Annotated in this window: 89 protein-coding genes (2 of these 89 only partly in view); 53 read left to right on the plus strand and 36 right to left on the minus strand. The window is 62.8% G+C overall.

Annotated features, from left to right (window positions below; genetic code table 11):
- The 6 genes in view from OHD62_RS10835 to OHD62_RS10860 are tightly spaced (at most 4 nt apart) and all read left to right on the plus strand, a layout consistent with a single transcriptional unit that may run on beyond the window.
- A protein-coding gene (locus OHD62_RS10835) for an MBL fold metallo-hydrolase (protein WP_263782687.1) crosses the window boundary here: on the plus strand, positions 1–705 show its 3' portion. 114 nt of this gene lie to the left of the window's left edge; the window shows 705 of its 819 coding nt (coding positions 115–819); its start codon lies off the left edge, out of view; it ends in the stop codon at positions 703–705.
- 4 nt (positions 706–709) lie between these two features.
- Complete coding sequence (locus OHD62_RS10840) at positions 710–1,726, plus strand: zinc-binding dehydrogenase (RefSeq protein WP_263782688.1); 1,017 nt, start codon at positions 710–712, stop codon at positions 1,724–1,726.
- Between the two features lies 1 nt (position 1,727).
- Positions 1,728–2,582: a fumarylacetoacetate hydrolase family protein gene (locus tag OHD62_RS10845; protein ID WP_263782689.1), complete on the plus strand. Its 855-nt coding sequence runs from the start codon at positions 1,728–1,730 to the stop codon at positions 2,580–2,582.
- 4 nt (positions 2,583–2,586) lie between these two features.
- Complete coding sequence (locus OHD62_RS10850) at positions 2,587–3,666, plus strand: Gfo/Idh/MocA family protein (RefSeq protein WP_263782690.1); 1,080 nt, start codon at positions 2,587–2,589, stop codon at positions 3,664–3,666.
- Positions 3,663–4,037: a putative quinol monooxygenase gene (locus OHD62_RS10855; RefSeq protein WP_263782691.1), complete on the plus strand. Its 375-nt coding sequence runs from the start codon at positions 3,663–3,665 to the stop codon at positions 4,035–4,037. The genes OHD62_RS10850 and OHD62_RS10855 overlap by 4 nt, the downstream gene beginning before the upstream one ends.
- Positions 4,034–5,902 carry a hypothetical protein gene (locus tag OHD62_RS10860; RefSeq protein WP_263782692.1) on the plus strand — a complete coding sequence of 623 codons (1,869 nt, stop codon included), beginning with the start codon at positions 4,034–4,036 and terminating at the stop codon, positions 5,900–5,902. The genes OHD62_RS10855 and OHD62_RS10860 overlap by 4 nt, the downstream gene beginning before the upstream one ends.
- Positions 5,903–5,941: 39 nt before the next feature.
- On the opposite strand, the gene tssH is transcribed toward OHD62_RS10860, so the two are convergent.
- Entirely contained in the window at positions 5,942–8,707 is a 2,766-nt protein-coding gene (tssH, locus tag OHD62_RS10865) for a type VI secretion system ATPase TssH (protein ID WP_263782693.1), read from the minus strand.
- 336 nt (positions 8,708–9,043) lie between these two features.
- On the opposite strand from tssH, the gene tssA reads away from it, so the two are divergent.
- Genes tssA through OHD62_RS10950 form a run of 17 tightly spaced genes read left to right on the plus strand, consistent with a single transcriptional unit; the run spans position 9,044 to position 29,230 of the window.
- Positions 9,044–10,216 (plus strand): type VI secretion system protein TssA, encoded by a 1,173-nt coding sequence (tssA, locus tag OHD62_RS10870; RefSeq protein ID WP_263782694.1) that lies wholly within the window; start codon positions 9,044–9,046, stop codon positions 10,214–10,216.
- A 6-nt stretch (positions 10,217–10,222) separates the two neighbouring features.
- Positions 10,223–10,762, plus strand: a complete 540-nt coding sequence (tssB, locus tag OHD62_RS10875) for a type VI secretion system contractile sheath small subunit (RefSeq protein WP_263782695.1) — start codon at positions 10,223–10,225, stop codon at positions 10,760–10,762.
- A gap of 3 nt (positions 10,763–10,765) precedes the next feature.
- On the plus strand, positions 10,766–12,274 hold the full coding sequence (gene tssC, locus OHD62_RS10880; protein WP_263782696.1) for a type VI secretion system contractile sheath large subunit: 1,509 nt from the start codon (positions 10,766–10,768) through the stop codon (positions 12,272–12,274).
- Positions 12,275–12,322: 48 nt separating this feature from the next.
- Entirely contained in the window at positions 12,323–12,784 is a 462-nt protein-coding gene (locus OHD62_RS10885; protein ID WP_008875170.1) for an Hcp family type VI secretion system effector, read from the plus strand.
- Positions 12,771–13,526 (plus strand): type VI secretion system baseplate subunit TssE, encoded by a 756-nt coding sequence (tssE, locus tag OHD62_RS10890; protein ID WP_263783849.1) that lies wholly within the window; start codon positions 12,771–12,773, stop codon positions 13,524–13,526. Before OHD62_RS10885 ends, tssE begins: the two co-directional genes overlap by 14 nt.
- A 1-nt stretch (position 13,527) precedes the next feature.
- On the plus strand, positions 13,528–15,402 hold the full coding sequence (gene tssF, locus OHD62_RS10895) for a type VI secretion system baseplate subunit TssF (RefSeq protein ID WP_263782697.1): 1,875 nt from the start codon (positions 13,528–13,530) through the stop codon (positions 15,400–15,402).
- Positions 15,366–16,451 carry a type VI secretion system baseplate subunit TssG gene (gene tssG, locus OHD62_RS10900; protein WP_263782698.1) on the plus strand — a complete coding sequence of 362 codons (1,086 nt, stop codon included), beginning with the start codon at positions 15,366–15,368 and terminating at the stop codon, positions 16,449–16,451. The genes tssF and tssG overlap by 37 nt, the downstream gene beginning before the upstream one ends.
- Positions 16,448–17,902, plus strand: a complete 1,455-nt coding sequence (gene tagH / locus OHD62_RS10905; RefSeq protein WP_263782699.1) for a type VI secretion system-associated FHA domain protein TagH — start codon at positions 16,448–16,450, stop codon at positions 17,900–17,902. Before tssG ends, tagH (OHD62_RS10905) begins: the two co-directional genes overlap by 4 nt.
- Before the next feature lie 3 nt (positions 17,903–17,905).
- Positions 17,906–18,358 (plus strand): type VI secretion system lipoprotein TssJ, encoded by a 453-nt coding sequence (tssJ, locus tag OHD62_RS10910; protein ID WP_263782700.1) that lies wholly within the window; start codon positions 17,906–17,908, stop codon positions 18,356–18,358.
- Positions 18,359–18,397: 39 nt separating this feature from the next.
- Positions 18,398–19,732, plus strand: coding sequence for a type VI secretion system baseplate subunit TssK (tssK, locus tag OHD62_RS10915; RefSeq protein ID WP_263782701.1), 1,335 nt, complete (start codon positions 18,398–18,400; stop codon positions 19,730–19,732).
- A 4-nt stretch (positions 19,733–19,736) separates the two neighbouring features.
- Positions 19,737–21,059 carry a type IVB secretion system protein IcmH/DotU gene (gene icmH, locus OHD62_RS10920; protein ID WP_263782702.1) on the plus strand — a complete coding sequence of 441 codons (1,323 nt, stop codon included), beginning with the start codon at positions 19,737–19,739 and terminating at the stop codon, positions 21,057–21,059.
- Between the two features lies 1 nt (position 21,060).
- On the plus strand, positions 21,061–24,597 hold the full coding sequence (gene tssM, locus OHD62_RS10925; RefSeq protein WP_263782703.1) for a type VI secretion system membrane subunit TssM: 3,537 nt from the start codon (positions 21,061–21,063) through the stop codon (positions 24,595–24,597).
- Entirely contained in the window at positions 24,594–25,121 is a 528-nt protein-coding gene (tagF, locus tag OHD62_RS10930) for a type VI secretion system-associated protein TagF (RefSeq protein WP_318528606.1), read from the plus strand. Before tssM (OHD62_RS10925) ends, tagF begins: the two co-directional genes overlap by 4 nt.
- Positions 25,121–26,227, plus strand: a complete 1,107-nt coding sequence (locus tag OHD62_RS10935; RefSeq protein WP_263782705.1) for a DUF2169 domain-containing protein — start codon at positions 25,121–25,123, stop codon at positions 26,225–26,227. The genes tagF and OHD62_RS10935 overlap by 1 nt, the downstream gene beginning before the upstream one ends.
- Positions 26,224–27,249 (plus strand): beta-ketoacyl synthase N-terminal-like domain-containing protein, encoded by a 1,026-nt coding sequence (locus OHD62_RS10940; protein WP_263782706.1) that lies wholly within the window; start codon positions 26,224–26,226, stop codon positions 27,247–27,249. Before OHD62_RS10935 ends, OHD62_RS10940 begins: the two co-directional genes overlap by 4 nt.
- Positions 27,246–28,358 carry a DUF4150 domain-containing protein gene (locus OHD62_RS10945; RefSeq protein WP_263782707.1) on the plus strand — a complete coding sequence of 371 codons (1,113 nt, stop codon included), beginning with the start codon at positions 27,246–27,248 and terminating at the stop codon, positions 28,356–28,358. Before OHD62_RS10940 ends, OHD62_RS10945 begins: the two co-directional genes overlap by 4 nt.
- Positions 28,358–29,230: a hypothetical protein gene (locus tag OHD62_RS10950; protein WP_263782708.1), complete on the plus strand. Its 873-nt coding sequence runs from the start codon at positions 28,358–28,360 to the stop codon at positions 29,228–29,230. Before OHD62_RS10945 ends, OHD62_RS10950 begins: the two co-directional genes overlap by 1 nt.
- Here the strand turns inward: OHD62_RS10950 and OHD62_RS10955 are convergent.
- The 3 genes from OHD62_RS10955 to OHD62_RS10965 are packed head-to-tail and all read right to left on the minus strand — an operon-like array spanning position 29,200 to position 32,321.
- The gene (locus OHD62_RS10955; RefSeq protein WP_263782709.1) at positions 29,200–29,556 is read right to left on the minus strand and encodes a hypothetical protein; all 357 of its coding nucleotides are present in this window, start codon (positions 29,554–29,556) and stop codon (positions 29,200–29,202) included. The two genes, OHD62_RS10950 and OHD62_RS10955, sit on opposite strands and share 31 nt — an antisense overlap.
- A complete protein-coding gene (locus tag OHD62_RS10960; RefSeq protein ID WP_263782710.1) occupies positions 29,556–29,981 on the minus strand; it encodes a DUF6484 domain-containing protein in 426 nt (141 codons plus the stop codon). Before OHD62_RS10960 ends, OHD62_RS10955 begins: the two co-directional genes overlap by 1 nt.
- 12 nt (positions 29,982–29,993) lie before the next feature.
- Positions 29,994–32,321, minus strand: a complete 2,328-nt coding sequence (locus OHD62_RS10965) for a type VI secretion system Vgr family protein (protein WP_263782711.1) — start codon at positions 32,319–32,321, stop codon at positions 29,994–29,996.
- A gap of 254 nt (positions 32,322–32,575) precedes the next feature.
- Between OHD62_RS10965 and tagH (OHD62_RS10970) the strand changes: the two genes are divergently transcribed.
- The 8 genes from tagH (OHD62_RS10970) to OHD62_RS11005 all read left to right on the plus strand — a co-directional run bounded on the left by tagH (OHD62_RS10970) (position 32,576) and on the right by OHD62_RS11005 (position 47,314).
- A complete protein-coding gene (gene tagH, locus OHD62_RS10970; RefSeq protein WP_263782712.1) occupies positions 32,576–33,664 on the plus strand; it encodes a type VI secretion system-associated FHA domain protein TagH in 1,089 nt (362 codons plus the stop codon).
- A gap of 410 nt (positions 33,665–34,074) precedes the next feature.
- Positions 34,075–35,586, plus strand: a complete 1,512-nt coding sequence (gene tssL / locus OHD62_RS10975; protein WP_263782713.1) for a type VI secretion system protein TssL, long form — start codon at positions 34,075–34,077, stop codon at positions 35,584–35,586.
- A gap of 22 nt (positions 35,587–35,608) precedes the next feature.
- Complete coding sequence (gene tssM / locus OHD62_RS10980) at positions 35,609–39,163, plus strand: type VI secretion system membrane subunit TssM (protein WP_263782714.1); 3,555 nt, start codon at positions 35,609–35,611, stop codon at positions 39,161–39,163.
- Between the two features lie 132 nt (positions 39,164–39,295).
- On the plus strand, positions 39,296–40,060 hold the full coding sequence (locus OHD62_RS10985) for a PP2C family protein-serine/threonine phosphatase (RefSeq protein ID WP_263782715.1): 765 nt from the start codon (positions 39,296–39,298) through the stop codon (positions 40,058–40,060).
- A 5-nt stretch (positions 40,061–40,065) separates the two neighbouring features.
- Positions 40,066–42,621, plus strand: coding sequence for a serine/threonine-protein kinase (locus OHD62_RS10990; protein ID WP_263782716.1), 2,556 nt, complete (start codon positions 40,066–40,068; stop codon positions 42,619–42,621).
- A gap of 11 nt (positions 42,622–42,632) precedes the next feature.
- On the plus strand, positions 42,633–43,118 hold the full coding sequence (locus tag OHD62_RS10995; protein ID WP_412177366.1) for a DUF1036 domain-containing protein: 486 nt from the start codon (positions 42,633–42,635) through the stop codon (positions 43,116–43,118).
- On the plus strand, positions 43,115–45,445 hold the full coding sequence (locus tag OHD62_RS11000; protein WP_263783851.1) for a M23 family metallopeptidase: 2,331 nt from the start codon (positions 43,115–43,117) through the stop codon (positions 45,443–45,445). The genes OHD62_RS10995 and OHD62_RS11000 overlap by 4 nt, the downstream gene beginning before the upstream one ends.
- Before the next feature lie 213 nt (positions 45,446–45,658).
- Positions 45,659–47,314, plus strand: coding sequence for a caspase family protein (locus OHD62_RS11005; protein ID WP_263782717.1), 1,656 nt, complete (start codon positions 45,659–45,661; stop codon positions 47,312–47,314).
- Positions 47,315–47,374: 60 nt separating this feature from the next.
- Here the strand turns inward: OHD62_RS11005 and OHD62_RS11010 are convergent, their stop codons facing one another.
- The gene (locus tag OHD62_RS11010; RefSeq protein ID WP_412177367.1) at positions 47,375–47,932 is read right to left on the minus strand and encodes an OmpA family protein; all 558 of its coding nucleotides are present in this window, start codon (positions 47,930–47,932) and stop codon (positions 47,375–47,377) included.
- Between the two features lie 169 nt (positions 47,933–48,101).
- Here OHD62_RS11010 and OHD62_RS11015 point away from each other — a divergent pair, with 169 nt between their 5' ends.
- Positions 48,102–48,680: a DUF6931 family protein gene (locus OHD62_RS11015; RefSeq protein ID WP_263782718.1), complete on the plus strand. Its 579-nt coding sequence runs from the start codon at positions 48,102–48,104 to the stop codon at positions 48,678–48,680.
- Between the two features lie 161 nt (positions 48,681–48,841).
- On the opposite strand, the gene OHD62_RS11020 is transcribed toward OHD62_RS11015, so the two are convergent.
- The 4 genes from OHD62_RS11020 to OHD62_RS11035 all read right to left on the minus strand — a co-directional run bounded on the left by OHD62_RS11020 (position 48,842) and on the right by OHD62_RS11035 (position 54,329).
- Positions 48,842–49,168: a hypothetical protein gene (locus OHD62_RS11020; RefSeq protein WP_263782719.1), complete on the minus strand. Its 327-nt coding sequence runs from the start codon at positions 49,166–49,168 to the stop codon at positions 48,842–48,844.
- 14 nt (positions 49,169–49,182) lie between these two features.
- Entirely contained in the window at positions 49,183–51,735 is a 2,553-nt protein-coding gene (locus tag OHD62_RS11025; RefSeq protein WP_263782720.1) for a caspase family protein, read from the minus strand.
- Positions 51,736–52,223: 488 nt separating this feature from the next.
- Complete coding sequence (locus OHD62_RS11030; protein WP_263782721.1) at positions 52,224–52,661, minus strand: hypothetical protein; 438 nt, start codon at positions 52,659–52,661, stop codon at positions 52,224–52,226.
- 276 nt (positions 52,662–52,937) lie between these two features.
- The gene (locus tag OHD62_RS11035; protein ID WP_263782722.1) at positions 52,938–54,329 is read right to left on the minus strand and encodes a family 16 glycosylhydrolase; all 1,392 of its coding nucleotides are present in this window, start codon (positions 54,327–54,329) and stop codon (positions 52,938–52,940) included.
- Between the two features lie 504 nt (positions 54,330–54,833).
- Between OHD62_RS11035 and OHD62_RS11040 the strand changes: the two genes are divergently transcribed.
- From OHD62_RS11040 to OHD62_RS11065, 6 genes are read left to right on the plus strand one after another with little or no spacing between them, the layout of a single operon-like run.
- Positions 54,834–55,613 (plus strand): FadR/GntR family transcriptional regulator, encoded by a 780-nt coding sequence (locus OHD62_RS11040; protein ID WP_412177368.1) that lies wholly within the window; start codon positions 54,834–54,836, stop codon positions 55,611–55,613.
- A 17-nt stretch (positions 55,614–55,630) separates the two neighbouring features.
- Positions 55,631–56,617: a D-erythronate dehydrogenase gene (gene denD / locus OHD62_RS11045; RefSeq protein WP_263782724.1), complete on the plus strand. Its 987-nt coding sequence runs from the start codon at positions 55,631–55,633 to the stop codon at positions 56,615–56,617.
- Between the two features lie 5 nt (positions 56,618–56,622).
- Positions 56,623–57,876, plus strand: a complete 1,254-nt coding sequence (gene otnK / locus OHD62_RS11050) for a 3-oxo-tetronate kinase (RefSeq protein WP_263782725.1) — start codon at positions 56,623–56,625, stop codon at positions 57,874–57,876.
- Positions 57,873–58,508: an aldolase gene (locus tag OHD62_RS11055; RefSeq protein WP_263782726.1), complete on the plus strand. Its 636-nt coding sequence runs from the start codon at positions 57,873–57,875 to the stop codon at positions 58,506–58,508. Before otnK ends, OHD62_RS11055 begins: the two co-directional genes overlap by 4 nt.
- Before the next feature lie 2 nt (positions 58,509–58,510).
- Positions 58,511–59,287: a hydroxypyruvate isomerase family protein gene (locus OHD62_RS11060; RefSeq protein WP_263782727.1), complete on the plus strand. Its 777-nt coding sequence runs from the start codon at positions 58,511–58,513 to the stop codon at positions 59,285–59,287.
- A 16-nt stretch (positions 59,288–59,303) separates the two neighbouring features.
- Complete coding sequence (locus OHD62_RS11065) at positions 59,304–59,714, plus strand: GlcG/HbpS family heme-binding protein (RefSeq protein WP_263782728.1); 411 nt, start codon at positions 59,304–59,306, stop codon at positions 59,712–59,714.
- Positions 59,715–59,751: 37 nt separating this feature from the next.
- Here OHD62_RS11065 and OHD62_RS11070 read toward each other — a convergent pair whose 3' ends face one another.
- Positions 59,752–60,588 carry a sugar phosphate isomerase/epimerase family protein gene (locus OHD62_RS11070; RefSeq protein WP_263782729.1) on the minus strand — a complete coding sequence of 279 codons (837 nt, stop codon included), beginning with the start codon at positions 60,586–60,588 and terminating at the stop codon, positions 59,752–59,754.
- A 286-nt stretch (positions 60,589–60,874) separates the two neighbouring features.
- Between OHD62_RS11070 and OHD62_RS11075 the strand changes: the two genes are divergently transcribed.
- From OHD62_RS11075 to OHD62_RS11105, 7 genes are all read left to right on the plus strand, one after another.
- Positions 60,875–61,894, plus strand: a complete 1,020-nt coding sequence (locus OHD62_RS11075) for a Gfo/Idh/MocA family protein (protein ID WP_263782730.1) — start codon at positions 60,875–60,877, stop codon at positions 61,892–61,894.
- Entirely contained in the window at positions 61,891–63,993 is a 2,103-nt protein-coding gene (locus tag OHD62_RS11080) for an FAD-dependent oxidoreductase (RefSeq protein ID WP_263782731.1), read from the plus strand. Before OHD62_RS11075 ends, OHD62_RS11080 begins: the two co-directional genes overlap by 4 nt.
- Before the next feature lie 232 nt (positions 63,994–64,225).
- On the plus strand, positions 64,226–65,734 hold the full coding sequence (locus OHD62_RS11085) for a sugar ABC transporter ATP-binding protein (RefSeq protein ID WP_263782732.1): 1,509 nt from the start codon (positions 64,226–64,228) through the stop codon (positions 65,732–65,734).
- Positions 65,735–65,744: 10 nt separating this feature from the next.
- Positions 65,745–66,815 (plus strand): ABC transporter permease, encoded by a 1,071-nt coding sequence (locus OHD62_RS11090; protein ID WP_263782733.1) that lies wholly within the window; start codon positions 65,745–65,747, stop codon positions 66,813–66,815.
- A 222-nt stretch (positions 66,816–67,037) separates the two neighbouring features.
- Entirely contained in the window at positions 67,038–68,063 is a 1,026-nt protein-coding gene (locus OHD62_RS11095) for a sugar ABC transporter substrate-binding protein (protein ID WP_263782734.1), read from the plus strand.
- A gap of 102 nt (positions 68,064–68,165) precedes the next feature.
- Complete coding sequence (locus tag OHD62_RS11100; protein ID WP_263783853.1) at positions 68,166–69,401, plus strand: LVIVD repeat-containing protein; 1,236 nt, start codon at positions 68,166–68,168, stop codon at positions 69,399–69,401.
- A gap of 94 nt (positions 69,402–69,495) precedes the next feature.
- Positions 69,496–70,878 carry an FAD-dependent oxidoreductase gene (locus OHD62_RS11105; RefSeq protein ID WP_318528594.1) on the plus strand — a complete coding sequence of 461 codons (1,383 nt, stop codon included), beginning with the start codon at positions 69,496–69,498 and terminating at the stop codon, positions 70,876–70,878.
- Here OHD62_RS11105 and OHD62_RS11110 read toward each other — a convergent pair.
- The 8 genes from OHD62_RS11110 to OHD62_RS11145 all read right to left on the minus strand — a co-directional run bounded on the left by OHD62_RS11110 (position 70,862) and on the right by OHD62_RS11145 (position 81,091).
- The gene (locus OHD62_RS11110; protein WP_263782735.1) at positions 70,862–71,905 is read right to left on the minus strand and encodes a LacI family DNA-binding transcriptional regulator; all 1,044 of its coding nucleotides are present in this window, start codon (positions 71,903–71,905) and stop codon (positions 70,862–70,864) included. The genes OHD62_RS11105 and OHD62_RS11110 overlap by 17 nt on opposite strands.
- Before the next feature lie 279 nt (positions 71,906–72,184).
- Positions 72,185–73,144, minus strand: coding sequence for a D-ribose ABC transporter substrate-binding protein (locus OHD62_RS11115; RefSeq protein WP_263782736.1), 960 nt, complete (start codon positions 73,142–73,144; stop codon positions 72,185–72,187).
- A gap of 33 nt (positions 73,145–73,177) precedes the next feature.
- Positions 73,178–74,338, minus strand: coding sequence for an ABC transporter permease (locus OHD62_RS11120; protein WP_263782737.1), 1,161 nt, complete (start codon positions 74,336–74,338; stop codon positions 73,178–73,180).
- Positions 74,335–75,882, minus strand: a complete 1,548-nt coding sequence (locus tag OHD62_RS11125; protein ID WP_263782738.1) for a sugar ABC transporter ATP-binding protein — start codon at positions 75,880–75,882, stop codon at positions 74,335–74,337. Before OHD62_RS11125 ends, OHD62_RS11120 begins: the two co-directional genes overlap by 4 nt.
- Positions 75,879–76,529 (minus strand): DUF2291 family protein, encoded by a 651-nt coding sequence (locus OHD62_RS11130; protein WP_263782739.1) that lies wholly within the window; start codon positions 76,527–76,529, stop codon positions 75,879–75,881. Before OHD62_RS11130 ends, OHD62_RS11125 begins: the two co-directional genes overlap by 4 nt.
- A gap of 508 nt (positions 76,530–77,037) precedes the next feature.
- Positions 77,038–78,786: a glycerol-3-phosphate dehydrogenase/oxidase gene (locus OHD62_RS11135; protein WP_263782740.1), complete on the minus strand. Its 1,749-nt coding sequence runs from the start codon at positions 78,784–78,786 to the stop codon at positions 77,038–77,040.
- Positions 78,783–79,559, minus strand: coding sequence for a DeoR/GlpR family DNA-binding transcription regulator (locus OHD62_RS11140; protein WP_263782741.1), 777 nt, complete (start codon positions 79,557–79,559; stop codon positions 78,783–78,785). The genes OHD62_RS11135 and OHD62_RS11140 overlap by 4 nt, the downstream gene beginning before the upstream one ends.
- Positions 79,556–81,091, minus strand: a complete 1,536-nt coding sequence (locus tag OHD62_RS11145; protein ID WP_263782742.1) for an FGGY-family carbohydrate kinase — start codon at positions 81,089–81,091, stop codon at positions 79,556–79,558. The genes OHD62_RS11140 and OHD62_RS11145 overlap by 4 nt, the downstream gene beginning before the upstream one ends.
- A 105-nt stretch (positions 81,092–81,196) precedes the next feature.
- Between OHD62_RS11145 and OHD62_RS11150 the strand changes: the two genes are divergently transcribed.
- Together OHD62_RS11150 and OHD62_RS11155 are read left to right on the plus strand one after the other, a co-directional pair.
- Positions 81,197–81,361, plus strand: coding sequence for a hypothetical protein (locus tag OHD62_RS11150; protein ID WP_263782743.1), 165 nt, complete (start codon positions 81,197–81,199; stop codon positions 81,359–81,361).
- Positions 81,362–81,995: 634 nt separating this feature from the next.
- On the plus strand, positions 81,996–83,492 hold the full coding sequence (locus OHD62_RS11155) for an HAL/PAL/TAL family ammonia-lyase (RefSeq protein WP_263782744.1): 1,497 nt from the start codon (positions 81,996–81,998) through the stop codon (positions 83,490–83,492).
- Here the strand turns inward: OHD62_RS11155 and OHD62_RS11160 are convergent.
- From OHD62_RS11160 to OHD62_RS11195, 8 genes are all read right to left on the minus strand, one after another.
- Complete coding sequence (locus OHD62_RS11160; RefSeq protein WP_263782745.1) at positions 83,489–85,000, minus strand: aldehyde dehydrogenase family protein; 1,512 nt, start codon at positions 84,998–85,000, stop codon at positions 83,489–83,491. The two genes, OHD62_RS11155 and OHD62_RS11160, sit on opposite strands and share 4 nt — an antisense overlap.
- A 227-nt stretch (positions 85,001–85,227) precedes the next feature.
- A complete protein-coding gene (locus OHD62_RS11165) occupies positions 85,228–86,502 on the minus strand; it encodes an RNA polymerase sigma factor (protein WP_263782746.1) in 1,275 nt (424 codons plus the stop codon).
- Positions 86,499–86,873 (minus strand): YciI family protein, encoded by a 375-nt coding sequence (locus OHD62_RS11170; RefSeq protein ID WP_263782747.1) that lies wholly within the window; start codon positions 86,871–86,873, stop codon positions 86,499–86,501. Before OHD62_RS11170 ends, OHD62_RS11165 begins: the two co-directional genes overlap by 4 nt.
- Before the next feature lie 113 nt (positions 86,874–86,986).
- Positions 86,987–88,093: a DNA topoisomerase IB gene (locus tag OHD62_RS11175; RefSeq protein WP_263782748.1), complete on the minus strand. Its 1,107-nt coding sequence runs from the start codon at positions 88,091–88,093 to the stop codon at positions 86,987–86,989.
- Positions 88,094–88,170: 77 nt separating this feature from the next.
- Positions 88,171–89,055 carry a transglutaminase family protein gene (locus OHD62_RS11180; protein WP_263782749.1) on the minus strand — a complete coding sequence of 295 codons (885 nt, stop codon included), beginning with the start codon at positions 89,053–89,055 and terminating at the stop codon, positions 88,171–88,173.
- Between the two features lie 3 nt (positions 89,056–89,058).
- Entirely contained in the window at positions 89,059–91,470 is a 2,412-nt protein-coding gene (locus OHD62_RS11185) for a circularly permuted type 2 ATP-grasp protein (protein WP_263782750.1), read from the minus strand.
- Between the two features lie 6 nt (positions 91,471–91,476).
- The gene (locus OHD62_RS11190) at positions 91,477–94,854 is read right to left on the minus strand and encodes a DUF2126 domain-containing protein (protein ID WP_263782751.1); all 3,378 of its coding nucleotides are present in this window, start codon (positions 94,852–94,854) and stop codon (positions 91,477–91,479) included.
- 123 nt (positions 94,855–94,977) lie between these two features.
- Positions 94,978–96,168 carry an acyl-CoA dehydrogenase gene (locus OHD62_RS11195; RefSeq protein ID WP_263782752.1) on the minus strand — a complete coding sequence of 397 codons (1,191 nt, stop codon included), beginning with the start codon at positions 96,166–96,168 and terminating at the stop codon, positions 94,978–94,980.
- A gap of 108 nt (positions 96,169–96,276) precedes the next feature.
- On the opposite strand from OHD62_RS11195, the gene OHD62_RS11200 reads away from it, so the two are divergent.
- Positions 96,277–97,200 carry a LysR family transcriptional regulator gene (locus OHD62_RS11200; protein WP_263782753.1) on the plus strand — a complete coding sequence of 308 codons (924 nt, stop codon included), beginning with the start codon at positions 96,277–96,279 and terminating at the stop codon, positions 97,198–97,200.
- Here the strand turns inward: OHD62_RS11200 and OHD62_RS11205 are convergent.
- The gene (locus tag OHD62_RS11205) at positions 97,185–98,078 is read right to left on the minus strand and encodes an SDR family oxidoreductase (RefSeq protein WP_263782754.1); all 894 of its coding nucleotides are present in this window, start codon (positions 98,076–98,078) and stop codon (positions 97,185–97,187) included. The two genes, OHD62_RS11200 and OHD62_RS11205, sit on opposite strands and share 16 nt — an antisense overlap.
- 126 nt (positions 98,079–98,204) lie before the next feature.
- On the opposite strand from OHD62_RS11205, the gene OHD62_RS11210 reads away from it, so the two are divergent.
- Positions 98,205–99,164, plus strand: coding sequence for an AraC family transcriptional regulator (locus tag OHD62_RS11210; RefSeq protein ID WP_263782755.1), 960 nt, complete (start codon positions 98,205–98,207; stop codon positions 99,162–99,164).
- 4 nt (positions 99,165–99,168) lie between these two features.
- Here the strand turns inward: OHD62_RS11210 and OHD62_RS11215 are convergent, their stop codons facing one another.
- From OHD62_RS11215 to OHD62_RS11250, 8 genes are all read right to left on the minus strand, one after another.
- The gene (locus OHD62_RS11215; protein ID WP_263782756.1) at positions 99,169–101,484 is read right to left on the minus strand and encodes a Tex family protein; all 2,316 of its coding nucleotides are present in this window, start codon (positions 101,482–101,484) and stop codon (positions 99,169–99,171) included.
- Positions 101,485–101,613: 129 nt separating this feature from the next.
- Complete coding sequence (locus OHD62_RS11220; RefSeq protein WP_263782757.1) at positions 101,614–102,795, minus strand: serine hydrolase domain-containing protein; 1,182 nt, start codon at positions 102,793–102,795, stop codon at positions 101,614–101,616.
- Positions 102,796–102,827: 32 nt separating this feature from the next.
- A complete protein-coding gene (locus OHD62_RS11225) occupies positions 102,828–104,024 on the minus strand; it encodes a serine hydrolase domain-containing protein (RefSeq protein WP_263782758.1) in 1,197 nt (398 codons plus the stop codon).
- Between the two features lie 67 nt (positions 104,025–104,091).
- On the minus strand, positions 104,092–105,126 hold the full coding sequence (locus OHD62_RS11230; RefSeq protein WP_263782759.1) for an extracellular solute-binding protein: 1,035 nt from the start codon (positions 105,124–105,126) through the stop codon (positions 104,092–104,094).
- A 23-nt stretch (positions 105,127–105,149) separates the two neighbouring features.
- Positions 105,150–105,950, minus strand: a complete 801-nt coding sequence (locus OHD62_RS11235) for an ABC transporter permease (RefSeq protein WP_263782760.1) — start codon at positions 105,948–105,950, stop codon at positions 105,150–105,152.
- Entirely contained in the window at positions 105,943–106,863 is a 921-nt protein-coding gene (locus OHD62_RS11240; RefSeq protein WP_263782761.1) for an ABC transporter permease, read from the minus strand. The genes OHD62_RS11235 and OHD62_RS11240 overlap by 8 nt, the downstream gene beginning before the upstream one ends.
- On the minus strand, positions 106,863–107,957 hold the full coding sequence (locus OHD62_RS11245) for an ABC transporter ATP-binding protein (RefSeq protein WP_263783854.1): 1,095 nt from the start codon (positions 107,955–107,957) through the stop codon (positions 106,863–106,865). Before OHD62_RS11245 ends, OHD62_RS11240 begins: the two co-directional genes overlap by 1 nt.
- 125 nt (positions 107,958–108,082) lie before the next feature.
- Positions 108,083–109,747 carry an amidohydrolase gene (locus OHD62_RS11250; RefSeq protein ID WP_263782762.1) on the minus strand — a complete coding sequence of 555 codons (1,665 nt, stop codon included), beginning with the start codon at positions 109,745–109,747 and terminating at the stop codon, positions 108,083–108,085.
- A 142-nt stretch (positions 109,748–109,889) separates the two neighbouring features.
- Between OHD62_RS11250 and OHD62_RS11255 the strand changes: the two genes are divergently transcribed.
- The 4 genes from OHD62_RS11255 to OHD62_RS11270 all read left to right on the plus strand — a co-directional run bounded on the left by OHD62_RS11255 (position 109,890) and on the right by OHD62_RS11270 (position 114,536).
- Positions 109,890–110,921, plus strand: coding sequence for a histone deacetylase family protein (locus OHD62_RS11255; RefSeq protein WP_263782763.1), 1,032 nt, complete (start codon positions 109,890–109,892; stop codon positions 110,919–110,921).
- A gap of 371 nt (positions 110,922–111,292) precedes the next feature.
- On the plus strand, positions 111,293–111,640 hold the full coding sequence (flaF, locus tag OHD62_RS11260) for a flagellar biosynthesis regulator FlaF (RefSeq protein ID WP_263782764.1): 348 nt from the start codon (positions 111,293–111,295) through the stop codon (positions 111,638–111,640).
- 202 nt (positions 111,641–111,842) lie between these two features.
- Positions 111,843–113,486 carry an MFS transporter gene (locus OHD62_RS11265; protein ID WP_263782765.1) on the plus strand — a complete coding sequence of 548 codons (1,644 nt, stop codon included), beginning with the start codon at positions 111,843–111,845 and terminating at the stop codon, positions 113,484–113,486.
- 198 nt (positions 113,487–113,684) lie between these two features.
- Positions 113,685–114,536: an MBL fold metallo-hydrolase gene (locus OHD62_RS11270; protein WP_263782766.1), complete on the plus strand. Its 852-nt coding sequence runs from the start codon at positions 113,685–113,687 to the stop codon at positions 114,534–114,536.
- A gap of 18 nt (positions 114,537–114,554) precedes the next feature.
- Here the strand turns inward: OHD62_RS11270 and ggt are convergent, their stop codons facing one another.
- Positions 114,555–115,343, minus strand: partial view of a gamma-glutamyltransferase gene (ggt, locus tag OHD62_RS11275; RefSeq protein WP_263782767.1) — the 3' portion only. It continues 804 nt past the right edge of the window; the window shows 789 of its 1,593 coding nt (coding positions 805–1,593); its start codon lies beyond the right edge, outside the window; its stop codon occupies positions 114,555–114,557.

Here is a 115,343-nt window from a genome sequence, read left to right on the forward strand (position 1 = left end):
GCAGCGACCAAGTCGACCGAATTCGATCATGTCGATCTGGTCATCGTCAGCCACGCGGCCTTCGATCATCTCGGCGACACCGACAAGATCGCACAAAAGTATGGCTGTCCGGTCGTCTGCGGCGGCGAGGTGAAGGCCTGGCTGATGGATCGTGGCATACCGGCCAACCAGATCCGCGCCACGACGTGGGGCATTCGCGTCAAGGTGGCGGGCATCGAGATCCAGCCGCTCGAATGCCATCACTGGTCGCAGATCAGGCTGAAGGACAATTCCTTCATCTCGGGCGTGCCGATGGCCTTCATCGTCTATGCCGACGACAATCTGCGCTTCTACCACTATGGCGATACCGCCATCTTCTCCGATCTCAAGCTGCAGGCCGAGCTCTATAAGCCGAATGTCGGCTGCATCGGCATCGCCAATCCGCAGGAGATCCTGCATCTCAATCCGATGCCGGGCGAAATGCTGACCGGCGAGATGAGCCCCTATGAAGGCGTTCTCGCCACGCAATGGCTTGGCCTCGAGACAGTGCTGCCTTGCCACTACATCAAACTCGACGGCGACAAGGACGTCGCCGAATATATGGAGCACCACCGGCAAGCCAGGGCGCGCGGCGAGGCGATCGCCGATCCCTATCTGCTGCGCGCCGGCGACTGGATCGAGTTTGATGGCAACGGCAAGGTCGTGCGGCCGGCCAAGGCGGCTTGATCAAATGCGTGCAGTGATCTTCGACGCGCCGTTTTCGATCCGCATGGCCGAGGCGCCGAAGCCCGAGCCGCAGGCGGGAGAGGCGCTGGTCCGGGTCAAGGCTGCCGGACTTTGCGCCGGCGACCTCTACATCTACACCGGCAAGAACCCCTATGTGAGCTATCCCCGGATCGGCTGCCACGAGATATCCGGCGTGGTCGAGGCCTATGGCCCCGGCGCCAGCGGTCCGGCCATCGGCACACGCGTTGTCGTAGACCCGTTCATCGGCTGCGGCTATTGCTATCCGTGCCGGGTGGGCAAGCGCAATTGCTGCGCCAATCTCGCCATTGTCGGAGTCCATCGCGAGGGTGGCTTCGCCGATTTCGTGACGGCGCCGGGCGGAAATCTTAATGTCGTGCCGGATGGGCTGACCGACTTCGAAGCGGCGTTCGCCGAGCCGGTGGCTATCGGGGTGCAGGGCTGCCGCCGCGGCATGGTCAGCGCGCAGGACATGATTCTCGTGCTCGGCGCCGGGCCGATCGGGCTGGCCATCGTCGAGGTGGCGCGCGCGCATGGCGCAAAGGTCTATGCTACGGATCTCTCGGCCGAGCGCCTGTCGACCGCGGCCGATCTTGGCGCGATCCCGATTGCCGGCGGCGCCGGCTTGCTGGAACGCGTGCTCGAACTCACCAATGGCGAAGGTATGCCGGTGGTCATGGAGGCGACGGGTGCTGCGCCGGCAATGGAGCAGACCATCGATCTCGTCGCCGCAGGCGGGCGCATCGTCATCCTCGGACTGGTCAAGAAGGGACAAGGCATCACCTTCCCCGGCCTCGACTTCACCCGCAAGGAAGTGACGATCCTCGGCTCGCGCGCCTCGGTCGACTGTTTTCCCGAGGCGCTGGACCTGCTCGCCTCCGGCAAGATCCACTATCCCAGAATCGCAAGTTCCTTCGCGCTCGGCGAAGCAGCCGGCGTCTTTAGGAAACTCGCCGACAATCCAATGGCCCTGCACAAGGCCGTATTCCTTTCGGAGGACTAGAATGAAACTCGTTACCTTCTCCCACCGCAAGGGAGGCCATGAACATCATGCCGGTGTTCTCGACGGCGACCACGTCGCCTGCCTGACCGAGGCCGGCCTTGCAGAAAACGTGATGGAGGTCGTGCTTGGCGGCAAGCAGATGCTGGACCGCATCCGCGCCGGTCTCGCCAAGGCACCGCGTTATGCGCTCGCCGATGTGAGGCTGGAAGCCCCAATCCGGCCGGGCAAGGTGCTGTGCTCGGGCATCAACTACAAGGGCCATGCCGAGGAGAATCCCAACGCGAAAATGCCGACCGAGCCGTTCTTCTTCACCAAATTGCCGACCTCGGTGATCGGGCCCGATGTGCCGGTCGAAAAGCCAAATAGAACCGAGCAGATGGATTACGAGGTGGAGCTCTCGGCGGTCATCGGCGAGGAGCTGCACAAGGCTGATGAAGCCGAGGTGATGCCGGCGATCTTCGGCTATACGCTGCTCAACGACATTTCGGCGCGCGACGTGCAATTCAAGGACAACCAGATCACCATCGGCAAAAACTTTGCCGGCTTCGCACCGATCGGCCCCTGCATCGTCACATCAGACGCAATGCCGCATCCGGACAATGTCGCGCTGAAGACGCGGCTCAACGGCAAGACGCTGCAGGACGGCAGCACCTCGGACTGGCTGTTTTCGCTGCCACAACTGATTTCCTTCCTGTCGCAGTACATTCCGCTCGAACCCGGCGACATCGTCTCGACGGGGACACCGGCCGGCGTCGGCATCTTCCAGAAGCCGCCAATCTTCATGAAGGCCGGCGACGTCGTCGAGATCGAGGCCGACGGCATCGGCGTCCTCAGAACGCCCATCGTCGCAGGATAAGGACATGACCACGGGGGCGATCCGGATCGGCGTGATCGGCTGCGGCTTCTACGCGCAGAACCATCTGCATGCGTGGAAGGAGCTTGCGAGCGAAGGCGCGGTGCTGGCCGCGGTCTGCGATGTCGATGCCGGCAAGGCGCAAGCAGCCGGACATAGCATCGGCGTCCCGTTTTATACGGACGCAGCCACCATGCTTACGACCGAGCGGCTCGACGCAGTAGACATTGTCACCCGCCACGACACGCACCGGGAGCTCTGCGAACTGGCGATAGGCAAAGGCGTTGCCACCATTGTGCAAAAGCCATTTGCTCCAACCTGGGAGGACTGCGTCGCCGTCGTCGATGCAGCCGAAAAGGCCGGCGTCTGGCTCGCGGTTCACGAGAACTTCCGCTTCCAGACGCCGATGCGGCATGTCCGACGCGTGATCGACAGCGGCGCCATCGGCACGCCGAGCTGGGCTCGGATAGCGTTTCGAACCGGCTTCGACGTCTATCACACGCAGCCATATTTCTATGACGAGGAACGGCTGGCGATTGCCGATGTCGGCATCCACATGCTCGACCTTGCGCGCTATTTCCTGGGCGAAGCCGAGCGCATTTCCTGCGAGACCCAGCGCCGCAATCCCAAGGTGAAGGCCGAGGACACGGCGACGATGCTGCTGCGCCACGCGAGTTGTGCCGTCAGCGTCGTCGAGTGCACTTATGAGGCGCGGCGCGACCCCGATCCGTTCCCGGAAACGCTGGTGGAGATCGAGGGCGACAAGGGCTCGATCGTCGTCCGGCCGGGATTGCGCATGCGAGTCACCAGACAGGGCGAAGTGACGGAGGAAGATATCGGCTCGCCGCTGCGCTCGTGGACCAGCCAACCCTGGCATGTCGCGCAGGAAGGCGCGTTCGTCGCCTGCAGCCATTTCCTTGACTGCCTCAAGCGCGGCGCACCTGCCGAAACATCGGGGCGAGACAATCTCAGGACATACGCACTCGTTGATGCAGCCTACCGCGCGGCCGCGGAACACCGGGCGATCGCTCCGGCGCAGTGGGAAGAAAATGTCGCCGCCGCCTCAAAAAGCCGGAGGGCGCAATGACGGCAGGTCGTGAAGGGGCGCAAAGACGAGGCAAGGAAAGGCTTGGCGCCGCCGCTTTCGCGATCACCGTCGCGTTCGAGCTTCTCGAAGGCGCCTTTCCCGAGTTCCACCGGCTGGTTACGGAGAATGCGTCGCTCTCCGTCGCGCTCGAGCCGGACTGCCTGCGCTTTGATGTGCTGACGCCGGCGGACGCGGCCGCCTCCAGCCATGTCTTGCTCTACGAGATCTACCGGGACCGCGCGGCTTTCGACCTGCATCTCGCCTCGGACCATTTCCGTCAGTTCGACCAACGCTCGCGCGATCTGGTAATCAGCAAGACCGTCGTCGCCTATCGGGTGGAGGAAAACGCCAAGGTCAGGGAAGCGACGTGAGCGGCGAAGCCACCAGGCTCGACCTGTTCGGCACCGACGAACGGGCCGCCGAGCGCCGAATGCTTACCGCCGGACCGCTCACCGCGATCCTCGAAGACGGCAATCTTCGCACAATCTGCTTTGCCGGCGTCGAAGTGGTGCGCGCGATCAACTATCTGGCGCGCGACGCGTCCTGGGGAACATATAAGGCCGAGCTTACGAACCTGCTTATTTCGGAGCACAAGGCGGCGTTCAAGGTCACTTATGACGGGTTGTGCAACGGTGCGCAGGGCAGGTTTTCCTACCGGATGAAAATAACGGGCAAAGCGTCCGGCGTGCTGACTTTGGAAGCGGAAGGCGTCGCCCTCACCGACTTTCCAACCAATCGCACCGGTTTCGTCGTACTCCATCCCTCAGAGGCCGCAGGCGGGCGGCTGACCATCCGACACAGCGACGGGCGGATTGAGGAGACGGTCTTTCCCGAGGCGATCAGCCCCGACCAGCCGGCCTTCGACATCAGCGCGCTGACGCATGAGCCGGCGCCCGGCATCATTTGCATCGTGGCCATGGAAGGCGACGCCTTCGAGATGGAAGACCAGCGCAACTGGACCGATGCCTCGTTCAAGACCTATGTCCGTCCGCTGTCGAAGCCGCGCCCCTATGTCATCACCAAAGGTTCGAAGGACAGCCAGCGCGTCACGGTCTCCATCGAGGCCAAGGCCTTGCCAACCCGGCCTGGAATGGCTTCAAAGGCCACCCTGACGCTGGGCGGTCCGATCGGGCGGATGCCGTCCATGGCCCTGTTTCTCGATCCCGACGATCTGCCCTCTGCCCTGGCCGGCGCCGCACAGCTCGGTCCCGCGCAGGATATCATCATCCGCTTCGACGGCGCGCGCGGCCACGACGCGCACGTGCTGCGCGAGGCGGCCGGTCTTGCCGCCTCGATCGGCGCACGCCCCGCGATCGAGGCAATCCTTGATGCCGTCAATCCGGAGACTGAGGCGAAGGCCGTTGTCAATGCGATCCGCGCGTCGGAAATCGAACCGAGCGCCGTGCTGGTTTCACCACGACGCGAATTCAGGGCACGACCGTCGAACCTGGTGCCAACAGGTGAACAGCCGATCAGCGAGTTCGTGGATGCGCTCAGGGCGACCGGGATACGCGCCGCCATTGGTGCCGGGACGCCGTCCCTGTTCACGGAATTCAATCGCAACCCGCCGACCGGCGACGCCGATTTCGTCTTCTTCGGCAACGTTGCCATCGTTCACGCGGCCGACGATCTCTCGGTTATGGAGACGCTGAGCGTCTATCCCTCGGTCATCGCTTCGGCGCGTCGCCTATGTCCGGACAAGGCGATCTGGCTCGGCCCCTGCACGATCGGCATGCGGCACAATCCCTATGGTAACGATGTGTCGGCAAATCCAGCTCGTGTCCGAACACCTGCTGCGGGCGAGGACCCCCGGCACGGCGCGTTGTTCGGAGCAGCTTTCGCGGTCGGTGTCGCGGCGCAGGCTGCAGTTGCTGGGGTCGATCACCTTATCATGGCAGCGCCGACCGGACCTTTTGGGCTTCTGGATGATCACGCCCGCCGGCGGCCGTTGCAGGCTGTCCATACCGAACTCGCTTCGGCGGCCGGTGCCCCGCGCTACGAGGTTTTCGTCAATCATCCGGCTATAACTGCCGTCGCCTACCGTCTAGGCGAACGCATCCGCATTTTGGTGGTAAATCTTACGCCGGATTCGGTCGACGTGCTCATCCCGCCGAGCATGCATTTGGAGGGCATCGTGGATAGAAATGCCAACCTTGCGAGATCAAGTCATAATTGGTTATTAGGCCCCTATCGATCGGCCCTTCTTCAATGTGGATCCCCTGGCAATGTAATATGATTGCCGAATCCCCGGCGAGTGCGACAGCGCGTTTTTGAGCTATTCGAAAGAATAGGTGAAACCTCCTTCGGAGGCTCCGACAGTCACCCTCGTCATCTTTTCGCCCTCGAGGGACCGGTTCAGCACCCCGCGGCTCAATTCCGGCAGAAGCGTGTTTGTCAGAATGGCGTCGATCATTCGCCCGCCGGATTCGATCTCGGTGCAGCGGGCCTTGACGAGCTCCATGACACCGTCACCGATCACCAACTCGGCATCGTTGGTTGCCCGCAGCCGGCGAGCGATCTTGGCGAACTGATGGCGGGTGATCGCTTCGATCATCGTGTCCGAAAGCGGGTAGTAAGGAATGGTCACGACACGGCCGAGGAAGGCCGCCGGGAAAACCTTCAGCAGCGGGCTGCGCAGGGCGGTGTCGAGATCGTCAAGCCCGGCGCGCGCGGTGCCGTTCCTGGTCCGATCCATGATGACCTCGGAGCCGACATTGGAGGTGAGCAGGATCAGCGTGTTCTTGAAATCGATCCGGCGGCCCTCGCTGTCGTCCATCATCCCCTTGTCGAAAACCTGGAAGAAGATTTCGTGCACGTCCGGATGCGCCTTCTCGACCTCGTCGAGCAGGATCACCGAATAGGGTTTGCGCCGGACCGCCTCGGTCAGGATGCCACCCTTGCCATAGCCGACATATCCGGGCGGCGCGCCTTTCAGGGTGGAGACGGTATGCGCCTCCTGGAACTCGGACATGTTGATCGAGATCAGGTTCTGCTCGCCGCCATAGAGCGTTTCGGCCAGGGCCAGCGCGGTTTCGGTCTTGCCGACGCCCGAGGGACCGCAGAGCAGGAACACGCCTACCGGCTTTTCCGGCGCGCCCAGCCCGGCGCGGCTGGTCTGCACACGTTTGGCGATCATCTCCATGGCATGATCCTGGCCGACCACCCGTTCGGACAAGGTTGCGGCGAGCCGCAGCGCCTTTTCGGTCTGGCTCGACAGCATCCGTCCCGTCGGGATACCGGTCCAGTCCTGAACCACGGCCGCCACCGCATTGCGGTCGACCGAAGGCAGGATCAGCGGCGTCTCGCCCTGCGCCTCGGAGAGTTCAGCCATCAGTTCGCGCAGCCGTTCGAGATCGGCGGCCGGATCGATTGGTGGAGGATCGGTGGTCGCTGTTGCCTTCGCCTCGGTCGCAGGCGTTTCGGTCTCAGACACTTCGGTCTCGGTTGCATCCGGGCCTGCTGTTGCGGTGCCCGCCTCCTCTGTTGCCACTTCATCGAGCGGCACGCCCTCGCCGCGCAGCCTGGCGCGCAGTTCGAGTATCTCGGCAACCAGCGCCTTTTCCCGCTCCCAACGTGCTTGCGCGGCAGCAAGGGTACCTTCGGTTTCGGCAAGCCCCGTTTCGACCCGAGCCTGCCGACCGGTCACCTCGATGCCGATCGCGGCCTCGCGGCCGATGATGCCGCGCTCGACCTCCAGTGCCTGGCGGCGGCGCAGAATATCCTCGACCTCGGCCGGGGTGGCATGCTGCGATATCGCGACGCGGGCACAGGCTGTGTCGAGAAGGCTAACCGCCTTGTCCGGCAATTGCCGCGCCGGGATGTAGCGGTGCGACAGGCCGACCGCCGCCTCGATCGCCTCATCAAGTATCTGCACCTTGTGGTGCTGCTCCAGGACGCCGGCCACACCGCGCAGCATGAGAACGGCCACCGCCTCGGACGGCTCATCGATCTTGACCACCTGGAAGCGGCGCGTCAGCGCCGGGTCTTTCTCGATGTGCTGCTTGTATTCGGCCCAGGTCGTTGCAGCGATGGTGCGAAGTTCGCCGCGCGCCAGCGCCGGTTTCAGCAGGTTGGCCGCATCGCCCGTTCCAGCCGCGCCGCCCGCGCCAATCAAGGTATGGGCTTCGTCAATGAACAGGATGACCGGGGTTTCGGACGATTGAACCTCATCGATAACGGCCTTCAGCCGTTTTTCGAACTCTCCCTTTACGCTTGCCCCAGCTTGCATCAATCCAACGTCGAGCATGCGCACGCTGACGCCTTGCAACGTGGGCGGCACGTCGCCCTCGGCAATGCGTAAGGCAAAGCCTTCGACGACTGCCGTCTTGCCGACCCCCGCCTCACCGGTCAGGATCGGGTTGTTTTGCCGGCGTCGCATCAGGATGTCGACGATCTGCCTGATCTCCGGATCGCGGCCGACGACCGGATCGATCTTGCCATCGCGGGCACGCTGGGTCAGGTCGGTGGCATATTTCGCCAGCGCCGAGTCCCCGCCCGGCGCCCGCCTAGGCGTCTCGGCGGCGGCCGCTGCTGCGGGTGCGCCAGCTTCGAGCGACCCCTCCACCACGTCGGCGAACCGCGCAATGACCCCGTCGGCATCGATCTTGTCAAACTCGCCGCTGATTTTCGACAGCAGGCCTTCCAGCACCGGCGTCTTCAGACAAGCCAGGAGAATATAGGCGCTGCGGACCTCCTCGACGTTGAACTCCAGCCCTGCCAGGTTCCAGCCCTCCTGGATGGCATGAAAGATATGGTCGGAGAATTCCTCGATCGAAGTCGCGCCATAAGGCAGCTTGTCGACGGCGCGGGTCATGTCGGCGGTAAGCCGGCTTGCGTCCACTCCCGCATCGGCAAGTATCATTTGCACATCCGAGCGATCGGAAAGCACCAGTTGTTCGATGAAATGGACGAGTTCGACGTAAGGATTGCCGCGTAGCTTGGCGGTATCGGCCGCAGCCTTGAAGGCACGCACGCAGACAGGATTGAGCTTACCGACCAGCTCCTTGCGTTTGACGCTTTGCGATGACCGGCGCTGTTCCATTGAACGTGCTCCCGAGATCTTGCAATCGATACCCTGCCATATAAGCCGCTGCTTGACAAAGCATGTGATGGATGAGCCGCCTGGATGCCGACCCACCCGGCGTCTCCCGGTCAGGTGGTATGCCGTATCCCGGCGCAACAAACACCGGATTGCGTCCCATCTATGCGAAGCATTTCACATACACGGTCCGGCGATCGCGCGACGGGTTTCGGCGAAGGTAAACAGCCGTGTTCAGCTTCTGTTAGTTTTTGAGCAACTGCTTAATTGTGATAAAGTGAAAGCCTGTGATAACGTTGCGTCACTCAGGGGTCTCAGGGCCGCTAGCTGGGGGTTGGTGTGATTGATCTCGCACTCTGGCTCAATCCTGTCGACGGTGAGAATCCGTCCGGGGAGGATTTGCGCAACGACCCGGCTTTCCACGAGCTGGAGCGCCTGACGGAACAGCAGAAAAAGGTCGAGTTTCAAGGAAGCAAAAACACCGAAGTTGATGTTCCGATCGACTGGCCCGCCGTGCTCGCCAAGGCCGAAGAGCTGCGCCCACATGGCCGGGACCTGCGCCTCCTCGTCGTCGTCACGCGTGCTCTGACCAACGAGTATCGGTTGGCCGGGCTGGCTGAAGGCCTGACCCTCATAGCGCAGACCTTCGATCAGCATTGGGCAACCATGCACCCGGCCCTGCGATCCGGTGCTACGCCCCGCGACGCGGCCCTGCGCCGCATCAATGCGCTGACTGATCTCCAGAACAGCCAGGATGGCCTGCTCAAGGATCTGCGGAAACTGACTTTTTTCGCGCCGCGTGCAATCGGCCCGATCCTCGGCGAGGACCTGGAGAAGGGCGCGCTCGACGAGCGCGTCATGCTTCAGGAGGCGTCCTCGGGACTGAACGCGACCGAAAAAGCGGCTCTGGCGAGCGCGCACAGCCAGTTGGTGAACCGTGTGCGCAGCGCATGCGCCGCACAAATCGACCAGGCCGGCGCGGAGATGACGTCGCTTGTCACCGATGCACGCGCCGCGATCGCGGCCCTGGAGGCGGTGGAGACGGCCCTCAATGCCCGCATCGAGGGCAGCGGCGCCACCGTTCCGGAATTAAAACGATTTCTGCAGCGTTTGCTGACGACCCTCGAACGAAACTCGGCCGCCGGCGCCACCGCGAATGGCGCCGCAAAGCCAGTTTCGGCGCCTGCGGACCCGGCAACGCCTGTTCGAAACGGTCATGGAGCCGATACGATGGCAAGTGTGGCAAGCTACGCGGAGCCCGGCAGCAGCGGCCTGCCCGACCGGATCTCGTCCCGCGACGACGTCGTCAAATGCCTCGACCTCGTCGTCGCCTTCTATGACCGCACCGAACCGTCGAGCCCGATCCCGCATCTGGCGCGGCGCGTGCGGCGAATGGTGCACATGGATTTCGTTGAACTGATGGAAGACCTCGCCCCGTCGGGGCTGAAGGAATTCCGGCTCCTTGCCGGCGTTCCCGATGCCAAGAAGGCGGCCCAGAAGGATGAAAGGTAACAACACATGCCAGCCGAAAGCAAAGCGAAGGTCATCGAACGAAATCGCGCCCCGCGCGTACAGATCGCCTACGACGTTGAAACCTACGGCAGCCCGACGACAATCGAATTGCCGTTCGTCATGGGGGTGATGGCCGATCTTTCCGGCGCCTCGCAGACCAGGGAGGCGATGAAGTCAGTGCTCGACCGCGCCTTCGTCGAGACCGACGCGAACCGCTTCCCCAAGTTCATGGAAGCGCTCGGGCCGCGGGTGAAGGCGCGGGTGAAAAACACGCTGCCGCAAGTCGAAGGCCAGGAGCGCGACGAGGAACTGGCGCTTGACCTCACCTTCACCAAGATGGGCGATTTCGCCCCGGACAAGATCGCGGAGCAGGTTCCGCAACTGGCCGAGATCCTCAAAATGCGTCGTCAGCTCGAGGAACTGCTCGGCTTCATGGATGGTCGGGTCGATGCCGAGAAGCGGATAGCGCAACTTCTCAACAACGAGCCGCTGCTGAGCAAGATCGCTAGCCAGGCGATGTCCGACGACGACAAGGCTGGGGAGTAAGTCATGGCCGAACAGCAAAAAACCGCAGCCGCCACCGCTGAGGCGGAAGCAATAGACCTCGGAGAATTCAGCGGGCTGCTGGAGAAGGATTTCAAGGTCAAGAAAGACGACAGCGAGAAGCTGCAGCAACTCGTGCGCAATCTGGCACTGGCCGCGCAATCCCGTTCCGACACCACCACCATTTCGTCCAATGCGATCAAGTCGATCAAGTCGCTGATCGCAGGCATCGACAAGATGCTGACGACGCAGGTCAACGAGATCCTGCACGCGCCGGAAGTGCGCGAAATGGAGGGCACGTGGCGTGGCCTCTGGTATCTCATCAACAACACCGAGACGGACGCGAAGCACCTCAAGATCCGGGTGATGAACATTTCCAAGGAGCAGCTGGCCGACACGCTCGAAGACTATGAAGGCCAGATGTGGGACCAGAGCCCGATCTTCAAGAAGGTCTACACGGACGAGTATTCGATGCTGGGCGGCGAGCCGATCGGTTGCCTGGTCGGTGCCTACGAATTCTCGAACCATCCGCGCGACGTCGGCCTGCTGCGCAATATGTCGGGTGTCTGCGCCTCCGCGCATACGCCGTTCATCGCCGCCGCCTCGCCGCGCCTGTTCCGCATGGACAGCTGGCAGGAACTGCCTAATCCACAGGACCTGCAGATGATCGTATCGAACCCTGCCTATGCCTCTTGGCAATCGCTGCGCGAGAGCGAGGACGCGCGCTACATCGGCCTCACCATGCCGCGCGTGCTGGCGCGGCTGCCCTACGGCACCGATACCGTTCCGGTGAAGGGCTTCACCTTCGAGGAGGAGGTGGAGGGCGATCACAACAAATATGTCTGGATGAATGCCGCCTTCCCGATGGGCGTCAACATCAACCGCAGCCATAAGCTCTACGGCTGGGGCACGCAGATCCGCGGCGTCGAGAATGGCGGCACGGTGCTCAACCTGCCGGTGCACAGCTTCCCGACCGACGACGGATCGATCGCGATGAAATGCCCGACGGAGGTCGCCATCGACGACCGGCGCGAGGCGGAGCTCGCCAAGCTTGGCCTGATGCCGATCCTACACCGGAAGAATACCGATCTCGCGGCCTTCATCGGCGCGCATTCGCTACAGGACGACGAGACCCGCGCCGGGCGGCTGGTCGACCCGGATGCCCAGTCGAACGAGCGGCTGAGCGCGAACTTGCCCTACCTGTTCCCGGTTTCGCGTTTCGCGCACTACCTCAAGGCAATCGCGCGCGACAAGATCGGGTCGTTCAAGGAACGCTCTGACATGCAGATCTGGTTGACCGAATGGATCAACCGATATGTGCTGGCCAATCCGGCCTTTGCCGACGACAAGGCGCGCGCCAAGCGCCCCCTTGCAGCCGCAGAGGTCCAGGTGGACAGCGTGGAGGGACGGCCGGGCTATTACAATGCCCGCTTCTATCTGCGTCCGCACTATCAGCTGGAAGGCATCAACGCCTCGCTCCGGCTGGTGTCGGAACTACCGTCCGTGAAGACTTGATTAGCAGCAGCATCATCTTGTTTTGTTTGAAAGCGGTGGAGAAAGACAATGCCCACAACAGTGAAGATCGATGGCTTTTTAAAGGTTCCGGATATCAAAGGCCCAAGCGTTCGAGACGGCCACGAAGATGAAATCGAAGTCCACGGTGTCGATTACAAGATAGTCGCGCCATACGATCCGAATTCGCTCTCGCGTCGCGGTCGTGTGTCCCTCGGCATGATCAAGTTCACCAAGCACTATGACAAGTCGTCGCCTTATTTGAAAAAGGCGCTGTTCGACAACAAGGCGCTGGACGAAGTTGTGTTCTCCGCACGCCGGACAATCGATGGCGAGACCAGCGACTACCTGGTCGTCACCCTGACCGACGCCTCGATCATGGAATACGACATGTCGCAGGCCGAGGACGAGGAAGACCTTATCCAGGAGGAGGTCAGCTTCGCCTACAAGAAGATCAAGTTCGTCTATGACAAGGACGACGAAATCGAAATGGATGTCTATGTCGGCAAGTGAGGCCCGGCGGCCCGGCGCGGACAAGCTACAGATTACCGGCAGTTCGCGAGCGAAACGCGAAGCGGTCCAGCCCTCTCTTTGGGACCGCCTCGTCAATGACCTGCCGGGCGTGACCTCGGAAATAGACGGGCTGCGCCAAGTCTTGCAGGACGAGCTTGGCGCGGACCGGCTGGACATCCTCGTTGCGGGGAGCCCGCGGATCATCGACGCCGACGCCGAGCTCACATCCGATCAGAAGCAGCGTCTGCATCGCCTGATCTTTCAAACCCAACATCGCGCGGAGATCGAAAGCCGCGGCGTGGTCGTATCGGCCCGTGTCCTCAGGGAGGCTGTGCGACGCGACATCGAGGCTTTGTTCAACACCGAGCGTTTCGAGGCCGTTCCGCTTCTTTCCGATCTCGAGAACGAACAGGCCGCTGACAACCCGCCATCGCTGGCCGATTTTCCGGAGGTGCGTCGAAGTGTGGTCAATTACGGCGTGCCTTCGTTTTCGGGCCGTTCGTCCCGCGACTTTGATCGCGAAACCCTGGCACGCGAGATCCGTTCCATCCTCGCCACATTCGAGCCACGTCTCAAGGAAAGCGCGACAAAGGTAACGGTGACCCTTGGTGATAAAAGCGTGGGCCTGAAGATCGAGATAGACGCTGTGCTGATCATGACGCCGACGCCGGAACGGATGCGCCTGCGCACCACGATCAATCTCGACAACGGCTTGGCGCGGACCGAGTTCGGGGAGACCTGAGATGGATCGGGTCTTCGTAGAATATTATGAGGAGGAACTGACCCACATCCGTGCACTGGCGGCGGAATTTGCCGACATGCATCCGGCTGTGGCGCGCAATCTTTCGCTCGACACGGTCCCGTGTCCGGATCCATATGTCGAGCGGCTGCTTGACGGCGTTGCTTTTCTCGCTGCGCGCACCCGGCTGAAGGTCGATGCCGAGCGCTCGCGGTTTTCGCGCAGCGTGCTCGATGTCCTCTATCCCGATCTGGTCACGCCGGCGCCGGCAACGGCGATGGCGGTTTTGAGGCCCGGCCAGCAGGTCCAGTCGATGATTGCAGGCCATGTCGTCAAGCGGGACACGCGGTTGGTGTCCAGCCTGCAACCCGGCCTGTCGACCCGCTGTACATTCACCACCGCCCAGGAAATGACGCTCTGGCCGATAGCGATCACTTCGGTCGGCTATTTTCAGGATCGCAGCGCGTTGGCGGCGGCCGGCATAAGGCCGATCGGCGGTGTGGGCAGCGAGGCGGCGTTTCGCATCGCGCTGGCTCGGACCGGAAAGGGCAAGCTCAACGAACTGGCGCTCGACCGGCTTGATCTCTATTTTGCCGGGCGCACCAAAGCGCCACTTTTGTTTGACGCGATCTTCGGCGCCTGCTCGGCTGTTGGTGCACGCGCCGAAGGCAAGACCAACCCTCTATCGGCCCTGCCGGGACCCGAAATGGTCGGCATCAGCGACGATGAGGCCTTGATGCCTCGTACCCGTCCGACATTCGAAGGGTACCGTCTGCTGCGCGAGTATTTCATGATGCCCGAGCGCTTCCACTATGTACGGGTTTCAGGGCTGCAACCCGTCGTGCGCAGGTGTGAGGCCGGGATCGAGATCATCTTCATGTTTCGGCGTCCGGTGCCAGAGCTTGCCGACGTGACGGCGGCCGATTTCGAGCTCTTCGCAACCCCGATCATCAATCTGTTCGAGCGTGAGTGCAACGTCATCGAGCTCGACCCCCGCAGGACGCGGCAGGTGCTGCACGCCGACCGCACCCGGGCGCGGGATTTCGAAATCTACCGGGTCACCCGCGTCGAGGATGCCGATACTGAGGGCAACGAAGCCGAAATTCCCGAACTCTTCAGCCTGGGGCAAAACCGCGGCAGTGGCTGGGTCTATTCAACCGAACGGCGCCCTCGCCGGGCCACCGAGGATGAACGGCGCGACGGACTGACCCGCACTTCATACACCGGAGATGATGTCTTCCTGGCGATTTCACGTCCGGTCGGAAGCCCTGCGAACCGGCCGCTGAAGCGTCTCGACGTCATGGCGCTTTGCACCAATCGCGATCTGCCGATACTCGACGACAACCCGACCTTGACGCTGGAGACAGGCGATCCGGTCGAAGCGGTCAGGCTTCTCGGCGCGCTGCGCCCGCCGCAGCCGGCTATCCCCGCAGCGCTGCCGTCGGGCGCCGAGCACGAGTCCCGCGCCGACAATCTCGCCTGGCGACTGGTGGCGCAACTCGCGCTCAACTTTCTCAGCCTTGCCAAGGAAGGTCGCGGAGTCGATCCGCTGCATGCGCTGCTCGATCTTTACGCCGACCGGGGAGATCCGAGCCTCGCCCGCAATGTGCACTCGATCGTTCGCATCGACTCGCGCTCGGTCATCGAACGGCTGCAGATCGACGGGCCGATGTGCTTCGGACGAGGCACGGAAGTGACGCTGCATGTGGACCAGTCGGTACTGGCGGGGCAAAGCACATTGCTGCTTTCGGCCCTGCTTGCACGGCTGTTTGCCCGTCACGCCGGAATAAACGGCTTTGTGCGGACCCGCACGCGGCTGCTGCAGAAGCAGGAGGATGTGCCATGGCCGATGACGCCCGGCAATCGCTACCTGATCTAGACACGTTCGACCTGGACCGAGCCGAAGGGCTTTCTGAAACGTTCGACTTCTTCGAACTGTTGCGTCGGCTCGAACGGAGGGGCGGGCTGTTCGGCTATTCCGGCCAGCCGGATCGCGAACCTGCAAGGCTCGGGCAGCATGTGCGTCTCAGCTTTTCCGCAAGGGACGTGGTTGAGTTCCGCGAAGCGAAAGACAAGACGCCGGGGACGGACAGGACCCCGGCCCGCGTCACGGTTGCAAATCTCGGATTGATGGGACCGGAAGGCCCCTTGCCGCTGCATCTGACGCGCTGGGTGCTCGATCGTCTGTCGCAGCGCTGGTTCACCGGCGCCGATGCGCAGCAGATCAGCGACACGACCTTCGTGGACTTCGTCAACATTCTTCAGCACCGCATGATTGCGCTATACTATAGGGCCTGGGCGGATGCGCACCCTGCGGTACAGGTGGAACGCGCGGTTGGCGGCCGCGTCCGCGCCATGCTTGAAGCCATGGCGGGGATCGGACTTCCCGGCACCCGCAATCCCGATCTCGACACGGTGAAGCTTCGCCAGGCCGCTTCGCTCGCCAGCCAGGTCGACGGCCCGGAGCGGCTGACGCTGTTCCTGGCGGAAGCGTTCAAGGTGCCGGTCCAGATCAAGGAGTTCGTCGCCGCTTGGATAACCATACCGGCCATGCTTCAGACTGGCCTTGGCAAAGCCTACGCTGCGCTCGGTCGCGGAGCGACGATCGGCCCGCGCGTCTTCAACCGCCAAAGCCGGATCGAACTCCGCGTCGGACCGGTAGGATATGAGGACTTCAAGGCCTTCCTGCCGGGTGGTCAGCGCCTGAAACTGTTCAAGCAGGCCGTTCGCGACATGGTCGGGGAAGCGCTCGACGTCGATCTGCGGATCGTGCTCGCGCGCGAGGCTGTGCCGCCGCCCCGTATTGGAACGGTACAGCTTGGCCGAACCGCCTGGCTTGCACGGCCAGCTGAAAGGGGCGATGCTGACGATATGCGGCTGCGGACAATTGTCGGCTGGCGGCCGGAAATGGCGGGGGTCGCGGCATGAGTCTGCTGCTGACGCTGGAACAAGGGCCACGCAGCCAGGCGGAACGGCAGACCCGGCTGGACGAGGGTGAGCTGGTGATCGGCCGCAGCGCGGACGCGGGCTGGCAGATCGACGATCCCGACATGTTCGTTTCACGTGCCCACTGCAAGATCACTGGCGGGCGAGATGGATATTTCGTCACCGACACGTCGAGCAGCGGGTTGTTCATAAACGACTCCGACAGCCCGCTTGGTGCCGGCAATTCGGCGCGTCTGCAAAACGGCATGCGGCTGCGTCTGGGCGATTACATCATATACGTCGACCTGCAGACGGCCGCCCAAGCGTCCGCCGCCAGCCAATCGGTTCCGGAACGCTCCCCGCCTGCATCCCGAGCACCGATAAGCATCGGCCGCGATGACTTCTTTTCAGCCACGGTCGAAGAAGAGCCGCGACGACCACGTCCCGCCGATCTGCCGAACCCGTTCGAGCAGCCAGTTCCAGGAGCGTTCGAGCGCGCCAACCAGCGCAGTTCGCCTGCCTTCGACGATCCATTCAGCCTCGACCCGGTATCAACGCCCGCGCCAAAAGGCGCTGCCTATCCCGAACCACGGGGTGCGCCAAGCCTCGCGGACCCATTCAGCCTAGACCCAGTGCCTTCCCGCAACGGTGCAACCGAGTCCGTGCCGCGAAAGTCATCTGAATTCGATGACGATTTCGGTTTCGGGCCGGCCGCATCCCCCGGTCTTGGGAAGGGCGCCGGTTCGTCCGGTCAGCGCGAACGTGTCGCTGAAAGACCGCAATCCGCCAACCCCTGGGACCTGCCTGCGCAACCGGCAGAGGCGCCTCCTCCACCGAGAACGGGCGCTGCTCCCAAACCTGCCCGGCCGCCGGGGGCGCAGGATGACATGGCACTTCGCACGGCGTTCCTGCGTGGCATGGGCATCGAGGAAGCCGATTTTCCAGGGCGCGATACCGCCGCGGAAATGGAGAAGTTCGGTCGCGAATATCGGCTGATGATGGAAGGCCTGATGCAGCTTCTGCGCAAGCGAGCCGAGGAAAAGGGAAGTGCTCGCGTCGCCCAGACGATGGTCGGAGCCTCCGAGGTCAATCCGCTCAAGTTTCTGCCGACGGTCGACGACGCCATCGTGACCATTATCGCCGAGCGCAGCCCCGGATTTCTCGCCGGCGAAGCCGCAATCGCCGACGCGGTCCGCGATCTCGCGCAACATCACGTGCGCGCCTGGCGCGGCGTGCAGGCCGCCTTGCGGCAAATGATTGACCGTTTTGATCCTGCAGCGATCGAGGAAGAGCTGAAATCGAATTCCGCGATCGGCACCCTGCTTTCGGGCGGGCGCGGCGCCAGATTGTGGGAGCTCTACCAGAAACGCCATCGTGAAATCGCCGAGAGCGCGGAGAAGAGTTTCCTTGGTGAAATTGGCGCGGATTTTCGGGACGCATATGAGGAGGAGTGAGACATGATCGATCGACGCGAATTCGTCATTGCCCTGGGCGCGACGGGGCTGCTTACGGCTTGCCAGAGCGGTCCGCCAAAGCCATCGGCCATCACGGTCAACCTGACCGGCGCGGCCGGCATGAACCCGGGACCAGGTGGCGGCGATCGGCCAGTGACGGTCCTGGTGATGCGGCTGCGCAGCACCGGTAAATTCAATTCGGCCGATTATTTCGCGCTGCAGGGGGATGCCGGCTCGGCGCTGGCAGGCGATCTCATCGGATCCGACCAGATGTCAGTCGCGCCGGGAAAGACCGCGACCAAAATCATTACCGTCGAGCCGGACGCAACTGCGCTGGGTTTCGTTGCACTGATACGCGAGCCTGGCGGCAGGAACTGGCGAACAACCAAGTCGGTCTCGCCGGGATCACAATTTACCGTCAACGTAACGCTTGGCGCCGGCGGCATTTCCGCCTAGCGGCCAGGGCAAGGGGTGCTCAATGCAGAGAGTGGCGGCATGAGCGATGCAAACAGGGTGCTGTGGTCCGAAGGTCTGTTTTTGCGGACCCAGCATTTCCAGCAGCAGGACCGTTTTTTCGAGGCGACTGTGCGCGGCGCGTTGCAGGCCGGGCAGCTCCATACATTCGGCTTTCAGCAGCTGACGCTGGACCAGGCATTGCTCGATGCCGGCCAGGTCTCGATCCTGTCGGCCCGTGGCATCTTCCCGGACGGGACGCCCTTTTCCATTCCAGACATGATGGACGCGCCGCGACCGCTGCCGGTCACGGCGGATACAGGCGCCGGCTCAGTGCTGGTCGCCCTGCCGCTCGAGCCTCCCGGCGGCATCGGCTTCGATCCGGCACACACGGCGTCCACCGGCGCACGCTATCATGGGCGGATTGTTGCGGTGCGGGACGCCGTGCAAGGAGGTTCAGACCCCGAAGAGATCGAAATCGCCCGTCCTCAGGCGCTGCTGCTTGCCCCCGGGAAATCGGTTGGCGGTTACACCGCCCTGCCCATAGCCGATATCAAGGGCATTCGAGCCGACGGCGGGGTGTCACTGGACGAGACGTTCCTGCCGCCGACACTGGTTACCGGCGCGGTTGCCTGGTATCGGCAATTGCTCCAGGAAGTCGTCACAGGCCTCGACCAGATCGCAGAGGCGCATGGCAAGATGGTCATGGGCGGGCCAGGCCGCAGCGTCGAAGACCTGTTGATGCTCAATCTTGCCAATGCGGCGCGGCCGCGACTGGCCCACATGCTGGCGCAGGATGTTTTCCATCCGGCCGAGCTTTATCTTGAGCTTGCCGGTCTTGCCGGTTCGATGGCGACCTATGGCTCCAGCGCGCGGCGGTTGGGCGAGTTGCCGGCTTACGATCACATGGCGCCTGGCCCCGCATATTCGGCGCTGGCGGACGCCTTGCGCTCGCTCATTCTGAGCCTGCGCTACATCGAGCCGAAATCACGCGCCCTGCCCGTCATGCGGCATTCGACCAATGTCTGGAAAATCCGCATCGACAACCCGAAGCTTTTGGTGGCCAGCCGGATCGTCATCCGGGTCGGGTCCGAGCTGTCGGAGGACGCGCTGCGCAAGATATTCGTCAATCAGGCGACTGTCGGCGCAGCCGATCAGTTCGAGGGCCTGTGGAAATCCCGCCTGCCCGGCATCCCGCTGAAACCACTGCATTCGCAACCCCGTGAAATCCCGTACGACGGCGATCGGCTGTGCCTTGAGCTGGACCAGAAAAGCGAGCACTGGGCCTCGCTGCTCGATGCCCCAGGCTTCGTCATCGGCGTTTCGGGCGTATTGCCGAGCGAGCCGCAGGTGGACTGCTATTCGGTGAACAGGTGAGATCATGAGCCGGGATGATCCTTTCGGACTGTCGGAGGATCGTGAACGCACTCGCATACGGCTGACCGGCGCGCCGATGCCGCGCCCGATGGCGCCGCTCTTGCCAGGCGCGCCGATAAAACGGTCCCGCGCTCACCCGAACGCACTTGTCAACGCATTCGCACCCTTGCTCGAGTTCGCGCCCGAACTTGAAAGCGCGCTGCCGCCGGAGAATCCGGAAGCGCTGCGCACCCGGTTGCTCGACGAACTGGTTCGGGCACGCGATACCGCAATGGCGTCGGGGTCCTCGCTGGAGCGGGCCGATCAGGCGGCCTGGGTGGTGGCGGCGCTGCTCGACGATCTTGCCTTGAACACACCATGGGGTGGTGCAAGCGCATGGCCGCGTCAGCCGCTTGTGGTCATGCTCCGCGGCGATGTCGATGCCGGCACGCAGTTCTTCACCCGTCTCGACGAACTGGAGCGCCACCCGAACCGGGATCGCGAATTGCTTGAACTGCAATATCATTGCCTGGCGCTCGGCTTCCGCGGCAAGTATCGCGTGCCCGGCCGGTCGGGCGACCGCTCGCTCAATGCCGTTCGCGTGGCTGCGGCACGCTTCCTGCGCGATACCGACGCCGAAGCCGCGCCGCTGTCGCCGAACTGGAAAGGCGTGATCGCATCCGACGAGCCGCAGCGCTTCATCGTTCCGATCTGGGTGATGGCGCTCGGTGCGGCGGTTATCGCCACCGCCATCCATATCGGGCTCTCGATGGGGCTGAGCAGCCAGGCGGTCGAGCTTTCCGCGCTTGTCCGCGCGCTGCCGCCTCCCACGCCGGGGGATATCAGCCGCACATCGCCAAAGGTCGACGCACCGCCGCCAGAGGCCGTGGATTTTGCGCTGTTGCCGGAATTTCGGGCCGGAGCGCCGGCCAATCTCAGGTCGGCCCTCAAAGGCACCGAGAGCGTTTCGCTGGCGAAGCTGGTCGTTCAGGCCTCCAACCCCGAACTGTTCCAGTCGTCGCGGGCACAACTGACAGAAGGTTTCGAGCCCCTGATCGGTTCTATCGCCAAGGTGATCCTCGCCAATCAAGAACTGATCGGAAACATCACAGTGGTCGGCCACACCGACAGCGTTCCGCTGCAAAGCTCCAACCCGCTCTCCACCAACCAGCGGCTGTCCGAAGCGCGCGCGGCGACGATTGCCAATATGCTGATTCAGAACGGAGTGCCGCAGGACCGCGTTCGTTCCGAAGGCCGCGCAGCCACCGATCCCGTAGCCAAAAACAGCACGCGCCAAGGCCGGGCCCTCAACCGCCGTGTCGAGGTGCTGGTCGAAAAGAGGCTGTGAGATGTTTATCCTGCGCTTCCTCTGGGCGGTTCTGACATCGCGTTGGCTCTGGACGCTGATCGGCATCACGCTGCTTTCCCTGGTTATCTGGGTGTTCGGTCCGATCGTCAGGGTTGGTGCCTACGAACCCTTCGCGTCGGAAAATGTGCGCATCGTCATTATTGCGCTGCTGGTCATCTTCTGGCTGATCTGGCTGATCGTCGCCCAGCGCCGGGCGATCCGTGCCAACCGCATGTTCGTCGCCGAGATCGCCGCGCCAGCGGTGGAAAAGCCGCTCAGCCCCGGCGAGGAGAACGTCGCCGCCGTCGGTGCCAAGTTCGCCGAAGTGATGGCCGAACTGAAGCGCCGCAAGCTGGGCGGGCGCAAGTTTCTGCGCGAGATGCCCTGGTACGTGATCGTTGGGCCGCCGGCCACTGGCAAGACCACGGCCCTGCGGCAGTCCGGGCTAACCTTTCCGATCGACCTGACCGACGACCTGCAGGGAGTTGGCGGCACACGTAACTGCGACTGGTTCTTTTCGGAGAACGCGGTTCTGATCGACACGGCCGGCCGCTATGTTCAGCAGGAGAGCCAGCCCGACGTCGATGCGGCGGAATGGCTGGGTTTCCTCGACCTTTTGAAGAAGCACCGGGGTCGCCGGGCGCTGAACGGCGTGATCGTCGCGCTATCGATCGACGTGCTTTCGGAGGGCGACGAAGCCATCAAGGCACATGGTCGCAAGATCCGCCGTCGGCTGGCAGAGCTCAACGACCGGCTCGAAATCCGCCTTCCTGTCTATCTGATGCTGACCAAGGCCGACCTGATCAAGGGTTTCGAGGCTTTCTTCGGCGGCCTGTCGACGGCCTCGCGCGAACAGGTGTGGGGGACGACCTTCGCGCTGGACGCGCGTGTCGACGCAAAGATCATAGAGCGGGAAATCGCCACCCTGTCGACGGAACTCGAGCGGCGGCTGGTGCCGCGCCTGGAAGACGAGGACAAACTCGCCGCCCGCGCCGAGATCTTCAGGTTTCCGGCCCAGCTCGCAAGTCTGTCCGAACCAATCCAGGTGCTGATCGAGGCAATGTTCGGCGAAAGCCGGTACGAAGAAGCCGCCTGGCTGCGCGGCCTCTATCTGACGTCAGCGACCCAGGAAGGGGCGCCCATCGACCGGCTGGCCGCGGCGCTGTCGTCTTCCTTCGGTCTTCCGCCGCGGCGGGCCATGCCGGCGCAGCGCATCGAAAAACGCAGCTTTTTCCTAAAGAATCTGCTGACCGAGGTCATCTTCAGGGAAGCCGGCCTCGGAACGTTCGATCCGCTGGCGCAGCGTCGCCGCGCCTGGATCTGGCGTGGCGCCGCCGCCGCATGTGCCGCCGCGGCCCTGTTGGCCGGCTCAGTGTTCACCTGGTCCTACTATGACAACCGCAATGCGATAACGGCGCAGGCAAGCCAGTTCGAGGCGCTGCAGACGCCGCTGACCACGGCTGCGGCAAACCCGGCGTCGGTGGAGCAGCCGGCCATCGATGGCGCGCTCAATGCGATGGCCGAGGTCGCAAATGCCCGAACGGCACCGCCGAGCAGTGCCCAGGATTTGCTGGGACCATCGGCCTCGGCCGAACTGCTGCGGGCGCAGGCCGACACTTACGACCACGCTCTGCGTAATGTTCTCGAGCCGCACATGGTCGCTCTGCTCGAGGCAACCATGTGGCGGCAGATCCGCGATCCGGATTTCATGCTGGGCGCGCTGAAGACCTATCGCATGATGACGGGCCTGTCGCAGATGGATTCCGATTTCGTCCAGAACTGGTGGGTGAACGACTTGCCCGAGTTCGCACCGGCGGCGCCCTTCCCGACCGCTGACGCAGAAGAGCACCAGCTTGCCGCGATCCGCCGCATGGCGGTCGACGACAGCTACATCGCGCCGGATCAGGCGCTGGTCGCCGAGGCGCTGAAAACAGTCTGCACGATTTCGTTGCCGGCGCGTGCCTACAGGCAGTTGCTGGCCGACCCGGCAGTGGCCGGGCTGAAGGAATGGATCCCCGCGAATTTCGCCGGCCCCAACGGCGCCAAGGTTTTTGCGCGGCGTTCCGACAAGACGCTTCGCGTCGGCATTTCGGGAGCATTCACCTATTCCGGCTTCCACGACGCCATTCTCGACCGGGTCGAGGATGTCGCAGCCCAGGCGGCGCTGGATCGGGCGGTCTTCGCCGGTGGCTGCTCGGAGAATTCCGAAACCTCTGTCTCGGCGCTGTCCGAGGACATTCTGAAGCTCTATTACGAAGACTACATCGCGCAATGGGACAGTTTCCTGCGCGATATGAGGCTCGCGCCATTGACCGACCTGAATGTCGCCAGCGAGAATCTCAAGGACCTTTCAAGCGCCGATTCCGCGCTGAAACGCCTGCTTACGGCAGTCATTCAGGAGACCGAGCTTACCCGATCCGATGAAGCGCCAGCCGACAACAAGGCAGCAGCCAAGACCGGCTCGAAACTGCTCGGCAAACTCGGCAAGCTTGGCAAGATCGTGAAGACCGGGGCGAAGCTCTTGCCGCGCGCGGGCTCCGCCGACCAGGTCGATATGACCGGCAATCTGGTGGCCGAACATTTCAAGCCGCTCAAGGGCGCAATCGCCGAGGTTGACGGCCAGCCGCCGGCACTTGATGCAGCGGTGGTGGCTCTGACCGCCCTGTCCAACGTGCTGCAGACGGTCACGGCCAATCCCGACCCCCAGGACGCCATCAAGAAGCAGGGCGGCCTCGCCGAGCTGACAGGAGCGGTTGCCAGGCAAGCGCAGATACTGCCGGATCCAGTCGACGACTGGCTCGGCGGCATCGCCGGCGACACCAGCGACCTGACGCAGAAGGCCGTGACCAACGAGCTCAACGCCATCTGGCGCGCCGACATCCTGCCCTTCTGCCAGGCCGCGCTCAACAACCGCTACCCGTTCAGCCCCGAGAGCGCGGTCGACGTCAACGTGCGCGACTTCCAGCGCCTGTTCGGGCCGGCCGGCCTGATCGACGCCTTCATCAACGACCATCTGATCAACTATGTCGACACCGCCAGCGAGCCCTGGAAATGGCGCGCCGATTTCGGCCTCGACCCCGTGGCGCTGGCGGCGTTTGAACAGGCAAGGCACATCCGCGACGACCTGTTTCCCGGCGGCACCGGCCCGGTGATGAACTTCACGCTTGAGCCCAAGGATCTGTCTCCGAACGTCACGCGTGTGACGCTCAATCTCGATGGCCAGAACCTCGCCTACTTCAACAACGCGACGCGCCCGCAGCCGATGACCTGGCCCGGCAAGGATGGAACCGGCGTCATCTCGCTCGCCTTCCAGCCGATCGACGGCTCTCCCGAAATCATGCTCAACGAGACCGGCAGCTGGGCATGGCTGAGGATGCTGCGCGGCGGCCGTTTCACCGGCACCTCGCTGTCTGACGTCTACAGCCTGCGATTGGGGACGCAAGGCATGTACGCCGATTTCGAGCTTAAGGCGTCGAGCGTCGAAAATCCCTACAATCTTGAAATGTTCAAGAAGTTCTCATGTCCACCCCAGATATGATCCTGCCCGGCTTTTACGGCAAAATGCCTGCCACCGGCGATTTCGTCACGCGGCGGCTGCCGGGGGACTTTGTCCGGAGTTGGGACCGCTGGCTGGCACAGCACATCGTCCCGCTGATGAGCCGAGAGGGGTGGCCCGGCAGCACCGCGTTGCGCTTCCTGGCCGGCCCGACTTCCTTCGGCGCATCGGTAGGCATCATCTTGCAGAGCGCCGACCGGGTAGGCAGGCAGTTTCCACTGAGTGTCGTCGCCCAGCTCTCCGAAGCTCCCTTCCAACTGGCCCATGCGGAAGCATGGTTTGCCGGAATCGAAGAGGCGGCCATCGCAGCACAACATGGCGAGCTGACGCCCGATGAACTGGATACCGCCTTGGCGGCACTGCCGGTGCCGCCCGTAGAGCCGGGCAGTGAGATCATTACCGACCTGGTGATGTGGACTGCGCATTCCGACATTTTCGATATCGATCCGCAATCGCCTGAAGAGACGCTGGAGCAGATCTTGGCCGCCAGCTGGGAGACCAGCTGATGCAGATCTGGAACCAGATGGGATATCCGCACCAATTCACCACGGCGACCGATGTCGCGGGACACGACTGGCTGGTCGTTGTGGTGAAGGGGACTTTCGACTTCCCGAACAAACCCAGCGGACTGGTGCAGAAATCGATCGAGCAGGTTCCGCTGGTGATGGCTGACACCCATACTGGCATGCCCGGCTATTCGGCCACGCTGTGGGAAACCGACTTCGCCTTCCGCAAGCCGCGCTGCGACGTTGTTGCCAATGGCTGTGCTTACGCACCAAACGGCAGACCAGTTGAGCGTGTGCCGGTCGGCATCAAGGTGGGCAATTGGTCAAAACTGTTCGAGGTGGTGGGTATGCGCGAATGGCGCGCCATTGGACCAGTTTTTACGTCGACCTCGCCGCAGCCGTTCATCAAGATGCCGATCGCCTATGACGTTGCATGGGGAGGCGTCGACAGACTGGACCCGGAAGACAAGCTTCCCGCCAGCTACAAGCACAACCCGGTCGGCACAGGCTGGTCGCGGGCCAAGAACCAACGCCTCATTCCCGGCTTGCGGCTACCGAATACGCAAGCTGTCGGCGAAGACATCCGCTCACCCTTCGGCGACTACAAGCCGATGAGTTTTGGGCCGATGGGTCGCGGCTGGCCGGGCAGGATTGAGTACGGCGGCACCTATGACGACAACTGGACCAAAAACATCTTTCCGTTCCTGCCGCCCGATTTTGACGAACGCTATTTCCAGATGGCGCCGCCCGACCAGCAGATCGATCTGCCGAGAGGCGGCGAAGAGGTGCAACTGGTGAATTTGACGCCCGAGGGGCGAGTTAGTTTCAGGTTGCCGTTGACTGCATTGCCGATGACCCTGTTCAGAGGCCGCGAAAAAGCTTTTGAAGGAGAAATTCTGCCGGACACGGTTTTGTTCGATCCGGAGAACCGACGTTTTTCCCTCGTCTGGCGTGCATCGCAGCGAATCCACCGCACGATCCTCGACTTCAGCGAGTGCTGGGTCGGCCCGCCGACCGAATCCATGGTGAGGGCTCGCGTAACTGGCCGCGTCTATATCCGTGCAGCGGCGGCAACCGGAACCGCAAAAGAGGAAGAAAACGCGTGACGGCCACGATCGATATCGTCTCGATCGGGATGGTGACTGCGGTCGGCCTCGACGCGCCTTCGGCCTGCGCTGCGATGCGAGCACGTCTGGACGGCTTTCAGGAAACGCGGTTCGTGACCTCCAACCACGAGCGTCTGGTTGGTGCCCCCGTTCCGTTGCCGCGTAACTGGATAGGCGAAAAGCGCTTGGCTCACCTCGCCGCCGGCGCCATCTGCGAAGCCTTCGACGCTGTTCCGCGAGCGCGCGGCCAGACCGCACTCATCCTTTGCCTGGCCGAGGAAGGCCGACCTGGCCGACCGGTCCGAGACGGTGCGGGTCTGCTCCGTCGCATCGCCGACATCGTGGACGTCGAGCCGCATGCGCGTTCCCGGATCATCGCGCATGGCCGTCCATCAGGACACGTCGCGCTCGACCAGGCTCGTCGGCTGATTGCTTCCGGCGAAGCACCCTATGTGATGATCGCCGGCGTCGACAGCTATCTCACCAGCCGCACTGTCGACCACTACCTCGCGGCAAAGCGCTTGCTCACCCCCGACAATCCCAACGGCTTCATCCCCGGCGAGGCGGCGGCGGCGTTCATCTGCGCTCCCTCCGGCGGCGGCCGGTTGCGGCTCTTTGGCGTCGGTCTCGCTCGCGAGCCGGCGTTCATCTACAATCCGGGCGATCTTGCGCTGCGTGGCGACGGCATGACCTCCGCCTACCGTGCGGCGCTCGAGGAAACCGGTGTGCCGATGAACCGTCTCGGCTACCGCATCGCCGATTTGATCGGCGAGCAGTACTGGTTCAAGCAGTCAGCGCTCGCAACGCTTCGGCTTATGCGCGACCGAGCCGACTTCCTTGACCTCTGGAGCCCCGCCGAGTCGCTAGGCAATATCGGCGCCGCCGCGGTACCGCTCATGATCGGCATGGCGTTCACCGCCGCCGCCAAGGGCTACGCAGCCGGCAATCCGGTTCTCGTCGAGGCCTCAAATGACGTCGGCGAATGCGGCGCCGCCGTCCTTGCTGCAGGGGTGGCCGCATGACGGTCTTCGCCAACGGCCTCGAGATCGCTTGCAAGAAGCAGGGCAACAAGATCATCGCCTCGTTCCCTAACGTCTGCCTCACCCCGCCCGAGAACCCCGCGACTCCTCCCGGCGTTCCCGTCCCCTACCCGTCCTTCGGCGTCGATTCCGACACTGACAAGGGCACGGGATCGGTCAAGATCGGCAACGAGACCATCAGCCAGAAGAACTTGCATTACTACAGCAAGACCTCCGGTACCGAGGCAGGCTGCGCCGCCAAGAAAGGCGTGGTCACCTCGAAGAACACCGGGAAAGCCTACGCTCTGGCTTGGTCCGGCAACGTCAAGGCCGACGGAGAGCCCGTGAGCCGCTTCACTGACCTCGCAACCACCAACCATGCCGGAGGAGCCGTTGGAAACGATCCGCCCAACGTCCACGTCGGCGAAGGTGGCGGCGGCGATGGGGATGGCGGCGGGCCTCCACAGACGGAATGCCCGTGTTGCCACGTAAGCCCCGCCCACCCGCACCAGCTCGACGCTGAAGGGAATCTCCTTCCGACGGTCCCGGAAGCCGAGTACTATGAGCGACGCTACCAGAACGGCCGGGGAAATTTCGCCGCGGATGTCGCCGCTTCCGAAGCCCAGATTCCTCGACTGGAAGAGCAATTCATTAGGGCTCCTGCAGCGGCGGAGGCAGCGATTGGGAACAACCTGCAGCTGGAGACGAACCGCCTGCAGCAGAGGAGAGAGGCGCTGGCTGATTTCGACGGAAGATACCAAAATCTAAGGGACGCGAGGAACGCGCCCAACCCTTGCCCGAACCTGCACAATCCGCCCGACCAGGACTGCGGCGTTCATTTTGACCGAACCGGAGCGCCGCCGATGCCGGAGCCTGCCGACTTGGGGTATACTGAGGAGTTCGGCCAGGAATTCAAGCGCGAGTGGGACCGCACACACGGTACCAACGTAGCAACCGGGGTCGGCGGCCACGAAAACAGAAACAACCATATGACGCCGCTTAGTGCCGGTGGTTGTCCCACCGGCACCGGCAACATAATCCCGCACCAGGCCTTGTCCGAACCATGTCAAGAGCTCGATAACTTCCAGGGTGAACTCCAGGGGTTCGGCTGATGGTCGCTAGGCGAGAACTCGAATTCAAAGGCCCATTTCTTCGGTTGGGGAACACGTTCTTTGACCGCCAGCGCATCACTTTTGAAATCACGGATGCAAGGCAACTCGACGACCTCGATTATTCCACTGCCTCACGAATATTTCTAAAGCACAGATTAGAAGAAGACCTCGGCATTTTTGGAATTGTTCCCGAATACCTGAAGAGGAATATTAATGGAATTATCTGGCACAACCTGATCTTGCTTTACTCATTTTCCATGCCACACAATGAAATTGTGAGATTGTACCGGTTCTTTGAGGAGGAAGTAACCGTCCACAAGAATCAATACATCGCATATTACATGTTCAAGCTGCTTACGGAGTCTCAGATTTATGATTGTGTCAGGATGGGGGTAGACGCATTTTCTGTCCTCGCGCCGGACATCAATCATCGCGAAATCGCATGCATCTACTCAATGATTTTGGAGGATGACGTCGGCTACGACAAACGTCTTTCAAAAATCATACAAGCACAAGCCAAGCTCGACAAAACGAGCTTCGTCAACTTCATTCGTGATACAGCCGTCCAGAAGCTTAGTGAATTCCCAAGGCATGAACATTCTGCATTTCACAATGGTCGACCAGTTGACATACTCGATGTCTTCGGGAAACTATTGAATGCTCTGGCAAAACCGAGCTTTTACGAGAAGATATACTTCGAGAAGGTTCTGATCGAAGCCTTTGCAGGCGTTGATCTTTCCGATTTCTACGATAAACTCAACCTCCAACCCCAACGCGCCGCCATGCGACTCGAGCAGGCGGCGGACGAAATCACCTTCGATCACTTCCAACCCGGCAAACGCTACTTCTTCGGTCGCCAGCTCCCCGGTTGAGGGGTGGCCAGATAGGCCCGAACCTTTGTCAGATCGAGGTCTCGTACCCGGACCTCCGTCTTGGTCGCCACCATGCGAAGCACGAAGAGTTCGCCCGCCTCGGGATACTCCTCGTAGAGCGACCTCGCGATCTCGCGGCCCGCGTCGCCTGCAACCCTCAGCCCATCGAGATGCGCCTCCAGTCGCGCTATTAACCGAGCCAGGCGCTCCTCGTCCATGTCCGGGTTCTTGCCCGGGTGCAGCAAATGGTGGTCGTAAATCGTCCAGAGGAACGCGGCCATCTCGGCGTGCTGGCGCACAATCTCTCGGACCACCGGCGCCGGCATTAGTTCAGGTTCACCGAGCCGCCGCGAATGCGGTTGGCAGCGCTGGCGTGGCTGGTAACGTAGCTGCCACGGATGGTGATGTGGCCGTCCTTCTCCATGATGATCGTCGCCTTGCCGCAACGCAACTCGATGCGCTCGTCGCCAGTGATCGTGACGCTTTCGCCGTCGCGCACGATATGCGGAGACGGCGTCTTGCGTGAAGGCTCCACGATCCGACCCACAATGAGAGGTCGTCCGGGATCTCCTTCCTGAAACAATAGTGCAACCTCCGCGCCGATCATTGCTGAAGTGAGTTCCGTCAAACTTCGCGCCGGGATGGCGGTCGTTTTCGGGTTGCCGGGGAACACCACCAAAGGCGCATGCTCGCCAAAACCGAGAAAAATGCCGATAACGACACCCTCAATACGTTCAATCGTCTCCGCCATCGTCGCCTCTTGTTAGTTCTGCTTGATCTCTGAGCCCTTCATTATGATGTCGCTCGATGCCTTGATGTTGATCTTGCTAGAAGCCTTTACGGAAATATCCTTGCCTTCGATCGAAATCGAGCCGTCTTTTTTTAATACAACTACCGCGGAGCCGCATTTCAGAGTGATCGAATCGGCCGCCTCGATCGTCAGGTTCTTGCCTGATTTCATGCCGGCGTCATCGCCGATGTCGACCGAACTCGTCTTGGCAATCTTGAGCACTCGCGCGCCATCGACGTTGGTCGTGTCTTCTTGCGCGATCGACGTGTTGCGGCTCTTGCCGACTACCAAACTCTGCCCACCGCCAATCTGGACGGTCTGATCTTCGGCAATGGCGACCGACTGGCTTGCGCCGACGCTCCAGCTATCGGAGGTGCCGATGTCATGGCTCTGCGCGAGACCAACACTGACCGATCGCGTGGCACCAATGGTGTTCATCTGAGCCGCCCCGACAGTTCGGGTCTCCACGGCACCCACTGAATCGATACGTGCCGCACCGACGGTGATCGTCTGGATGAGCGCCACGGTCTGCGTGTGGTTGGCGCCGATCGTCTCGGTGGAGTTCGACCCAATGTTGATCGTCTCATCGACACCCACCGTCAGCGACCGGTTCTTGCCCACCGTCTCGGTGTCGTTGCTGCCGATGTTCGTGGTCTGGTCGACGCCGACCTTGACCGTCTTGTTGTTGCCGACGTCCTCGTCGAGGTTATGGCCGACGGAGTGCTTGGCGTCGTGGTCGATGCGGTCCGACTGGTCGTGCTGGACCAGCTTGGTGCGGTCGTTCTTGATCAGAAGGTTGTGGTCTTTCTGCGCCTGGAAGTTGACCAGTTCGGAGCCGGCCTTGTCCTCGAACATCAGCTCGTTGTAGCCGCCACCGCCCTTGGAGGAGTCCGACTTCCAGCCGGATTGCGTGGCGCTGCCCGGCAGCCCGTAGGGCGGCATTTGCGAGGCGTTGTAGACCCTGCCGGTGATGATCGGCAGATCCGGGTCGCCTTCAATGAAATCAATGATGACCTCCTGGCCGATGCGCGGTATCTGGATAAACCCCCAGCCGCTGCCGGCCCAGGTCTGCGAGACCCGCACGAAACAGGAGCTGTTCTGGTCCTTCTTGCCCAGACGGTCCCAGTGGAACTGGACCTTCACCCGGGCATACTTGTCGGTGAAGATCTCCTCTCCGGATGGGCCGACCACCGTCGCCGTCTGGGGGCCGCGCATGATCGGCCGGGGCGTGATCCGCGGCGGACGATAGGGCAAGGCAGTCGGTGCGACACCCAGGATCACCTTGAAGTTCTCGCTGCCGACATCGGCAAGGGCTCTGTAGCCTGGATCGAACAGCCGGTATTCGGCGCTGACCACCAGATACTCCTGATTCTGATCCTCGCGTGGAAAACCGTCCAGCTTGAACGTGCAGCCGGAATACAGCCCACGCACGGTTCCGACCGCAGCGATGCGCTGGTGCACGGCCTGGAGTTCCTCGCGCCGGATCGCCGCCAGGCTATCGCCGCGGCCAACGTCGAGATGTGCGCCGGGCTGGCGGTAGTTCTCGCCCGCCGCCAATTTGTGACCGAACGGCTGGGCCGATTTGGCCATCAGGTCGGCGCCCGGCTTTTCGAAGTCATAGTCGGTATGGACATAGGCGCCCGGCCGCACCGAACTGCCCGGAATCCACTCCGTTATATACTCGACATCGCGCCGCGAGCCCTGCCCTTCAAAGTGATAAGGCACTTTCTCATAGCCCGGCGCAGGCTTCAGCTTGTTCATTGCATCGGCGAGCACAAGCGTGTGCTTGCCCTCGTCATGCTCGAAAAAATACAGAATGCCTTCGTGCTCGAGCAGCCGCTGCACGAAATCGAGATCGGTCTCGTCATACTGCACGCAGTATTCGCGCGGCGGATAAGACCCCTGCAGGCGTTTCTCGAATTTTGCCGTGCTGTATTTCGAGAAAATCTCCTCGACGATTTCGACAACGCTCATGTTCTGGAAAATGCGGCAGTCGGTTGTGTTGCCGAGGAACCAGAGCCATGGCCTGATGACCGCTTCGTAATATGCCAGCCTGTCCTCGATCCGGGTGAGTCGAAATTCCGAGATCAGGCCGCTGAACCAGCGTTTCGGATCGGATTCACCTTCGATCGAGACAGCACCGCCCAGCATCTTGAGCGGGTCGATATCGGGGCTGCTGCTGACGAACCCGACAGTGTAGGCCAGACAACGACTGATCTCATCGCGCCCGATAAGATGGGTGAAGGTCAACAACTCGGCGCCAACCGGTGTCTGCACAACCGTAGCACGTTCGTTCGGCATGGGTCGTGCCCCTCCTGGACGCGGCCGCTAGTGTGGCGGATTTGAAGTTCCTGCTATGTGATCAGCATCACCTTCAGGAACGCCACACTAGGCCATGTTGAGCCTACCACAGGTTTTCCTGCCGACCAAAAAAAGAACGAGCGGCAGCTGGACCCTGCCTTATCGATTTCACCGGCTTGAAACGCTGCTGTCCTGTTATACTTGCAAGCTGCTAGAATGGTGGCGTATCGATCGGCGATCGACGGCGATTTTGGATGTTCATCAGGCTGCAGATCAACAATGTCGACGCCCTGCCCGCTGGCATCCCCACCGGCTATGCAGCCCGTGATCGCGGCTTCGAAATCGGACGCGAGGCTTGTGACTGGACCTTGTCCGACCCTGACAAATTCGTCTCCGGCCGGCACTGCGAGGTCAGGTACGACGCTGGCGCGTTCTGGCTGCACGATGTCTCGCGCAATGGAACCTTCATCAACGGATCGAGCCAGCGCATGACTGGCCCGCATAGACTCAGTCATGGCGACCGGCTGCTGATCGGCCGCTACGTCATCTCCGTAGCGATTGATGACGAGCGCGCGACGACAGGCCATGCTCAAGGCAATCGCGGTTCGACGCAACGGGAAATGCCGGTTACCACGGGCCGACCGCTGGATTTCAGCAACGAGCCTTTCTTCAGTCCGGCCGAGCAGCAACTCCGGCAGCGGGCGTCAGCGTCGACGTCTTCCTTGCTGCAGCCTATTCCTCCGCCCTCGACGGAGCCAGCACCGCGCGCCCCTGACGCAGACGAGGTGCTGCGGGCAATCGCAATCGGAGCCGGCATTTCACCGGAATTGCTTCAATTGCGTGACAAGCATGAAGTCGCTGCCGAAATCGGCGCGGTGCTGCGGACGGTGGTCGAGGAACTGGCCTTGCTGCTGAAAGCACGGGCGGCTGCGAAAATACTGGCCAAGAGCACACACCGGACGATGATAAGTGCCGCGGATAACAATCCCCTAAAGTTCGTCCCGGGAACCGACGACATCCTTGAGATCATGTTCGCGCGGCGCAGAGCCGGCTATCTCGATGCCAGGCACAGTATCGAAGACGCGTTCCGCGATCTCAAGACGCACGAATTTGCCACCTATGCAGCCATGCAAGCTGCTCTCTCCCGGCTGCTTGACGACTTGTCGCCCGAGGCGATCGGCAAAAAGCTTCCGCCGACCTCGTTCAGTTCGAAGAAAGGCCTGGCCTGGGATGCCTTTGTCGCCAAATGGCGGACCATGGAGGAAGCCCACGAAAACGGCATGCTGGACATATTCCTGGCCTATTTCAGCGAAGCCTATGCCAAGGCCGACAAGCAAAAATAGGCTGGGAAGACTGAATCGGGCGCATGCCCCGGAAATCGGATCGTTTGCTGCGCTGACCTTCGGTTGCGAAACGGATTGGGCGACTTGAAAGTATTGGAGCGTCCTTTGCGAGTCCAAAGGACGCGCGGCGCTGTAGTTGGCGAAGAAAAAATCCTTTCGCAGCACTGCTTTAGGTTCCAATCGACAGCTTCTGAGATTACGATCACATACGACAGTTCGCCAGCGGGTAAGGCTGATTGACCTAGGGGTCTGCGGCAAATGTCATGTTACGGCGGGATAGTGTTTTGTAGCCGACCTTCTTCCAGACACTGCCTTCGTCAGCAGCGCCTGCATTTCCTGCACATGACCAGGAACCGTTTTGCGCTTGTCTGGCGCAAGCGCGGGCATCGCGGCTGGACGGAATATCCGCAATGAGCTCGAAGGACAATCCTTCCGGCCCGGCGGGCAAGACCGTCATTCGCGCAAATCCACGGCGCGAGCAGAAATCGCCGCCGGCTGCACAGGGACCTGTTCTCGGCAGCAGGCAGCCCTCGCCGGTCAAGGATTCAACCATTTTCGATCCGGGTGTCGGCTCACATACGCCCCCGGGCTGGACATCCGGAACTGTGATCTATCAAGGCGCGCTTTCCAACGCCGCGATGGCAACCGGCTCTTCCGCGGCGGCGCCGGCCATGCAGCAGGATGTCCTGCTCAACGCCACGGACAGCGTCAGATATTCCGCGGCAAACCCGATCCTCGCCGCGGCCGCGCCCTTGCTGATGCTGTTCGGCCAGCTCAGGCTGTTGCCCGTCGAAAGACAGGCGGAGCCGTTGGCGGAACATGTCGCCGATGAGATTGAAAAGTTCGACCGCACAATGGAGAAATCAGGCGTTCCTGAAGAGGATGCCCGGATCGCAAAATTCGCCCTTTGCGAAACCGCTGACGATCTGATCGGCAACCTGCCTTGGCCCAAGAAAGACGCCTGGGCGCAGCATAGCTTGCTGCCGCGGTTCTTCCACGTCGAACCCACCGGCACCGGCTTCTTCGAAGCGCTGAACAAGCTGCTGGCCACCCCGGAGGCACATTACGATTTGCTGGAACTGATGCATGCCTGCCTGTCATTGGGGTTCGAAGGCCAGTATCGGGGCCTGGCGCGCGAGGACACCAATCTCGAACGCGTCCGACGCGACGTCTACGACACACTCCGCTACTTCAGGGCTCGCGCCGACGAAGAGGTCTCGCCGCACTGGCAGGGCATGGCTGCGACAATGGCGAAGTCGTCGACCCGGCTGCCGCTCTGGGTCGTTGCGGCTGCTGCATCGGCGCTGTTGACGGCGGCATTCTTCACGTTGAGGGTGTTCATCACCAATGAGGGCGATGCCGTTGCCGGCGAACTGCTGGCCCTCAATCCATCGACGCCGGTCACCATCGAGCGCGCTAGCGTGGCGCCCTTGGCCGAGCCGATGAAAGTCGCCCCGCCTGTCGCCGCCACCCCCACCCAGATCGATCGCATCCGCGCTGCACTGGCCAAGGATATCGCGCGCGGCGGGCTGATCGTCGGCACGCAAGGCAGGTTCATCGTGGTGGAGATCAACAATCTCCTGCTGTTCCAGTCCGGCAGGGCCGAGATAAAGCCGGAATTCGGGCCGATAGCCGCAGACATTGCCGCCGCGCTGGAACCCGAGCCCGGACCGATCAGGATCGTCGGCCATACGGACAATGTGAAGCCGCGAAAATCGAGCGCGTTCAAATCCAACTTCGACCTGTCCGTCGCCCGGGCGCAGGCTGTCGAAGGCATGATGGCGCCGCGGTTCAGCCAGCCTTCGCGGATCACGGTCGAGGGCAAGGGCGAGGACGAGCCGATCGCCGACAATGCGACGCCGGAAGGCCGCGCCCAGAATCGCCGTGTCGACGTGATGATCCCCAAGGAGGAGACATTGTGAGCACGGCCGGCTGGAAGCGCCCATGACGCGTTGGCTGCTGCGGATATTCAGCGTCATCGCGTTGGCCGGTTTCGCGGCAACCATCTGGTTTGCCGGGCCATTGATCCGCTTTGCCGACACCCGCCCGCTTGGTCCTGTCTGGCTGCGTGGCGCGATCATAGGCGTCACCCTGGCGATCGCGGCGCTCTTCTACGGCTTCCGTTTCTGGCAAATGCGAAAGGCGCAGAAAGCGCTCGAAGCGGCAATCGTCCGCAACGACGACAGGGATGGCGACTCGCAGGTGCTCGAGGCGCGCATGAACGAGGCCATTGCGACGCTGAAGCGGTCGAGCGGCAAGCGCAACTTCCTCTATGCGATCCCCTGGTACATCATCATCGGACCGCCCGGCGCAGGCAAGACGACGGCGCTGGTCAATTCGGGCCTGAAATTTCCGCTTGCCGGGTCGGGTGACGCCCAGCCGGTGGCCGGTATCGGCGGCACACGGTCCTGCGACTGGTGGTTCACCGACGAGGCGGTGCTGATCGACACCGCCGGACGCTACACGACGCAGGATTCGCACGCGCCGAGCGACAAGAAGAGCTGGCTCGCCTTTCTAGCGCTGCTCAAGAAATACCGTACCAGGCAACCGATAAACGGCGTCATCCTGGCCATCAGCCTTGCCGATCTCATCGGCCTCGATGATCAGCAGTTGGACGCCCATATCGTCGAAATACGCAGTCGCCTGCGAGAAATCCACGAGACGCTGAAAATCCAGTTCCCGGTCTACCTGCTTTTCACCAAGGCCGACCTTGTTTCCGGGTTCATGGACTATTTCGGCGGGTTCGACGAGCAGCGCCGACGCAAGGTATGGGGCGCGACATTCCAGACCACGGATCGCAACAAGAACATGGTCGGCGAGGCTCCGGCCGAGTTCGAGGCGCTGGCAAAACGGCTAGCGGAGGAGATACCCGACCGGCTGCAGGAGGAGGCTGATCCTGTCGCGCGCATATCCATCTTTGGCTTTCCGGCACAATTTGGCGCGCTGAAAGGTCGGATTACCACTTTCGTCGCCAGCCTGTTCGATCCGGCCCGCAGCCAGGTGAATGTCAGCCTGCGTGGACTATATTTTTCGTCAGGCACGCAAGAAGGGACACCGATTGACCAGGTGCTGGGCGCAATCGGCCGCAGTTTCGGCAGTATTTCCAGGGAGCATCTGTCCGGCACCGGCAAAAGCTTCTTTTTGCACGACTTTCTCACCCGCGTCATTTTTGCGGAGGCCGGGTGGGTTTCATACGACAAATCGGCTGAAAGGCGTGCGGCGATCGCCAGATATAGCGGCCTTGGCATAATAGCGTTGATCGCTGCAGCGGCTCTGGGCACCTTGGCCCTGAGCTTTACGGCCAACAGGTCGCTGATCGCCTCTACAACGCAAGCTGTAAGCCAGTATCGCCAGACGGCAGCCCCATTGCTCAAAAGCACAACGGTCACCGATGTCGATCTCGAAAACGTCATTGGCCCGCTCGACCAACTGCGCAATCTGCCGGCAGGGTTCGAAACCGGCGACTTGCCGACACCGGTCGAGGAGACGTTCGGCCTCAGTCAGCGCGAAAGACTTCTTTCGGCATCCAAAACGGCATACCGGCAAGCCTTGGAGCGAACATTCCGCGCGAGGCTGTTGATTCAGGCCGAGCGGACGATCCAGGCCAAGATGGCTGACCCCGCCGCTCTCTATGAACCGTTGAAAATCTATCTGATGCTTGGCGGCAAGGCGCCGAAGGTCGACGACGCGTTGATCGTTTCCTGGATGAGGCAGGATTGGGAGCAAAACCGGTATCCGGGCGAAAACAACCGCGAGGGACGGGCGCAGCTCGAAAAGCATCTGCGCGCCATGCTTACACTGGACGACGCCTATGACCCGGTTTTCGAACTTAACCGGCCGCTTGTCGAATCCGCCCAGCGCTCGCTCGGACGCATGAGCCTTGCCGATCGCGCCAACGCATTGATCAAGTCAGCTGTATACGCGGCAGCGCTGGCCGATTTTTCTGTTTCCGCGAAAGGTGGCCCGGAAGCGCCGTTGCTGTTCGAGCGTATCGACGGCAGCGATCTGTCTGATGTTCGTGTTCCCGGTATCTACACCTATGCCGGCTTCAACGACTTTTACCTTGGTCAACTCTCGAGCGTCGCGCAGATGCTGGTCGACGACCAATGGGTACTCGGCGGTGGCGGCGAGCAAGGCGGCATCGATCAGGAACTGCTCAAGCTCGGCCCAGAACTTCTCGATCGCTACGGGAAGGAGTTCGCCGCGGCGTGGAACGCCGTTCTCGATGAATTGAGGTTCAAAGCGATGCTGAAAGACAAGCCGCACTATATCGCGCTTTCCGCCGCTGCGTCACCAACCTCGCCGATCGACCAGCTTTTTACGGCGATAGCCGACGAGACAGCCTTGACGCGGGAAGCTGGACGCAGCGGAGCCTCCGATGCCGAACCAGAATCCGGCGCGGTTCCGCAGAAGGCTGCAGATATCGCCAAGGGCTTGGCCCGCATCGGCATTCAGATTGCTACAGGCAAATCGCAAAGCCGCGCCGGCGCGGGATCCGCTGACCTGCAAAGCCAGCATCCCGGGGGAAAAATCGAAGCGCAGTTCAGATCATTCCAGACGCTGGTGAACGGTTCTGCCGGACGCCGCCCGATCGATGCATTGACCCAGAATTTCCGTGACATCTACCAGAGCCTGCAACTGGCGGCCGACGTTCCTTTGCAGACGGAACGCGTCAACACGAATCTGCAGCTGCAGATATCCACCCTTCGCGCCAATGCCTCGCGTCTGCCCAAACAGCTCTCACGCATGGTCAACGCCACGGCCGACGAGTTTGAGGGCAACGTCGCCGAAACCTCGGTAGCGAATCTGAACCAGATGCTCGACCAGACGGTGACACGCGCCTGCGAAGAGGCGGTCAACGGACATTATCCTTTCGCCGGCAATGGCACTGACGACATTGCGATGGCGGATTTCGCGAAACTGTTCGCTCCAGGCGGGCTGATGGACCGGTTCTTCGCACAAAATCTCGCATCGCTGATCGACATGACAGGCCAGGACTGGAGTTGGAAACAGGATGCGCGGTTCGGGCGCGACCTCGCGAAATCGACCTTGAAAGACTTCCAGCTGGCTGCGGAAATCCGCAACGCCTTCTTTCCCTCGGGTGGTTCTGTGCCGTCGGTGAGCGTCACCTTTACGCCGTTTTCACTGCATGGCGATGCCGATGTGGCGATACTCGACGTCGATGGCCAGATCGTCCAAAGCAATCAGGCGGGCAATGCGCCAAGCACGGTGACCTGGCCGAGCGGCACGGCTTCCGCGTCCGCCAGCCTGAGCCTCATGCCGGAAATGCCAGGCCGTGAGTCCGCCATCAAGTTCGACGGTCCGTGGGCACTGAAGCGACTGCTGGACAAGGCGGCCATCACCAGCACCAGCGGCAACACGGAAGCCCGCTTCGTGATCGGCGGACGCGACGTCGCCTACACGATCCAGACCGGTTCGGACCCCAACCCGTTCCTCCTTCCTGCGCTTTCCGGGTTCAGCTGCCCAAAGGCGTTCTGAGATGACCTTCCAAAGGCAACAGGCGCTCAGACTTGATTTCGATACTCTAATATTCGCGCCTGTGGCAAACTGGCGCGAGCATGTGCTGGAAAATGCGCCGCAGAGGACGCTTGCTAAGCGCTTGGTGGCAAATTGAACAATGTCGCCCTTCCCTTTGAAAGCTTCGGCGTTAGCCACAGAGGCTGTGTCCGCGAGCTCAATGAAGACAGCTATCTGGTCGAGCCGGAAACTGGCCTGTGGGTGGTGGCCGACGGAATGGGTGGACATGATGCCGGAGAAGTCGCTTCAGCCAGCATCGTCGATCATCTGGCAACGATCGGCATCGCAAGTTCCGCACCGGATCTTCGCGCGCGCTTCGAGGACCGATTGAGCCGGGCCAATGCCGAGATCCGCAGGATATCGGAGTCTCGCGGCATAACCATAGGCTCCACCGTCGCCGCCCTGCTGGCGATGAATGGGCGGTTTGCATGCCTGTGGGCGGGCGACAGCCGGGTCTATCTGATCCGCAACGCCTCGATCTCGCAAATTTCGAAGGACCATACCGAAGTTCAGGAACTTCTCGACAGGGGCATGATCAGCGCGGCCGAAGCGCTCACCTGGCCGCGCCGCAATGTCATTACGCATGCAGTTGGGGTCAGCGACGAGATCGTCATCGATTTCCAGCAAGGCGAAATCATGCCCGGGGACATTTTCGTGTTGAGCACCGATGGGCTGACGGCGCACGTCACCGACGCCGAGATCGAGGCGGCAGCGGTGTCCGCTACACCTCAGGCGGCGTGCGAGAACCTGCTGCAAACGGTGCTGGCGCGCGGCGGAACTGACAATGTCACGATCGTGCTGGTGAAGATCGGCGACGGGAGCAACGGATCCCGTCCTGATCTACCCGCGGAGGTTTGAGGCTGATGAGCGCCGACGACAAGACGCGAATATCGCCTGGCCTGACCAACACCGCCGTCGGCACGCAACTCAGCGGCATCTACGAACTTGACGAGCGGATCGCGTTCGGTGGCATGGGTGAGGTCTACCGTGGCCACAACATCCAGACCGGCGACCACGTCGCGATCAAGATTGTCCTGCCAGAGTTCGCCCGTGACCAGACGATCCTGTCGCTGTTCCGCAAGGAAGCCTCGATCCTCAATCACCTGTCGCACGACGCGGTCGTCAGATATCACGTCTTCACGATCGATCCCGGGATCGGCCGGCCCTACCTTGCCATGGAATTCGTCGACGGTGAATCGCTGTTCGACGTCATGCGACGTGGACCGATGCGGACGGAAGACGTGCGCAAGCTCTGCCACCGCCTCGCATCCGGTCTGAGCGCCGTGCACCAGGCGGGAGCAATACACCGCGACCTCTCCCCGGATAACATCATCCTGCCAGGAGGCCGGGTCGACCGTGCAAAAATCATCGACTTCGGCATCGCACGATCGGCCACCGTCGGCGGGGAGACCCTGATCGGCGGAAAGTTCGCGGGAAAGTACAACTACGTTTCTCCCGAACAGCTCGGACTGTATGGCGGCGACGTCAGCGAGCAGTCCGACATCTACAGCCTGGGATTGGTGCTGGTCGCTGCACTGCGCGGAAAACCGATCGACATGGGCGGCTCCCAGTTCGAGATCGTGGAGAAGCGCCGAACCGTGCCGGACCTGTCCGACATCGATGCCGATTTTCGCGACATTGTCGAAGCCATGCTGCAACCGGACCCGCAAGATCGGCCGATCAACATGGCGGACATCGCCAGGCTGACGCGCGATGACAGCGAGGAGACAACGCCGCCAACGTCCATCACACCGCGCGAGCGGAGCGGTCTGCCGCGAACCCGGGGGACCACCGCGCCTGGTTCCAAAGCCCAGGGGCCTGGCTTGCCAACTGCACAGGGCTTGGGCGAGCAGCGCTTCGTCCCGCATGTCCGGCCGGCGCATCTATCCGAACCGCGGCCTTCGGCGGTCGCCCGTCCTGCGCGCGCGGTCACGCCTGATGCACCCGGAAAGTCTGCAAAGACCCGAACCATCGCCATCGCTGCCTTGGCGGCGTTGGCTGTGGCGTCCGGTGCAGGCATCTATCTGAGCGGCTTGATGACGCCTTCCACGCCGGTCGCCGGCGATACATCGCTTTTGGCACCAGAAGCATCAAAGCCGGCCCCAGCGGACAGCGCTGCGAATCCGCCGGATGATGAGCCGGCAAAGGCAGCTCCGCCTAAGCAGCCACAAACAGAGGCCACTGCGCCACCAGTTGAAGATCGGGCAGATGCCGCGGCGGATCAAATGCCGGAGCCGACACAGCCCGCCGAAGTCCCCTCACCAACCGAGAAAACCCCTGAGCAGCCGGTAGCCGAGACGCCGTCGCCAGCTGAAAATCAGGCAGAGGCTAAGGCGAAGGCTGAAGCCGAAGCGGAAGCGAAGGCCAGAGCGGATGCACTGGCGAGGGCTGAAGCCGCGGCCAATGCCAAGGCCGAGTCGGCGAAAGCCGAAGAGGAGGAACGCCGAAAGGCGCAAGAGGCGATGCGGATCGTTTCGGAGGAAAAAGCAAGGCTCGACGCCGAACGCAGGGCCGCGGCGGCGCAGGCGGTGGAGCGCTTGCCTCAGCAGTCAACCGGAAAAGCCTCGACGCCGCCAGCGGTCCAGCCCGATGTCATGGAGAGCCGCCAGAAGCCCGAGGAACCAATCAGCCAGCCGGCAGAGCCTAAGGCAGCGCAGGGGCCGGAACCCGCTGCAAACCAGACGGAAGCCGCGAACGCACCAGCACAGCAGGCCAAGCCGCCGGACGACGCCACCGTCGCCTTGAATGTGCCCAGACCGGAAGTTCCGCCGGCCCGTCCCGTCGATGCGATGGCGCGACGGGTCTCCTGGGTGCGCGACTTCAGCGGTGGCGACTGTTTCTATGCGGCGTTGACGTCGGCAACCGACAAGGCTGCCGCGATAGAGGGATTTGGAATGGAGGTCCCGCCATTCGAGCGAATGATGTACGATTTCCAGGCAAGGTTCCATGTCGAGCCGGACATCAGCGTCCGCCTCATTGAACCAGCCCAATGCGAAGTCACCAACTTTCTGCGCTTTCTGGACCGGACAGCGGCCGACAAGCCACAGCTTGTCCTCGATCGAACGTCGGTGCCGAGCGGTTCGCCGATCAGCGGCACGCTGGTGACGCATGGCGGCCTCATTTCCAGCGTGCTGCTGATCGACCACAAGGGTATGGCATTCAACCTCGACGATCGCATCGTGGTGCAATCGGACAAGGCCACTTTCAGCATCCCGACCGGTCTCGGCGCTGCCGACAAGGCGGCCGGCAAGCCCGTGCCGGAGATTATAATGGTCATCACAGGTCGACAGGATATTCAGGCTGCGGCGTTCTCCGAGCCAACGCCAGCCTCGGTGCTGCTGCCCAAAATTGTCGAGGAAATCGAGACCAGCGGATCTGACTTCTCCGCAACTGCACAGTACTTCCGGCTCGGCGGGTAGCATGGACGCCCATGGACCTCCGCCGCTCGCGTTTTTCCTCCCTGCCCGCTGTCCCGCCCAAGAAGCGGCATGACTTGGTTCGAGCCCTCAAACTTGCGGTCATGTCGGGTGCGGCGCTGTTGGCTCTCCTCTCGACGAACGAAGCGCGTGCCGAATTCACCGTCTGCAACCAGACACTCGACGTGGTCAATCTCGCCGTTGGCCAGAAGGTCGACAATGCGGACCAGACCGACGGCTGGTGGACCATCGGCGCAAATCAATGCGTAAACGTCATCCGCGAGGAACTGACGAACCGCTATATCTACATCTATGCGACGGACGTTTTTGGTCACGCGATCCTGACCGGGTCGACCGAAATGTGCATCGACCGGCGGCGTTTCTCGATACGCGGCATTGATGAATGCTGGCAGCGCGGCCGTATCGCCGCACGATTTCTCGAAGTCGATACGCTCGAACAGGTGCGGTGGACCTTTTTCCTGACCGGAAGCAATCCGTGACGCACAGTATCGATACGAGCTTCAGGCTGAAGAAGCAGGCGCGCGCTGCCCTTCGCAGACGCAGGCTGTGGCGCAGGCTGCTTGCCGGTCTTGCCGTGATTGTCCTGCTGTCGATCGCCGCCGGCTTTTACCTCACCGCGGACTATTGGTCGTTCGGCGATGAAGACGAGGAGTTGCAGGCGGTCGAAGGAACGGACGATGTGCCGGCCGATGCATCGGTCTACGTGCCTGCCATTATCGACCTCGCGGGGGATCCGATGTGGATCACCCTTGCGCCCGACGCCGGCGCCGCAACGAAAGGTAAAGTGATCCCGCGCCCGGCAGAACTCGATCAGGCCGGAGTTTCTCCCCAGATCGAAATTCTGTCTGACGTGATGCTTAGCGCCAGCGAAAAATTCATGACGACGATCCCGTCCACGCAAGAAGATTTCGCCTTCTTCCAGGCACAGCGACAGACCGCGGCGGCACCATCCAGCGATCTGCAAGACGATCTTCAGCCACCCGTTCCAGGCGAGGCCCCGGTTGCTTCTGGCCCGCAGGCGGGCGCCGATGATCCCGAAGCAGGCTGGGGCGAAACAATCGCTGCCGGCGAGGCAGCCCTTCCCGCATTCCAGAAGACGCAGATCGAAAACAACACAAGCGTTACAATTGTCACGAGCGAATATCAGCGATTCTCGGCTACCGAAGACACGTTCGTAAAGATTCTCAACGACCGCAGCTTGGACAGCGTTGCACTGGATGCGCATTTCTCCGCCGAGGATGCCAAGCTGGCGGGCGAAGCCCTGAAGGCGCTTTTCAGTCGGGAAAGCCTTGAGCCTGGATATGTCGTCGCCATGCGCGGATACCGGCCGGCGCGCGAGACGACAACCATGTCCCTCATGCAGGTTTCTATCTACGCCAAGAACGTATTTGTCGGCACGCTGACGCGCAATGCCGCTGGTGCGTTTGTGTCGGGGGTTGATCCCTGGGTTCGTGAAGATCTGTTCAACTACTCGGGCGCACAGGCGGAAGGCACGCACAAGAGGCAATACCGACTGCTCGACGCAATCTATTCGACGGCGGCACGCAACAAAGTTCCGACCGGCGTGATCGGCGAAGCAATCATGTATCTCTCGAGGGGACAGGATCTGGATGCCTTCGCCAGCGAAGACCAGCGTCTGGTCCTGATCTATTCGCAAAGGCCGCGGGGTAAGGAAGAGACTGCCGGACGGGTGCTGTATGTGGGCATCCAGGGTAGCGAAAAGAGCCTCGATTGTTTCGTCTTTCAACAGAGCGACGGCCAGTTTGCATGCGTTAGCGGCGACGATCAGGTTCGCTCGCTAACGGTCACCAACGGCATGGTCACGCCGGTCAACGGGGTCATGACGTCCACCTTCGGCCCACGCAAGCACCCGATCCTCGGGACCGTTCGCATCCACAAGGGTGTGGATTGGGCGGCACCTCTGGGTACGCCTATCGCAGCCGCCTTCGACGGCGAAATCGTTTTTCAAGGCGATGGAGGGGGTTACGGCAATCTGGTGAAGATTTCGCACGTAAACGGCCGCGAGACGCGCTATGCGCATATGCAGAAGTTCGCGATCAAGGACGGTGTCGGCACGAAGGTGAAGGCAGGCGATATCATTGGCTATATCGGCACCACCGGCCTTTCGACCGGACCGCACCTGCATTTCGAGCTCTATCAGAGCGGCCAAGCGATCGATCCGCTGGGCACCGTTACCACAATCGCCACGGACGATTCCGCTGTCGAAACGCTGACCGACCGTATCGTTCATGTCGAAAGTGGTGGCAGCGCCCGCGCCAAGAACCCCAATTCTTCAGCGACCGGCGCCGGTCAGTTCATAACAAAGACCTGGATCAGGATGATGAATACATACCGCCCCGAACTTGCGCGGACACTGTCAACCGCCGACCTGCTCGCTCTGCGCTACGACGCCACGATCTCGCGCGAGATGGTGAGCAATCTGGCGCGCGAAGGCGAAGCCTATCTTCGGGCGCGCGGCCACCAGATCACTGCTGGCAGGCTCTATCTCTGTCATTTCCTGGGGATGGAAGGCGCGCATCAAGTGTTGTCGGCGCAAGGTTCGGCGCAATTGAGCGCCGTGCTCGGGTCTGCCGTCATTCAAGCCAACCCGTTTCTCACCGGCAAGACCGCCAGCTATGTCGTGGGCTGGGCCGAACGGAAAATGGGTCGGAAGCTGAGCCCGCCGGCGACCGGTGCCGGCCAGCAGACAACGACGACGACGGAAGTCCGCCAGACATCGCCGGAGTTCGAAAAGTACAAGCAGGCAATCACGGCCCTCATAAGCTCGATTCAGAATACCCTTTGAGCCTGCTTCTCGCGGGCGTGCGAGTTTCGCCGTCAGACCATTGGTGGCGCCAAGTATCACTATAGCTAATTTTTTCGGGCCTTTTGTGAACCAGAACTGTGGTCGAGATCACATACGCCCAAGAGCCATTTTGGCAGAAGCGACTATGTCGCTGATGAAATTTAGCATGCGCAGACATCAATAGCGCGCGCCGTTGGGGCGGAGGGCTGATCCATGAAGGCATTTGCTGTCTTTCTGAGCGGGTTTATCCTGTTTGTCATCGCCTCGCTTGGCGCCGAGGCCGCCGCGCCTGATACCAAACGCGTGGCGCTGGTCATCGGCAACAGCAAATACGTCCATGCCGTTGCCTTGCCCAATCCCGCCAACGATGCGCACCTCATCGCATCCACCTTGCGCAATGCCGGCTTCCAGGTGATCGAGGGGGTCGATCAAGACAATGCAGGCATGCACAGCCTCATCAGTCGGTTTACCGAGCAATCCTACGACGCCGATCTCGCCGTTATCTTTTATGCCGGGCACGGCATGCAGGTCGACGGCAAGAATTTCCTGATTCCGGTCGACGCCGAGTTGACATCGCCCGCTTATCTCAAGACCCGCACCATTCAGATCGACGATTTCATGGCAGCGCTGCCGCCCGAGCCGGCGGTTGGCGTCATTATCCTCGATGCCTGCCGTGACAATCCGCTGGCAAGGACTCTGGCGGCCTCGATGCCGAAGAGCCGTTCCACCTCGTTCGGCGCCGGTCTGGCGCCGGTTGAAGCAAAATCGGACGGCGTTGGAACCGGCGGCATTCTGATTGCCTATGCAACGGATCCGGGCGCCATCGCTTTCGACGGCAACGGCGTCAACAGTCCTTATTCCACGGCGCTCGCCAGGCACCTGACTGAGCCCGGCGTTGAAATCCAGAGCGCGTTGACGCGTGTGCGCGGCCAGGTGACCGAAACGACACAGGGCCGCCAGCGACCCTGGCACAACGCATCGCTAGGGCGCGAGGTCTTCATGGGGCAATCCGTTGCGGAAGCGGTGCCTGCCGTAAAACCTGTCGCCGACACATCCGGCGCCTCGGCGACCGCGATCCCTGCCCCCATAACCAGCGAACCTCCTTCCTGGGAGGTCGAGCAGCGTCTGTGGGATGAAGCTTCGAAGCGCAATTCCGTTCCGTTCTACGAGGCCTATCTCGACCAGTTTCCAAACGGCCGCTTCGCCACGGTGGCACGGCTGAACATCGACCAGCTGAACGAACCGAAAGCCGAAAACCGGCAGGTCGCAGCGGTCGATGAGGACGAGGCGAACGCCAGTTCCGGCTCAGCCGTTCGCACCTCGGTTGGCGTTTCAGACGAGATGAAGCAGGCTCCGGGCACCGAGTTAACTGAAAGCGCGATCGGTCTCGATCGCGAGGGCCGCATCGATCTGCAGTTACGCATCGAAGCCCTGGGCAATGAACTCGGCCGTATCGACGGAAACATCGGTCTGAAGACCCGCCAGGCGATCGGCGTCTGGCAAGCGAAGAATGGGCTACCGCAGACCAATTTCTTGACACGCGAGCAACTGGCGTTCCTGGCGATCCAGACTGATCCAATGATGGCTACGGTGCGCGCCAGATATGCTGCCGATCAGGCTCGTGCGGCGCAGCCGAAAAAACAGGTGCAGAAGGCCCGCACACAAAAGCCGGTGGTACAGAAAGCTCGGACACAAAAGCCGGTGGCGGCACACAAGCCCCGCAAACAACAGCAGGTCGTGCAGAAAAAGCGCTACCGTGAGGTGGTTCGGCGGGATGCCCCTCCGCCGCGGGACAACAACGACTTCCTGACCAAGGCGCTGATTTTCGGCACCGGCGTGGCGGTGGGTGGCGTGCTCAACAACAACTGACAAGCCCCTGCCTCAAGCTCGCTTGACGCCTGAGCCAAGGCTTTGGCGCACCCGGTCCAGCTACTCGGTGCTTATTCGCATTTCCACCCGGCGGTTGACCGGACTGTAGGGGTCGGGGTTGCGTGGATGCGTTTCGCCCAGGCCGATCGCTTTGATGCGGGCAGCGTCGACGCCGTTGGACTCCAGGAAGGCGGTCACCGATTGTGCTCTTCGTTGCGACAGTCCTTCATTGTAGCGAGCCGAACCGGATGCATCAGTGTAACCTTCAACAACGAAGTTGATAGCGCTCAGCCTGCTGTCTTTCAGCGCCTTGGCGAACTCGCCGAGTTCAGCGCGCGCAGTGGCGTCGAGCTCCGCAGAATCCAGGCCGAAATTGATCAGCATATCGAGGCTGGTTTTTTCGGCAGGCGCCGCCTCCTTCTTCTTGCTCTTGCACTCGTCTTCGGTACCGACACAAACCCCACGTTGCGGGCCGAGTTCGCCCGCTCCGGCAAAAAACTTCACGATGTCTTCCGATTTTTGAAGTGGATCGGCGGAAGCATGTGTCGAAAAAAGCGCGACCGCCAACACAAAGGCTGAACCCCACAACTGCACAACGGTTACTCCTGTTTTGAGCATCCGATTTCGCCAGCCCGGACTATACCAAATTCCGAAGCAATTGTCTGTCACAAACGTTGAGCATATCAGCGATGAACGGTGGTTGTCACCTTGCCATGGAACTGAGGCTTGACCGGCGCCCCGTCCAGGGCTTCAGTGCCGTTGTTCCCTAAGTGAAAGCGTGGCGGCCATGGCCAATGAGCTTCGATTCAAAACGGCACGGGATCTTTTCATGGCCTGCCCCGCTATTGCCGGGGACATGGTAGCGCCTCCAACCGAACAGCCTTCAATCGAGTTTTGCCGTGCCCTCCTTGCCGGACGGGTGCCCGAGGAGGCGATCACCTTCTGTGCCTATCTCCTTCCCGAGCGGGCCGCGGTCTGGTGGGCCCATGAGTGCCTGACCCACCTGACCGATCTGCTCGACAGCGGGGATCAGGAGTTGCTCGCGCTTGTTCACGACTGGGTCAGCCAACCGGATAATCCTCACCATAACGAAGAGGTGAGCAGGGTTGCGGCAATGCCGCCAACAACGCCGGCTGAATGGATTGCCCTGGCTGCAGGACGGCGCGGCAACGGTACGGCTACGGACATGGCTGCGGCATCGCACTTGCAATCATTTCCTGCCGCCCATGCAGTCAATGCGGGAGTTCTGGCCGGACTGGCGCGTGTTGCATTAGCGGACCGCTTCTCGGTTCTTTCCGCGTTTGTCGAAATGGGCATCCAGATGGCAGAGATCGAAGCGCTGCACCAATCAGCGGATGCGTACTAGACCGCGGTCTGAATCCCGATTGCTTGCGCTACACTTGCAGCCGTCTTGGGGGCCATTTGGCCAACGCCACCGCCGACCCTCGTGGTGTTACGCAGCTTTCGTGGAAAGCGAAACGGAAGTCAGCTCAGCTGCGCCGAGATAGGGCCGCTATCGAGCGCCCATCACCAACCGCCTCCCCCTCCCCCGCCACTGCCACCCAAGGGAGCGATGACAGGTGGTGGAGGCTCTTCCGCAACCGGCTCGACCACAACCGGCTCGACCACTTTTTTCTTGACCCGTTTGGGAGCGGCCTTGACGACCTTCTGCTCAACAGGTGCCCTGCGCACGACCTTCTGCTCGACAGGTACCCTGCGAACGACCTTCGGCTGCGACGTTTCCACCAGCGGCGTCGGTTCGGGTGGCATCAAATACGTGCAGCCTGTGAGCGCCGCAAGGACGCCGGAGAGAGTTGTTCCTATAATCGCCTGCTTCGATACTCTGCCCACCATTGCCTCCTTGTTGATCAGAACAAATCCCGGCGCGGATTGGCTTGCTCCCAGACCGCCCTGGCCGCCTTGACCAGTTGCGTGTCGATAGAACCGCTTGACGGAATCTTCGACTTGAGTTCCCCACGCAGTTGCTTCAACGCTGCCGTTTTCGCCTTCGTTCCGAACTTGGCCAGCGTCGTCTGGGCGTCCGGCAACTCGTTGCGAAGATCGAGCGCGACTGTGAATGCCAGGAACCGCACGGCAACGGCCTGGTCGGCCTGGTCGCCCTTCAGCATCTCGAGGGCCGCGCGATCATATGCGCCGGATTGATCGCCACGCGTGGTCGCCAACTCGAACAGGCGTTGTGCTTCATCAAGGTTCTGCTGCACGCCAAGGCCGTCTCGATACATGCGCCCAAGGCTGGCTGGAGCGTAGGGCTGGCCAAGATCAATGGCCTTCTGGAATAGCGCCAGAGCCGCCTTCGGATCCTTGTCGACACCTTTGCCGCTGAGGTAGTTGCGACCGAGCAGGTTCATCGAATACATATCTTGCCGCTCGACACCGGCTTTCAGGAAAGCAACGGCGCGGGCCGGATCGGCGGGCACACCATTGCGACCCTCGGTGAAGATCGCGGCCAGATCGTTCATAGCATAGGTATGGCCCATCGCCGCTCCCTTCAGCAGCAGGTCCAGCCCCTTGGCCGTGTCGCGCTGAGCGCCGAGACCGTTGAACAAGGCGCGACCCCATGCCGTCATGCCATAGGGATCGCCTTTGTCAGATGCCACTGCGTAGAAGTCGTTTGCCTTCTTGGGGTCGACGTCCATCCCTATTCCGGACGAGGCGATATAGCCAAGTTCGAACACTGCACGGACATGCCCCCTGTCGGCGGCTGCCTGTATGGCCTTCTTCGCCTGTTCGACCTTGCCGGCTGCAAGCAGCGCGCGCCCCAGTTCGTAGCGGAAGCGGGCGACATCGGGATACGCCTTGACCGCAGCCTCGCAGAGCTTCATCGCGTCGGCGCCGATTTCATTTGGCAGCAGGCCGGGGACGACGCCTTGCAGGTCGAGGGGCTCGCCGGCCGCCGAGTCGCATGGATCGACGGTGGGCGACAATTTCATCGTGGCGGGCTGGGATGCGGCGCTACCCGCCCGAATTTCGAAGGCGACCTCGACCGTTTCGCCGGCCCCGATCTGGGGCTCATAGCGCAACCGGTCGACCTCATCGGCCATCAGGCTCGAGTCGGGCGCCAGGATTCGATCCGGCAGGGAGAGTGTTCCCGTTGCCGGGTAGCTCGCAACTTTCAGGCTGACCGCGGGGTCCTGTGTCGGGAAATTCAGCTTCAGCGGAATCGGGCCGACGCCGACCGGAATGTCGATCTCCCGGTTTTCGATCGCCTCGGCGGCGCCGGTGATGTGGATGCCCCGCTCCAGCACCTGCTGCTTCTGCTCGGCCTCGAGCGAGGCCATCACCTGTTCGCCCTGGGGTCCTTCGCCGCTCTTGATCCGGAACACCAGCATGCCCCTGGCTTCGCCGCCCCAATTGTCGCGTGCGGCATAGGCCAGCATATCCATTTCTTCGGTCTCGCCCATTCCCTTGGGGACATCCATCTGCAAACGCGGCAGGTCCTTGCCCTGGATCTGTTCTCCCGCCTCGACGACCTTGCCGTCCAGCATCAGGCGGCCGAGCGTGGGCGGTCTTTCGATGCTGACGGTGACTGTCCCGCCGTCGATCTCGACCGGTTCGGGGAGATCCAGATTGATGGGCCCGGCCCCCGACAGCACGACCTTCTCCAGCACCGGCGGCAGCGATGGGCGGCTGCTGCGACGCATCAGAACGACGTCGTCGATCAGCGAAGAGTTCTCCCAGGGAACCTGCAAGCCCTTTGTCGCCTCAACCACATCCCGGCGCACGGCCGACATGACGGTGCGTATCTCCTGGTTGGGGGCCAGCGCGCGACGAGCAAACGCTGATGAAAAAGGACTGAGGTCGCCGGCGCCGTCATAGGCAACCGCACCGGGTTCGGTGGCAAACGCGATCAGCGTGTTCAGCGAGCTTTTTACTTGTGCAAGGCCGGTACCGCTCGCGACAACAAGCTGGTCCCTTAGCCAATAATCCTTGCGCGGGAATGGATTGTTGCGGCAGGCATCGAGAATGATCACCTGGATTTTCGACTTCGAACGCATCTGCTGCAGCACGTCGTTCAGCTTGATCGCCTGGACCTCGATGTCGGCCGCCTGTTTCAACGAGGCGTCTACCGGGATGAGGAAATTTTCGCCACCGATCTGAAAGCCATGGCCGGAATAGTAGACGACTGCGATATCGGCGCCGTCCACGGCGGCCAGATAGTCGCGGAACTGGGATTCGAACTGCAGCTTGGTGAGATTGCTCGCAACGAACACCTCGAAACCAGCCTGCCGAAACGTATCGGATACGTCCACAACATCCTTGGCCGGGTTCTTAAGGGCGGAGATTTCCCGGTAGTCGGAGTTGCCGATGACAAAGGCAACCCTTCGTTCGAGCGCGGACGCGTCGAAGGCCGCAAGGCTTGCGAGGATGAAGGCTACAACGAAGCCGCAACGTCGGAGCATGGCAAATCCCTTAACCGCCGTTACCTCATGACCACAAGAACACAACTTGCGATATCAAGGTCCGTTAGAGAGCATGCAACCTGCCGAGACATGACCCGGGAGAAAAGCCGCCACGACAGCGGACAAGCCCTCACCTGATCAATTGCTAAATTACATCAGAGGTGGGGTGTCTGCAATGTATGTCACACAGGCTCGCCATCCGGCTACTCGAACCCCGTGGTTGCGTTGGGGCCGGCGGCTGGAACGATGTTATGGTTAATAAACGGCGCTGTCGGATGGGTCCCACGAAACTTCCGCCAAAGGTCGAATCTCACCTTCCAGATTGCCGCCTCTGGGCGCACACCGACCCGAGGGGCGGGCTGTTCGTTGGGCCGCGAGGCGACGCCTTATCTCGATCTCGATCGGCGAAGAGTTCCGAGGGACCGCACAGCATCGGAGAGGGGTAAAATCCTTTGAGGCGGGGGCTTAACGCCCCCTACCCGCTCGTGTCATCTGCGACCGTCATTCCGAACAGGATGGCCGCCTATCTCAACAACCCTGTCCCACTGTTTCGCGCAGCCATCGGCAAGAAAGACGGTCATCCGCATGTTGCGCAGCAAGGTGCGCTCCGGCTTGGGATTGTCGGCGGCTAGGCTTGGGCCTTCCTGCGCCCAACGGAGCAGCCACACGGCCGCGTGGGCTATGTTTTCCGAAACCACCAGATCGGGGATATCGGCGGCGTGGCGGCCTACCACCTCACGCAACTGATGCAACGCGATCTCGCGCGGCCCACGGCGCGGCTCAATCTGCATGATTGCATGCGCGATCTCAAGAATGCGGGGCGCGAGCGAGCGGGCGAAGGCTTCGCCGTCGAACGGATCGAGCCCACGCGCCGCCGCAATGCGGCGCGCTGCGAGCAATCCCCAACTTATGCGGTGCGTGGTCATTTGGTCTGTCCTCCTGCTGCCAGCCCATCGGGAGTTGTGCAGCATCATTCATCTTAGCGATCTGGAAGACTGCTTCCGTGAAGGCGATCACGCTGGCCAAATTGGCATGCGCCCAAGGTTACATGTCGTTGAGGGACATTCTCAGGTGAGGCTCTGGCAAGGCCCCCTGCCTGTCGCTGCGTCCTCGCCTCATGCCGCCCGATCGGCAGCATGACGCGTCGCGTCACCCAGGACCGGTGAAGGCGCTTTGGATCAATCTCCGCGCATTGTTAACGCCTAGATAATCCAATCGTTAAACGCATAGGCATGGATGTAGTCGATCTGCATTTCTGCGGGTGTCGCAAGCTGGTCGGCGGGCGCGCCCGCGAGGCCACCAACCCCCATATTCACCAGCATATACATCGGCTCATGCATGTCGGCAGGGGTTTCGGCACGAGCGACTTCGACGTCGTCGAAATACCAGACGAGTTCGTCTTCTGTCCAAAGCACGCCGTACGTGTGAAACCCTTCGGTATCCGAGGCGTAGGCCGTCGAGCCCACAGTCGTATGAGTTCCCGTCGCGTTCGAGTGGCCTGTCAAAATGAGCTTGTTTGGATCCTGACCGAACATCTCCACGACGTCCAGTTCCGGTGGCCAGGAGCCATCCTCCGGGAGAAGCCAGAAGGCCGGCCATACACCTTGTTTTTCGGGCATGTCGGCCCGAATTTCGAAATAGCCGTAGGTCTGCGCGAAGGATTCGTAGGTCGTCAGCAAACCTGACGTGTATTGGTAATTATTTATATAGGGTCGGATCGCCTCAGGAGCCTGGGCGGCGGCAATCGTGAGAACACCGTCCTCAACGCTGAATGGGTTGACGGAACTCGTCGGGGCGTAGTTGGTATCGATGTACCATTGAAGATCGTTGTTGCTCGTGAGCGTGCTGCCGTTCGCGCCCCCCCACCAGTAGTTCGAATCCCAGGTGCCGCTCGAGCCGTTCCACAGGTCCAGCGTGTCGAACTCGTCCGAAAAGGTGAGTTCCAGAGCCGACCTGTCCACGGCCAGCTTGAACTGGCTTGCGGTGAAGTCGCCGATGGTCTTGTTGGCGAAGATGAGAAACTCGTCGTCGGACAGATTAAGTTGGACGTTCGCCCCCGACTGGACCATGTTGGCGTGCACATCCTCGAAGGAGGTGAAGCCGTAGCCCCCGACGCGCACGGTATCCTGGGCGCCAAAGTCCAGGATCAGGTCACTGCCGTTGCCGGGGGTCACGACGAAAATGTCCGCCCCGGATCCACCCTTGAGAACGTCATCGCCCTGTAAGCCGTCGAGCGTCTGTTGGCCGGAGCCGCCGGTAACGATATTGTCTAGCGCGTTTCCAAAAGCATAGCGTTTGTCGCCCGTGACCGTCAGGTTCTCGAAATTCGCCGGAAGCTTATAGCTCATCCAGGTCGAGATGGTGTCGACACCCTCGTTGGGCAGCTCGACCGCCTTGTTTTTCGAGGAATACAGATAATAAATATCATCGCCCTTGCCGCCATACATTGTGACGGTGACGCTACCGTCGCCGTACATCGAGTCGTTGTATGTGCTGCCATAAAGTGTTGGGCCGGAATTCGTTGCCGAATACCACTTTACGGAGGATCCGCTGTAGGGGAGTGGAACAGCTTTGGCGTTTGGTACGGTGGCCATTCTGGTCTTGCTCCTTTGTCTCGGGCACAATGCCAGCCCTAGCATCTATGCAGGGCAAGAGAAGCCAATGCTTTTTTGGGTCTTCGACTTGAGAGAGTTACCAAGAGCTTAACACGCAGGCGGTCTGGAGCGCCCTCATTGCCTCGAATGCATTAAGGTTGGGCTGTCAGCACTTTTTTTGGGCACGAGTCCGGTGAAATCGGCACATGTCGGCCACGCAGATCCCCAATAGAAAAAGGCCGGACTGTTAAGTCCGGCCAAGCATGAAGGTTTAAAACCTCCAGAGGGGAACGCATCAGATGCAATGGGAGGAGACATCCGACGCAACCCCTATATGGGTCAGCACATGTGACGTTTCAACGACGGCACGGTAGGCCACATCGGCCCGCTCCATAGAGCCACCTGCGCCGATTGAAACAGTCCCGGCCCGTGTTTCAGTTTTAGCGTGACAGCGCTGGGAGAATGGTTTAACTGGACTACTTAACAGTCCAGTTGTCGGTGGCCATGATGCCGGTTCCCCTTTCTCCCCTGCATGAAGCGATCCATAAGCAGACCGCGAAAGAGATGATCCGCGACAAGATCGTGTCGCTGATTGCGTCTGGCATCCTGCAGGTTGGAGACGAGCTGCCAAGCGAGCGCGAACTGGCCTCGATGCTGATGGTCAGTCGCGAAACGGTGCGCGGTGCCGTCCAGAGGCTCGCGGGCGAAGGCATCGTCCAGGTCTCGCAAGGCGCCCGCACCCGCATCGCCAACGTCAATGTCGATGTCGGCGGGCAGCGGATCGGCGTCACCAATCCGACCTCCATCAACGGCTACAGTCTCGACGCCGTGCACGCGGCCCGGCTGCTGGTCGAAACCGCTGTCGTCGCCGACGCGGCCAAGCACCTCAGCGCCGAGGACATCAAGCGCCTTGAGGAATCGATCCTGGTGCAGGAACAGGCCTGCAACGATCCGGTGCGCTTCCTGATTTGCGACCGCGAGTTTCACCTGACCATCTACTATGCGTCGCAGAACCGGCTCCTGGCGGACTTCGTGGTCGACCTCTACACCTACATGCTCGACCACCGCCGCATCGCAATGGGCAAGCCGGGCGCGATCGAGAAGAGTCTTGAGGATCACCGTTTCATCGTCAGGGCCTTGAAGATGCGAAACCCGGAGGCGGTAGCGGCGGCGTTCTCGGAACACATTCTGCGCATCCACGACACCAGCCTGGAGGTCGACGCCGATGGCGCCGGGCTCAAACCTGCTCGGCCAGCGCTCTGGACCAGCGTCTTGGGGCAATGAAAAGGAGCCCGCATAGCATGAACATCATCGTCATCGGCGCTGCCGGAATGCTCGGCCGAAAACTCGTCGCCGCGATGATCGACAAGGGCGAGCTTCGCGGGAAACGCATCGAGCGCCTGACGCTGGCCGATATCGTCGCTCCGGAGGCGCCGCGCTTCAACGGCAAGGTCGAGACGGTGGCCGTCGATCTCTCCGAGCCCGGTATCGCTGAGACGCTGGTTGCCTCCCGGCCGGACGTGATCTTTCACCTTGCGGCAATCGTTTCCGGCGAGGCCGAGGCCGATTTCGAGAAGGGCTATCGCGTCAATCTCGACGGAACGCGCTCACTGTTCGAGGCCATTCGCAAGGCCGGCCTCGATGCGCCCTATTGTCCGCGCCTCGTCTTCACCTCCTCCATCGTCGTGTTCGGCGAACCGCTGCCCGATGTCATCGACGACACCCACTGCCTGACACCGCTGACCAGCTACGGCACGCAGAAGGCGATGTGCGAACTGCTTCTGGCCGACTATTCCCGCCGCGGCTTCCTCGACGGCGTCGGCATAAGGCTGCCGACGATCTCGATCCGCCCTGGCAAGCCGAACATGGCCGCTTCCGGCTTCTTCTCCAGCATCCTTCGCGAGCCGCTGGTCGGACAGGAGGCCGTGCTGCCGGTCAGCGAGACCGTGCGTCACTGGTTCGCCAGCCCGCGCGCCGCGGTCGGCTTCATGCTGCGCGCGGCCGAACTCGACACCGCGCGGCTGGGTGCCCGGCGCACGATCACCATGCCTGGCCTGTCGGCGACGGTTGGCGAACAGATCGAAGCCTTGCGCCGCGTCGCGGGCGATGGCGCGGCAAGCCTTATCCGCCGGGAAGCAAACCCGACGATTGCCGGCATCATTGCCGGCTGGCCGCAAAATTTCAGCGCCCGGCGCGCCACCGAGCTCGGCTTCAAGGCCGAGCAGAATTTCGACGAGATCATCCGCGTCCATATCGAGGATGAACTCGGCAACACCCTGCCCCGGTAGAGCAGATGCTTCTGGGAGCCATCGCCGACGATTTCACCGGTGCCAGCGATCTCGCCAACACCCTGGCCAAGGGCGGCATGGCGACGACACAATTCGTCGGCACCGGGGCCGGTCCGGCGCCGTCCGGTTGCGAGGCAGGTGTTGTCGCCTTGAAGACGCGCTCCATCGCCGCCGAGGAAGCGGTGCGCCAGTCGCTCGAGGCCGCGCGCTGGCTGCTGGCCCAAGGCTGCGAACAGATCGTCTTCAAATACTGCTCGACGTTCGATTCCACGCCGAAAGGCAATATCGGTCCGGTCGCCGAAGCCCTGCTGGACCTTCTCGGCGCGCACGTGGCGATCGTCTGCCCGGCCTTTCCGGCGACCGGGCGGCGGCTGTTCATGGGCCATCTGTTCGTCGGCGACCGGCTGTTGAACGAATCCGGCATGGAGAACCATCCGCTCACGCCGATGACCGACGCCGATATCCGCCGCTGGCTTCGGCTTCAGACCCGTGGCGAGGTAGGACTGGTCCCGCTGAATACGGTCCGTGGCGGTGTCGCGGCGATCGGCCGGGCCTTTGCCGAACAGCAGGCGCAAGGGCGGCAGCTTGTCGTCGCCGATGCGGTCGCGGAGGATGATCTTCTGCTGCTCGGCCAGGCGCTTGTCGGCCACAGGCTGGTGACCGGCGGCTCCGGCATCGCGATGGGCCTGCCGGAGAATTTCCGCAAGGCAGGCCGGCTTTCCCGGAGACCGCACGCCGCTGCAGGCGCCTCTGGGCCGGCCGTTGTGCTGTGCGGTTCCTGTTCGAAGGCTTCGCAGGCGCAGGTCGCCGCCTATCTCGCCATCCATCCCGGCCTCGCGCTCGATCCAACCGCGCTGATGGATGGAACCATGACTGTCGACCAGGCGGTCGATTGGTTCTGGCGACAGGAACAGGTGCCGATCGTCTATTCGACAGCCGATGCCGGCGCAGTTTCGGGCGCCCAGGCCCGTTACGGGCGCGCCGAGGTGGCGGGAGCCATAGAGCTTTTCTTCGCCACGCTGGTGCGCCGGCTGGTCGATGGCGGTGTGCGCCGCGTGGTGGTCGGCGGCGGCGAGACATCCGGGGCAGTGGTCGAGGCGCTCGGCGTCGGCAGCTTGCAGATCGGCGAAGAGACCGACCCGGGTGTGCCGGCCTTGCTGGCCGAACGCGGCGGGCCGCTTGGCCTCGCGCTCAAGAGCGGTAATTTCGGCGCGCATGATTTTTTCGAGAAGGCAATACAAAGGATCGGTACGCCATGAGTGAGCAGGCAGTCCGCGACAACCTGGTAAAATGGGGCAAATCGCTGTTCGAGCGCGGCCTCACCGCAGGCTCGTCGGGCAACATGTCGGCAAGGCTCGACGACGGCTTTCTGTTCACGCCGACCAATTCCTGCCTCGGCTTTCTCGACGCCGACAGGCTCTCCAAACTCGACGCTTCGGGCAAGCATGTCTCGGGCGATGCGCCGACCAAGGAATTGCCGCTGCATTTCGGCTTTTACGACCAGCGGCCCACGGCGCGCGCCGTGGTCCATCTTCATTCGACCTATGCGACGGCGCTGTCCTGCCTTACGGACGTTGATCCGGCCGACGCCATTCCGCCGATCACGCCCTATGTCGTGATGCGTGTGGGACAGGTGCCGGTGGTGCCCTACACACGCCCCGGTTCCGAGGCGGTCAAGCCGCTGATCGATGCGCTGGCCGCGCGCCATCCCGCCGTCCTCCTGGAGAACCATGGCCCCGTGGTCGCCGGCGCCTCGCTCGATGCGGCGGTCTTCGCCATCGAGGAGCTCGAGGAAGCGGCAAAGCTTGCCATCATCCTGCGAGGCATGAGCGTGCGCCATCTCGACGCCGGCGCCATCACCGAACTCAACCAGCATTTCAAGCTGAAGTGATCATGCCGAAATTTTCCGCAAATCTCGGCTTCCTCTGGACTGACCTGCCCCTGCTGGACCGCATTGCTGCCGCCGCGTCGGCGGGCTTCAGGGCGGTTGAACTGCATTGGCCCTTTGACATCGCAGCCGGGCTTGTGAAGCAGGCTTGCGAGGAGCACGGCGTGCAATTGCTCGGCATCAACACGCCTCTCGGTGATACCGCCAAGGGCGATTTCGGCCTCGGCGCTTTGCCCGGCCGTCAGGCGGATTTCGAGAACAGCCTCCATCAAGCCGCGGACTATGCGCGCCAGAGCGGCGCTTCATCGATCCATGTCATGGCCGGTGTCGTCGAGCCGGCGGCCAAGCCGGAAGCCACGGAGATATTCGCGCGCAACCTCGCATTCGCGGCCGATGCCGCCCCTGACCTGACACTGCTTCTGGAACCGATAAACCAGCGCGACAAGCCCAGGTATTTTTACTCGACGATCGCCGAGGCGGCAGCCTTGATCGATCGCGTTGGCGCGCCAAACATCCGGATCATGTTCGACGTCTATCATGTCGGCGTCAGCGAAGGCGACATCCTCAAGCGCCTCGAACGGCACCTGCCGATGATCGGCCATGTACAGATCGCCGCCGTTCCCAGCCGCGCCGAGCCGGACGAAGGCGAGATCGCCTATAGCGCCGTGTTCGCAGCACTCGATCGGCTCGGCTATGCCGGCTGGGTCGGCTGTGAATACAAGCCGCGCGCCGGCACCGACGAGGGATTGCGCTGGCTGAAGGCGCTCCAGGTTTCGCTATAGGCAGAGGAAGATCGACATGCTCGCGACCAAGAAGGCACTCACCATCGAAGCCGCGAAGGCGGTGGCGGCGGCCTGCGAGGCCGCGGCCAAGAAAGACAAGCTCAAGCTCGTCATCGCCATCGTCGACGATGGCGGTCATCTGATGCTCCTCCACCGCGATGACGGCGCGCAGGTCGGCAGCGTCGAGATCGCCACGCTGAAAGCCCGCACGGCGGTGCTGTTCAAGCGCCCGACCAAGGCGTTCCAGGATGTCGTCGAAGGTCAGGGCCGCTATGCCTTGCTCTGCATCCCCAACGGCATTCCGCTCGACGGCGGCGTGCTGCTCAAATCGGGTGAAGAGATCATCGGCGCGATCGGCGTCAGCGGCGAAAGCGACGAGCAGGACGGCGACATCGGCCGCATCGGCGCCGCGATCCTGGCCAACTGAGCGGGCAGCGGATTCTTCCCGAAGCGGACCAGCGCTATCAGGCCAACTGCTTCTCCAACCCTTTCAGATATCCAAGCGCCCGGCGCGCCATCGCATCGGGATCGGACTTGCGGCTGGCAAAGCCGATCTCCATGGTGAGATGGCCGGAAAAGCCGATATCCCTCAGCGCCTGCATGACGCTCAGCCAATCGACGGCGCCGTCGCCGGGAACGCCGCGATCGGTATCGGCGAAATGGACGTGCGCAAGATCTTCACCCAGGATGCGGGCGTGGTCGGCGGAGACATCGTCACGGTAAAGCGCGTGAAAAGTGTCGAACATCGTCTTCACATTCGATGCGCCGCTGGCCCGCATCAGCTCGAGCGCCTGATGCGGCGTGTCGATGAGATTGCTGTCGGCTGCGGTCGGCTCGACAACGATGGTCACGCCCTTGTCCGCCGCGTGTTTGGCGATCCTCGCCAGACAGTCGCGGCTGCGCTCGAATGCCTCGGCGCGGGTGGTGCCGAAGACCTGCCAGCCGGCAATGTAGAGGACGAGCCTGGCGCCGAGATCAGCGGCCAGGTCGACCACCTCGCCATAATGATGAACCGTCGCTTCGCGCTCTTCCTTGAGCGGCGAGGCCGGATTGTGGCCGGGTCCGCCGCCCGGCGCGGGCAGCAGGCTGACGGCCGGCAAGCCCTCCCCATCCATCAGCCGCTTCAATTCACGCCGCCTGGCAGCACCGAGATAAGCGGGCCAGGCATGCGGCGCCGCGCAGCCGATCTCGATGCCGTCATAACCGATGCGCGCCAGACGCCGCACCACCTCATCGAGCTCATAAGAGGGAAGCCAGCTTGGAAAGCTGCCATAGGCCCAGCTGTTGAATGCGTATTTCATCCGTCTCCTCCCAGAGAGCGTGTTAGGTAAACGATTGTCTGGTTTCGCCATGCCTGTCAATCTGCGACCCTAGAGACGCTCCCCGTCGCCAACATGTTGGCGACTCATTCCTATCCGCTTAAACTCCCCAATAATTCAATATACTGAGCCATAATGTGGCAATCCTGCTGACTTTCTGGAACCCTTCCCGCACTTGACAAATGCCAGCCACTTCGGCTTTCTGGGTACGTAATCGATTAACATCAGAGAGCTCTTAGGCTCCGCGATGCGATCATGGGAGGAGAGTTTGGCGTCAGAGCTCCGCTGGGGCGTGCTGGGCACGGCTGATATCGCGCGCTCGCAGGTCGTGCCGGCGATACAGGCGTCGACAAACGGTCGCGTCGTTGCGGTTGCCGGGCGCGATCCGCGCCGCACGGCCGACTTCGCCGCCACGCTCGGCATCGACAGGACTTTCGAGACCTATGCCGGGCTGATCGCTTCGCCGGATGTCGATGCGGTCTATATTCCGCTTCCCAACAGCCTGCATGCCGAATGGTCCCTGGCGGCAGCCGACGCCGGCAAGCCGGTGCTGTGCGAAAAGCCGCTCGCCCTGACCGCGAAGGATGCACGGCGCGTCGCCGATCGTTTCGCGGCGAAGAGCTTACCGCTGATGGAAGGCTTCATGTACCGCTTCCACCCACAGAATGTGCGGGCGCTGGAGCTGGTCGCCAGCGGCGCGATCGGCACGGTCCGCGAGGTGCGGGCACACCTTTCCGTCGATATCATGCAGGCCGCCGCGAGCGGCAATGTGCGTTTCGACAAGGCACTTGGCGGCGGCTCGCTGCTCGACATGGGCTGTTATGCCGTGAACGTCGTCCGGCGCATCTTCGGCGAAGAACCGGTCGCCGCAATGGGCGTTCTCGATCTCGACAAGAAAAGCGGCGTCGATCTTGCCGCCACCGCCCTGCTGCTGTTTTCCGATGGGCGCAGCGCGTCGGTCTCGTCGTCGTTCAAGGCGAATGGGCAAGGAACCTACCAGATCATCGGCACCAGGGGCACGATCGAGGTGCCGCGCGCCTTCCTCCCTGGCATGGGCAGCCGCGCCGCCGAAGGGCTCATCATCGTCGTCGACGCCGATGGGCATCGTGTCGAGACCCGGTTCGAGCCAGTCGATCAATACCGCCTGATGGCGGAGGCCTTCGCCGGCGCGGTGCTGTCCGGACGCCCGGTCCCCTACCCGCCGCGGGATGCCGTCGACAATCTGCGTGTGCTCGATGCGATCGCTGCCTCGGCCGGATCGGGAATGCGAACGGAGATCAAAGCTTGACTGCCGCAGCCATGAAGCCGACCGAACCGGCACCCGCCTTTCGCCGCCTGTTCAGCCCGTTCCGCATCCGCAACGTGGCGCTGAAGAACCGCATCGTGTTCCAACCGCATTTCACGGCACTCGGCAATCTCGACGGCATGGGCTCGGACGACCACATCGCCTACCACGAGGCCCGTGCCCGCGGCGGCACGGCGCTGATCGTCTTCGAGAGTCAGGCCGTGCATCCGACCGGAAAAATGTCGCGACGCTTCGTCAGCGCCTGGGACCCGGCGGTGATCCCGTTCTACCGGCGGCTCACCGCAAGCGTGCAGGCGCATGGCACCAGGATCTTCGGCCAGCTGACGCATGGCGGACACACCTCGCTGGAACGCCCGCCTCATCTTTTGTGGGCGCCCTCGCAGATGCCCGAACCATCGAGCCATTTTTCCACCAAGGCGATGGATGTCGAGGACATCGAGGCGGCCGTCGAGGGCTTTGCCGTCAGCGCGCGCAACGCGCTGGTGGGCGGCTTTGACGGCGTCGAGATCAAGGTGGCGCATGACGGATTGCTGCGCTCCTTCGCCTCGCCCTTCTTCAACCGGCGCACCGACGGCTATGGCGGCTCTTTCGAAAATCGCATGCGCTTCACCGTCGAGGTGCTGGAGGCGATCAAGCGCGCGACGTCGGATGATTTTCCGGTCGGCGTTCGCATTTGCCTCGACGAATTCACCACCTTCGGCTACGGGCTCGATTACGGGCTGAAGATGGCCGACCATATCGAGCGCACCGGCTGCGTCGACTATCTGAATGCCGATGCCGGCTCCTTCTCCAGCTACTGGATGGAAATCCCGCCGGCGGCCGTCACGGCGGGCAGCTTTCGCGGGCTGAACGCGGCGCTGAAGCAGCAGAGCAAGCTGCCGGTCGTGGCTTTCGGCCGTATCGCGCCGCCGAGCCTGGCGGAAGAGATGCTGGAGGCCGGCGACGCCGATCTCATCGGCTTCGCGCGGCAACTGGTCGCCGACGCCGAGACACCCGAAAAGCTCCGGCGCGGCGACGCCCATCTGGTGCGGCCCTGCATCGCCTGCAACGATGCCTGCATCTACCAGGTCGGCCAGGAGAAGGGCATTCGCTGCATCCACAATCCAGCCGCCGGGCGCGAGCGCCAGATCGACGATACCGTGTTCGCCAAAGCGGCGACGCGCCGCAAGATCGTCATTGTCGGCGGTGGTCCGGCCGGGTTGAAGACGGCCGAGATCGCGGCGCGGCGCGGCCATGACGTGACCATATTGGAGCGCTGGACATCGCTCGGCGGACAGATAAGGCTCGCCGCGCGACAGCCCGAGCACCAGTCGGTCGCCGGCGTCACCGAGCATCTCGAGGCGATGGTGCGCCATCTCGGAGTCCCGATCAGGCTGGGCATCGACGCGACGCCGGAACTGCTTGCCGCAGAGAATGCCGACCATATCGTTCTCGCCACCGGCTCCGAACCCAATCTGCCCGGTAGCGCCGGCCGCTCCAGCCAGCAGGGATCCGAGGCGCTGGCCCTGGGCCGTCAGATCCGCCCGGAGATTACGGGACTGGACCTGCCCTTCGTCCATTCAGGCGATGCCGTCATGTCGGGAGCGGTTCGCCTCTCGGGCAAGGTCCTCGTCGTCGACAATAATGGCCACTGGGAGGGCGCCGGCACCGCCGAATATCTCGCCGACAACGGATGCAGCGTCGAGATGGTGACGCCGGACATGATGGTCGGCGGCGACATCGAAAGCGGAACGCGCACGCTGTTCTACCGCCGCGCCGCCATAAAGAATATTTCGATCCGACCAGGACTGGCGCTGAAGCAAATCGCGCCCGGGCGCGTCACGCTGCAGCCGGTGTTCAGCGGTGCCGGCACGCAAGGCTTCGGACGCTATCTGCTTGTCGCCGGCGGCGACATTCTCGTCGAGGACTTCGACGCCGTCGTCGCCATCATCGGCCGCCGCTCGCGCGAGGATCTCTACCATCGGTGCCGGGCCTCGCCTCTGCTCGCCGGCGTGAAAATAAGCCGGATCGGAGACGCAGTGGCCCCGCGCCTGATCGAAAGCAACATCGCAGAAGCGTATCAACTGGGACTCTCGCTTTGATCCGGTCAAAAAATCAACTGGTCCGCTGTCTCTACCAGTTGACATGTGCAAAGGGGGCTAATAGCGTGATCTTGTATCGAGGAACGGCAGGCAAGGCCTTCGGACTTCGATCCGCTTCCGTCCGGGCGAACCGGAGGAAGGCGGACATGGGAGGAGAAACAATCATGCGCGCATCATCCGCGCCTGTGCAGCAGGCGGAGACCATCCGTCCGCCTTGCGCCGAGGCCTTGTGATGAGCGCCGTGGAAAATCTCGTCGACGACCAGCCGAGAGAGGTTCTGGTCGCGCGCGGCCTGACCAAATCCTTCCCTGGCGTGCTGGCGCTCGACAATGTCGATTTTGATGTCCGTGCGGGCGAGGTCACGGCGCTGCTCGGCGAGAACGGTGCTGGCAAATCGACGCTGATCAAGCTTATGGCAGGCTTCTATTCAGCCGATCGCGGCGAGATTTCCGTCGACGGCAAGCCGATGCACGCCGACCCGGCCGCGGCGCATCGGATAGGCGTCGCCACCATCCATCAGGACGCGCATCTGGTGCCGGCCATGTCGGTCGCCGAAAACATCATGCTCGGCCGCTGGCCGACGCGCTACGGCCTGGTTTCGGTCAACCGCCAGCGCCAGCGCGCCTTGGACGCGCTTGCCCGCGTCGCGCCGCACCTCAACGCCTCGACGCCGGCCGGCCGCCTGTCGCCCGCCGACCAGCAGCTTGTCGAGATCGCCCGCGCCATCTCCGAGGATTCCAAGGTCCTCGTCATGGACGAGCCGACCACCTCACTGTCGCCACCGGAGATCGACCGCCTCTTCGGTGTCGTCAACGACCTCAAGGCCAAGGGCCTCGGCATCGTCTTCGTGTCGCACTGGCTGGAGGAAGTGTTCCGCATCGCCGACCGCGTGACCGTTCTGCGTGACGGGCGGCTGGTCGGCACAAGACCGATCTCCGAGCTCGACCACGACAAGGTCATCCGCATGATGGTCGGACGCGACGTGCGCGAGACGATCGCCGAGGCCCGGCCGATCGGCGAAATTGTGCTTTCGGTGCGCAATCTCAATCGCGACAATGTGCTCAGCAACATCTCCTTCGACGTCCGGGCCGGCGAAATCGTCGGCATGTCGGGCCTTGTCGGCGCCGGCCGCAGCGAGCTAGCCGCCTGCATCTTTGGCATCGATCCCTATGACAGCGGCGCGGTCGAGATCGCCGGCCGGCAGATCGCGCCCAATGATCCCAAGGCGGCGATCGAGGCCGGCATCGGCCTTGTGCCCGAGGACCGCCGTCGCCAGGCGCTGGTCAGCCTGCTTGCCGTGCGCACCAACATCACGCTCTCGCTGCTCGAGCGGGTCAAGACATGGGGCTTCCTGTCGATCACCAAGGAAGAGGAAATCGCCGCTCGCGAGATGAAGGCGCTGGCGGTCAAGGCGCCGTCGTCCAGGACGCGCGTTTCAACGCTGTCAGGCGGCAACCAGCAGAAGGTGGTGCTTGCCCGCTGGCTGGCGCGCCACCCGAAGGTGCTGATCCTCGACGAGCCGACGAAAGGCATCGACGTCGGTGCCAAATCGGAGATCAGCGAGCTGGTGCTGCGCCTGGCGCGCGGTGGCATGGGCATCCTGCTGATCAGCTCGGAACTGCCGGAAATCCTGTCGCTCAGCGACCGGGTTCTGGTGATGCGCTCGGGCCGCATCGCCGCCTCGCTGCCGCGCTCCGAAGCCACCAGCGAGACCATCATGAGCTACGCGACGACGGGTTGAGGAGACATCAATGGCACTGGAGAGCCCCTCGATGAGCGACCGCATTGCAAACCGGGCAACCGGCCTGTCGGCGTTGCGTGGAAAAATCTCGTTCATCGACCTGATGCAGAGCGTCGGCCTGCTGGCCGTCATTCTGCTCGGCTGCGCGATCATGAGCATCATGAGCCCGGTCTTCGCCACGGTGCGCAACATCGAGAACGTGCTGCAATCGGCGACGATTATCGCTGTGGTGGCGATCGGCCAGACCTTCGTCATCCTCATTGCCGGCATCGACCTGTCGGTGGCTTCCGTGCTTGTGCTCGCATCGGTGCTGTCGGTCGGCCTGGTCAATTTCTATGGCTGGTCGCCCGAACTTGCCATCGTCGCGGCCCTTGCCGCCGGCATGGGCGTCGGCCTAGTCAACGGCCTTGCCGTCACCAAGCTCCGCATCCCGGCGCTGATCGCGACGCTCGCAACGATGACGATCGCGCGCGGCCTCGCCTACATATTCTCGGGCGGCACCAACATCGCGCCGGTGCCCAAGCTTTTCGTGGAACTGCAGGCAGGCCGCATCTTCGGCATTCCGGCGGTGATCATGCTGACGATCGTGCTCGCCATTATCGCGCAGGTGGTGCTGTCGCGCACGCAGTTCGGGCGCTCGGTCTATGCGACCGGCGGCAATCCGCTCGCCGCGAGGCTCGCCGGCATCAATACCGAGCGCGTCATCATCGCCACTTTCGTGATTTCGGGGCTGATGGCCGCGATCGCCGGGCTTCTGATCACGGCGCGCTTCGAGGCGGGCGCCGCCACGGCCGCCCAGGGCTTGGAGCTCGCCGTCATCGCCGCCGTGGTCATTGGCGGCGTCAGCCTGTTCGGCGGTGAAGGCAATATGGGCGGCATGCTGCTCGGCGTCATCCTGCTCGGTCTGGTGCAGAATGCGGTCAACCTGCTCAACGTGCCGCCAAACTGGGATTCGGTGGTCAGCGGTCTCGTCATCGCCGCCGCCGCCGCACTCGATGTCTATCGCCGGAAATATCTCGAGGCCGGCATGCGTAAGAAGGTCATAGCGACGAAGGCAAGCAAACCGACCAAACTATCGTAGCCTGAACGCGCGTTCCGAAGCGAACGCCAACCGACAATAAGGATTGCCCGGAACCAACGCCTCTCCGGCGAACGGGGATGCTTTGCCCTTCGGGACCGTAAGTGCCAATCGCGGCGCGCTGCCGCGACCACTGCCCGGAATTGGTCCCCGGAATCGATCGGAAAAGCCAGAGCCGGAACAAGCCATTCGACAGACAGCAACCGTTCAAGTGGAGGAGACGACATGACAATCGATACACGGGGTAAAATGAACACGACGCGCCGCGACTTTCTCGTCCGCGCCTCGACGCTGGCGGCCGGAACGGCAGCCGTAATGGCGGCCGGCCTGCCGTTCGCCACGGTGGCGATGGCCGAAGACAGCCTGTTGAAAGGCAAGAACCTGTCCTACATCGCCTTCGGCTTGCAGTATGAATATCAGGTCACGCTGGTGAACCGGGTCAAGGAACTGGCGGCCGAAAAAGGCATCAACATCTCCGTCTATGACGGCAAGGGCGATCCCAGCACGCAGACGACCCAGCTTCTCGACGTCGTCAGCAAGCAGCCTGACATCATCCTGCTCAACGCCGTCGATGCGACGCTGCTGCAGGGCGGCGTCCGCAAGGCCAATGAATCGAAGATCCCGCTGTTCATGCTGGAAAACCTGCCGCCGGAGGGCGAGTGGATCGCCTACAACACGTTTGACGATGTGGCTGGCGGTGCTGCCGGTGCCGACGCCATGGCCAAGCTGATCGGCGGCAAGGGCCTGGTGCTCGAGGTTCGCGGCGCCATCGGTTCCGGCCAGTCGGAGAAGCGCTTCAAGGGCTTCCACGATCAGGTCGCGGCAAAGTATCCCGACATCAAGATCGACGTGCTGAAGGCGGAGTGGACCGCCGACAACGCGCAGACGCTGACGGTCGACGCCTTCACCCGCGAGCCGAACGTCGCCGGCATCTGGGCGCACAATGACGAGATGATCCGCGGCGTGGTGTCAGCACTTCGCCAGATCGACCGCCTGAAACTCGCGGGCGAGGACGGCCATGTCCCGATCGTCGGTTTCGACGGCACGCCGCTCGGCCTGCAGCGTATCCGCGAGGGAACCCAGGACGCCGATGTCGGCCAGAACCCGTTCTCGATGGCCGAGTCCATCGTCGGCGAGATGGAAAACCATTTCGCCGGCAAACCGGTTGCAAAGGAGACGCTGATCCAGCCGGTGATGATCACCAAGGAAAACGTCGACAGCCAGGACAATTGGGGCAACCGCGTCAAGTAGGGCGCTCCTCCCGCCGGGATACGCTGCCTCGCCGTGGCGTATCCCGGTCCTTTTCCAAACACCAAAACCGAAGAGACCGACGTGACAGCAGCCGCCGATATCATGAAGCCCGATCACGCCCGCAACATGCGCCTCATCGGCCATACCGACCAGGCTGGCCGTGCGGACGGCATCCAGATCATGGTCGAGAACGGCTTTGCCTATATCGGCCACCTGTTCAGTCAGGGCTTCTCGATCGTCGATGTGCGCGATCCGAAGAACCCGAAGCCCTCCGGCTTCGTCCCCGCCCCTGCCAACACCTGGAACGTCCATCTCCAGGTCGCCGACAATCTGCTGCTGGTCATCCATGGCAAGGATGTCTTCGCCGATGCAGCATTTGCCGACGAAGCCAGTTACTACAAGGCATCGGCCGGAACGGCGCTTGGCACAGCGGCGCCCAAGGGCGCCCGCAACTGGGACGCCGGGCTTGCCGTCTACGACATCTCGACCCCCGGGCAGCCCCGGCGTATCGGCTTCATGCCGGTTTCGGGCGGCATCCATCGCATCTGGTACACGGGCGGCCGCTGGGCCTACATGTCGGCGCTGCTCGACGGCTTCACCGATTTCATCTTCATCACGGTCGACATGTCGGACCCGGCCAATCCGCGCGAAGCCGGCCGCTACTGGTTGCCGGGTATGAACCTTGCCGCCGGCGAAACGCCGAGCTGGGAAGCCAACCGCAAATTCGGCCTACATCACGCCATCGTCGACGGCGATATCGCCTGGGGCGCTTGGCGCGACGCCGGCCTCGTCGTCATGGACGTCGCCGACCGTGCCGAGCCCAAGCTCATCGTCCATCGCAACTGGTCGCCTCCCTTCCAGGGCGGCACCCACAATTGCCTGCCGCTGGCCGACCGCAACCTCCTCGTCGTCCTTGACGAGGCGGTTCTCGACGATGTCGAGGATGGCTTGAAGAACATCTGGATCTTCGACGTGAGGGATCCGGCCAATCCCGTGCCCGTCGCCACCATGCCGGTGCCGGCCGATGCCGACTACCCGCGCAAGGGCGCGCATTACGGCCCGCACAACATCCACGAGAACCGGCCGGGTACGTTCCAGAGCTCGTCGATCATCTTCTCGACCTGGCAGAATGCCGGCGTGCGCGTCTACGACATCTCGAACCAGTATCAGCCAAGGGAGATCGGCGCGATGGTGCCGCCGGCGCCGCGCTCGATGATGGACAAGAGGCCGGGCAAGAAACCCATCATCCAGTCTTGCGACATCTTCGTCGACAAGGCCGGGCTGGTTTACGTGACCGACTACAATGCCGGCCTCTACGTCATGGAATATACCGGATAGAGCGGGCATCCCGCTCTATCTATTTGTTTTAGCCGCATTTGCGCGACGCCAAGTGATTCCACATGGCGGCAAAATGACCTCGAAAGGAAGCATCATGAACCTCTTCGGCTCCTACGACGTCGTCGTCACGGGCGCGGGCTCGTCCGGCATCGTCGCCGCCATCCGCGCCGCGCGCGAGGGCGCCAGGACGCTGCTGCTTGAAGGCTCCGGCTTCCTCGGCGGACTGATAACCGGCGGCAGGCTGACCAAGCCGACCGGCCTCATCAACTCGCCGATCTTCCATGAAATGCTCGACCGCTGCGTCGGCTACCACGGCGCTGACGGGCGCGTGCGCGAATCCTACTGGGGCAAGTACACCGGCACCTTCGACGCCGAAACCATGCAGCGGGTCATCATCGAGATGGTCGAGCAGGCCAATGTCGAGGTGCTGCTCAGGGCGATGGTCGTCGATACGGTCATGCAGGACGGCAAGCTGCATGGCCTGCTGATCCGGACGAAATCGGGCGAGAGCCTTGTGCTTGCCAAGGCGTTCATCGACGCTTCCGGCGACGGCGACGTGGCTGCACTTGCCGGCGCCGAATTCATGCTCGGCCGCGAGGCCGACGGCCTGACCCAGCCGATCACCTCCTACTTCCGCGTCCTCAACGTCAACGTGCCGGCTCTGATCGCCGACTGCGAGGCGAACCGGGCCGACATGTGGGAGGTCGTCTATCCGAAGGAGGCGGGCGACCGCAACGAGGACTACGCCATGGCCGTGCTGCTCACCGGCTTCCAGCAGCGGATCAAGGACAAGGTGGCGGAGGGGTTCGACTGGATCATCCCCAAGGACCACATCACCATGAAGACCGGGCTCATCCCGGGCGAGATCTCGGTCAACGTCACACGCTTCCAGGGCAACGGCCTCGACGATCGCGACCTCAGCAAGGCCGAGATCGAGATCCGCAAGCAGGCCTATTGCGCCTTCGATTTCCTGCAGCGCTACGTCAAGGGTTTCGAGAATGCGATCTTCCTGGAAGTGGCGCCCAAGCTCGGCATACGCGAGACGCGCCGCATCACCGGGCACTATGTGCTCACCGAGGCCGACGTGCGCGGCAACAAGCGCTTCGACGACGCGATCGGGCTTTGCAACTCGCCGGTCGACGTGCATGAGCCGGGCGGCAGCCGGGCGATCATGGATCATGTCGGCATCGGCTACGGGATCCCCTATCGCTGCATGATCCCGGCAAGCATCGACAATCTCATCATGGCGGGCCGCTGCATCTCCGTCGACGAGATCGCCTTCGGCTCGACCCGCAACGTGCCCGCATGCACGATGACCGGGGAAGCGGCTGCGATCGCGGCTTCGCTTGCCGCCAAACGCAACCTGCCGACGTCAGGCATTGCCGCCTCCGAGGTCCAGGCTCGGTTGCGTGAACAGGGCGTCTGGCTGGGTACGCCGGGCGAGGATGTTCCCGACGTCCTCAAGCAGGCGAGCTGACGTCTCCCAAGGAACGTTTCGCATTTGCTCCGCATGAATCGCGGATCACCAGCGTGGTATCCAGGACCATCTGCACAGTCGGACCGGTGCGCCGGCCCGATATGCGATCGAAGAGCAGCGTCGCCGCCTCGCGTCCGATCTCATAGGCGGGCTGCGCCACGACGGTGAGGCGCGGCCGGAAGGCCGTGGCCCAGGGGAAGTCGTCGAACCCAACGACCGCGATGTCGCGCGGGCAGTCGAGGCCCTGTTCCTGCAAGGCCTGCACCATGCCGAGGGTCATGAAATTGTTCGTGCAGAACACCGCTTCAGGCCGTGGGTTGGTCGCGAGCAGCACGGAACCGGCGGCGGTCGCCGCCGGGATGTTGGACGCGCTGGTGACGATATGAGCCGGATCGAGCGCCAGTCCGGCCTCAGCCATCGCACTGCGGAAGCCGGCGACGCGATCATGGATGGCGGAGGCTGAAAGATCGGCGTCCAGCAGCCCGATGCGCCGATGGCCGACCGAGATCAAATGACGCGCGAGGCCGGCTGCGGCCTCGAAATTGTTGGCAACCACGGTGTCAGCGGCCACGCTTTTCAGACGCCTGTCGCCAAACACCAGCGGCAGGCCGCTTTCGACCAGTTCCGCAAGCAATGTCTCGTTACCGCCGGCGGGCGCCATGACGATACCGTCGATGCGCCTTTCCAGAACGAGCTCGATGGCGCGGCGCTCGCGCTCACCGTTCTCCTCGGTGTTGCAGAGCAATAGATTGTAACGTTCGCCGCGCCGGTGCGCCTCGTCTTCGACGCCGCGCACGAAGTCGGCGAAAAACGGGTTTGTCACGTCGGCGATCAATACGGCGATGGTCCCGGTCTGGCTGACGCGCAGGCTGCGCGCAATGCCGTCCGGCCGGTATCTCAGCGCCTTTATGGCATGCCGGACCTTCTTCTTCGTTTCGACACTGACGGCGCGCGACTCGTTGATGACATGCGAGACCGTCGCGGTCGACACGCCCGCCTTCAGTGCGACATCCTTGATTGTGACCATGAATTCTGTGCAACGCCGCCCTGAAAGCCCGGAAATCGCTCTGTTAAACGATTTCGTCGGCGATGTCAGCCATGGCGCGTGATTGTCTAATGCATGTCGCGCAAAAGCATGCCCTTGGGCTTGACCCTAGGGTGTGCAGCGGTTTTGCGATAACGACATGCATAAAAACAACAACCTAAAGCGCGTCGCATGAGGCCGGTCAAACGCGACGCGCCTTAGTCAACTGTCGCCTTGCGGCGGTCGGCCGAGGAGTGTCCCGAGGGACACTCCTCCTTGTCTCTATTCCGAGAGCGTGAAGGGCGCCGTGTACTTGTCCACATTGTCCTTGGTGATGAGCAGGCAGTCGAACAACTGCTTCTCGGTCGCCGCTCCGGTCTTGCCGGTCTTGATGAACGAGTCGGCCTGCTGCACCGCCTTCGCCGAGTAGACGGCCACTGGCTGGAGCACGGTGTATTGCAGGTCGCCTGCCTTGATGGCGGCGACAGCGTCCGGCGAGCCGTCGAAGCCGCCGACCTTGATGCTCGACAGCTTTCCGGCCTCTTTCAGCGCCGCGATCGCGCCGAGCGCCATCTCGTCATTGCCGCTGGTCACGCCGATGATGTCGGGATGGGCCTGCAGCAGGCTCTGCATCTTGTCGTGGCCCTGGGTACGGTCCCAGTTGGCGACTTCAGAGCCGACCTTCTTGAGGTCCGGATACTGGCTGATCACGGTCTCGTAGCCGTTTGACCGCGTGGCGGCGTTGTTGTCGGACGGGGCGCCCAGAAGTTCGACATAATTGCCCTTCTCGCCAATGTTCGTCACCCATTGCTGCGCGCCGAGGGCGGCGCCCTGCGCGTTGTTGGACACGAGCTGCGCCTTGGCGAGGCCTTCCTGATTGATCTCGGCATTGACGAGGAAGACCGGGATGTTCGCGGCAATAGCCTTCTTCACCGCGCCGATCGACCCGCTGGCGTCGGCAGGATCGAGGATGATGGCCACGGACTTGTTGGTGATCGCGGTGTCGATCAGCTTGCTCTCCGTGTTCGTGTCGGCTTTCGAGGCGCCGACCGTCGCGGTGTAGCCGAGTTTTTCGGCTTCGGCCTTGGCGACGTTGCCTTCGGTCAGCCAGTACGGGTTCGCCGGATCGATGACGATGATCGAGATCAGACCTTCGGCCGACGCTGCGGTTACCGATCCTGCGAGGACCGGAGCGGCCAGCGCAAAGGCCGTGAGCATCAGAATTCTTGCCTTGCCATACATGTAGTTTCCTCCTTGGTTAGCGATGGGTACCGGTCAACCGGCAATCTTCTCGTGAGCCGGATCGGCCGTTCTGGCCTTGCCGCCTTGTTGCGGAGAAGTCGAAGGGCCGTCGGTCGGGCTCGGCAGCCTGACGCGACGGCGATACTGGATGGCGTTGAGCAGCACCGCCAACACGATGACCGCGCCGGTGAACACCGTCTGCCAATAGGCGGACACGCCGATGATCACGAGGCCATCGGAAAGGAAGCCGATGACAAAGGCTCCGACCAGAGTTCCGCGAATATTGCCTCGACCGCCGGTGAGTGCCGCGCCGCCGATGACGACGGCCGCGATTGCCGTCAGTTCGTAGGAATTGCCGGCGGTCGGCCCCGCCGAAGTCAATTCCGAGGACAGGATGAGGCCGGCCACCGAGGCGCAGATGCCGGAAAGCATGTACACCGCCACCTGCACTTTTTTCACCGGCACGCCGGATAGTTCGGCGGCGCGCTCATTGCCGCCGGAGGCATAGAGCCAGCGGCCGAAGGCTGTGCGGTTGAGGATGATGCTGCCGATGATCGCGATGACCGCCATCACCAGCACGCCGATCGGAACCCCGAACAGGCGGTTGAAGCCCAGCCAGTCGAAGCCGGTATTGCCGAGCTCCGGCTTGCCGCCAAGGTCGTTGTAGGTCAGGCCGTTGGTCATCAGCAGTGCGGCGCCGCGCACCACATAGAGCATGCCCAGCGTGGCCACGAAGGCAGGCACCTTCAGCCAGGCGATGAGGACGCCGTTGACCAGGCCGACCAGCGCGCCCAGCATGCACACCAGCACCACAACCACCCAGACGGGAGGAAACAGCACGACGCCGAGCGTCTGCAATTGCACGCCCTGCATCAGGAATCCAGCGATGACCCCAGACAGCCCGAGCGTCGACCCCACCGACAGGTCGATGCCGCCATTGAGGATGACCAGCAGCATGCCGACCGCCAGGATGCCGAAGATGGCGACATGCGAGGCCATGGTGAGGAAATTGCCCAGCGAGAAGTAATAGGGCGACAGCATCGAGAAGACGACGATGATCACGATCAGCGCGAGGAACGCCCGGCCCTCCAGCAGCAGCTTGGCCAGGCTGAAGCCACCGCTCGATGTTTTCGGGCCGGAGCGGCTGCGGTTCTGGCTGGCGTCGGTCACGGTCGGGGCTCCTGTATTCTTCATGACGAGGCCACCACGGCCTCGCCCGAGGCGGCCATGATCTGCTCTTTCGTGACGTCGGCGCCGAACACGGCCGAAATCCTGCCGCGGCGCATGACGATGATGCGGTGTGCAATCCCAAGGCATTCGGCGACTTCCGAGGTCGAGAACACCACCGCGAGCCCCCGCGCGGCCCGTTCGGCGAGCAGCCGGAACACCTCCGCCTTGGCGCCGACATCAATGCCGCGGCTGGGCTCGTCCAGGAGCATGACCTTCGGGTTGGTCGTCAGCATCTTGCCGATGACGACCTTCTGTTGATTGCCGCCGGACAGTGACCCGATGGGCGCGCCTCCGCCCGCGGTCTTGACGCGCACGTCGCGTATTGAGCCCTCGATCAGCGAGCGCTCCCGTGACCGCGACAGGAACATCCCCGTGACGAAGGAGCCGATACTGGCCAGCGACAGATTGGTCCCCACGGACATCGTCTGAACCAGTCCGTCGCGTTGCCGATCCTCGGGCACCAGCACCAGCCCCCTTGATATGCGCTCGGCAATGCTGAGGCGGGAGATATCGTCGCCCTCCAGCAAGACCCGTCCGCCGGTCACCGGCAAGCGTCCGGCGACGCATTCCAGCAATTCCGTGCGCCCGGCACCCATCAGCCCATAAATGCAGACGATCTCGCCAGCACGGACATCGAGCGACAGCCTGTCGACGACCAGACGGTCCGAACCCGAGCTGTCGGCGATGCTTACATCCTCGATCGACAAGGCGACCTCGCCGAAGGCGTAGCCGGTGGGCGGCGATCCCAGGTCGAAGTTCTCGCCCACCATGTTGCGGACGATCCATTCGAGATCGATGTTCTTCGCTTTGGCCGTGGCCGTGATCGTTCCGTCCCGCAGCACCACCGCGTGGTCGGTGATCTGCAGCGCCTCTTCGAGGTGATGGGAGATGTAGACGATCGAGACGCCTCGGGCGGTCAGGTCCCGGATCACCCTGAACAGCACCTCGACCTCGGTCGCGCTCAGCGCGGACGTGGGCTCGTCCATGATCAGGATACGCGAATCCACCGAGAGCGCGCGCGCGATCTCGACGATCTGCTGTTGCCCGAGGCGCAGATCCTGCACCAGGGTCATCGGATCGATGTCCTCCTCGAGATCGGCCATCAGCATTCGCGTCTGACGAGCCTCCTCCGCGAAGTCGATGCCGGTTCGCCCATGCAACTCGCGGCCCATGAAGATGTTGTCGCGCACGCTCAGATTGGGTGCGAGACTCAATTCCTGGTGGATTATCGAGATGCCGCGGTTCCGCGCATCGACGGTGGACGAGAAAGCGACGGGATGGCCATCGAGCTCGATGCTTCCCGATGTCGGCGTCTCGACACCGGAGAGGATCTTCATCAGTGTCGACTTGCCGGCGCCATTTTCTCCGAACAGCGTGGTGACCTCACCACGGCGGATGTCGAAATTGACGCCCTTGAGAGCGTGTGTGCCGCCATAGGATTTTACGATGTTGCGCGCCGCGAGCACGGTGTCCGCTGCCGCCGGCTCGAATTGAGGTGCCGCATTCATTGAACGCTCAGCTTCACGGGCGTGACGAGCCAGCCCTTGGGGTTGATCAACTTGAAGACGCCGACGACCGAAATCGTCTTGCCGGTGAGCTTGGTGTTGTCGATGGTCGACAGAACCTGCTTTTTCATCTCGTTGTTCAGGGCCGAACCGGCGTTCTGGTACTCGATCTGGTTGGTGAATTGCCCGAAGGTGATCGTACCCGTGGCATCGCGCAGGTCGGTTCCGTTGATCGCCGGCCCGGTCTGCACCCGAATGACCAAGGTGCTGGGGACATCGTCGACCTTGACGTTGTAGATGCCGGACTTCCCTTCGCCGACCACGCCGGTGAACTTGACGGAGAATTCGGTCCCGACATTGGCCGGCACACCATACCGCTTCTCCGCCGCGGCCTTGTCCTTGGCGATGGCCGACGCCAGGACACCTGCGGCCACCGCGCGCTGGTCGACGGCTGACTGGACATTCGGAAACTCGGACTTGCCGAATGCTTCCGGTGAAAACGCAGCCTTTCGCGCATCTTCCGCCGAACCGATTACGACGACCTTGGTGTCGAGAGCCATCGCGACCAACAAGACCAGGATTGCGGCCGCGCCGACAATCCATCTTGCGCCCGGCGTCACGCGCCGATTGATCGTGGACTGCGAGCTCATGGGGCGACGACCACGATCAGCTCGCGACCACGATTGGCGGCGTTGCTGGATTTCATTCCATCTCCTCCCGAGATGATATTATTATCTTCAGTTGAAAAATTTTTCACGCACTCGTGTCGTTGTCAATCAGCCTTCGAAAGGAGCCGCGTGCCACGGCGCCATCGTCAGACCCTTGCCGCGCAGCAGTCGATCGTGGCCAGGAACCAACAGCCGGTGCACAGAGGCTGCACGGTCTTTCGACCGCGACTGCGTGCGCTGGTTCGTTAGTCAACTGCCGTAGGCAAGAAATTTCTCGCGAGCCGGAACCGTCCCTGCGGGTCCAGGCCCAAGTACGAAATCGACCATACGATAGTGTTAAGTTCACGTCAAGATATGTGATATTTCGCCCGACCCCTCGATGCGAGCAGAGAAATGAAAACCGTTGGAGAAGATCAACCTGCTGTTTTTATGCGTTATTTTCTTGATACGCGATGGTCCGGCGACGCATCGGTCGCAGTCGGCGAGCAGATCACAATCGCATCAGATTTTTGTCGCCGAGCTGCGCGACAGCGGCGTCGAGCTCATCAGAAATTCGCTGCGGACCCCAGTTCCGAGCCCTGCCGACAATGGCGGCGATCTGCTTCAAATCGTCCATCGTCAAGGAGCCGCCGATGGCGAGCGTTGTGCGCCGCATGACAATATCGGTGAGGTGCTCGACGAATTCGTTGCGGGCGATATAGTCGATTTCGGATGTGCTGTAGTCGCTCGCCACGGGCAGGCGATCCTCATTGCTCCACGGGCTCTGGTGGCGGGCGATCTGCAACGCCTTGGTTCCATAGCGCGACAGAAGCTGGTCGAGACAGCGCTCGTCGACGCCCGAAGCCGCCCTGGCCTCGGCCAGCCAGGCGGCCCGCGCCGCCGGTTCGGTTGGAAAGCTCTTGCCGCCCCCAATCGCCATCGTTCGCGTGGTGACCTTGCGGCCGCGTCCCAGCCGGCCGAGCACCGTGTCGGCAACCTCTTCGGCAAAGCCGCGAAACGTCGTCCATTTGCCGCCGACCAGGGCGACGATCGGAAACGGACGCGAACCTTCCGGCTCGACCACCGGCGCCGAATGGTCCCTGCTGATCAAGCCGGGCACCGAGGCGTCGGATGCAGGTAGGGGCCTGATGCCGCTATAGGCATAGACGATCTGGTCGCGTTCGAAGCTCATGCCAGGCAGCAGCGCACGCACGCTTTCGAGCAGATAGTCGATCTCTTGCGGTTCACAGCGCACCGTGTCGGGATTGTCCGCCTGGATGTCGGTCGAGCCCACCAGTGCCAGACCGAGATAGTCGTAAACAAGGCAGATGCGGCCGTCATCGGCTTCGAAATAGAGCATGCGACCTGCCAGGCTTCGCACCAGCTCGTCATGCTTCAACAGGATGTGCGAGCCCTTGGTGCCGCCGATCATTTTCGACGGCGCGCCGAGCAAGGCGTTGACATCGTCGATCCACGGACCGGCTGCATTGACGACCAGTTTCGGCCGCACCGAAAACACGCCGCCATCCTCGGACTGGCCACCGCCTTTTGACTGAAAAGTCAGCTCACCGTTGGACGACGAAACCAGCGTCGTGTAGTTGGCAGCCGCGGCGACAACATTTGCCTCCAGCCCATCGGTGATCAGCTCGAGCACCAGCCTTTCGGGATGACTGATCTTGGCGTCATAATAGGTGCCGGTGGCGACGATCGACCTGGTCAGCGCCGGCATGTCGCGCAGCGCCCGCCGCCGTCCGACCAGCCGGTGGCGTGGCATGACACGATGCCGGGACCCGTAGAAATCGTAGATCGCCAGACCGATCTTGATGAGGATGGCGCCACGGCTGCGCGGCGCGCTGGTCGAGCCCAGCAGCGTGCGCAACGCCGCCCACATGCCCTTGCTCCAGGAAAAGATCGGGATCACCGTCGGCAGCGGGCTGACATAGTGCGGCGCGTTCTTCAGCAAGAGATTGCGCTCCAGCGTCGACTGCGCCACTAGTCCGAACTCGCCGGTCTCGAGATATTTGAGGCCGCCATGGATGAGCCGCGAGGGCGCCGCACTGGTGCCTGATCCGAAATCGCCCTTGTCGACGATCAGGCAACTGACGCCCTGCGCGCACAGATCGCGAAACAGGCCGGCGCCATTGATGCCGGCGCCGAGAATGACGACGTCGACGTCGCCTGTCCTCGCCATGGCGGCGATGCGCCCGGAGTGGTCCGATACAGTGGAATGCGACAGGCCGGCGTCGTCGGCAGGGTTCATGACCGGGCCATGTTGACGACGCGCAGTTTTACACCGGCCTGTTCGAGCTTCTGCGCCTGCGCATCGCTTATGCCGTCGGTCGTCAGTACCGCGTCGAAGCGGGTCAGGTCGTCGAAGACATGCAGGGCGACCTTGTCGAACTTGGAATGGTCGACGGCAAGAATGCGTTTGGTCGAGGCGGCAAACATCGCTTGCTTGACCCGCACAACATGCTGATCCTGGATGAAGCCGGTGGTGCCGGAGATCGCCGAAGCCGAGCAGATCAAAAGATTGGCGCGCAGTTGCGCCACGGCATTCTCACAGACGATGCCGATATAGGCATTGTAGGTGCGGTGGTACTGACCGCCGAGACAGATGAAGTCGATGTCGTCGACATTGGTCAGCAGTGCCGCGGTCGAAACGCTGTTGGTGATCACGGTCAACGGCTTGATGTCGAGCAGCAGCGGCGCGATCGCATTCGCCGTCGTTGAATCGTCCAGCATGACCGCCTGGCCGGCTTCGACATACTCCAGCGCCGCATGCGCCAGCGCATCCTTCTCCGCTCTGCCGACCGTCACCCGATAGCGGAAAGCGCTTTCATAGAGGCCGGAAGGCTGCACGGTCACCGCGCCATGCAGCTTGCGCAGCACGCCCTGATGCGCCAACTGGTCGATGTGGCGGTGGATGGTCATGCGCGACACGCCGAAATGCTCGACCAGATCGTCGATGCGCACCTGGCCGAGTTTGATCACATAATCGGCGATCTCCTCGCGCCGTTCGTCGGCCTTGATCATGCCGTCCCCCCAATGCCTTGCCCTGCCAGCCTTTCGATCTCAGGCCATAGTGGCTTGAGCGATTCGACGATGCGGCAGTAAAGAGAAAACCGGTGCTCGAAAACAGCGTTGCGCGCCGTGTCGGGCAGATATTCGCGGCTCACCTTGCTGACGGCCCGCGCCCCCTGTTGCGGCGAGGCGAAAAGGCCGATCCCGGCGCCGGCACAAAGGGCTGCGCCGAAGGCCGCCGCCTCGTCGGTCGAAGTGACGATGACTGGCACGTCGAGCACGTCGGCAAACATCTGCGCGAAGGCCGGATTGCGCGAGCCGCCACCGGTAAGCCGCACCTCGCTAACGGCAAAGCCATCGCGCAGCGCTTCGACATGCGTACGGTGATTGAACACGATGCCTTCCAGCACCGCCTTCAGCATGTCGCCGCGATCGTGCCAGCCATGCAGGCCAAGAAAGCTGGCACTGGCGGCATTGCCGTAGGGTGAGCCGAACAGATAGGGGTGGAAGAAGATGGTTGAAGGCTTGCCAAGCGCCGCATCGATCTCTGCCGCCAGCATCTCGTGGATCGAGCCACCGGCCCTTTTGGTTTCGTCCTGTTCCGAGCGGCAGAGCGTGTCGAGGAACCAGTCGTAATTCGCCGTCGAGGCCGGCGAGATCGACATGTTGTTCCAACGCCCGCGGTCGATGGCGTTGCGGCAGAACCAGCGCCGGTCGACGCGCGGCTCGGCGGAGACGATTTCGTTGATCGAATAGGTGCCGGCGACGATGCTGACCACGCCCTCCTCGTGGCCGCCGATACCAAGCGCCGAGGCCGTGACATCGTGCAGGCCGCAGGCGACCGGTGTGCCCTCCACAAGCCCGGTCAGCGCCGCCGCATCGGCGGTGACGGTGCCGGCGATATCGGCCGGATGCGCCACCGGCGGCAAGGCATCGAACAACGCCTCAAGGCCAAAGATGCGCATCGCCTCGGGCGTATAGCTTTGCGTGCGCATATTGGTGAACGAGGTGCTCGCCTCGGTGAGATCGGTGCCGACTGTGCCGGTCAGGCAGAAGCGCAGCCAATCCTTGCAGGCGAATATGTGAGCGATCCGGTTAAAGCGCTCCGGATCGTGCTCCTTCAGCCAGACCAGCAGCGACGACGGTGAGGAAGCATGCGGTACCTGGCCGGTCACGGCGAGCGCCTCAGTGAAGACCTGATCTTGCGACCATCTGTCAACGATTTCGCCTGCCCGGCTGTCGAGCGACAATATGCCGGGACCGAGCGGCCGACGCTCCTTGTCAAGCAGGTACAGGCCATCGCCATGCGCGGTCGCCGCCACCGCCTTGATGTCGCTGGCCGGCCTGCCGCTCAAGGCAATCGCCTCGCCGATCGCCTCGGCGGTCGCCTGCCAGAGGCCCGCCATGTCGCGCTCGACCCAGCGCGCATGCGGCATCGACTGCGGCACCCGCCGCCGCGCCACCGCCAATTGCGAACCGTCAGCATCGAAGATCACTGCCTTCGTCACCGTCAGGCCGTTGTCGATCCCAAGCAGGCTGGACATGGCTCCCTCTGACTCAGCACGTGCCGATATGCGTCGCGAACTCGTCCCCGGGCTGGCTAGAGCAAAAGATGTTCAACTTGAACCAACTGCGTGCCGGTGGACATCATGGAAACCATCCTCGTCGGGCAGCCGCCCGGCGACCGCAACACCACTACTGCCACCCCGCCACAAGAGCAGGATCCTGTGCGCTGCGCTTTGACGCCGGCGGAGAAGACTGCCGCTTCATCCCTGTCGATGGCGTGGATTCCCTTTTCGTTGCGATGCCCCTGAGAATATAGAGGCAGCGCACAAGCCATGTTTGAACATGGCTCGAGAATACAAACCAACAGAATCGACCATACTATCGTGTTAAATTAACGTCAATGGATGTGATTTTCTAGGAACCTATCCGCAAATATGGCTTATTGCGCCCTCGCGAGCGTCCCAACGAGCGATGTCCGACAGCTATTGCAAACAGTTTGCGACTCTTCGCATGTAGCGGCTGTCAACCAGCGCCTGTCTCGTCAGGGCCTTGGGCACAGCCGGCGAAGGCTGGATCGGCGGTTCACCGTTGCAAGGTTTGACGGGGCCTGGGCAGGATGGCACTGAGCGTTGACGATATTGCCGTCCATCCGGCCCTGCATCGCTCTATCCAGGTTCAATCGCAAGCATTGCTGCACGCCTACGAAGCCAATCCGCGGCTCGCTTCCGTGTTTGCTACGCAGCAGCGCTGGCTGATGGCTCATATCGGCCTGTCAGAATGTCGACCCAAAACCGGTTTCCGATTTTGGATACGACGCTCGGGGCCGCTTCAACGAAAACAGTGCAGCTTTTTCTATTTTAGGTTGGCATAAGCCGGACACTACCCGGACAGCGGTCGGCTCGGTTACAGAAAAATTGCATTGCCGAATTGGGGGAAACATCCATGACATCGACGCCCGTCCGACTGACCGCCGCGCCGCTGCGGACGCAGGACATTGCCGCCATTGCCCGCCGCCATTCATTGGTCGAGGTCTCGCCTGAGGTGGACGCCCTGATCCGGGCTAGCCGCGCGGTGATTGAACGCCATGTGGCAGAGAACCGTCCGGTCTACGGGCTGACCACGGCACTGGGCGCTGCCGTGGATACGCCGCTGGGCGAGGAAGATCTGATCGCCTATCAGCGGCGGGTTTCGTTTGGTCATTCGGTCGGCTTCGGGCCGCCTTTGCCGCAGGAGGCGGTGCGCGCGATGATGGCGGTGCGGATCGCCGGCATGGCCGCCGGCGGCACCGGCATTTCCCCGGCCGTGTTCGAGGGGCTTGTCGCCGCACTGAACGCCGGCATGCATCCCGTGGTGCCGTCGCTCGGCTCGCTGGGCGCGGCCGATCTCGCGCCGCTGGCGCATATGACGCTGGGCCTGCTTGGCCACGGCCAGGCGGAGTATGGCGGCGAGACCATGCCGGCGGCCGAGGCGCTCGAACGCGCCGGGCTGAAGCCGCTCGACATCCATGCCAAGGACGGCCACGCCATCATCGTCGCCAACAGCCTGTCGGTCGCCCAGGCCTGCCTGGCGCTGGAGGACATCGAGCAGGCTTTCCAGTGGTCGCTTAAGGCCGTCGCGCTCAATCTGGAGGCGTTCCGCGCCAATGTCAGTTCGCTCGACGACTCGGCCATGGCGGCACGGCCCGCCTTCGGCCAGAGAGCGGTGGCGGCGCGGCTGCGCGAAGAGTTGTCGGGCAGCACGCTGTTCACTGAAGGCGCCGCCCGACGGATCCAGGATCCGCTGAGCTATCGCTGCGTGCCGCAGGTCTGGGGCGCGCTTCGCCATGCGATCGACGAGGCGCGAGCCGCGACCGAAATCGAGCTGGCCAGCTCCGGCGACAATCCGGTCGTCCTGGTCGGGGAGGACCGGATCGTCTCGCATGGCAATTTCGACATGACCGCTTTCGTCCTGTCCTGGGAGCGGCTCAGCCAGGCGTTGGCTCATGCGGCGGCTGGCATTGCCAACCGGACGATCAAACTGATGTCCCCTACGGTAGCGGGCCTGCCGCGTTTCCTGGCGGCAAACGGCCAGAACCGCATGGGCTTTGCCATTTTGCAGAAACCCGTTTCAGCGATGGAGGCTGAAATCCGTTTTCTCGCCAGCCCGATCTCTTTGACCCCGATCGCGGTTTCGGACTGGGTCGAGGATCAGTCGTCGATGGCGCCAGCTGTCATCGGCAAGGTCAACCAGATCGTCGAACGTTTCCGTTACCTCGTCGCCATGGAACTCATCTCCTCGGCTTACGCCGCGGAGATCCGGGGTGTCGCGGACAAATTGGGCCGAGGCGCCGATGAGGCCTACAGGACGGTGCGCGAACGGGTTGCTCCTCTCGAGGAGGACCAGGAATTGGGCAGCGATGTCGTCAGCATCGCCGCCATGATCGCGCAATCCTGTTCCTAGTCGATGTCGAAGGAGACGCCCTGGGCAAGCGGCAGCGCCTTGGAATAGTTCACCGTATTGGTGGCGCGGCGCATATAGGCCTTCCAGGCATCGGAGCCCGACTCGCGGCCGCCGCCGGTTTCCTTCTCGCCGCCGAAGGCGCCGCCGATCTCGGCCCCCGACGTGCCGATATTGACGTTGGCGATGCCGCAGTCCGAACCGTCGACGCCGAGGAAGCGCTCGGATTCCTGCAGATCGCGGGTGAATATTGACGACGAAAGCCCGGCTCCGACGGCATTGTGCTCGTCGAGCACGGTGTCGAAGTCCGAATATTTCATCACATAGAGGATCGGCGCGAAGGTTTCTTCGGTCACCGGCGAAACTTGGCTTTGCATTTCGACCAGCGCCGGATGCACGTAATAGGCGTCGGGATGGCCGTTTTCGACCCGCGTGCCGCCGGTCACCTTGCCACCATGCGAAACCGCTTCCTTCAACGCCTTCTGCATATTGTCGAAGGCGGCCTTGTCGATCAGCGGACCGACCAGCGCTGATGTCTCCAGCGGATTGCCGACCGAAACGCTCTCATAGGCTTTCTTCAGGCGCGGCACCAAGGCGTCATAGACGCTGTCGTGTACGAACAGGCGCCGCAGCGTCGTGCAGCGCTGGCCAGCCGTGCCCATGGCGCCGAAGGCGATGGCGCGCAGGGCCATGTCGAGATCGGCCGTCGGGCATACGATGCCGGCATTGTTGCCGCCGAGCTCCAGCACGGCGCGCGCGAAGCGCTTCGCCAGGCGCGGACCGACATCCCGGCCCATGCGGGTCGAGCCGGTGGCCGAAACCAGCGGCACCTTTGGATGATCGACCAGGATCTCGCCGACGGCGCGGTCGCCGATCAGCACCGGCGCCAGGCCTTCGGGAGCATCGCCGAAACGCTTGGCCGCCCGCTTGAAGATCGCCTCGCAGGCAAGTGCAGTCAGCGGCGTCTTTTCCGATGGCTTCCATACCACCGCGTCACCGCAGACCAGCGCCAGTGCTGCATTCCACGACCACACCGCGACCGGGAAATTGAAGGCCGAGATGACACCGACGACACCCAGCGGATGCCAGGTCTCCATCATGCGATGTCCCGGGCGTTCGGTGGCAATGGTCAAGCCATAGAGCTGGCGGGAAAGGCCGACGGCGAAATCGCAGATGTCGATCATCTCCTGCACTTCGCCCAGACCCTCGGACGGGATTTTCCCCACTTCGATCGACACCAGCCGGCCAAGTTCGGCCTTGTGCTGACGCAATTCCTCGCCGAGCAGCCGCACCAGTTCGCCACGCTTCGGCCCCGGCACCAGCCGCCAGGCCTGGAATGCCTTGTGGGCGGCTTCGATGGTCCTTCCGGCATCGGCCGGCGAGATCGTCTTCAGCGCCGCGATCTGTTCGCCCGTCACCGGGCTGCGCACGATGAGGTCGCCACCGACAAGCGCCTCCTTGGCAACGCCCAGTTTCTCCAGAAGCCCGGCCGTTTCCTTCGCAATCGTCATTTTTATCCCTTTCAGAACCCGTCGCTCATAATGCATGTCGCCCAAAAGTGCCCAGCGGTTTTGGGACAACAATATGCACAAACAAAAGCACGTCGGCCCAAGCCTCCCGCCATGCCGCCCCGTGCCGATCGGCACATCAGGCGCTGTCATGGCGTGGCATTACGCGTTTCGGGGAAAAATCGCCACCCCGGCATGGTCTAAGCCGGGATCAGACCGTTGAACCAGGATCAATGCGCCTTTCGGGAAGCCCCTTGGGCCGCACCTTCCTTCATCAGCCGGTCGATATGCATGCGGATGTGGGCGGCCTCGGCGGCCGTATTGGCAAGCGCGATGGCGCGGTCGAAAGCGGTGCGTGCCTCCTCGCCCCGGCCAAGCTGCATCAACAGGCCGCCCTTGAGCCCGAAGAAGTGGAAATAGCCGGAGAGCCTTGGTTCCAGCGGCTCGATCATGGCAAGTGCTGCTTCCGGCCCGCGCACCTTGGCGACCGCGACGGCGCGATTGAGTGTCACCACCGGCGACGGCTGCATCTGCTCGAGCAGGCTGTAGAGCAGGTCGATCTCGGTCCAGTCTGTATCCTCGGGCTTTTCCGCCCGCGCATGCAGCGCTGCGATCGCCGCCTGCACCTGGTAGGGGCCGGGCTTCTGGTGTCGCAACGCCTTGTCGACCAGCGCCAGGCCCTCGTCGATCATCTTGCGGCTCCACAGGCTGCGGTCCTGATCCTCGAGCAGCACGATCTCGCCATTCCCGTCGAAACGCGCCGGCGCACGCGCGTGCTGGAGCAGCAGCAGCGCCGTCAGGCCCATGATCTCCGGCTCGGTCTGGAACAGCCGCAGAAGCAGCCTTGCCAGCCGGATCGCCTCTTCGCAGAGCGGCGCGCGTGCCGGCGCTTCGCCGCTATTGGTCGAATAGCCTTCGTTGAAGATAAGATAGACCATGGCTGCGACCGCGGCGAGCCGTTCGGAGCGCTCGACCGCACCTGGCGTCTCGAATGGCACGCCGGCGTCCGCGATGCGCGCCTTGGCGCGGGTGATGCGCTGCTCCATGGCGCTTTCGCCGACGAGGAAGGCGCGGGCGATCTGCTTGACGGTGAGGCCGGAGACGATGCGCAACGCCACGGCGATCTGCTGCGTCGCCGGCAAATCGGGATGGCAGCAGATGAACAGCAGCCGCAAGATGTCGTCGCGATAATGTGCGCCGTCCAGCCGCTCGGCGATATCGGTCTCGGCATCCTCGAGGTCGGAGATCTGGTCTTCCTCCGGCAGCGGCGCCTGCTTGGCGCGCTTGCGCACCGCGTCGATGCCGCTGTTGCGCCCGACAAAGATCAGCCAGGCCGCCGGATCGCGCGGCGGACCGTTCTTCGGCCAATTGTTCAGCGCCCTCAGGCAAGCGTCCTGGAAGGCTTCCTCCGCCGCATCGAGATCGCGGAAGTAGCGCAACAACGCGCCCATCGCCTGCGGGCGGGCGGTGCTGATCGCGTTGCTGATCCAGGCAAGTTCGGTCATGCGGGAACCTTGCTGGGATTGAACACTGAAACCGGCCGTATCTCGTAGGAGCCGCCGCTGGGATTGACCTCGGAAAGCTCGCGCGCGAAATCGACCGCCTCATCGAGATCATTGCATTCGAGCGTGTAAAAACCGAGGAATTGTTCCTTGGTCTCGGCAAACGGGCCGTCGATGACGACCGCTTCGCCCTTGACCTTCCTCAGCGTCGTCGCCGCCGTTGTCGGGAGCAGCCGCGCCACCGGGCCAAGCCGGCCGGCTTGGGCGTATTTTTCCTGCACACCCAGAAGTTTCGTCATGACCTCGTCATCCTGTTCCTTGCTCCAGGAGCAGACGACGTCTTCGGAGGCATAGCAGAGGATAGCGTAGAGCATGGGAGCGTCCTTTTCTCTGTCAAAGGACGAAACACTAGGACCTATCCCGACAGTGCGTCGATAAAAAAATAACCCTGCATGGACACGCAAGCCGGCGACAGCCGTACCTGGCATCAGCCCTCCCGCGCCTTCAGCCATCTCAGAACGAGTGCTTCCTCGTCATCGAGGCCGGATATCGACCGCTTCCTCTTGTTCGCCTCCGCCATTTCGCCGAGCAGCCGTCCTTCGGACCAGGCGTCGAAGACCTGTGGATGGATGTAGCATTTGCGGCAGACAGAGCGTGTATTGCCGAGCCGCTCGGCCACCTTGTCGACGACGCCGTTGATCACCCGCCTCTGTTGCGCCTGGCTTTCAGGGCGTTCCATCTGCGCAAACAGCGACGCGGCATGGATGGTGCCGCCCCAGGTCCGGAAATGCTTGGAACTGAAATCGGCCCCGGCCGCGCCCCGGATATAGCGATTGACGTCATCGGAGCGGATCGGTCTCCTGTTTCCATCCTCATCGAGATACTGGAACAGCTTCTGGCCGGGCAGGTCCTGGGCGCCACGCACGATGCGCGCGATCCGGCGATCGACGAGCTTCAGCTTCCATTCCTTGCCGGACTTGCCTTTGAAAGCAAAGCGCAGGCTCGAGCCCTTGATGTCGACATGGCGGTCGCGCAACGTGGTCAGCCCAAAACTCTTGTTGTCTCGGGCGTAGGCGGCATTGCCGACGCGGATCATCGTATTGTCGAGCAGCCAGACCACGGCAGCAACGACACGTTCCAACGGCAGGCCGCGACGACGCATATCAGCATCGATCTGGCGGCGCAGCTCAGGCAGGTTTTCGGCAAAGGCCACGAGGCTCGAATATTTGGCCCCATCGCGCTCCTCAGCCCATTGCGCATGGTAGCGATACTGCTTGCGCCCACGCAGGTCTCTTCCCGTCGCCTGGATGTGGCCATCGGCATCGGGCGAAATCCACACATCCGTCCAGGCCGGCGGGATGGCGAGCGCCTTGATGCGGGCAAGCGTGTCCGCGCTCAAGGCCCGGCCGTTTGGCGGTTTGTAGGAAAAGCCCTTACCTGCCCTCAGACGGCGAATACCGGGCTCAGTGTCGACAACATAGGTCAGCGAGGCTTGATCGGCCGAGGCCTGCGCGCCGTTCTTCGGCACCCCAGCGCTTGACGCAGCATCACTGGCGGCCAATCGGCCGGACGGCGACCCGGATTTGTCCAGCATGTCCTCTCCATGGAAATTTTCCCATAGATAAGCGCCGAAACAGCCGCTGGTTCCGGCTCCTGGCTGTTAGACTGCTGTCAGGTTTTTTCGAGCACGACCGGGATGACGTCGACGGCTTGCTCGCCGACCTGCCCGCCTGTCGTCTTCAGGACGCCAACGATCGGCGCCACGTCCGAATAGTCCCGGCCAAAGCCGACGGTGATGTGGTCGTTGCTGGCCCGCATGCCGTTGGTCGGATCGAACTCCTGCCAGCCGGCATCGCGGCCGCACCACACTTTCACCCAGGCATGCATGGCATCGGCGCCTTCAAGCCGCGGCTTGCCCTTCGGCGGGATGGTGCGCAGGAAGCCGCTGACATAGCCGGCTGGAATGCCGAGACCCCGCAGGCCGGCGATCATGATATGCGAAAAATCCTGGCAGACCCCCCGCTTCAAGCCGAAAGCGTCGCTGGCCCGGGTGCGCACCGTAGTCGCCTCGCCGTCATAGGTGAAATCGTGATGGATGCGGTTGCACAGATCCATCGCCGTGCTGACGGCCGAACTGCCGGCACTGCCGCGCGCATAAGCCGTGATCGCCGTGTCGATGCCGGCGTGATCGCTGGCGGCCAGGAAATGATGTGGTGAACTTGGCGACAGCGACCGCACTGCATCGAGTTCTTCTCTCAGCCGGCGGATGTCGGGCGACACGTCCAGCCCAATCTCCGGCCGCGAGACCGAAACGCGCGCGGTCATCCTGATGTCGAGCGCATCGTGCACGTCGCGAAAGGCGATCGAGGTGACGCTGTTGCCGAAGAAATCGGAAAAGTCCGAGCGTTCGCCCGGCGCCGGCGCAAACGACAGCGAAGCGGCGATCACGCGCTGCACGCCCGATATCGTTGATGGCAGCACGCGGACCTGATGGCGGCCGCCGCCGGCCGCCGCATCGTAGTCATAGCTGAGATGAAGCCTGATGTCGTAGAGCATGCCTTACCCGAAATAGGCTTTGGCGAGGCTGTTGTAGAGGCCGCCTATCTCGTTGGCGAGATCGTCGAGCGCCTTTGCCGTCATGTCCGAGGGCTCCTTGATGGCGATTGCCGTGTTGAGCTGCAATATCTCTTTCGCCGCGAGCGACATATGCCCCTCGCCACCGACCGAAGGTAGCAGTGCGATTTCGGCCTTCAGTCGCTCCAGCTGGAACAGGATGGAGCGCGGATTGAGCGGATCGAGCACCAGGAGGTCGATCACCGTGCGCCGGCCGGCCTGTACCGGATACTGCCGCCGGTGGGTCATGACGCTGTCACCAATCTCCAGCATCATGTCGAGCGCGCCGTCCGGCGCCGCCGCCCTGGTCAGCCGGGCAAGCGTGCGGGCGATCTGGATGCCGCGTTCCAGGCGCCGGCCGATCTCCAGGAAGCGCCAGCCGGTGAAACGATACATATTCTCATGCAGCAGGCCGGAAAATCCGGCGAGCTTGCGCAGCATGACCGTCATCGCCCGCGTCGCATCGTCACCCGGCGCCACCGTCTCCGCGAACTGGTGAATAGTCTTCGACAGATCCTTCAGCGCCAGCCAGCCATCGGGCGAGAAGCGGTCGCGAATCTGTCCGGCGCTGTAGACGGCACTGTCCAGCGTCGAGATCAGCCCTAGCGGGATCGCCGATTGAAGGTCGATGCCGAAGGGTTCGAGATAGTCTCTGACGTCGACAAGCAAGGGCATGTCCGGATCGGAGGTCTCGGCCAACCGCACATGGTAGGCGCGCAGGATGCGCACCGTGTCTTCCGATCGCTCGATATAGCGGCCGAGCCATGTCAGGTTTTCCGCCGAGCGGCTGGGCAGGCTGCCCGGCATGGTGCGGGTGAAGCTGTCATGCTCTTGCGGCAACAGCGTCTCGCGCTCCACGGGCTTGTCGCTGACCACCCACACATCCGCCGCCTGGCCGCCACGCTGCATGGCGATCGCCGTCGGATCGAGCGAAAAGCCGACCCGGGCAAAGCCGCCTGGCATCACCGTCCAGCCTTCGGGCGTACGCGCCAGATAGACGCGCAAGCTTGCCGGCCGTGGCTCCAGCCAGCCGCCGACATAGACGGGGGTGGTCGAAAGCGTCACCGCTTCCTGACCGACGAAATCGCCGCCGTCCCGTTCGATCCGCGCAATCAGTTCGACCCGCTCCTCGTCGGACAGTACCGAACCGAGTTTCGTCAAATTGTCGTCCTCGAAGGCAAGCCGCGTCGATAGCGCCGGACCGATCACCATGCGGTCGAAATTAGCGAGCACGTGCCGGCGTTCGTTCGCTTGCCCGCACCACCATGTGGCGACGCCTGGCAACAAAAGCTCCTCGCCCCGCAATTCGCGCACAATCCTCGGCAGGAAGGAGAGCAGCGCCCGCGTTTCCATCAGGCCGGAACCGAGCGCATTGACCGCCGAAACGGTACCGCGACGGATCGCCTCGACCAGCCCCGGCGTACCGATCTGCGATTCCGGCCTGAGTTCGAGCGGATCGGCGAAGGCGGCATCGAGCCGCCGCCACAGCACGCTGACCGGCATCAGGCCCGAAACGGTGCGCACCATCAACCTGCCGGCGGAGACGGTCAGGTCCTCGCCTTCAAGCAGCATGATGCCGAGATAGCGCGCGATATAGGCATGTTCGTAATAGGTTTCGTTGAGCGGCCCCGGCGTCAGGATGGCGACGCGGCCACCGGATAGCGTGGCCATGCCGATCAGTGCGTCGCGAAAACGACGGAAGAAGCCGGCCAGGCGGTGCACATGCATCTCGCCATAGATATCGGACAGCGCGCGCGTGGTGGCGACGCGGTTTTCCAGCGCGAACCCTGCACCCGATGGCGCCTGCGTGCGGTCGCCCAGCACCCACCAGCGCCCGTCGGGACCGCGGCCGAGCTCGAAGGCGCAGAAATGCAGGAAATGGCCGCTGGCGGGCCTGACGCCGACGACCGGCCTTAAATATTCCGGGCTCGCCGCGATCAGCCCTGCCGGCAGGATGCCTTTCTCGACCAGCCGGTTCGGCCCGTAGATGTCGGCAAGCGTTTCCTCGAACAGATCGGCCCGCTGGACCAGGCCCGCACTGATGTCGGCCCATTCCTTCTCCTCGATCAGCAGCGGGACATGCGCCAGCGGCCATTCCCGCTCATTGGCGCCGGCCTTGTCATAGACGCGGTAATAGACGCCGGCGTCGCGCAGATACTGGTCGGCGCGGGCGAAGCGCTGGGCGAGCTTTTCCGGTCCCAGCTCTTCCAGCGCCTCGATGAAGTCCTTCCAGACCGGGCGGGGATTGCCCGAGGCATCGACCATCTCGTCGACGACGCCGTCGATCGGCTGGTAGTGTTCCAGCAGACTGTGCACCAGCGGCTTGCCGCGTAGCTTTTTCTGATTCCCCTTTGCCATCGCTGATCAGAGTCTTGGTGGCCGCCTGAGGTCAAGGGTCATCGGGAAATCTTCAGCGGCTTCTTCGTCGCGCAGCACATAGGCCGACGGCGTATGGCCGCGCGGCTCGAAGCGGGCAAGCCGCCGCGCCTCCGCTTCGTTGCCATTGACCGGGAAGGTGTCGTAATTGCGCCCGCCGGGATGCGCGACGTGGTAGACGCAGCCGCCCACCGCCCGCCCCGACCAGCGATCGTAGATGTCGAAGACCAGCGGCGTGTTGACCGGCAGCGCCGGATGCAGGCCCGATGCCGGCTGCCAGGCCTTGAAGCGGACGCCGGCCACCGCGATCTCCCTGCTGTCGGTCACTTTCAGCGGCACGACGCGGCCGTTGCAGACGACGGCATGGCGTTCCGGGTTGAGACCTTCGGTCTTCACCTGCAGCCGCTCGACCGAAGAATCGACGAAGCGCACCGTGCCGCCGATGGCGCCCTGTTCGCCCATCACGTGCCACGGCTCCAGCGCCTGCCGCAGCTCCAGCTTGATGCCCGCGTGCTGGACCTCGCCGCAGAACGGAAAGCGGAATTCGAGCTGCGCATCGAACCACTCAGGGCGGAATTCGAAGCCGTTCAGCTTGAGGTCGTCGAGCACGTCGAGAAAGTCGGCCCAGACATAATGCGGCAGCATGAAACGGTCATGCAGCGACGTGCCCCAGCGTACGAAGCGGCCATCGAGCGGGTTTTTCCAGGCGCGCGCGATAATGGCGCGCACCAGCAATTGCTGCGCCAGGCTCATGCGCGCATTGGGCGGCATCTCGAAGCCGCGGAACTCGACCAGGCCGAGACGACCGGTCGGGCCGTCGGGCGAAAACAATTTGTCGATGCAGATTTCCGAGCGGTGCGTATTGCCGGTGACGTCGGTCAACAGATTGCGGAACAGCCGGTCGACCAGCCACGGCAGCGGCGCGTTGCCGCTGTCGGGATGCGGCACCTGCGCCATGGCGATCTCAAGTTCATAGAGCGAATCGTGACGCGCCTCGTCGAAACGCGGCGCCTGACTGGTCGGGCCGATGAACAGGCCTGAGAACAGATAGGACAGCGAGGGATGCCGCTGCCATTGCAGCACCAGGCTCTTCAAGAGATCCGGGCGCCGCAGGAACGGGCTGTCGTCGGGCGTCGCGCCGCCAACGACGACATGGTTGCCGCCGCCGGTGCCGGTGTGGCGGCCGTCGATCATGAATTTGTCGGCGCCGAGTCGCGTCTGCCGCGCCTCCTCATAGATCGCCGTCGTCGTCGCCACGCAATCCTGCCAGTTGGAGGCCGGGTGGATGTTCACCTCGATGACGCCGGGATCGGGCGCCACGCGGATGACGTTGAGGCGCGGATCGTGCGGCGGGCCGTAGCCTTCGATATGCACGGGAAGGCCGATCGCCTTGGCCGCATTCTCGGCCGCGGCCACGAGTTCGAGATAGTCTTCCAGGGCCTCGACCGGGGGCATGAACACGCAAAGCCGCCCGTCGCGCGGCTCGACCGAAAGTGCCGTGCGCACCGCGCCGCCGATCTCGGTGATCTCCTGCTCGACGCGATCCTGCTGGCCGGTCGTTGCCGTGAAGGACACCGCCTGCTGGCGGCGCGCCATTTCGTCGGCGCCTTCCAGTTCGGCCGGAGCAGGCCCCGATAAAGGAGCGGCTCCCGGCAAGATCGCCTCGCGCGCCGGCAGCGGTCCGCGCGGCAGCGATGGATCGACCGGCACGATGTAGGGGAACTGCGCCGGCGGCACGTAAGGCAGCGTGCCAAGCGGCAGGCGGTAGCCGACCGGCGAATCGCCCGGCACCAGGAACAGCCGTCCGCGCCGCGTCTTCCATTTCTCCGAACGCCAGCGCTGTCCCGAAGCCTGGCTGTTCCAGCGCTGGACCGGCAGCACGTAGCCCGACGGCTTGGTCAGGCCGCGTTCGAACACGCGCGCCATGCGGCTGCGCTCTTCGGGGTCTTCCAGCTTCGAATTGGAGGGGTCGACATTGTCAGGCAGCTTGCCTTCCTTGAGCAGCCACTCGGCCGGATCCTCATAGGCTTCGCTGACCATGGTCTTGTCGATGCCGAGTTCGCCGGCAATCGCCGTCAGCAGGCTTTCGGCCTGCTTCGGCCCGACATCCGCCTCGCTCTTTTCCCGCGCGATCAGCGACGGGTCGCTCCACACCGGCTCGCCGTCGGTGCGCCAATAGAGCGAGAAAGTCCAGCGCGGCAGGCTTTCGCCCGGATACCATTTGCCCTGGCCATAGTGGAGAAACCCGCCCGGCGCGAAACGTTCGCGCAGCCGGCGGATCAGCGCATCGGCCTTTTCGCGTTTGGTCGGACCGACGGCAGCGGTGTTCCATTCGGCGGACTCGAAATCGTCGATCGACACGAAGGTCGGCTCGCCGCCCATGGTCAATCGCACATCGCCTGCTTCAAGCGCGGCATCGACCTTGTTGCCCAGCGCATCGAGCGCTTGCCAGCTTTCGTCGGAGAATGGCTTGGTGATGCGAGGATGCTCGGCAATGCGGTCGACCCGCATGTCGAAGCCGAACTCGACATTGGCGAAGCTTGCCATGCCGGAAATGGGCGCGGCGTTGCGGAAATGCGGCGTCGCCGCTAGCGGCACATGGCTTTCGCCGGTGAGCAGGCCGGAGGTCGGATCGAAGCCGATCCAGCCCGCGCCCGGCAGATAGACTTCGCACCAGGCATGCAGATCGGTGAAGTCGATCGCCGTGCCGGGCGGTCCATCGAGCGCAACGAGATCGGGCTTCAGCTGGATCAGGTAGCCCGAGACGAAACGCGCGGCGATGCCGAGATTCCTTAGGATCTGCACCAGCAGCCAGCTCGAATCCCGGCACGAGCCCTTGGCGGCGGCCAGCGTCTCCTCCGGCGAGAAGACGCCGGTCTCCATGCGCACGATATAGGCGATCTCGCGCTGCAGCCGCGCATTGAGATCGACGAGAAAATTGACGGTGTTGGTCGGGCTGCGATCGATGGTTTTCAGGAAGGCCGAGAGCAGCGGCCCGGCTGGTTCCGGCGTCCGGTAGATGGCGAGATCGTCGCTGATCTCTTCAGGGTACTCGAATGGAAACGTCTCGGCCGACGGCTCGACGAAGAAATCGAATGGATTGTAGACCGTCATGTCGGCGACGAGGTCGACCTCGATCTTCAGCTCCGTTACCGGCTCCGGGAAGACGAAGCGGGCAAGGAAATTGCCGTACGGGTCCTGCTGCAGATTGACGAAATGGTTTGCCGGCTCGACCTTCAGCGAATGGCTGAGCACCTTGGTGCGGGAATGCGGCGCCGGCTGCAGCCTGATGACCTGGGGGCCAAGCACCACCGGCCGGTCATATTTGTAATGGGTCAGGTGATAGACGGCTGCCAGAATTGCCATGGTGCCCCGGAAGTCGGCGTTTCAAAACGAATTCGCCGAACCCTGACACAAATCCTGGCCATTCTCCAAGCAGAGATGTTGCGTTGCACCTAATTTAAGCAGCGCCGAACGGTCCGACCCCTTTTAGAAGAAGGCCTGTATCCCCGTCTGCGCCCGCCCGAGGATCAGCGCGTGCACGTCATGCGTGCCCTCATAAGTGTTCACCGTTTCCAGGTTCTGCGCGTGACGCATGACGTGATAGCCGATCTGGATGCCGTTGCCGCCATGCATGTCGCGGGCCTGGCGGGCAATGTCGAGCGCCTTGCCGCAATTGTTGCGCTTGACGATCGAGATCATCTCCGGCGCCATCTTGCCTTCGTCCATCAGCCGCCCGACCCTGAGCGAACCCTGCAGGCCGAGCGCAATCTCGGTCTGCATGTCGGCGAGTTTCTTCTGGAAAAGCTGAGTGCCGGCCAGTGGCTTGCCGAATTGCTTGCGGTCGAGGCCATATTGCCGCGCCCGGTGCCAGCAATCCTCGGCAGCACCCATCGCACCCCAGGAAATGCCGTAGCGCGCCCGATTGAGGCAGCCGAACGGCCCCTTCAGTCCCGACACGTTGGGCAGCAGCGCATCTTCGCCGACCTCGACGCCTTCCATCACCACCTCACCGGTGATCGACGCGCGCAGGCTGAGCTTGCCGCCGATCTTCGGCGCCGACAGCCCCTTCATGCCCTTTTCCAGCACGAAACCACGGATTTCATTGTCGTGCGCTGCCGATTTCGCCCAGACGACGAACACGTCGGCGATCGGCGCGTTGGAAATCCACATCTTCGAGCCGGAAAGCCTGTAACCATTGGCCGTCTTCTCGGCCCGCGTCTTCATGCCGCCCGGATCGGACCCGGCATCCGGCTCGGTCAGGCCGAAGCAGCCGATCCATTCGCCCGACGCCAGCTTCGGCAGGTATTTCTTGCGTTGCGCTTCCGAGCCATAGGCATGGATCGGGTACATCACCAGCGACGACTGCACGCTCATCATCGAGCGATAGCCGGAATCGATGCGCTCGACTTCGCGCGCCACCAGCCCGTAGGTGACATAGTTGGCGCCAAGCCCGCCATATTCCTCGGGGATGGTGATGCCGAGCAGACCCGCCTCGCCCATCTCGCGAAAGATGCCGGCGTCGGTCTTTTCCTCGAGATAGGCTTCCTCGATCCTCGGCGCGAGCTTGTCGGCGGCAAACGCCGCCGCGCCATCGCGCACCATGCGCTCGTCCTCGGAAAGCTGGTCCTCGATCAGGAAAGGATCGTTCCAGACGAATGCGTTCTTCTCGGCGGCCATGGCTCTCGGTCCCCACAACAAAATCTTGAAGTGCCCGGCTTATCGACCCCCGCTCCGAAAAAATCAAACGAAATTGCATCACCGATCAATGAGCGTTAGTAATGGGTCATGAACGTCCAGCGCCGCCTCTTGCCTAGTATCAATGCCCTTGCCGCCTTCGAGGCGGTGGCGCGCCTCGGCTCCTTCACCGCCGCGGCGCGCGAGCTCGATCTGACCCAGGGCGCCGTGAGCCGGCAGATAGCATTGCTGGAAGAGCAATTCGGGAGGCGGCTTTTCGACCGCGACAGCCGCAATGTCAGGCTGTCGACGGCGGGCGAAATCTACGCCGAGGCAGTGCGCGCCGCCCTTGGCCAGTTGCGTGACGCAGCGCTCGGATTGATGAGCAATCGGCATAGTGGCATATTGAACCTCGCCATACTGCCGACCTTCGGCACGCGCTGGCTGATGCCGCTCATTCCCGATTTCGTCGAAAACAACCCTGATATCACCATCAACTTCGTCACCCGGATCGGCCGCTTCGATTTCACGCGCGAGAGGCTCGACGCCGCGATCCATTACGGCCTGCCCGACTGGCCGGATGCCGACTCCACGCTGCTGGTGCGCGAGACGGTGGCGCCTGTCGTCTCGCCCGAATTCCTCGCCGGCCGCGCCATTGCCGCGCCGGCCGACATCGGCCGCCTGCCACTGCTGCATATGGCGACGCGGCCCGGCGCCTGGACCGAATGGTTCGAGCACCAGGGTCTGAGCGCGCCGACCGGACCAGGTATGCAGTTCGAGCAGTTCGGCACCGCCGCCCAGGCCTGCATGGCCGGGCTCGGCGTTGCCTTGCTGCCGCAAGTCCTAATCGCTGGTGAGTTGCAGCGCGGTCAGCTGGTATCAGCGCCGGGCAGGCCGATGCAGAGCCGCAGCGCCTACTATCTGGTCGTACCCCATGACAAACGCGGCCATCCGCCGGTTGCCTCCTTTCGCGATTGGCTGCTGACACATATCAGCGAGAAGGGCGAAGCGGTCTCCGCTCAGCTTTCGAAATAGCTGGGGCGGTCGAGATCGGCAATGAGCCCGGGCTGCTTCGGCTGCCATCCCAGCACGTCGCGGGTCTGCGCGCTCGACGCCGGCCAGTCCATGCTGAAGAAATGCCCGAGAAAGCCGAAATGGCCCGCCGCCTCCTCATGGGTCTTGGAAACGACCGGCAGGTCGAGGCGCCGGCCGATGACTTCGGCGATCTCCCGGCATGGCACGCCCTGCTCGGCGACGCCGTGATACCTGGCTCCGACGGCCCCCTTCTCGAGCGCCAGCCTGAAGAGGCGAGCGGCATCGAGCCGGTGCACCGCCGGCCAGCGATTGAGGCCGTCGCCGACATAGGCCGAAACGCCCTTTTCGCGCGCTATGCCGATCAGCATCGGGACAAAGCCGTGATCGCCGTCGCCGTGGACCGAGGGCGACAGACGCACTGCCGACGCACGCACGCCACGCGCCGCCAGCGCTTCGGCCGTCACTTCCGAGGCGCGGGGATAGGAGGCGGAGGGCGGCACGGGCGCGTCGTCCTCGGTTGCCACACTGCCCTTTGTCAGCAGCGCGAGACCAGAGGTAACCAGCAGTGGCCGCCCGGAGCCTTCGAGTGCCGCGCCGAGCACCTCAATGGCGCGACGGTCCGTCTCGCAATTTTGCGCGAATTTCGAGAAGTCGTGGTTGAAGGCGGTGTGGATCACGCCGTCGGACATGGCCGCGCCACTGCGCAGGCTTTCCAGATCTTCGAGATCACCGCGCAGCGCCTCAGCACCTGCGGCGACAACGGATTTCACGCCCGCATCCGAGCGAGCAAGGCCGAGCACCTGATGGCCCGCCTCAACGAGCTCCCGCACAACGGCGGAGCCGACAAAACCGGTGGCACCGGTAACGAACACACGCATCGCAATGTCTCCTTGCTTTGTGCGAGGGCCGCATCGGCCGCCGCGTTGGCGGAGGAGATAAGCGATCGACCAGATACGATCTATGCTGTAAAGTCCGTATTATCTTCGCAATCGTCCGGAACGACTATGGATCCACTCTCAGACGTCCTGTCGCTGCTGAAACCGCGCAATTACCTTTCCGCTGGCCTGGAGGCAGGTGGGGACTGGTCGATCCAGTTCCCCGACCAGCAGGCGGCCATCAAATGCGGCGCGGTGGTGTCCGGCCAATGCTGGCTGTCGGTGGAGGGCGTTCCAGACGCAGTGCGCCTGGAGACGGGCGACTGCTTCCTGCTGCCGCGCGGACGGCCTTTTCGTCTCGCCAGCGACCTGAACCTGCCGCCGGTCGATGCCCGCACCATCTTTTCGCCCGCCCGCACCGGTGGCATCACCGCGCACAATGGCGGCGGCGATTTTCTTCTCGTCAGCAGCCGCTTCGCCCTTGCCGGCGACCATGCCGGCATCCTGTTGCGGATGCTGCCGCCCATCGTGCACATCCGCCGGGAATCCGACCGGTCCGCGTTGCGCTGGCCCGTCGAGCGGATGATGCAGGAACTGCGCGAGCCGCAGCCGGGCGGCTTCCTGGTGGTGGAACATCTCGCCCACATGATCCTGATCGAGGCCCTGCGCCTGCATATGGCGGAAGGGTTGCGAGTGGGCTGGCTCTTCGCCCTCGCCGACAGACAGATGGGTGCCGCGATCAACGCCATGCACGACGATCCGGCACATGGCTGGACATTGCAGGAACTGGGAGAGCGGGTTGGCATGTCGCGATCGACCTTTGCCCTGAAATTCAAGCAAATGGTCGGCACATCAGCCATGGACTATCTGACACGCTGGCGAATGCTGCTGGCGGGCGACAGGCTGGCGAACTCCAGCGATCCCGTCTCCGTCATTGCGCTCTCGCTCGGCTACGAATCCGAAAGCGCCTTCAGCACGGCGTTCAAGCGGGTCATGGGCTGTTCGCCACGGCAATATGGCCGTGGCCGCGACCCCTCTTCATATGGCCAGGCCGCCAACGCCAATCGGTTCGGACCCATCGCCAGTTGACTGGCTACTTCCGCTTCATCGCCTCGGCCAGGGCAGCGCCGAACGCGCCTTGCTGCGCCGGCCTCTCCGGCTGACGCTGTGGTGCCGGCGCACGCGGCACTGGTTTGTTGCCGCTATCACGCGGTCCCTTCGAGGCGCCGCCGTCACCATCCCTGCGCATCGACAGGCCGATGCGCTTGCGCTTGATGTCGACCTCGACGACGCGCACCTTCACCACGTCGCCGGCCTTGACCACTTCATGCGCATCCTTGACGAAACGATCGGCCAGTTGCGAGACATGCACCAGACCATCCTGGTGCACGCCGATATCGACGAAGGCGCCGAAGGCCGCGACATTGGTGACGGTGCCTTCAAGCAGCATGCCGGGCTTCAAATCCTTGATGTCGTCGATACCGTCGGCGAAGGTCGCGGTCTTGAAGCCGGGACGCGGATCGCGGCCGGGCTTTTCCAGCTCCGCCAGAATGTCGCGCACGGTCGGCAGGCCGAAGCGCTCGTCGACGAAGACGCGTGGATCAAGCGCCTTGAGCGCAGCACTATCACCCATCAGCGAACGCACATCGCGCCCGCAGGCCGCGACGATCTTCTTCGCCACGCCATAGGCTTCCGGATGCACGGACGAGGCATCGAGCGGCTCGCTGCCGTTCGCAATGCGCAGGAAGCCGGCGCATTGCTCGAACGCGCGAGGTCCAAGTCGGGAGACCTTCAACAGCTCGCGGCGGCTGGCGAAGGGGCCGGTGGCATCGCGATGCGCAACGATCGCCTCGGCGAGTGATGCACCAAGGCCTGACACGCGTGCCAGCAGCGGCGCCGATGCCGTGTTGAGGTCGACGCCGACGGCGTTGACCGCGTCCTCCACAACCGCCTCCAGCGAGCGGCCGAGCCGGTACTGGTCGACATCGTGCTGATACTGGCCGACGCCGATCGATTTAGGTTCGATCTTGACCAGTTCGGCGAGCGGATCCTGCAAGCGCCGGGCAATCGACACCGCGCCGCGCAACGACACATCGAGACCGGGAAATTCCGCTGCCGCGGTCGCTGAAGCCGAATAGACCGAGGCGCCAGCCTCGCTGACGATCACCTTGAGCGGCTTGGGACCGGCATCCGCCGGCATATCGGACAGCATGTCGGCGACCAGCCTTTCAGTCTCGCGGCTGCCGGTGCCATTGCCGATCGAAATCAGCTCGACCTTGTGCAGGCGGATCAGCTTCGCCAGTTCGGCCTGCGTGCCGCGCACATCGTTCTTCGGCGGGAACGGATAGACCGTCGTCGTCGCCACCAGCTTGCCGGTACCATCCACCACCGCCACCTTGACGCCGGTGCGGATGCCGGGATCGAGCCCCATCGTCGCGCGCGAGCCGGCCGGTGCGGCGAGCAGCAAATCCTTCAGGTTGCGGGCAAAGACATGGATCGCCTCTTCCTCGGCCCGCTCGCGCATATCGCGCATCAGGTCGAGCGTGAGATGCAGCGACAGCTTGATGCGCCAGGTCCAGCCCGCCACCTCCATCAGCCAGCGGTCGCCCGGCAGGCTGCCGCCGATCGCATAGGCATTGGCGATCATGCGCTCGACCGGCTTCACCGGCGAAGTGTCGTCGGCATCGACCTCGATGTCGAGCGACAGCATCTCTTCATTGCGCCCGCGCAGCATCGCCAGCGCGCGATGGCTGGGCACAGTGGCCCAGCGCTCGACATGGTCGAAATAGTCGGAGAATTTCGCGCCAGCCTCCTGCTTGCCGTCGACGACGCGGGCGCGCAGGAAGGCGCGCTCCTTCATGTAGCTTCGCAGCTTGCCGACCAGATCGGCATTCTCGGCGAATTGTTCGGAGAGAATATCGCGCGCGCCTTCGAGTGCTGCCTTGGCGTCGGCAATCTCGTTGCCGACATAGGCCAGCGCCAGTTCCGCCGGCACCGATGCGCGGTCGGCGAGGATGGCCTCGGCCAGCGGCGCCAATCCGCGCTCGCGCGCGATCTCGGCCTTGGTCCGCCGCTTCGGCTTATAGGGCAGATAAATGTCTTCGAGCTCGGCCTTGGTGACGGCCGCGATGATCTTTTGTTCAAGCTCCTCGGTCAGCTTGCCCTGTTCGCGGATCGAGCCGAGGATGGTGTCGCGGCGCGCGTCGAGTTCGCGCAGATAGGCAAGCCGCTCGGCGAGATCGCGCAACTGCGTGTCGTCCAGACCGCCGGTGACCTCCTTGCGATAGCGCGCCACAAACGGCACCGTCGCGCCCTCGTCCAGCAGCCCGATCGCCGCCGCGGCCTGTTCGGGCCGCGCGCCGATCTCGGCCGCTATGATCGTTGCGATGCGCTTGATGTCGGATGTCATGTCGTTCCCGATGCCTTGCCGAAAAGAGCGGCGACCATAGGCGTTAGCGACCGCCGCGCCAACCACGGCGTTCTCAACCGCCTGAGAGGTCCACAGGAAAGCGACGGGGCTGCGAAATGCCTGGATTGGTCAGACCATCCGGCTCAGCGCCTCGAAGAAGGCGATCATATCGAGGTCGAGCGGATCGTCGACCGGCAGCGGCTGCGACGACATCTTGGCGATCACCACCTCGTCCCTGGGATTGACGTACAGCCACTGGCCATGGATGCCGATGCCGCAGAAGGCGCCGCTTTCAGCGCCCGTCTGGTACCATTTGTTGCGGTAGCGGCCTTGCGGAAGAAGGAACGCCATCGTGCCACGCTGCCAGGCTTCGGAACTGCCGCCTGTTTCGACAGTGTCGCGCACCCAGGCTTCCGGCACCACGCGGCGGCCATTGGCCGTGCCGCTTTGCCGCATCATCTCGCCGACACGAGCCAGATCGCGCGGCGTCACCGAAATACCGCCGGCCGTGCGCGCGGTGCCTTCCATGTCGACCGTGACCGAGGCGTCGCTCCCCGCACCGAGCGGCAGCCACAATTTCTCGCGCATCAGCTCGGAGAAGCGCTGGCCGGATGCGCGTTCGAGCAGGATGCCGAGCAGGTCGGAATTGGGCGAGCGGTAGCGAAAGGTCTGGCCATGCGGCTCGGCAAGGCGCTGCAATGTCAGGGTGAAGGCAGCCAGGCTTTCATTGCCACCGCCCGGATTCCACAGCATGGCGCGACGGTAGCGGGCAAAGGCGCTTTCCGGGTCGAGATAGGCCTCCTCGAAATCGAGGCTGACGCTCATGTCGAGCACATGGCGCACACGGGCCTCGCCATAGGCCGAGCCGGTGGCTTCCGGGATGTACAGCGTCACCGGAGCGTCCGGATCGAAAATCCCCTCGCCCTCCAATATGCCGGCGAGAATGGCGGTCAGCGACTTGCTGATCGAGAAGATGATGTGGCGGGCGCCGAGATCCATATGCGGCGCAAACCAGTCGCCAACGATCCTGCCACCTTTCATGATCGTCAGCGCGTCGGTGTCGGAGCGCTTCAGGAAAGCGGCAACGCTCTCCGGTCCGGCCGCCAAAGCGACCTTCTCGCCGAGCAGCCCGGTCAAATCTTTCGCGGGCGCCTCGCTTCCACCTGGAGCGGCGGCAACGGGCGCGCTCGGCACCAGCTCGCCGGCATTCTGGAACGACCATCGGCTGAACGGACTTTCCCGCCAATTGCCAAGCAGCACCTGGTTGCGGGCAAAGCCGTATCTGGTCTCGAACACGGTCTTGCCGGTCATGGCGCTTCCTTCTGGATCTTTTTACTTGGAGTTTAGGCGAGCGCCGCAGCGATGGAGTGCACGGCCTTCAGCGTCGCCACCGAATAGGCGATGTTGGTGAAGTCGGGATAGGTTGAAAGCTTCACCACGACCATTCTTGTAACCCAGTCGATATGGATCAATTGCCCGAACACGCCTCGGCACATCAGCGCGCGCGAGCGCGGATCCTCGATCCAGAACTGGTTGCGGTAGCTGCCTTCCGGCAGGCTGTCGTTGAAATCCGGCCCATGCCTGCCATTGCGTGTCGCCTCGATCCAGTCGGCCGGCACGACGCCGCCGCCATTGTCGAGGATCAGCTGGCCGAAACGGCCATAATCGCGCAGCGTGGCGTTGAAGCCGCCATCGGCCAGCGCATAGCCGGCGCTGTCGACGGTGAAGTACGCACTCTCGTCCGCGCCGAGCTTTTGCCAGAGCTCTTCCGAAACCAGTTGCGCCAGCCGCTTGCCGCTCACCTGCTCCATGATGAAGGCCAGCACATCGGTCTCGATCGAGCGGTATTCGAAGGCAGCACCGTGTGGCCGGCTTGTCTCCTTGAGCCCGAGGATCAATTCGAACATGTGCGATGGCCACCGGAAGGCCGGATCGCTGCCCGGCGGCACGGGCTTCCAGCCGGAGGCGACATCGACCTGGCCGACCTCGGAATAGGGATCGGTATATTCCTCGGAAAAACGCACCCCGCTCGTCATGTCGAGAACATGCTGCACGCTGGCGCCCGCCCAGCCTGTCGCGGCAAGCTCCGGCAGATAGGTCGTTACCGGCAAGGCCGGATCGATCAGGCCGCGCCCGACCAAGATGCCGAACACAGATGCGGTGACCGACTTCGCCATCGACTGCGACAAATGCAGCGTGCGGTCGGTCATGCCGTTGAAATAGCGCTCATAGGCGACCTTGCCGTCCCGGAGCACCAGGAAGCCGTCCGTATAGGTCTCGTCGAGCAGGCCGGCCAGTGTCGTCGGCGCCCCGATGCTGTCGCTGACCGGCAGTTGATCCAAATCGACCTCGGCCCGCTCGAGCCGGTGGCGATGGCCGTTGCCGCGCCAGACCTCGACGGTCGGCAGGAGCTCGCGGATGTGCTGGAACGCCCAGCGGTTCCAGGGTGCCCTGTCCCAGTCCAGTCTCGGCGGCGCCATCTTGGGCGGCGAACCCTGCATGATAGGCGGCGCCGGATCGCTGTTGCGGTAAGATGTCATGAAACGCGTCCCGACAAACATGAAAACGGACCCGGCGGCGCCTGCCGCCGGGTCCGTCGCGATGCGATCACTTCTGCAGTTCGGTCCAGATCTTTGTGTAGAGTTCCTGGACATCCGGAGGGCACATCAGCTGCAGTTCGGCATGCGGCTTGTCCGCCTCCGGAATGACCACTTCCGGCGCGTCCTTCATGTCGGCCGGCATATATTTGTCCGAACCGGTGATGGCATTGGCATAGCGATGAAAAGCCGAGAGGCCCGCAGCGTTTTCCGGATCCATGATGAAGTTCTGGAACAGCTTGGCGTTCTCGACATTCTTGGCCTCCTTGAGGACGACCACATTGTCGCTCCACAGGCCAAAGCCTTCCTTGGGATAATTGTAGTGGATGGCCGGATTGGCCAACCGCTGGCGCAGCGCCGAGCCGTTCCAGTCGCTGGTTGCCTTGAAGTCGCCGGCACCCATCTTCTCGATGGTGTTGTACTCCATGGCGATCCAGTTCGGCTTGGCCGCGACAAGCGTGTCGCGCACCTTCTTCAGCACCTCCTTGTCGGTGGTGCATTGCTGCCCGCCGACATATTTGATCGCCGCGAATATGACATCGTTCATTTCGGGAACGACATTGACCTTGCCCTTGAGCTCGTCCGGCGTGTTGAAGATGATGCCCCAGGTGTCGGCCGGTCCCTTGTAGGTATCGGTATTGACGACGACGCCGACCGTGCCGAGGGCCCACGGCACCGAATATTTGCGGCCGGGATCGAATTCGGGATTGGCCCATTCCGGCGCCACATTCTTGAAATTCTCCATCTTGCCCGGATCGGTTTCCTGGACGAGGCCTTCCTGGATCCAGATCGGCACGTAGGTCTGCGAAGGCACCGCGATGTCGAAACCGGTACCGCCCTGGCGCACCTTGGCCAGCGCGGTGTCGTTGGAATCGTAGTCGGTGATGGTCACCTTGACGTTATATTTTTGCTCGAATTTCTTGATTACGTCGGGGCTGGTGTAGTTGCCCCAATTGTAGATGTTCAGTTCGCCGTCGGCGCGAGCCAGGCTCGTCGAGGCGAGCAACGCCAAGCCGATGGCGGTTGCTGTTGTCTTCCAGTTCATGCTCTTAGCTCCCATTTTCATACTCAGTCCCGTTTCCTGCTGATGAAGAAAAACAACGTCACGATGGCGACCGACAAGAGCAGGAACACGGTCGATATCGCGTTGATCTCGGGCGTTATCCCCCGGCGTATCTGGCCGAGCATGTAGGTCGGCAGCGTGTCCTGACCGCCCGATTTGACGAACTCGGTGATGACAACGTCGTCAAGCGAGATGACGAAGGCCAGCATCAGCCCGGCCAGGATGCCGGGCCACAGAAGCGGCAGCGTTATGCGCCGGAAGGTTTGCCATGGGGTCGCGTAGAGGTCGGCGGCGGCACGCTCCAGCGTCAGATCCATGTTCTCCAGCCGCGCCCGGATCGGCAGGTAGGCGAAGGGGATGCAGAAGGCGGTGTGCGCGGCGATCAGATAGCCGAGACCGGAATAGCCGGTGAAAATCTTGATGCGGGAAAAGAAGATCAGCAGCGCCACGCCGGTCACGATCTCCGGCACCATCAGCGGCTGGTTGATCGCCGCATATTTGAAGGTCAGGCCGCGATAGGGCGCCGTGCGCGTTGTTGCGAGCGCCGCCATGGTGGCGAAGATCGTCGCCAGGATCGCCGCGATGGCGCCGATCTGGAACGAGCGCAAGGTGGCGTCGATGACCTGCGAATTCTGCGACGCCGACTGGAACCATTTGAGCGAGAACCCACCCCATTCGGACGTCGACGTCGCGGCATTGAACGCATAGACGACCAGCACGATGATCGGCAGATAGAGCACGACGAAGCAGGTCGCGGCGATCGCGCTGAACCCAGGCTGATGCTTGATTGCGAAGCTTCTAGCCATGGCGCACCTCCGACCGGCCGGCATTGCGCACATAGGCGAGCAGCGCCACCATGACGATGACCATGACCGCGATCGACAGCGCCGACCCGAGCGGCCAGTTGCGGCCTTGCCCGAACTGCAGCTCGATCAGGTTGGAGAGCATCATGTTCTTGCCGCCGCCGAGCACGCTTGGCGTCACATAGGCGCCGAGCGCCGGAATGAAGACCAGGATCGAGCCGGCGATGACGCCCGGCTTGACCAGCGGGAAAATGATGCGCCGAAGCACCTGGAAGCGGGTCGCATAGAGGTCGTAGCCAGCCTCCACCAGTCGGAAATCGAGCTTTTCCATGCTGGCGTAGATCGGCAGCACCATCAGCGGCAGATAGACATAAGCCATGCCGACCAGGATCGCGGTGTCGGTGAACAGGATCTGGATCGGCGCCGAGATGATGCCGAGCTTCAGCAGCACCGTGTTGATCAGACCCTCGTTGCGGATGATCTGCAGCACGGCGAAGGTCCGGATCAAAAGGTTGGTCCAGAACGGTATCGTGATCAGGAACAGCCAGAGGTCGCGCGTCTTTTCGCTGCGCGTCGCCATGAAATAGGCGGTCGGAAAACCAAGCACCAAAGTGGCGATCGTCGTGATGATCGCCAGCTTGATGGAGCGCCAGAAGATGGTGACATGGGCCGCGGCAAGCGAAAGCGTGTCGTCGAAGATGTCGCGTTCCATGAACACCGAAATCCAGGCTTCCGGCGAGAAATGCCATTTCACGTCGCCATAGGGGCCGGGCGTCAGGAACGAATAGACAAGCACGATCAGCAACGGTCCGGTCGCGGCGAAGAAAATGACCAGCAGGGCCGGCGCCGATAGAAGCCAGCGATCACGGATATCGCGCCGTTCCGCTTCCTTGGCGACTTCCTCCGCGCTCGCCATCAATCCCTCAGCACTTGCGCGGCGTCGTTGCCGATCGAAATGCCGACCTTGTCGCCGCGCTCGAAGCCGCAGCCGGCGCTGCGCGTGTTCTGCTGGCGCACGGTGAAGGCCTCGCCGCTGTCGAGCTGGACATGGATATGCGTGTCGGTGCCGAAATAGACGATGTTCTCGACCATCCCCGAAAGCTCGCCCTTGCCGCTAGTCAGCTTGGCGTGCTCCGGCCTGACCACCACGGTGGCATTGTCCTTCGGCTGAAAACCCTCGGCCACGGTCGCATCGATCGTCGCGCCGGATTTGAGCGTCGCACGCGCCTTGCCATTACCGATATTGGCAATGGCAGCGGTCAGGAAATTGGTTTCGCCGATGAAGTCAGCGACGAAGCGCTCCGCCGGCTTGTCGTAGATGTCCCAGGGCGTGCCGACCTGCAGGATCTTGCCCGACGACATCACCGCGATACGGTCGGACATCGTCAGTGCTTCCTCCTGGTCGTGGGTCACGAAGATGAAGGTGATGCCGGTCTCGTGCTGCAGCCGTTTCAGCTCGATCTGCATCTCCTTGCGCAGCTTGTAGTCGAGCGCCGACAGCGGCTCGTCGAGCAGCAGCACCTTCGGCTGCGGCGCCAGCGCCCGGGCCAGCGCCACGCGCTGCTGCTGGCCGCCGGAGATCTGGCTGGTGCGGCGGCCGCTCAGCGCCTCCATCTTGACCAGCTTCAGCATCTCGGCGACGCGCGCCTTGATCTCGGTCTTCGGCTTGCCGAGCATCTCCAGGCCGAAGCCGATATTTTCGGCCACCGTCATGTGCGGAAACAGAGCGTAGGACTGGAACACGGTATTGACCGGCCGCTTGAACGGCGGCAGCGACGCGATGTCCTGGCCGTGCAGCAGGATTTCGCCGGCGCTCGGGAAATCGAAACCGGCGATCAGCCGAAGCAGTGTCGTCTTTCCGCAACCGGAGGGCCCGAGCAGCGTGAAAAACTCATTTTCGCGGATCGACACCGAGACCGTGTCGAGAGCGGCGACCTGTGACTCCCCGGTACCGAATACCTTGCGGACGCCACGAACTTCAATTGCACTTCTACCCGGTTGTTCCGGCACGATTACCCCATTCTTGTGTCCGCTCTTCACGGCGGATCCAGTTCCCATCGATTGTCAGCACACGGCGCGTGGCTTGGCAAGCGTACATCTGAATCCGGATTCAGAACGCAATTCCCGTGCCATGCTCAGGCCTGATAGGTGACCTTGCCGCCGCAGATGGTCGTCACCGGCCGCACCGTATGCAGCACTTCCGGCGCGGTCGCCTCGATATCAGCCGAGAGCACCACCAAATCGGCGAGGTAGCCTGACTTCAAACGGCCTTTGCGATGTTCTGTGAATTCCGCATGGGCGCCCTCGACCGTGTAACCGGCAAGCGATTCATGCAGCGAGAAACTCTGGTCGGGATCGCCTTCTGCCCAAGGTTTGCGCAAGATTGCCGCCTGTATGCCCAGGATCGGATCGATCGGCGCCACCGGCCAGTCCGAGGCGAAGACGACGCGCGCGCCGGCATTCTTCAGTGTCCACCAGGCGTAGCTCAAAGGCCAGCGCGCAGGCCCGATGCGCGAGACGGTCGGCTCCAGGGGGAAGTCCATGGCGCCCGGCGGATGTGGCGGCTGCATCGACGCTATGACGCCAAGTTCGGCGAAACGTGGCACGTCGGCGGCGGTGGTGACCTCGATGTGCTCGATCCGATGCCGGCTGTCGCGCCTGCCATTTTTCGTCCTCGCGGCTTCGTAACCGTCGAGTACGGCTCGCACCGCGCCATCGCCAATCGCGTGCACCGCGATCTGCAGCCCACGCTTGTCAACCGCTACGGCAAGTTCGGTGAACTGTTCCGGCGTGAACAACGGCTCGCCCACCCAATCCGGACGGTCCGCATAGGGCTCGACCATGACAGCCGTCCATGAATCGAGCACGCCGTCATAGAACACCTTGACCATGCCCGACGACAGCCATTCGCCCTGATAGCGCTCAGTCATCATCGACGCCTTGTCGAGCATGTCATGCGTCATGAAGTTCTTGTAGTGGAACGGCACCTTGACACGGCAGGGCAGGCCTTCCTCAGCTTCGATCTCGGCAAGCAGTTCTAACTGATAGAGATTGCCGTCCATGTTCTGGATCGAGGTGATGCCGTGACGCGCGCACCAGGCGAGCCCGCGCCGCATGATGTCGCGATCGGCTGCACGCTCGGCAGGCGTCGGCAACGGGTCCGGCTCGCCCCCTGTCGCCAGCCCCAACCGTACCCGGCTTTCGCCGGCAAGATCGAGCACCGGACCGAACGCCTCGTCCTCGCGCAATTCGCCTTCGGCCAGCCCGTCGGCACCCATGACGATCTCGTTGCCTGGACCGAGCGAGCGCCCATGCAGGATGCCGGCCATCTCCAGCGCCCTGGTGTTGGCCCACATAGTGTGATGGTCGGGAGCGGCCATGCAGAAGGGGCGATCGGACAGAATGGCGTCGAGATGATGGCGCGTTACCCGTTCGGCTCCAAGCACGGTATAGTCGACACCTTGCCCGACCAACATTCTTGCGTCGGGCCGGGATTGCGCATAGGCGCGGATCGCATTTTGCAGCGCATCGAAACCGGCAATGCCGGAAAGCTGCAGATGAGCGAGTTCGGCCGCGCCTGAAAACAGATGCATATGCGCTTCGATGAAACCCGGCATGACCGAACCACCCTGCGCATCGACAATCCTGGTAGAGGGCGCCTTCAGGGCCTCGATCGTCTTGCGGCCGCCGACCGCCAGGATGGTGCCGCCGCCGATCGCAACCGCCTCGGCCACCGGATCGTCCTCGTCCATGGTCAAAACGCGGCCATTGACGACGATCAGGTCGGCGAAAGAACTCATGATTGCCTGCGGGTTGATTGCGATTCCGGCACGCTAGACGACCGGCCGCCGTGCCAGCAAGCCATAGCCGCTTGGCCCAGCGACTTGTGAAAGACGGCACGGCATGATTACGGTCGCTCCGCCTCGCCACGGAAGGATTTTCATGAAGACTGTTTTTTCACCGCTTCACGCCGGCCATGCCGGCAATGTGGAACTGATCGCGGGCGCCGTCGTGCCGGCTTTCGAAAAGCCGTCGCGCGCCGAATTCATCAAGGCGCGCGTGGAGAGCGAAGAGCTCGGCCCGATCCTGCCACCCGAAATCCACGACCTGGCTGCGGCCAGGAAGGTCCACACGGACGACTTTATCGATTTCCTGCCGACGGTGTGGCCGCTGTGGGAAGCATCCGGCAGGTCCGGCTCGGCTATCCCCTTCACCTGGCCGACGCGCGGCCTGCGCGGTGACGTGCGCCCGAAAACCATTGACGCACAGCTTGGCTTCTATTCCTTCGACGGCGGCGCCACTTTCGTCAAAGGCACGTGGGAGGCGATCAAGTCATCCTATGATGTAGCGCTCACCGCCGCCGCCCTGGTCAAGGCCGGCGAACCGGCGGCATTCGCGCTCTGCCGCCCGCCCGGCCATCACGCCGGCGCCGCCTTCATGGGCGGCTATTGTTTCATCAACAACGCCGCCGTCGTCGCGCAATGGTTTCGCGACCAGGGCGCCAGGCGCGTCTCGATCCTCGATGTCGACTACCATCACGGCAACGGTACGCAGGAGATCTTCTACAGCCGCGGCGACATCCAGGTCATCAACCTGCATGCCGATCCGATGACGGAATATCCGTTCTTCCTCGGGCATGCCGATGAACGCGGCGAAGGCCCCGGCGAAGGCTTCAATCTCAATTACCCTATGCCATTCGGCGCTTCATGGGATGCCTGGAACGCCTCGCTGGAAGATGGTTGTGCGAAGCTGATCGCTTACGCTCCCGATGTCGTCATCGTCTCGCTCGGCGTCGACACCTTCGAGAAGGACCCTATCAGCCAGTTCAAGCTGAAAAGCACCGACTATCCCAAGATCGGCCGCCGCATCGCCAGGCTTGGCCTGCCGACGCTGTTCGTCATGGAAGGCGGCTATGCCGTCGAGGAGATCGGCATCAACGCCGTCGGCGTGCTGACCGGGTTCGAGGATCGATAGGAAAGAAACCCGCCGGCTCACGATCAGCCTTTCGGTCAGCGGTGAATCCACAAGAACCCGCTGTGTCAAATCGCGTTTGAAGTCGGATTCGTCTGCGGTTAGATTGTACCCGAATCAGCCGTTCCTCGGGGGCGCGGCGACCACCCAAAGTCTCATGCTCCGGAGCCATCCGGGGCCGGATGCGGATAGTTTCGCGTTCCCTGAAAGGGTCCGATTGGACGCGGTCCCCGCGTCTTGCGTGTGCCTTCGTGAAAGTGATGCGTATTCGGGTCCGGCCGCTGGCGATGTCAGCAGCCGGGCATCAGGATCAATCGCGGCGTGTCTCATGAACCTGACGCGACAACTCTCAACGGAACGATAGAGCGCCAACGATGTATCAATTCTCCCACGCCGACATCCCGATCGGCTCCGTGGCCGATGCAAGGAACCGCGAGAGGCAGCTTCTTACCCGCTCAATCGACATGCTGTCGGCGGCGGCGCTCGCTGGCCACGGCTCGACGCAAGCGATCGAGGCGCTGCATTTCACCAATAGCGTCTGGACAACCTTCGTTGAGGATCTCGGCTCCAACGACAATGCCTTGCCCAAGGAATTGCGCGCCAACCTCATCTCCATCGGCCTGTGGCTGCTGCGCGAGGCTGAGGATATCAGCCAGGGCCGCACGGATAATTTCGAAGGGCTGATCGAAGTGTCGGCGATCGTCAGGGACGGCATTCAATGACCGGCTGAGATCGGCGGTTGACGTCGAGGTTGCGGCCAGGCGGGTTCCAGTCGGACCACTTCCGTCCTTCGCTATCCTGTTGTGGACCATGATCTTTTTCGAGAATGCGTTCGCCCTTTGCGACGCGATGTTCTACTTTGAAGGGACGGTGTGAGAGGACCGATTCACCGTAAGAAGAGCATTTGAAGCCGGGAAAGCATCCATGATCGACGACGAGCCGAACAGCGAGCGCGTTTCGGCGCTGGCGCCGTTCCGACATGGGATTTTCCGCGCCGTCTGGTCCGCCAGCCTGGTCTCGAATTTCGGCGGCCTGATCCAGGGCGTCGGCGCCGCCTGGATGATGACGACGATTGCGACCTCGCCCTACCAGGTCGCCTTGGTCCAGGCCTCGACCACTCTGCCGATCATGCTGTTTGCGCTCGTCGCCGGCGCCATCGCCGACAGCTTCAACCGGCGCAAGGTCATGCTGGTTGCCCAGACCTTCATGCTGGTCGTCTCGGTGCTGCTGACGGTCTTCACCTATCTTGGGCTGATTACGCCGTGGACACTGCTCGCCTTCACCTTCCTGATCGACAGCGGCACGGCGCTCAACAACCCATCCTGGCAGGCTTCCGTCGGCGACATGGTGCCGCGCAACAAGCTGCCTGCGGCCGTCGCGCTCAACTCGCTCGGCTTCAATCTGACGCGCAGTGTCGGCCCGGGGATCGGCGGCGTCATCGTTGCCGCCGCCGGCGCTGCCGCGGCCTTTGCCGCGAATGCGGTGAGCTATATCGGCCTCATCATCGTGCTGGCCCGCTGGAAGCCGGAACTGCCGGCGTCGACGCTGCCGCGCGAGACGCTGGGGGCGGCGATGGGCGCCGGCCTGCGCTATGTCGCCATGTCGCCCAATATCGGCAAGGTTCTGGTCAGGGGTGCGGCGTTCGGCTTCAGCGCCGGCGCGGTCCTGGCGCTGCTGCCGCTGGTGGCGCGCGACGTCGTCAAGGGCGATGCCTTGACCTACGGCATCATGCTCGGCGCTTTCGGCATCGGCGCGGTCGGCGGCGCGCTGATCAGCGTCCGGCTGCGGCAGCTCCTGTCCAGCGAAACGATGGTGCGCATGGCATTCGCCGGTTTCGCGCTCTGCGCCTTCAATGCCGCCATCAGCCACCATGCCTGGCAGACGTCGCTCGGGCTGCTCGTCGGCGGCGCCTGCTGGGTGATCGCGCTGTCGCACTTCAACGTCACGGTGCAGATGTCGACGCCGCGCTGGGTGGTCGGCCGGGTGCTGTCAGTCTATCAGACGGCAACCTTCGGCGGTATCGCGCTTGGCAGCTGGATCTGGGGCGTCGTCGCCGATGCGCATGGCGCCGAAACCGCCCTGATCGCGGCAAGCGTGGCGATGCTGGCGGGCGGCGCCATCGGCCTGTTTTTGCCGCTGCCGCAACATACGGTGCTCAACCTCGATCCGCTCAACCGCTTCAAGGAGCCGCATCTGGCGCTCGACCTCAAGCCGCGCAGCGGCCCCATCGCCATCATGATCGAGTACATCATCCGCGAGGAGGACGTGGCGGAGTTCCTCGCCACCATGGCCGAACGCGGCCGCATCCGCCGCCGCGATGGTGCCCGGAACTGGACACTGGCGCGCGATCTCGAAAACCCCGCAATCTGGATCGAGCACTATCACACGCCGACATGGCTCGAATACATCCGCCACAACAAGCGGGCGACCCACGCCGACGCTATCGTCGGCGAGCGCGTGCGGGCGCTGCACAGCGGCGACGAGCCGCCCCGCGTCCGCCGCATGATCGAGCGCCCGACGACCGCCGGCACCGCGCTGGTCATGCCGAAAGGGCCGATCGAGCATTAGGAGGCCCCGGAGCCTGTCGGAGCTATGCGAGGCAACCGAATTGGATAGAATGACCCCGATGCATTGCCAGGCAGGGTCGCTTCCATGAGAGCTGTCGATACGGCAGAGGTCATCTTTCTGGTCGATAACGTGACCGACAGTCTCTCGTCGAACCCCGGTTTCGTCGAGACCGAGTTCGCCGGCCATCGCCGTCGCGGGATGCAATGGCTGTCCGGGAAATGCCTATGCTGCGCCGCGCATGGGCTTTCCTGCTTGATTACTGCCCGGACTGCATCCGCCAGCAGTACGCTGCTGTTCGACACGGGCCCCGAGGAATGGGTGTTTGAGCGCAACGTGGTCAGGCTCGGCGTCGATCTCGGGGACGTTGGCGCGGTCATGCTGTCGCATGGCCACTGGGATCATGGCGGTGCAATGCCGCGCGCCCTCCAGATGATCACAATGGGCAATGGCGGGAAGTCCGTCCCGACCTACATGCATCCCGATATGTTCGCCTTGCGCGCGACCAAATCCGGCGACGGACAGCTTCGGCCGATGGAGCTGGTGCCGAGCGTGGATGTTCTGTCCGGAAACGGCGCCGATGTCATTGTTACCCGAGACGAGCAGCTGCTTTTTGACGAGACGGTCTATGTGAGCGGCGAAATCCCTCGCGTGACCCAGTTCGAACGCGGGTTTCCCGGCCAATATCGCCAGACTACCGCAGGCAGTTGGGAGCCGGACGAAGTCATGCCGGACGAGCGTTTTGTGGCTATCAACGTTGCCGGCAAGGGGCAAGTCGTCTTCACCGCCTGCTCGCATGCCGGCCTGATCAACGTTCTGGCGCACGCCCAGGCAAGGTTTCCGGATATCCCGCTTTACGGCGTGTTTGGCGGCTTCCACCTCTCCGGGATCACCGAGCCGATTATCCAAGAGACGGTTGAAGCGCTGGCGCGGTTTGACCTGCAATTGATATCACCCGGGCACTGCACGGGCTGGCGCGCCGTGGGCGCACTTGCGGCCGCCTATGGCGAGCGGGTCGTTCCATCCGCGGTCGGCAAGACATTCATGCTTTAAGACTCCTGTGGGGCAAGGCTAGTAGCCCAACGCCAGCCCATCCTTGCGGGGGTCGGACCCTCCGATCAGGACGCCGCGCTCCCAGTCAATCCGGATGGCCTGCGCGCCGCCGATGGCCAACCGCGGCGGCTGAACCTTAAAGCCGCGGCGTTCCAGTTCGGCGCCGAAGCGGGTGCGGATGGCTTCCTCGGCCTCCACCGTCCCGGTACCCGGCAGTGGAAAGAGGCGCGGCAGATCAATGGCGGTCTGAAGATCGAGACCGTAATCGTAGAGCCGGGACAACAGATGGGCATGGCCCATGGCCTGGTAGTGCCCGCCCATGACACCGAACGGCATGACGACGCGTCCGCCCTCGGCGACCATTCCCGGGATGATTGTATGCATCGGGCGCTTGCGGGGGTCGACTTCATTGGGGTGACCTGCCGCAAGCGAAAAGCTCTGGCCTCGGTTGTGGAACAACACGCCTGAGCGTGGCGCCATCAGCCCACTGCCATAGGAACTGAAGATCGAATTGATGAAGCTGACCGCGTTGCGGTCGCGATCCACCACGCTGAGATAGACAGTATCCTTGTGCTCGACGATGTCGAACGACGGCAGTGGCTCAGTGACCCGATCCAAGGAAATACCACTGGCGAGACGATCAGCAAGCGTGCTCGACAGCATGCGCTCGACGGCCCCATCCGATACAGACGGATCGGCGACCAGCGCGTCACGCGCGGCGTAGGCGAGCCGTGTCGCCTCAAGGAGGAGATGCAGATCATCGGCGTCGAACGGGTCGTTGGACAGCGAGAAACGGGAGAGGATGTT

The organism is Mesorhizobium sp. YC-39 (assembly GCF_025753795.1).
In the GTDB taxonomy this organism is placed as follows: Bacteria; Pseudomonadota; Alphaproteobacteria; order Rhizobiales; family Rhizobiaceae; genus Mesorhizobium.

Bases quoted from the DNA above. Each gene is read 5' to 3' on its own strand.
- OHD62_RS10840 (WP_263782688.1), top strand. From the start codon at position 710: ATGCGTGCAGTGATCTTCGACGCGCCGTTTTCGATCCGCATGGCCGAG.
- OHD62_RS10845 (WP_263782689.1), top strand. From the start codon at position 1,728: ATGAAACTCGTTACCTTCTCCCACCGCAAGGGAGGCCATGAACATCAT.
- OHD62_RS10850 (WP_263782690.1), top strand. From the start codon at position 2,587: ATGACCACGGGGGCGATCCGGATCGGCGTGATCGGCTGCGGCTTCTAC.
- OHD62_RS10855 (WP_263782691.1), top strand. From the start codon at position 3,663: ATGACGGCAGGTCGTGAAGGGGCGCAAAGACGAGGCAAGGAAAGGCTT.
- tssH (WP_263782693.1), bottom strand. From the start codon at position 8,707: ATGGAACAGCGCCGGTCATCGCAAAGCGTCAAACGCAAGGAGCTGGTC.
- tssB (WP_263782695.1), top strand. From the start codon at position 10,223: ATGCCAGCCGAAAGCAAAGCGAAGGTCATCGAACGAAATCGCGCCCCG.
- tssC (WP_263782696.1), top strand. From the start codon at position 10,766: ATGGCCGAACAGCAAAAAACCGCAGCCGCCACCGCTGAGGCGGAAGCA.
- OHD62_RS10885 (WP_008875170.1), top strand. From the start codon at position 12,323: ATGCCCACAACAGTGAAGATCGATGGCTTTTTAAAGGTTCCGGATATC.
- tssE (WP_263783849.1), top strand. From the start codon at position 12,771: ATGTCGGCAAGTGAGGCCCGGCGGCCCGGCGCGGACAAGCTACAGATT.
- tssF (WP_263782697.1), top strand. From the start codon at position 13,528: ATGGATCGGGTCTTCGTAGAATATTATGAGGAGGAACTGACCCACATC.
- tssG (WP_263782698.1), top strand. From the start codon at position 15,366: ATGGCCGATGACGCCCGGCAATCGCTACCTGATCTAGACACGTTCGAC.
- tagH (WP_263782699.1), top strand. From the start codon at position 16,448: ATGAGTCTGCTGCTGACGCTGGAACAAGGGCCACGCAGCCAGGCGGAA.
- tssJ (WP_263782700.1), top strand. From the start codon at position 17,906: ATGATCGATCGACGCGAATTCGTCATTGCCCTGGGCGCGACGGGGCTG.
- tssK (WP_263782701.1), top strand. From the start codon at position 18,398: ATGAGCGATGCAAACAGGGTGCTGTGGTCCGAAGGTCTGTTTTTGCGG.
- icmH (WP_263782702.1), top strand. From the start codon at position 19,737: ATGAGCCGGGATGATCCTTTCGGACTGTCGGAGGATCGTGAACGCACT.
- tssM (WP_263782703.1), top strand. From the start codon at position 21,061: ATGTTTATCCTGCGCTTCCTCTGGGCGGTTCTGACATCGCGTTGGCTC.
- tagF (WP_318528606.1), top strand. From the start codon at position 24,594: ATGATCCTGCCCGGCTTTTACGGCAAAATGCCTGCCACCGGCGATTTC.
- OHD62_RS10935 (WP_263782705.1), top strand. From the start codon at position 25,121: ATGCAGATCTGGAACCAGATGGGATATCCGCACCAATTCACCACGGCG.
- OHD62_RS10945 (WP_263782707.1), top strand. From the start codon at position 27,246: ATGACGGTCTTCGCCAACGGCCTCGAGATCGCTTGCAAGAAGCAGGGC.
- OHD62_RS10950 (WP_263782708.1), top strand. From the start codon at position 28,358: ATGGTCGCTAGGCGAGAACTCGAATTCAAAGGCCCATTTCTTCGGTTG.
- OHD62_RS10955 (WP_263782709.1), bottom strand. From the start codon at position 29,556: ATGCCGGCGCCGGTGGTCCGAGAGATTGTGCGCCAGCACGCCGAGATG.
- OHD62_RS10960 (WP_263782710.1), bottom strand. From the start codon at position 29,981: ATGGCGGAGACGATTGAACGTATTGAGGGTGTCGTTATCGGCATTTTT.
- OHD62_RS10965 (WP_263782711.1), bottom strand. From the start codon at position 32,321: ATGCCGAACGAACGTGCTACGGTTGTGCAGACACCGGTTGGCGCCGAG.
- tagH (WP_263782712.1), top strand. From the start codon at position 32,576: ATGTTCATCAGGCTGCAGATCAACAATGTCGACGCCCTGCCCGCTGGC.
- tssL (WP_263782713.1), top strand. From the start codon at position 34,075: ATGAGCTCGAAGGACAATCCTTCCGGCCCGGCGGGCAAGACCGTCATT.
- tssM (WP_263782714.1), top strand. From the start codon at position 35,609: ATGACGCGTTGGCTGCTGCGGATATTCAGCGTCATCGCGTTGGCCGGT.
- OHD62_RS10990 (WP_263782716.1), top strand. From the start codon at position 40,066: ATGAGCGCCGACGACAAGACGCGAATATCGCCTGGCCTGACCAACACC.
- OHD62_RS10995 (WP_412177366.1), top strand. From the start codon at position 42,633: ATGGACCTCCGCCGCTCGCGTTTTTCCTCCCTGCCCGCTGTCCCGCCC.
- OHD62_RS11005 (WP_263782717.1), top strand. From the start codon at position 45,659: ATGAAGGCATTTGCTGTCTTTCTGAGCGGGTTTATCCTGTTTGTCATC.
- OHD62_RS11010 (WP_412177367.1), bottom strand. From the start codon at position 47,932: ATGCTCAAAACAGGAGTAACCGTTGTGCAGTTGTGGGGTTCAGCCTTT.
- OHD62_RS11015 (WP_263782718.1), top strand. From the start codon at position 48,102: ATGGCCAATGAGCTTCGATTCAAAACGGCACGGGATCTTTTCATGGCC.
- OHD62_RS11020 (WP_263782719.1), bottom strand. From the start codon at position 49,168: ATGGTGGGCAGAGTATCGAAGCAGGCGATTATAGGAACAACTCTCTCC.
- OHD62_RS11025 (WP_263782720.1), bottom strand. From the start codon at position 51,735: ATGCTCCGACGTTGCGGCTTCGTTGTAGCCTTCATCCTCGCAAGCCTT.
- OHD62_RS11030 (WP_263782721.1), bottom strand. From the start codon at position 52,661: ATGACCACGCACCGCATAAGTTGGGGATTGCTCGCAGCGCGCCGCATT.
- OHD62_RS11035 (WP_263782722.1), bottom strand. From the start codon at position 54,329: ATGGCCACCGTACCAAACGCCAAAGCTGTTCCACTCCCCTACAGCGGA.
- OHD62_RS11040 (WP_412177368.1), top strand. From the start codon at position 54,834: ATGATGCCGGTTCCCCTTTCTCCCCTGCATGAAGCGATCCATAAGCAG.
- denD (WP_263782724.1), top strand. From the start codon at position 55,631: ATGAACATCATCGTCATCGGCGCTGCCGGAATGCTCGGCCGAAAACTC.
- otnK (WP_263782725.1), top strand. From the start codon at position 56,623: ATGCTTCTGGGAGCCATCGCCGACGATTTCACCGGTGCCAGCGATCTC.
- OHD62_RS11055 (WP_263782726.1), top strand. From the start codon at position 57,873: ATGAGTGAGCAGGCAGTCCGCGACAACCTGGTAAAATGGGGCAAATCG.
- OHD62_RS11060 (WP_263782727.1), top strand. From the start codon at position 58,511: ATGCCGAAATTTTCCGCAAATCTCGGCTTCCTCTGGACTGACCTGCCC.
- OHD62_RS11065 (WP_263782728.1), top strand. From the start codon at position 59,304: ATGCTCGCGACCAAGAAGGCACTCACCATCGAAGCCGCGAAGGCGGTG.
- OHD62_RS11070 (WP_263782729.1), bottom strand. From the start codon at position 60,588: ATGAAATACGCATTCAACAGCTGGGCCTATGGCAGCTTTCCAAGCTGG.
- OHD62_RS11085 (WP_263782732.1), top strand. From the start codon at position 64,226: ATGAGCGCCGTGGAAAATCTCGTCGACGACCAGCCGAGAGAGGTTCTG.
- OHD62_RS11090 (WP_263782733.1), top strand. From the start codon at position 65,745: ATGGCACTGGAGAGCCCCTCGATGAGCGACCGCATTGCAAACCGGGCA.
- OHD62_RS11095 (WP_263782734.1), top strand. From the start codon at position 67,038: ATGACAATCGATACACGGGGTAAAATGAACACGACGCGCCGCGACTTT.
- OHD62_RS11100 (WP_263783853.1), top strand. From the start codon at position 68,166: ATGAAGCCCGATCACGCCCGCAACATGCGCCTCATCGGCCATACCGAC.
- OHD62_RS11105 (WP_318528594.1), top strand. From the start codon at position 69,496: ATGAACCTCTTCGGCTCCTACGACGTCGTCGTCACGGGCGCGGGCTCG.
- OHD62_RS11110 (WP_263782735.1), bottom strand. From the start codon at position 71,905: ATGGTCACAATCAAGGATGTCGCACTGAAGGCGGGCGTGTCGACCGCG.
- OHD62_RS11115 (WP_263782736.1), bottom strand. From the start codon at position 73,144: ATGTATGGCAAGGCAAGAATTCTGATGCTCACGGCCTTTGCGCTGGCC.
- OHD62_RS11120 (WP_263782737.1), bottom strand. From the start codon at position 74,338: ATGAAGAATACAGGAGCCCCGACCGTGACCGACGCCAGCCAGAACCGC.
- OHD62_RS11125 (WP_263782738.1), bottom strand. From the start codon at position 75,882: ATGAATGCGGCACCTCAATTCGAGCCGGCGGCAGCGGACACCGTGCTC.
- OHD62_RS11130 (WP_263782739.1), bottom strand. From the start codon at position 76,529: ATGAGCTCGCAGTCCACGATCAATCGGCGCGTGACGCCGGGCGCAAGA.
- OHD62_RS11135 (WP_263782740.1), bottom strand. From the start codon at position 78,786: ATGAACCCTGCCGACGACGCCGGCCTGTCGCATTCCACTGTATCGGAC.
- OHD62_RS11140 (WP_263782741.1), bottom strand. From the start codon at position 79,559: ATGATCAAGGCCGACGAACGGCGCGAGGAGATCGCCGATTATGTGATC.
- OHD62_RS11145 (WP_263782742.1), bottom strand. From the start codon at position 81,091: ATGTCCAGCCTGCTTGGGATCGACAACGGCCTGACGGTGACGAAGGCA.
- OHD62_RS11150 (WP_263782743.1), top strand. From the start codon at position 81,197: ATGGAAACCATCCTCGTCGGGCAGCCGCCCGGCGACCGCAACACCACT.
- OHD62_RS11155 (WP_263782744.1), top strand. From the start codon at position 81,996: ATGACATCGACGCCCGTCCGACTGACCGCCGCGCCGCTGCGGACGCAG.
- OHD62_RS11160 (WP_263782745.1), bottom strand. From the start codon at position 85,000: ATGACGATTGCGAAGGAAACGGCCGGGCTTCTGGAGAAACTGGGCGTT.
- OHD62_RS11165 (WP_263782746.1), bottom strand. From the start codon at position 86,502: ATGACCGAACTTGCCTGGATCAGCAACGCGATCAGCACCGCCCGCCCG.
- OHD62_RS11170 (WP_263782747.1), bottom strand. From the start codon at position 86,873: ATGCTCTACGCTATCCTCTGCTATGCCTCCGAAGACGTCGTCTGCTCC.
- OHD62_RS11175 (WP_263782748.1), bottom strand. From the start codon at position 88,093: ATGCTGGACAAATCCGGGTCGCCGTCCGGCCGATTGGCCGCCAGTGAT.
- OHD62_RS11180 (WP_263782749.1), bottom strand. From the start codon at position 89,055: ATGCTCTACGACATCAGGCTTCATCTCAGCTATGACTACGATGCGGCG.
- OHD62_RS11185 (WP_263782750.1), bottom strand. From the start codon at position 91,470: ATGGCAAAGGGGAATCAGAAAAAGCTACGCGGCAAGCCGCTGGTGCAC.
- OHD62_RS11190 (WP_263782751.1), bottom strand. From the start codon at position 94,854: ATGGCAATTCTGGCAGCCGTCTATCACCTGACCCATTACAAATATGAC.
- OHD62_RS11195 (WP_263782752.1), bottom strand. From the start codon at position 96,168: ATGGCCGCCGAGAAGAACGCATTCGTCTGGAACGATCCTTTCCTGATC.
- OHD62_RS11200 (WP_263782753.1), top strand. From the start codon at position 96,277: ATGAACGTCCAGCGCCGCCTCTTGCCTAGTATCAATGCCCTTGCCGCC.
- OHD62_RS11205 (WP_263782754.1), bottom strand. From the start codon at position 98,078: ATGCGTGTGTTCGTTACCGGTGCCACCGGTTTTGTCGGCTCCGCCGTT.
- OHD62_RS11210 (WP_263782755.1), top strand. From the start codon at position 98,205: ATGGATCCACTCTCAGACGTCCTGTCGCTGCTGAAACCGCGCAATTAC.
- OHD62_RS11215 (WP_263782756.1), bottom strand. From the start codon at position 101,484: ATGACATCCGACATCAAGCGCATCGCAACGATCATAGCGGCCGAGATC.
- OHD62_RS11220 (WP_263782757.1), bottom strand. From the start codon at position 102,795: ATGACCGGCAAGACCGTGTTCGAGACCAGATACGGCTTTGCCCGCAAC.
- OHD62_RS11225 (WP_263782758.1), bottom strand. From the start codon at position 104,024: ATGACATCTTACCGCAACAGCGATCCGGCGCCGCCTATCATGCAGGGT.
- OHD62_RS11230 (WP_263782759.1), bottom strand. From the start codon at position 105,126: ATGAACTGGAAGACAACAGCAACCGCCATCGGCTTGGCGTTGCTCGCC.
- OHD62_RS11235 (WP_263782760.1), bottom strand. From the start codon at position 105,950: ATGGCTAGAAGCTTCGCAATCAAGCATCAGCCTGGGTTCAGCGCGATC.
- OHD62_RS11240 (WP_263782761.1), bottom strand. From the start codon at position 106,863: ATGGCGAGCGCGGAGGAAGTCGCCAAGGAAGCGGAACGGCGCGATATC.
- OHD62_RS11250 (WP_263782762.1), bottom strand. From the start codon at position 109,747: ATGAGTTCTTTCGCCGACCTGATCGTCGTCAATGGCCGCGTTTTGACC.
- OHD62_RS11255 (WP_263782763.1), top strand. From the start codon at position 109,890: ATGAAGACTGTTTTTTCACCGCTTCACGCCGGCCATGCCGGCAATGTG.
- flaF (WP_263782764.1), top strand. From the start codon at position 111,293: ATGTATCAATTCTCCCACGCCGACATCCCGATCGGCTCCGTGGCCGAT.
- OHD62_RS11265 (WP_263782765.1), top strand. From the start codon at position 111,843: ATGATCGACGACGAGCCGAACAGCGAGCGCGTTTCGGCGCTGGCGCCG.
- OHD62_RS11270 (WP_263782766.1), top strand. From the start codon at position 113,685: ATGCAATGGCTGTCCGGGAAATGCCTATGCTGCGCCGCGCATGGGCTT.